Raw genomic sequence first — 95,229 nt, forward strand, 5'->3', positions numbered from 1 at the left:
GGGTAACAGCTGAACGACCGGCCGTCGAGATCCTGCTTGTACATCTTGCGCAGGCCGCCGCTCACCACGCGCGCACCGATCACGTAGTTGCCGGGATCGTTCGGGTTGTTGGCGTAGTACTTCACGAGCGTGCCGAAGATGTCGGACGTCGACTCGTTCAGGCCGCCCGCGTCGCCCGAGTAGTTCAGGTTGGCCGTGGCCTCGGTCACGCCGTGACTCATTTCGTGGCCGGCGACATCGACCGACACGACCGGTTTCGGCAGGCTGGTGCCGGGTTGGCCGTCACCGTACACCATCACGTGCGAATCCAGCCACGCCGCATTCGCGCCGGTCGTGCCGCTGCCCGTGTTGAATACGACGTGCGCGTAGCTCTTCACGCCGCGGCCGTCATTGAAGATGCCGTTGCGGTTGTGCGTGGTCTTGTAGTAGTCCCAAGTCAGTGCGAGACCATAGTCGATGTCGGCGGCGACAGTCTGCCGGTCGGTGGTCGTATTGTTGCCCCACACGTTCGTGCTGCTCGTGAAGATCGGCAGGTCGGTCGCCTGCTCGACGTCGTCCGAGGTCAGCCCGCGGCCGTCGTAGACCGAGCCTGAGCCGCGGCTCGGATCGAGCATCCGGTACGCGTTCGTGCCCGTCTGGTCCGTGGTGAGCGTCAGGTTGCCGTAGTACAACGAACGGCCGGTGCCGGTCGCGGCGGCCGTCTTGATCAGGTCCTGTGCATCGAGCACGGTGCCGGTGCGCGCATCGACGTAGTACAGCACCGCGTCGCCGTGCACATCGGTCGCCTTGCCGTAAACGCGCACCGCGTAGGCCAGCGTCGGCGTGACGTCGCGTGCGAACACGACGAGTTCCGCATCACCGACGCGGCGCACGTCGGAGTCGAAACGCGCGGCTGCGATGCGCTTGACCCGGGCAGCGCCGATGTCGGGTGCGTTGCGTACCACGGCGCGGTTGCCGACCTTGCCGATCGTGCCGGCGAGATTGATCGGCGCGAGCTGCGTCACGCTCGCCTGCTTCAACTGCCCCTTGCTCGAATGGACGACCACGTCGCCGCCGATCACGGGCAGGCCCGCGTAGAAGCGGTCGAAACGCACGTGCTCGGTGCCGTCGGGGTCGACGATCACGTCGCGCACCTGGAACTGATCGCCGTCCGCCGGCGCGCTCGCCTGCGGCCCGGCGAACTTCAACGTGCGTGCTGCGCCGCCGGCTGCGAGACTGAAGGCGGACGGGTTCTGCTGGATCAGTTGCAGTGCCTTGTCGACCGCAGCCGACTGGTCACCGGCCTGGGCAAAAGCACTGAGACTCGCGACGGTAATCGCGGAGATGGACAGCAGACGAGACAGTTTCTTCATGTAATCCCCCGGGTTATAAGTGGGTGATGTTCGAGGAATGCATCAAGTACAAACTTTGATTTAAGACATGTCACGAACCGCAGAGGGATGCTAGAAGGTCATTTTTATAATTACAAGATATTTTCTGACAGTTTAATTTTTTCTGTCATCGCTGTTAATCGAGTCATGGTTTGGTGAGAAATTCGAAATGATCTTGTCGGCAGCGATGGCGGGATCGACAAGCCTGCATCGGTGGAATGTGCCGGAGAGGCCCGTGACGCCTGGGCGAGGCGGTGCGCGGCATGGGTCGCGCGGGACGAATGAAGTGAAGTCGGGGTGAGGCGCCCGATACTATTTGCTTTATTAAATATTTATTTTGATTGTTGCCATTCCCGATACTCCAATGAAACCTTTAATGGCTGTTCGATTCTCGCTTTCGATGGCGGCGCCGCTGAATTCGTAGCGAAAGCCTTCAGAGCGACGCACGAGGTCATGCATTCTACGAATCGTTCGCTCGAGCGGCGCGACGCAAGCTATCGCGTGGGGCCGCTGGACGATCCGTCGACGTCCGCCGCCTGGCCGGCCCTCACCTTGAACCGCACCACCAGCCACGTCAGTGCGCCCAGCACGAACACGGCGAGCGTCCACGTGCCGCCATGGTGCTGCAGCACCGCGGCGGTCGCCGCGATGCCCGCCAGACCTTGCTGCAGGAAACCGCACAAGGCCATCGCATGCGCGCCGTGTTCGTGCGCATCGCTGACGGCGGTCGCCATGCTGTTCGGAAACAGCACCGCCTGGCCGAAAATCGCGAGGCAATACAGCGCGATGAAGATCCACAGGCCGCTGAAATGAGCCAGCAGGCCACCCAGCGATGACGCCAGCATCGACGTGGTTGCGAGCGCAACCAGCGCGGCGCCGGCATGCATCAACCGCACGCCGCCGAGCCGCTTCACGAGGCGATTGACCAGCATCGCGCCGCTGAAATAGGCGACACCGAGCAACAGGCCGATACTGCCGAAGCTCGTCACGGCCAGCCTGAAATGCTCCTGGAACACGAACGGACTCACTTCCTGCAAGGTCACGGTCGTTGCGAACCCCAACCCGCCCGCGCAAGCCGGCCAAAGGAAACCCGGGCGACGCAGCAGGATCCAGTAAGTGCCGGCCATGCCCGACGTGGCCGCGGTGCGGCTTCCCGCCTTCAGCGGCAACGCATACGACAGGGCGATCGCCAGCGCGGCGATGACGGCCATCAGTACGAAACCGGTTTGCCAATGGCTGTATCGGCCGATGAGCCCGCCTGCGAACTGGCCGCCGCCCAGCGCGGTGATGAAGGCGATCGACAATACCGACAGCCGTCGCGCCAGTTCGTCGCCGCGCCAGTTGTCGCGGACGATGATTCTGGCGATGATCGCCGCGCCGCCGCCGCCGATGCCCTGGAGCGCGCGCAACACGAGCAGCGCCGGCGCGACCGTGCAGAGGGCGAGCAGCAGGCTGCTGGCAACGAACAGCAGCAGCGAGATCAGCAACGGGCCGCGCCTGCCCCAGCGTTCCGCGGCAGCGCCCCAGAACGGTACCGGCAATGCTGCGCCGATCACATACGCGGAAATGGAGAATTCGGCGCCGCCTTGCGTCATCGTCAATTCGCGCATGACGACGGGCAGCGACGGCAGGTACACCGTCGTCGCCATTTGCGCCATGAAGACGATCAGGCAGGCCAGCGCCATCAGCGGCGCAGTCGACGCGGCCGGTTCGCACGGTGCGCCGGTGGCAAGAACGGGTTTGTCGCTCATGCGCGGCCCCGATCCGATCGAGACACGCGCTCGGCCTTTACCCATCCGCGCACCCATCGCGGGATCCCGTCACATGCGCCGCCCGCATGCATGCTCTCCCGCCACCCGAGTTCGGTCGCCATCGTTTCTCTCTTTCGGTCTTGTCGACGTTCGTCGCGGCCCTATGCTGTCCGCCCCTCGCGCGAGATTGTATAAAAGGCGCGGCGCGCCTGCATGAGGTGCCACGACTGTCGTGACCGTTGCAAGGACGAGCATTGGGAAACAAACGGTGTGCCGGCGGCTTCGAACCGATCGAAGATGCAGCGCCGTTTCGGGGCGTGAGGCACAATGCACGACTTCAACATTCAACCGCGATCGAATCCATGCGCGTCGTCGTCGTTGGAACCAGCGGAGCGGGGAAATCCACTTTTTCCAGCGCACTGGCGGCAGCAGCCGGCTGCCCGTACATCGAGCTGGATCGGCTCTACTGGGGCCCCGGCTGGACAGCCGTGCCGCCGGAACAGTTCGAGAGCGCCGTGCTGGCCGCGACGGCCGGCGACCGATGGGTCGCCGACGGGAACTACAGCGCCGTGCGCGACGCGCTCTGGTCGAGAGCCACGCACGTGATCTGGCTGAACTTCGGGCGACGGACAGTGTTCTCCCGGGTGCTCTGGCGCACGTTGAGCCGAGGGCTCATGCGCACCGAGCTTTCGCACGGAAACCGTGAATCGCTGCGGATGGCATTCTCCCGGGAGTCGGTGCTGCTGTGGTCATACACCACGTTCGCCAGGAATCGTGTCAAGTTCGCCGGCCTGCGTGACGACCCGAAATTCGCGCATCTGCACTGGGTTGAAATCACCAGCCCGTCGCGCACCCGCTCGGTCATCGACACGCTGGCCCGCGCCAGCGGTTGAGCTTGCGCCAACGGCGCATCACTTCACGGCCGCATTGCCGCCGTCGGCGAACAGGGCCGAGCCGGTAACGAAACTGGCCATCGGGCTCGCCAGGAACAGCGCCGCGGATGCGATCTCGTCGGGGCGCGCGATACGCTTCATCGCGTGGAGCCCCGCCGCCCACTCCTTCTGGTCACGGTCTCCCCCCATCGCGGTATCCACACCGCCCGGCAACAGCGCATTCGCCCGAATCCCGCGTGCCGCATAGTCCGCGGTAATGCCCTTCACCAATCCCATCAAGCCGGCCTTGGACGCGCCATATGCGGCCATGCCGGGAAGCCCGACACTGGTTCCGACGAAGCTGGACGTGAAGACGATCGAACCGCCTCCGCGTTCGAGCATCACGGGAATCTGGCTGCTTGCACCCAGGAAGGCCGCCGTCAGGTTGGTAGACAGCGTCTGCTGCCAATCGTCGAGCGAAATCTCGGCGAGCGGTTTGAGCGGCCCGACCGTTCCGGCGTTGTTGATCGCGACGTCGAGACCGCCGAACTCGCGCAGCGCCGTTGCCACGAGCCTTCGATGCGTATCGGCGTGACCGACGTCGCCCGCGCATGCGCGCGCCTGCCCGCCCTGAAGACGGATCGCGTCGGCCACCTGATTCAGTGCGGCTTCGCTTCGCGCGCCCAATACGACTGATGCACCGTGCGCCGCGAACATCAGCGCGATCGCTCGGCCGATGCCGCTGGAGGCACCGGTGACGATGGCGACTTTCCCTTCGAGCAAGGTCATGGTTTTCACATCCCGTGAGTGAGGTTCATCACGGCAATGTAGGCGGCCGTGCGCTGACAGGCACTCCGTTTCTTGCTCTTGAAGTCCTGCGTAGCGGCAGGCGGGCGGTACGGATCGGCGATGTCGCGCTCTGCAACGATCTGCACTGGACGGAAATCACCCGGCCTTCGCACACCCGCGCGGTCATCGACAGGCTGACTCGCGCCGGCGACTGAGCGCGGCGCGACGCATCAAACGTCGATGGCCCGAGGGTGAAAAAAACCACCCCGGGCCACGGATTTCCCGCCAGTGCCGGGCATCACGACCGATGCCCGGCCCCACCGTTCAATCGATACTGCGCGGACGACGTCAGAACTGGTAACCCGCGCCCACCACCGCGCCGAAGTCCGAGCGCGCGTTGCCCGTCACCGACGCCTTGACGACCCAGCGGTTGCTTTCCGTCACGTACGAGTACCCGGCGGCGAAACCCTGCTGGCCGTGATAGTTCGACGTCGCCGCCGAAACCATCGAGCGGCCCGCGCCCGTCGGTTGCGGCAGGCCGGCCACGGCCATCGCCGATGCCACGCCGCCGTACATGTCCTTCTTCAGGTCGTTGAACGAGTTGTACACCTGGCCGATGCGCTGGTCGGTGTAGCCCTTCGCCTGATTCGACGCGGCCGACAGGTTGTCGTTCAACTGCTGCACGTTCACCGCGTCGGTGGGCGCCGTGCCGGCTGCGACGTTCGTGACCTGGCGCTCGCTGCCCTTCGCGCCGACCGAGAACGAATTGTCGCGATCGGCAACCGAGCCCTGGCCGACCGCCACCGCGTTCTTGCCGGTTGCGGTTGCCGTCGACCCGATCGAACCCGCATCGGCACGTGCGATCCACGACGTGTTCGCATCGGTCACCGCCGCACGGATCTGGTCGTTGGCCGCGACGTTCTTCAGCGCATTGTTGAACTGGCCCATGTTGACCGCGTCGTTGTTGTTGACGCCCGCCGCGACGCCGGTCAGCACGCGGTCGCCCGACGTGCCGGAGAAGTTCACGCTGGTGCCGCCGGTGTCCTTCCCGACCGAAATTGCGCCGTTCGGATCCTGCTGCTGCACGAGGCCGGCCTTGCCGTTCGCGATGTTGGTCACGTTCCCCTGCAGGTTCGTGATGTCGGTCGTGTTCTTCGCAACCTGCTGGTTGGTCGCGTTGAGCTGCGAACCGTTCACCGCGTCCGTGCTGGTTGCGCTGAGCGTGCCTGCCTGCACGTTGGTGATGCGCGTGCCGCCGGCGCCGCCGAGCGTGATCGAGCTCTTCGAGCTGTCGTCGTACTGCACCGCGAGCGCGCCGAGCTGGTTGAGACTCGACTGCACGCCCTTCAGCTGCTTCACGTTCACCGCGTCCGTATCGTCGGTACCCGCCGCGACGTTCTTCAGCACGACGGCCGCATTCGTGTCGCCGCCGATCAGCGATACCGAATTCAGCCGGTTGCCGTTCGGGTCGACGTCGTACTTGACGACGTTCTTCACGGCCTCGCCCGCCTGGTTGGACACCTGCGTGATCTGCTGTTCGAGCGACGACTTCACGCCCGACAACTGGCCGCCGTTCACCGCGTCCGTGCTGCCCGCGGCGATGTTGCCGTCGGCCACGTTCGTCAGCTTCGTCGGTGCGCCGCCGCGCGCCGCGTTGTAGGCGCCGGCCTTCGGGTCGAACTGGAGCGCGTCCTGTTGCAGCCCGGCGATCGCGGCCGTGTTGCCGGCGATGCTCGCTTCGGCGTTGCCGATGCGCGTTTCGTGATTCTCGAGCGTCGTCGTGTTGCTGCCGACGCGGCCGTCGAGGTTCGTGAGCGCATCGCCGACGTTGTTGAACGAACCGCCGCCGACTTTATAGGCCGGCGCGCTGATCGAGCCGTCCGGATTCGCCGTCGCACCGCCGCCCAGCGCGGCCGCCGTGCCGTCGGTCGAGCGGCGCAGTTGCGCGCCGTTCACCGCGTCCGTGCTGCCGGCCGCCACGTTGCCTTCCGCGACGTTGGTCAGGTGCACCGGGCTCCCGCCGTTACCCGCGCCGAGCGAAACCTGCTTCTTGCTCGCGTCGTCGTACTTCACCGCGAGCGCGTCGAGCTGGCTCGTGCCGTCCTGAATCGCCGCGTTCAACTGGTCGACGTTGACGGCATCCGTGCCGTTCTTGCCGGCCGCGACGTTGCCGATGCGTTGCGGGCCGTTGCCGCCATGGCTCGCATCGTAGGTGCCGAGAGTCGCGTTCCACTGGAGTGCGTCCTGCTGGAGCGCGGCGATGTTGCCCGTGTTCGTCGTCACCTGGTTGCCGAGCGTCGTGACGCTGTTGCCGACATTCGTGATCGACTGGTTCAGCGTGTCGGTCGCCTTGCCGAGCTGGCCGACGTTCACCGCGTCGCTCGCGGCAACACCGTCCGCGACGTTGTGCAGTGCGACCGGCGACTGCGCGCCCTTGCCGCCGAGCGTCACGCCGCTGTGCGCATCATCGTCGTACTGCACGGCGTTCTTCGTTGCGTCGCCGATCTGGTTCGTGATCGACGTGCTCAGGTTGCCCAGCGTCGTGCTGATGTTGTTCGTCACGCTCGTGCTGAGCGACGCCAGGCCACCGTTCAGTTGCCCGACGTTCACTGCATCGGTATTCGCGACACCGGCTGCGACGTTGTGCAGCGTCGTGCCGTTCGTGCCGGCGAACGTCACCGAGTCGAAGCCGCTCTGACCGTCGTACTTCACGTTGCGCGTGTCGGCCGCCTGCAGGTTGCTGATATTGGTGGTTGCCGTGCTCAGCGACGTGTTGATGCCGGTAACGCTGGTCTGCAGGTTCGTGATGTTCGACGCCGCCGTCGAAATGGACGTCTGCAGCGGTGCGATGCTGCCCTTCAACTGGCCGACGTTGACCGCATCGGTGTCGGCGACGCCAGCCGCGACGCCGTTGATCGTCGTGCCGTTGGCGCCGTCGAGTGCGATCGCCGCATGCGAATCGTCGGTGTATTTCACGACGTTCTTCGTAGCGGTCACGATGCTGGTGCTGAGGCTGTTGCCGACGCTGGTCAAGCGCTGGTCGACATTCGAGATCGTGGTCGACAGCGAATTGCCGACCGACGTCACGCGCGCATCGACCGTGGCGATGCTCGTGCTGAGCGTGCCGTTCACGTTCTTCAGCTGCTGGACGTTGACGGCGTCCGTATCGGCCGCGCCTGCCGCGACGTTCTTGAGCTGGCGCTCCTTGCCGATCGAGCCGAACGACACCGCGCCGCCAACCGGCGCGGCCGTGCCGCCGAATACCGGCGTGCCGCCATTGTTCGCACCGATGCTGCCCGACCCGATCGCCACCTGGTTGTTGTCGTTCGTCTGCGCGCCTGCGCCGATCGCCACGGATTGCGTGCCGCCGGCGCGCGTCTGGGTGGCTGCGTCATACGACGCGCCGGCCGACACGCCGTCGCTCGACGTCGGGTTGGCGCCGCCGATCGCAACCGAACGATCGCCGCTGGCGAGCGCCGAGTGACCCAGCGCGATGGAGCTCGTGCCGTGCGCATCGGCGACGTTGCCGAGCGCCATCGAGAAATCACCGACCGCGGCTGACTGGCGACCGATGGCGAGCGCCGTGTTGCCTTGCGCGACGGCTACCGTGCCAATGGCCGTGGCCGAGTTCGCCAGCGCCTGCGAACCGACGCCGATCGCGATCGCACCGCCGCTGCTGGTGCCGCCATTGCTGCTCGCATTCGACTGGTCGCCGATCGCGATCCCGCTGGTGCCTGCCTTGGCATTCGTGCCCATCTTGACGTTTGCCGTGCTCACTGCCACGTAACTCCCGCTCTTGGTCGCGACGCACAGCGGGTTCGTCCCGTCGATGCACTGGCCGTTCAGCGCGTTGTCCGGGTTGCCGCGGTCGACGAAATTGTCCGCATGCACGGCACCCGAGATCAGGACACCTGCACCCGTGAACATGGCGGCGGCAAGCGCCGAAATCTGCTTCCTCTTCATGGTCTTCTGCTCCGTTTTGTAGCGTTTGGTTTGAATACGGACTACTTACTTTTGTTGAAGACTTCACCTGCGATTGCGATTGCGACTTCAGTGCGGAACCCGATTCCCGTGCGTGGCCCGAGCGTGCCGAAGGCGACACGCATCGTTCGCCCGTGGCGACGGGACGTTCGAAAGCGCGGGCACGCCGTTCGCGCGACGGCCCGTTCCGTTAATTCATGTAGTGCATTAGGAATGCATATCGTTTTATATGGGCGAATTCACCCAGCGACTGAATCAGGAGATTCAATCCGACGTCATGGACACCCCGTATTTGATGCCGCGCCGACCGCGACCAACCCCGCTTCTTTTATTTCATCCACGGCAACCGGATTTGCGCTTGCGCGCAACGGACATGCGCCCGGAGTGACATCAACTGATGCCTCGGACCCGAATCGCACAACGTCCGTCACAACCTGCCGTGCCTTGTGTTGCTCGGTGCAACCCTTCACTCAAAGTTCGGACGAATTATGAGACACGATTTAAAATTATTGAAGGCGACATTCTTTATAGATTGTAAAATTCAATATATTCAACGAGTTGCGATAAAAACGTACATCTCGCAAACGATTTCGCACCAGCGAAATTAATTGAGATGTTTTACCGGGAGGATAAAACCTTTGCCGAAACGGATTGAAGAAAAATTCCTCACGAGGTTTTTCCAAAAAAACGCAGAACTGCGCGACTGCACGTGGCGGCACAAATGAAAATGGCGGAAATGGACAGGCATCGGCGTGCCGTACCGCAAACAAAAATCGCGATATACGATGAAGTATCCGAAAAACGGCATGAAGCAAATAGAGTCAATGCGTCTGGCGAGAATTGAAATATGCCCCTACAATTCGGCTCGCATCGATACCGGCGGGCGCGCACCTTTCAGCGCGCGACGACGACAACGCTCGGCGCCTTTGCCGGGTCAGTGATCAAAACCCGCCATGCCGGGCATTACGCCGACCGGTTGTCCGTCGTGTCGTCGGGCGAAATCCGACTATCGATACGCTTGTACGTCGCCGTGGAGCAGCTTCCGACGATTGATCCGAACCGGGCCGGCCACCCGCAGGAACGCAGCCAGCAGCCATTCCAGAACAGGTGCACGATGCATCCATCGACCTCCGCATTGGGCGGCGCCCATATCCTGATCGTCGACGATCAGCCCGACCAGCTTCGCTTGCTGATCGACATCCTGCGCGGCACGGGGTGCCGGATCAGCATTGCATCCGACGGGCTGCAGGCGTGCCAGCGTGCACAGGCGCTGATGCCCGACCTGATCCTGATGGATGTCCGCATGCCGCGCATGGACGGCTTCACCGCGTGCCGGCTGCTTGCCGCCGATCCGCTGACGTGCGCGATTCCGGTGATCTTCCTGACCGTGGCCGGCGCCTTGCACGAGCGCCTCGAGGGGTTCGACATCGGCTGCGTCGACTACGTGGTGAAGCCGTTCGAGCCCGCCGAAGTGCTCGCGCGGATTCGCGTACAGCTCGCGCGGGAGAAGCTCGAGCGGCCCGTCGACGCGGACAGCCCGTTCGTGGCCGGCAAGGACGACGACATCATCGTGCGCGCGGCCATCCGCCACCTGGCACGAACGCTGAACGATCCGCCGACGGTGGAGCAGCTCGCCCGCGCGGTCGGCACGCATGAAAAACGGCTGTCGCGCGCGTTTCGCGACAATCTCGGCCAGACGGTGTTCGAGTATCTGCGCCAAGAGCGGCTGCGGATCGCGCAGGACTTGCTGGATTCGACGTCGCTCAGCATTGCCAGCATCGCGAAGGAAATCGGTTTTTCCACACCGGCGAATTTCGCGACCGCATTCCGCGAGCGTTTCGGCCTCACGCCGACCGAGTGGCGGCGCCAGCGCCACGCCGGCGAACGCGCCGCGCGCCGGGAGCCGCAACGCGACGCGTAGGGCCGTTCCGCGCGTTCGCGATTACCAGTTGTATTTCGCGGTGGCCAGCACGGTCCGCTCGTTGCCGAACACGCAGACGGTATACGACGTGCAGCCGCTGACATAGCGCCGGTCGAACAGGTTCGCGACGTTCAGCGCGAACCGCCAGTGCGGCATCTCGTAGTGCAGCGCCAGGTCGTACAACGTCACGCTCGGCACGGTCAGCGAGTTGTCGGGCGCGCCGGCCGACGCGCTCTGGTAGCGCACGCCGCCGCCGATCCCGAGGCCGGACAGCGCGTCCGTACGCCAGGTCCAGTCGGCCCACATCGACGCCATCTGCCGCGGCAGCGGCACGGCCACCGGCCAGTTGTTCAACGACGCGTCGTTCGCCTGCACGTTCTTGACGTCCTGGTACACATACGACGCGACGACCGACAACTCGCGGGTGACCTTGCCGACCGCGCTCAGCTCGATCCCGCGCGAACGCACCTTGCCGGTCTGCACGGACGTCGTGCCGGTCGGGTCGAGACTCACCGGTGTCGGCGTCGCGACGTTGGTCTGGTCGATCTGGTAGACGGCCGCACTCAGCAGCAGGTTCCTGCCGGGCGGCTGCCAGCGCAGCCCGGCTTCCGTCTGCTTGCCGCGCGTCGGCTTGGGCATGCCGCCGCCATACATCCTGACGCCGATGACGGGATCGAACGACGTCGAATAGCTCACGTACGGCGACAGCCCGGCGTCGCCCTGATAGGTGAGCCCGACGCGCCCGGAAAACGCACTGACGTCCTGCTGCGCCTGCGTGCCGGCCGTCCGGTTGTCGAACCGCGCATTCACGAAATCCTCGCGGCCGCCGAGCGTCAGCGTCCAGCGCTTCCAGCGGATCTGGTCCTGCGCATACACGCCGAACACGTTCATCGCCGTGTACTGGTCGACGTGGCCGAGCGACGTCGGGCCGGAGAAAATCGCGTCCGTGACGGGCCGGTAGACGGGGTGATACAGGTTGAGCGACGGCGCCAGCGCGAGCCACACGCTGTTGGTCGTCGTCTGCCGGTCATATTGCGCGCCGAGCAGCAGCGTATGTTCGAGCGGCCCCGTGCCGAAGCGCGCCTGCGCGTGGTTGTCGATGTCGAACCGGCTGTAGTTGAGCTGGAACAGGCCCGCATAACGCATCATGGTGGTGGTGCTGCGGGGCACGAAGCCGATACCGAACACCGTCGCGTCGTCGAGCGACAGGTGCGACCAGCGCACGTCCTGGTGCAGCGACCAGATCGCATTCACGCGGTGCTCCAGCGCATAGCCGAGCGACCACTGCTTCTTCCGGTAGTCGTTGAACCCGGGGGTGCCCATGTAGATGTCCTGCGACAGCCGGCCGTTCGGGTTCGGCAGCACCGTGCCCGACGCGGGCAGGAAGTTCGACGAAATGTCGCTGCTGTCCTGCAGGAAGGTCGCCGAGAGCGTCAGCGACGTATCGGCGTTCGGCCGCCATCGGAACGACGGCGCCAGCGCGACGCGCCGGTCGCCGTTCGGGCCGGTGACCGCGTTGCCGTCGCGCGCCACGCCGACGAAGCGGTACGCATAGCGGCCGTCCGGATCGAGCGCATCGCCGACGTCGAGCATGAACTGCTTGCGCGCGTCGTTGCCGAGCTGCACGCCGGCTTCGCGGACGCGCTCGCCGTCGGCAAGCTTGGTGTGCGCATCGACGATCGCGCCGGGTTCGCCCGCGCCGTACAGCACCGACGTCGGCCCGCGCAGCACGGCGATCGAGTCGATCGTGTACGGGTCGACGCGCCAGTTCGCGATCACGGCCGTATTCGGCGCGGCCACGCCGTCGACGTACAGCGTCGGCGTGAAGCCGCGCAGCGCCGCATACCAGTCGGTGCGGCTGTCGGCGCCGAACGTGGCAAATCCCGGCACGTAGCGCAGCGCCTGGTTCAGGTCGGTCGCGCCGGTCATCTCGATCTGCTGCGCGGTCACGAGATTGATCGTCTGCGGGATCTCGGCCACCGGCGTGTCGGTCTTCGTGCCGGCCGTGGTGCGCAGCCCGACGAGCCCGCTCGACGCGCGGTTGCCCTTCCCCGTCACGTCGATTGCCGGCAGCACGGCCGCCGCCGCGCCGGCCGGCGGCGTGGTGGCCGCCCCCGTTGCCTGCGCGTGTGCGCCGCCTGCCGCCGCCATGACCCACGCGCTCCCGGCAGCGACCGCCCTCGCGCGTCGCGCCGCACCCGTCCCCGTTACCATCGTTCCATGCTCCGTCGTGCTGGTGGCCGATTCGGCCCGATCGCGGCGCGACGCACCGCCGGCGTCCGCCCTGTGTTGTCATGCTTGGGATGCTGGTTGCGCGTGAGTCGGCATGCGCCGGCCAATGGCGTCGTTCACGAGCGCAGCGATGATACCGGGCGAACGTGGCGCAGTCTCAAAAAAGATGCGCCGGCGTTCGGTGCGTGAAAAGCGGAGCCGGTTCGGCACCGGTCCGAGCGGCTTTCGCCAGGCAAGGCAAGGGGGATGAAAGACGGGGACGCCAGACTGCGGGCGCCATTGGAGCGGCCGCGGGTTGCACGGCCACACGTTCGCACCGCTTCCGCTCGTGTTTGCGGCGGAGCTCGTGCAGCGGCGCCACATCGATCTCTACCGGGAAAACGACGGCGCGATCGGCCGCCTCGCGAATCTCGTCGTCAATGCGGTGGAGAACCCCGCAAGCTCCACGGCCATCACGCCGGTCAGGCAGGAACTGTTCCCGTGGACGTTGCACAATGAACCGAGCTGGGTCAAGCCCTGCTACGCGCGCTTTCACGATAGCCGCCTGCCGGCGATCGTCGCGCCGCGCCGCCCGTTCGGTGAATGGCGGCTCGGTGTCGACGTGACGGCGGTCCGGGGAGCGCCGCTGCCGTAGACGATCCACGCGCGGGCTACAGCGTAGGTCGCCAGGCCCGCCCGCGCCGCATCCTGAGTGTCGCCGACGGCGATTCGCCGAACGCCCGCTTGTACTCGATCGCGAACCGCCCGAGGTGCGCGAAGCCCCATTTCATCGCGATGTCCGTCACAGACGCATGCCCCGGCGCCGCATCGTCCAGCAGTTCGTCGCGCACATGTTGCAGCCGCAACTGCCGCACGAAGCCCATCGGCGTGATCCCGTGGCAATGGCGGAAGCCCGCGAACAGCGTGCTCGGGCTGACGCCGGCGAGTTCGGCGAGCCGTTCGATCGTCAGCGGCTCGTCGAGATGCGCGCGGATGTAGTCCTCGACGCGCCGCACGTAAAACGGCGCAATCGCCACCGGCAGATGCCGCGTGCCGTTGCGCGCGCTGTTCGGGTGGCCGTGCAGCAGCAGGTTGAGCAGCGTCGATTCGAGCTGCTCGAACGCGAGCGGATGACGCAGCGGATGCGCATCCGTCGCGATCGCGCCGGCGAGGATCGGCAGCATCTGCGCGAGACACGTGCCCTGTGACGACGACAGGCTGAATTCCGGCTCGAATTCGACCGGCGCGCGCCGGTCGTCGCCGAAATGCCGCTGCGCGTGGCGCTCCATCACTTCGCGCTCGATGCGCAGGATGACTTGCGGACACGCGTCGCCCCAGCGCATCTTCAGCGACAGCGTCGGCGAGATCAGCGACGCGGTGCCCGGCGACGACACGAACCGCGCCGAGCCGCACTCGATCTCCGCATCGCCGCGCAGCGGGATCTGCAACAGGAAAAAGTGCTCGAGCGGCCCGGGCTCGATGCTGACGCCGCCGCCATAATCGAGCAGGTTCAACGACAGGTTGCCCCAGCGCGCGTGATGCATGCAGCTGTGCAGCGCGCGCGATTCGCCGGTCGGCGTGAGCCGGTGCGGCTTGAAGACGTCGGCGACGCGTGCGCGCACCTCGTCGACGTCGTTCGACTGCAGCAGCAGGTTGTCGTGATTGAAACAGGCCGTATCCGGCAGCCAGCCCGTTCCGGAAAATTGCGCCATCGATGATCTCCCGTCATGCTCGGTTGCACTCGCGTCGTGCATGCGTTCCCGGTATGGGGGCATTCGCCGCACGATCCGGATAGCGCCCGGAGTATCCGGACAGTCCGGCCGCCAAAGCACGCAAGTCCCGCGCAAACAACGCAAGAAGCGGACCGTTCGCGCATCGTAGAAAACTGTGCGGGCGTTCCGCATCCGCACATACCCGCAGTCAGCCGCGCGCCCGCCCACGCGCGGCGGCCGGTTTCCCAGGTTTCCGGAATTCGCGGATACCGGCCGAAGAAAGCGGATAGAAGTGCCCATTTCGTCCGCCAATACTGGGCCCGTCGCAGCAAAAAACTGGAATGGAGGGACACATGCAAGGACGTCACATCGAGATTCCGTCGCCGGACGGCGGCACGTTTCGCGCATACCTGAGCACGCCGGCCGCCGGCAAAGGGCCCGGCATCGTGCTGTGCCACGAGATCTTCGGCGCGAACGCGACGATGCGGGAAGCGGCCGATTACTACGCGGAGGAAGGCTATACGGTGCTCGTGCCCGACCTGTTCTGGCGCCAGACGCCGGGGATCGAACTCGGTTACACGGCCGCCGACATGGAGCGCGCGATGGCCCTTTATCAGGAATACGACGAGAACAAGGGCGTCGAGGACATCGGCGCCGCGCTCGCGGTGCTCACGCAGTTGCCGGAATGCACGGGCGAAGCCGGCGTGCTCGGTTACTGCCTCGGCGGCAAGCTCGCGTATCTCGCCGCATGCCGGCTGCCGGGCGTGGCCGCGGCGGTCAGCTACTACGGCGTGGGCATCGAGCAGGCGCTCGACGAGGCGTCGCACCTGCACGGCCGGCTCGTACTGCAGATCGCGGGGCAGGACCGCTTCTGCCCGCCCGACGCGCAGCAGCGCATTGCCGACGCGCTGGCCGGGCGCGACGGCGTCGACGTGTATGTGTATCCCGGTGTCGATCACGCGTTCGCGCGCGCTGGCGGCGATCATTTCGACAAGGCCGCCGCGATCATGGCCCATCAGCGCGCGATCGCCGCGTTCCGTGCCGCGCTCGGCCCGCACTACGATCTGTCCACATTGTGGGAAGCGCATCTGAAACACGAATTCGACACGCGCAACGTCGATGCCACGATGGCGACGATGGTTGCCGAACCGTACGTCAACCATGTTCCGACGCTGACGGGCGGCGTTGGCCATGACGAGCTCAAGCGCTTCTACACGCATCATTTCGTGCATGCGAATCCGCCGGACACGACGATCACGCCGATCTCGCGCACGGTCGGCGCGAGCCAGATCGTCGACGAGCTGCTGTTCTGCTTCACGCACACCACCGAGATCGACTGGATGCTGCCGGGCGTCGCGCCGACCGGCAAGCGCGTCGAGATTCCGCTCGTCGCGATCGTCAAGTTTCGCGGCGACAAGCTCTATCACGAGCACATCTACTGGGACCAGGCGAGCGTGCTCGTGCAGATCGGCCTGCTCGATCCGGCCGGCCTGCCGGTCGCGGGTGTCGAAACGGCCCGCAAGCTGCTCGACGAAACCGTGCCGTCGAACGGCCTGATGCGCCGTTGGCAGGACAGCAAACCATCGTCGGGTGCGCATTGACGCGGCCCTTCCCTCACCCCACGATTTCCGGAGAGACCCCATGACTGCCCTTGCTGGCAAAGTCGCGATCGTCACCGGCGGCGCCACGCTGATCGGCGCCGCGGTCGCGCAGGACCTGAGCCGCGCCGGTGCGTGCGTCGCGATCCTCGATCTCGATGCCGGGAACGGCGCGCGCGTGGCCGATTCGCTCGGCGAACGGGCGATGTTCGTCGCGCTCGACATCACCGACGATCGCGCGATCGAGCACGCGGTATCGGCCATCGTCCAGCGGTTCGGCGCGATCGACGTGCTCGTCAACCTCGCGTGCAGCTACGTCGACAACGGGATCCAGGCGACCCGCAACGACTGGCTCGCCGCGATGGACGTCAACGTCGTGTCGGCGGCGATGCTCGCCAAGGCGGTGCATCCGCACCTGGTCCGGCGCGGCGGCGGCGCGATCGTGAACTTCAGCTCGATCTCGGCCCAGTGCGCGCAAACCGGCCGCTGGCTGTACCCCACGTCGAAGGCGGCGATCCGCCAGCTCACGCGCAGCATGGCGATGGATCTCGCGCCCGACCGCATTCGCGTCAACTCGGTGTCGCCGGGCTGGACGTGGTCGCGCGTGATGGACGAGCTGACGCACGGCGATCGCGCGAAGACCGATCGCGTCGCCGCGCCGTTCCACCTGCTCGGCCGGGTCGGCGATCCGTCGGAGGTCGCGCAGGTCGTGACGTTCCTGTGCAGCGACGCGGCGAGCTTCGTGACGGGCGCCGACTACGCGGTGGATGGCGGCTATTCCGCGATGGGCCCCGAACAGGCGGCGCCGGCCATTCCGCGTCTCGCGGAGTGACCGTTCCTCACCGCCGCTTCCCGCAATCATTTCGATTCCGGCCGGCATCCGGCCAACCAAGGACATACCCATGAGACGCATCGCCATCGTCGGCGCCGGCCAGTCCGGCCTGCAACTCGCCTTCGCCCTGCTCGACCAGGGCTACCACGTCACGCTCGCGACCAACCGCGACGCCGAACAGATCCGCACCGGCAAGGTCATGTCGAGCCAGTGCATGTTCCACACGTCGTTGCAGATCGAGCGCGACCTCGGCCTGAACGCCTGGGAGGAAGCGTGTCCGTCCGTCGAAGGGATCGGCATCGCGGTGCCGCATCCGGACGGCAACGGCCGCAAGGTGATCGACTGGTCGTCGCGGCTGACCCGCTATGCGCAGTCGGTCGACCAGCGCGTGAAGATGGCCGACTGGCTCGACGGCGTGAAGCGCCGGGGCGCGGACGTGCGCATTGCCGACGTCGGCGTGCCCGAACTCGAGGAACTGGCGCGCAGCCACGACCTCGTGCTGCTTGCGGCCGGCAAGGGCGAGATCGTCAACCTGCTCGGCCGCGACGACGCACGCAGCGCGTTCGACCGCCCGCAACGCGCGCTGGCCCTCACCTACGTGAAAGCGATGACGCCGAGCCAGCCGTATTCGCGCGTGCGCTTCAACCTGCTGCCGGGCATCGGCGAGTACTTCGTGTTCCCCGCGCTGACCACGACGGGCCCGTGCGAAATCATGGTGTTCGAAGGCATTCCGGGCGGCCCGCTCGACTGCTGGGCCGACGTGAAGACGCCGGAGCAGCATCTGGACCGCAGCCTGTCGTTCCTGCAGCAGTACGTGCCGTGGGAATTCGAACGCTGCCGCGACGTCGAGCTCACCGATCCGAACGGCACGCTGGCCGGGCGCTTCGCGCCGACGGTGCGCAAGCCGTTCTTCCGGTTGCCGTCGGGCCGCACGGTGTTCGGAATGGCCGATGCGGTGGTCGTCAACGATCCGATCACCGGCCAGGGATCGAACAACGCCGCGAAATGCGCGAAAGCGTATTTCGATGCGATCGTCGCGCGCGACGCCGCACCGTTCGGCGAAGACTGGATGCAGCAGACGTTCGAAGGCTACTGGGCGTATGCGCAGCACGTCGTGCGCTGGACCAACTCGCTGCTCACGCCGCCACCGCCGCACATCCTCGAGCTGCTCGGCGCGGCCGGCCAGTTGCCGTCGCTCGCCGCGACGATCGTCGACGGCTTCGACGATCCGCGCCGCTTCTCGCCGTGGTGGTTCGAGCCGTCGGCCTGCGCGGCGATGATCCGCGAACACAGCGCACGCACGGAGTAACCGGGATGGAAACGACCGCTACCGATCGCCCGGCCCTCGACCCGCTGCAGTTGCGCGCCGCGTTCGGGCAATTTCCGACCGGCGTGACCGTGATCACCACGTGCGCGACCGACGGACGCAAGGTGGGCCTCACCGCCAATTCGTTCTCGTCGCTGTCGCTCGATCCCCCGCTCGTGCTGTGGAGCCTGCGCAAGGTCGCGCCGAGCCGCCCGGATTTCGTCGCGGCCACCCATTTCGCGATCAACATCCTCGCGCACGACCAGATCGACCTGTCGCGCCGCTTCGCGACGCCCAGCGCCGACAAGTTCGACGGCGTGCTTCACGTGGATTCGGAAACCGGCGGCGTGCCCTGCCTCGACGGTGCAAGCGCGCGCTTCGTGTGTCGCAACGTCGGCCATTACGAAGGCGGCGATCACCTGCTCTTCATCGGCCGGATCGAACAGTTCGACACGTTCGGAAAAGCGCCGCTCGTGTTCCATGCCGGCCAGTATCGCGCGATCGCCGATCATCCCGATCTTTTTCGTGTCGTTTGATTAGTTATACCAATAAATCAACAGGAGGTGGTGAACATGAAATTCGGCTCTCGCGTGCTCGTCGTCGCAGGCCTCACGATCGCCGGCATGGCCGCAGGTGCGCCGGCCGGCGCAGCCGACCTGCCGGCGATCAACCTCGGCATGACCAGCTTCCTCGACGGGATGCCGCCGGCCGGCTCCGGCTGGTACGGCACCCAGTACCTGCAGTACTACACGGCCGGCCGCGTCAACGACAATGCGGGCAACAAGGTCGGGCTGCCGAAGCAGGACATCGACCTGTTCGCGGGGCTGAGCCAGCTCGTCTATCAGTCGCCGCTGACGTACGCGGGCATGCATCCCGGCCTCGACGTGATCCTGCCGTGGATCGCGTCCGCGCGAACCGACGACGGGATCGGCAACGTCGCGCTGAATGCGCGCGCCGGCTTCGGCGACCTGCTGATCGGCCCGTTCATCCAGTTCGACCCGGTGATGGGCGCGCAAGGCCCGCGCTTCGCGCAGCGCGTGGAATTTCAGTTCATCGCGCCGACCGGCGCGTACGACCCGTCACGCGCGATCAATCCCGGCAGCCATGTCTGGTCGTTCGATCCGTACTGGGCAGCGACGCTGTGGCTCACGCCCAAATGGACCGTGTCGTGGCGGCTGCATTATCTGTGGAACGCGACCAACCACCAGCCGGCCACGTCGCTCGGGCCGGACGTGACGTCGACGCAGGCCGGCCAGGCGATCCACGCGAACTTCGCGACCGAGTACGAAGTGCGCCCCGGCCTGCGGCTCGGGCTCAACGGCTACTGGCTGCGCCAGACCACCGACATGAAGGAAAACGGGCAGGACGTGCCGGGCACGCGCGAGGCCGTGTTCGCGATCGGCCCGGGGGCGATGGTCAGCTTCTCGCAGCAGGATCATCTGATGTTCAACGCGTACTTCGAGACCTATGCGCGGAACCGGCCGCAAGGCACGCGGATGGTGCTGCGGTATGTGCATCACTTTCAGTGACGGGGACGGGGTGTCGTTGAGCGACACCCACGTTCGCGCATCGGCAACATCATCGAAAGCGGTCAATGACCCATGCCCTACCATGCGACAAACGGTGACGGTCCTTCCTCACGGCTGGTATCGACCGAATCGGATTGCGCTCACAACCCCGCTGCCGACTCCACTCGTCGCTTAAGTGCAGTATTCATGGCCTGAAACTGCGCTTGCGTGTCTCGCACGATACCTTCCGTCAACCGCCCGGCAAGCACCCCCGTGAAGCGCTCCGACTGCACGACAAGCGTATGGCTCCCCACCGACGACAGGTGAATACAATGCTCGCCGTCGAAGATCCCCCGGATCCATACGCTACCGCGCCAGCAAAGGCCACTTCCCGGCTGCACAACCAGGACCGTCGGCGTGAACGTCATTGCGTCGGGCCCCGTACCCATGACAATCCGCACCTTCGTTCCCTCCTTGAATTCGCCGTCGACGCGCGTAATGAACGGATTCCAGTCCGCGTATGCCGCGCCATCCGCGACAACGTTCCAGACGTCGGCGCGCGGGCAGTCGACAACGAGCTCGGCCTGCGCGCGCCCGGTTCCATGACAGGCAGCCAGCACCCCGGCAACGCCGAGCACGATGCAACCCATACTCCTGGATATGATCCTTCGGACAGTCATGGCGACCCCTGCGGCTATGTAGTTTCGTCACACTGCGACGTGAGGGTGCAATTGCCCACGTTCGAATGAATGCTGTCGACCGTGTCGGCTGACTCGCAAATAACCTCCGCATGATGACGGGTGTCGTTTAAACGATCGCCCCCTCCACCGCTCACGCGCCGTGAACGTCCTCGTCGATCCGCAGCAGCCGCCCCGCGTTCGCGATCACGATGAACGTGCCGACGTTGTGCAGGATCGCCGCCCACACCGCGCCGAGCATCCCGGTCGCGGCGAGCGCGATCACCGCGAGCGTCCACGCGAGACCGATCGCCGCATTGGTCGTCGCCGTGCGCCGGCATTGGCGGCCGAGGCGGATGCAGGTCGGAATCCGGCGCAGATCGTCGCCCAGCAGCACGACGTCGGCCGACGCGATCGCGATGTCGACGCCGCGCTCGCCCATTGCGATGCTCGTCGAGCCGGCCTTGATCGCCAGCACGTCGTTCAGCCCGTCGCCGACGACGAGCGGATGCAGGCCCGCGCCAATCTCGCGCATCACGTAATCGAGCTTGTCGTGCGGCAGTGCCTGCGCGACCACCGTCTCGATGCCCGTGTCGGCCGCGACCTTGCTGGCCACGCGCTCGAGGTCACCGGTCAACAGGGTCTGCCGCGCAAGGCCCAGCGTCCGCAGTTCGGCTAGCGCGTCGCCTGCATCGGGCCGCAAGGTATCCGCGAAACCGAACCACGCGAGCAGCCGCCCGTCGAGCACGAGGCCGACGATCGGCCCGTCGAATCCCTCGGGGGGTGACGGCAGATCTCCGACATGGTCGGCGAGCAGCGCGGGCCGGCCGAGTGCCGCCGTGCCGTCCGGCGTGTCGGCGACGACGCCGAGCCCGCGCAATTCCCGCGTGCGCTCGAACGGCGCAACGGCAGCGCTGGTCAGGCCGGACGCGGCGGCATCGCGAACGAGCGCGCGGCTCGCCGGATGCGCGCTGCTTGCGCCGAGACGCGCGGCCAGCGCACGCGCCTGCGCACCGTCGACGCCGGGCTGCAGCCACACCTGCCGGACCTGCAATTCCCCGCGGGTGAGCGTGCCCGTCTTGTCGATGACGAGCGAATCGACCTCGGCGATCTTGTCGAGAAATGCGGCATTACGAAACAGGATGCCGTGCCGCGCGCCGACCGCGATCCCGGCAATGGCCGTGGACGGCGCGGCGAGCACCAGCGCGCACGGGCACGCGGCAACGATGACCGCGAGCATCGCCGACGCATTCGCGGACGTGAACCAGACGATCGCCGCGATCAGCAGGACGAGCGCGAGATACGCGCCCATGTGCCGCTCGAGCACCTGCGTGACGGGCGGTTTCGCCTGTTCCGCATGCTGCATCAGCGCAATGATCTTGCCGAGCGTCGAATCCTTGCCGGTGTGCGTGACGTCGATGCGCAGCACGCCATCGAGATTCAATGCGCCGCCGTACACGGTGCTGCCCGCATCGACGTCGTGCGGCACGGATTCGCCGGTGATCGGCCCGTTGTCGACGCTCGACGTACCCGCCACCACCACGCCGTCGACCGGAATGCGCGCGCCGGCCACCACTTCGATGCGATCGCCCGCACGCAGCGCGTCATACGCGACTTCGACCACACTGCCGTCGGTGCCGATACGTCGCACGCGGCCTGCCGTCAGCCGGCCGAGCGCGCGGATCGCCTCCTGCGAGCCGAGCACGCTGCGCTCTTCCAGTGCATGGCCGAAGGTCATCACGATCGGCAGCAGCGCGGCCGTCGTCATGTCGCCGATCGCCCACGCGGCCAGCATCGCGAGCGCGATCAGGCGGTCGGTCACGCCGTGCAGGCTCGGCGCGCGCAGGCTGTGCCACGCACTCGCAAACACGGGCCCCGCGACGATCAGCGACGCGAGCGCGGCGAGCAGTTGCGCGAGCGTGTCGCCGCCGGCCGACAGCATGCGCCATGCGAACGACAGCACGAGCAGGCCGCCCGCGAGCAGCGCCAGCGCGATCTGCCGCGTGATCGTGCGGCGTTCGTCGGTGGACAGCGCGTAGGCCGTCGCTCCGGCGGGCGCGGCGTCCGATTGGGTGGCCGGTTCGGCGAGCGAATTCATCGGGCGTTTCCGGGCAGGATCAGGTTGGAGGTGTCGTGCGGATCGATCGTCGTCACGCGCCCGGCTTTCGACAGCACGCGCTGCACGCGATCGCGATACAGCCGCGCCAGCAGCCCCGGATCGCCGTTCTCGCGGAGCGTCGCGTCGAGCTGCCGGATTTCCAGCGTGTCGGTCTGCGCGGTCGCGACGCGCTCGGCCGCGTGGGCCTGCGCGTCCTGGACGATGCGATCGGCGTCCTGCTGCGCATCCTGGCGCCGCTGTTCGGCGGCGGTCCGGGCTTGCGCGATGGTCCGCTCGGCGACCTGCAGCGACGTCAGCACCGCGTTGAACGCATCGGCGGCCGCACCCGGAAACGCGGGCTGCACGTCGACGCGCGCGACTTCGACGCCGAGCCCCGCGTGCGCCGCGTCGAGGGCGCGCAGGTGCCGCGCGATCGCATCGGCGAGATCGCCGCGCAACCGTTCGCGACGCGCGGCCATCTGACGGTCGGCGGCCAGTTGCTCGGGGCGCGCGACCAGGATCGCGTCGAGATCGCGGGCCGCCGCAACCTCGACGGCCGACGCGGACACGATCCGTTCGAGCGCCGCGTCGAGACGGTCCCGCTGCAGCACGTACGCGTACGGATCGCTGACCCGGTAGTAGAGCACCGCGCTCAACGCGACCGCGCCGCCGTCGCCGGTCAGCACGTAGCCGGAACCGGCGAGCGCATCGGGCAGCCGCGCGACGCCCTGCGCGGGCAGCGCAAGCGCGCGCGGATCGCGGTCGAGCGAGCGGATCCGCTGCTCGAGCACGCGCGCGGCGCCCGGCACGAGCAGGACCGATTCGAACGGCTGCGGCCATGCGATCACGAGTCCGGCGTCCTGGGTGCGCACGAGTACGCCGAAACGCATCACGACCGCGCGGCTGTCCGCCGGAATCCGCCGGATGTTCGAGCCGGCCCACGCGCATGCGGCGAGCACCGCGAGCGCGGCGACGAACCAGAACGACAGGCGCACGGCCTGCGCGCCCGGCCCGAGCGGCGGTGCGGACGGCTCGCTCATCGCGCGGCCCTGTGCGCCTTCGGCGCCGGCGGTGCCTGCGCCGCCGTGTCGGCGGGGCCCTGCACGAGCACGCGGAACGGTGCGGCGTCGGTGCGCAGGATCAGGTTCGTATTGGTGCCGACCACCGCGTTCAGCGTGTCGAGCGAACGCAGCATCGTGTACAGGTGCGGGTTGCCCGCATAGCTCTTGCCGTAGATGTCGGCCGCGTCCTTGCGCGATTGCGCTTCGATGCCGGCCGCCTTCACGTTCGCATCGGCCAGCGCGATGCGCGCGTCGCGCTCGGCGTCCGAGCGGATCTGTGCGGCCTCGCGATTGCCGTCGGCGGTACGCTGCGCGGCCACGGTCTCGCGTTCGGCGCTCATCCGGTCGACCGTCGCGGCGAGCGTGACGGCCGGCAGCGTGAGCCGTTCGAGCCCCACCTGGGCGACGCGCACGCCGTACGCCGCATAGAGCTGCGCGTCGATCTGCCGGCGCAGTGCATCTTCGAATTCGCCGATCTTCACCTGGGCCGGATCGGTGTTCACGAGCGACGCGAGATCGTACCCGGCGGACGTCGTCTGCAGCGCGGAGCCGACGAGCGAGCGGATCTGCCGCGCGGCTTCGTCCGGCTCGTTGCCGACCGCGCGCATGAAGCGCCCGATGTCGCGCCCATCGGCCGGCACGCGCCATGCGACGTACGCCTCGACGATGATGCGCAGCCCGTCGCGGGTGCCGACGTCCTGCAGGCCGCTCGACGTGGTGTGCAGGCGCAGGTCGACGGGCGTCACCGCATCGATCGGCGCGGGCAGGCGCCACGCGAGCCCGGGTTCGAGCAACACCCGCACGGGCCGCCCGAAGCGCGTGACCACCGACGCCTCGCCGGCACGCACCTGCACGAAGCTCGCGACCGCGAGCGCGACGAGCACGCACAGCACCGCGACGGCCACGCGCAGGCGAAACGCGCCGGGCGGCTGCGGCGCACCGTGGTGCGCGTGATGAGGGTGGCCGTGGCCATGGCCGTGGTGCGCATGGTCATGCGCGTGCGAATGAAACAGACTCACGTTGTCGCCCCGGGTGCGGCGTCGTCCGCGTGCGGTGCGGCGGCACGGCTTGCCGCCGTGTTGCGCCGCCCGCACGGATGACGCCGCGACATGTCAATGGATGCCGGCCAGATCGCCGGCAGGAGTATTGCGAAGATCGACGGTCGCCCGCGTGCCGTCGGCAAGCCGGTCGTCGATGATCGTCATGCGCGCATTGCGCAGGCCGCGTTGCAGCCGGTCGAGGTAATACTCGAACGGAAACGCGGGGCCGCCGAGCCGGTACGCGACCAGGTCGGCGTCGAAATCGATCTGCTGCACACGCGCCGACGACACCGTGTCGCCGGCCTGCGCTTCGGCGTGCGCGACCCGTTCGAGCGCCTGCTGCTGCGCATTGCCGAGCAGGCCGGCCGCGAAGCCGCGTGCCTGCGCGACACTGCCCTGCGCGCGGATCTGCGCGGCCTGCACGTCGTGGAAGGCGGCCGCCGCACCGGTCGGCGGATGCACGCTCTCGATCACGACCGCGATCACGTCGACGCCGCTTTGCAACCGGTCGAGCTGCTGCTGGATCGCGTGCTTCAACTGATCGGCCATCGCGGCCTGATTGGTTTCGAGCAGCGATTCGAGCGTATGCGACGCGAGGTAATGCACGAGTTCGCGATTGGCGCTCGTACGGACCGTGCTTTCCGGGTCGATCGTGCGATAGAGCGCCGCGCGCGCGTCGGCATCGGTCAGGCCGAGCCGGTAGTCGACCCGCACGTCCGCGTTGACGATCTGGAAGTTCTGGCGGTCGCCGTTCGCGCCCGCGATCACCTGGGTGGTTTCCCATGGATGCGGCACATCCCACAAGCGGTCGAGGCGTTCGGGCGTCGGGCCGTCGGCCGGCACGGGCGTCGTATCGGCGCTGCCGTCGTTCGCACTGCCCGCGATCGCGACCTGGTGCACCGCGCCGTTGTCGACGATGCGCGCGCGCCCGAACGGCCAGGGCAAACCGACGTGCAGCCCCGGCTGCCAGACCGCGACCGGCGCGCCGAAGCGCTCATAGACCGCGCGCTGCTCCGGGTTCAGCACGACGACGGCGGTGAGCAGCCATGCGCACGCAACGGTGGCCGCAAGCGCGCCGGGCAGCAACCGTACGAAGCTGCGCCAGCCCCAGCTCTGCCGCAGGTCGATGCCGTAACGATGGCGCAGTTCCGCGCCGAGCGACGCGAACGGCGACGGGCGCCGGCTCAGCAGCCCGGCGATCGCGCTGGTCGGCACGACGGCACCGCGCGGCACCGCAAACCACGACAGCACGCCGCGCAAGGCCAGTTCGGCGGCGACGGCCGCATTGAGCAGCGCGGCCGCCTGCACGAGCCTGTCGGCCGTGCGGTGCCGGAACGCGAACCACGCGGCGGCCAGCACACCCGCGAGCGCGGTGACGAGCGCCACGCGCAGCACCCGCGTGAGTGACGCGGACACCGCCGAACGACTGGCGGCCGCCGCATGATGGCGTTCGGCGACGAGTGTCAGAAAGGCGAGGACGATGCATGCGGCGCCGGCCGCAAGCGTGGGTTCGGGCGCTGCCATCGCGCGAACCAGCAACGCGGGAGACGGCGGCTGCCACGCGAGCGCGGCAAGCGCGACGGAGAGCACCCCGCCTCCGGCAACGGCCCACGGCCGCCAGTCGATCGCGGCGGCGATCGCCGGCCACGGGTTGGCGTCGTGTTCCGGCTCGTGCTTGCGGCTGAATGCATCGCGCAGCCAGTCGCCGAGCAGCGTGGCGGCCGATATGTCGGGAGGATGGCGGCGTGCGCGGCCGGCGAGCAGCACGCCGATCGCGACGACGAGTACGTTGCACCAGGCGCTGGCAAGCGGCGCGCACCAGCGCAGGTCGGCGGGCAGGAAGTCGACCGCGCCCAGCGCGCCGAGCGTGGCGACCAGCAACGCGGCGGCGCCTGCGACCGGCGCGACTGCGTCGCGGCCGGCCGGGTTGCCGGGAATGTCGTCGTTGCCTTCCGCCTGTTGCCCCATCGGGGATTCCTTACGTACGCGTTACAGGATGCGCAGGAGTCCGTGCGGAATGCTGCGAGCGGCAATGTAGCGCGGCGGATGATGAAACTCAAGGCATCGATGCGATTGGCTCGGCGGATGAGACAGTCGTGTGGGTGGAACCTTTCCGACACATTACGCGCAACGTGCGCAGCCGATATCCGGCGCGGCGCATCGTCCGGGATTCAGATGAGATGCCGGCCCGCGGCCGACTCGATCGCCAGCATGCGGGCATGCGGAGGGGGCCGCTCGTCGGCCCCCTACTTCGCCGCCTGCGCCGCCGGCGTGAACGAGCACTTCGGATCGTTCTTGCCCCGCGCCGAACAGCACTCGAGCAGGTCGCTCACCGACTTCACGTTGGCCGCGTTCCATTCGTCGCGGCTGCGGTTGTTGTCGATCGGCATCCAGTGCGTCAGCGGATAACTGCTCGCCAGCTGGTTGCTGCCTTTCGGCGGCGGCAGCAACCCGGCGGCGAGCGGCACGTAGATCTTGCAACTGTTCTGGTCGCCGATCCGGTGGCAGCCGATGCAGGTGTTGCCGGGCGTGCTGATCGCGTGCGACGTCCATGACGCGAAGTCGGCACCGAGATTGACGTACTTGCCCCACGGATCGGTCGGCACGCGGTTCCACACCTGCCCGATCCACGGGCTGTACATGACCGGGCTCGCGTCGTGGCACGACACGCAGCGCTTCGTCGCGGTCGCAGCCGGCTTCCACCAGAACTCCGCGGCCGACGGCCGACCGGGCGGCGGTGTCTTCTCGTTCGGCGGCGGCACGCGCGACGCGTCCATGCCGCCCGTGCCACCCTTGTCCGCATGAAACCAGCAGGTCTTGCCGTTGCGCACGTGGTGCAGCACGATGTCGACTTCGTCGTAATACGGGCTGCGGTTCTCGCGGATCTGCTTGCGGCGGCAAAACGCCGAGATCTGCGTGTCGCCGTGAGACAGGTCGAGGATCTTCGAGTAAGGCGTGCATTGCCCGGAGGTCGGCGCGTCGTACGGCAATAGCGCCGGGCGATCGCAGGTCATGTGTGCCGTGTACCGCGCGGGCACGCTGCCGTTGACGGTAATCGGCACGTCCGTACCGCTGTTGCAGTCGAACGCGGGAATCTCGCCGATTTCGTCGGTGCACTGCTGCGCGTACTCGTGCAGGGAGGCATCGGCGCCTTCCGCGGCAAACGAGGCGGGCGCGGCCAGCAGCATCGCCAGCGCCGCGATGCAGGTCCTGATCGTCATGCCGCCTCCTTCGTGTAGCGCATCGCCACCTTGCGAATGGCCTCGATGTATTTGACGTAGCCGGTGCAACGGCACACGTTGCCGCCCACCCACGTCTCGATCATCGCGTCCAGTTCGGCGGCATGCACCGGCTGCGCGCGCAGATGATCGAGCATCGCGGTCGCGGCCATCAGGAATCCCGACGCGCAATATCCGCACTGGAATGCAAACGATTCGAGAAAACTCTGCTGCAGCGGCGACAGCGTGCCGCCCTGCGCGAGCCCCTCGATCGTGTACACGTGCATGCCGGCCATCGCGCTGACCGGCGTCGAGCACGACAGCGTCTTTTCCATCGGCGCATCGGGCGTGTTGCGCACGCCGACCGTGCACGCTCGGCACACGCCGATGCCGCAGCACAGCTTCGTGCCCGTCAGGTCCTGTCGTTCGTGCAGGAAGTCGATGAGGTTCATGTCGGCGTCGGCGGCGGCTGCCTCGACGGGCTGGCCATTCACGACCATGCGGACCGGATCGCTCATTGCAGTGCCTCCCGAATCTTGTCCGGCGTCACCGGCGTGACCCTGAACCGTTTCCCCGTCGCCATCGCCAGCGCATTGAGCAGCGCCGGCGCAATCGGGCACATCACCGCTTCCGCGATGCCGCGCGCGTTCGCGGGGTCGTTGCCGGGCGGCGGCAGCGCGATCAGTTCCTGTTCGGGAATGTCGGGCAGGCGCGTCACCTCGTAGCGGTCGAGGTTCCATCTGCCGCCGCCCGGCCCGTCGGGGCCGAGCGGACACGTCTCGGTCAGCACGTTGCCGATCCCCATCGCGACCGCGCCCTGCGACTGTCCTTCGACGAGCTCCGGCGACAGCTGCCGTCCGACGCTCACCGCCGACACCACGCGCTCGACCTTCACGCGCCCGTTCGCCGGATCGACGGACACGCCGACGAGCGACGCCGATGGCGCATAGGTCGTGCGCCCGTAAAGGCTCGTGTCGACCGGCGGCGCCTGCAGCGTGCGGTACAACGGCGTCAGGAAGTAGGGATCGAGGCCGACCGCCACATAGTCGTAGTCGATTTGCGCACTGCCCGACGCGAACGGATAGGTGCCCTTCCAGAAGTAGCCGGCATAGCTCGCATGCACGGCCGCCACCGTCTGCAGGCCCAGCTTCGTGATGGTGCCGAGCAGCGCCGGCCACGAAATCGGCGCGAGGCCGTTCGCGACGAGCGCACCATTGGCCCAGCGCACGTCCTCGGCCCGCACGGGCACGCCCCACCACGCACGGGCAGCCGGCAGCACGCTTTGCAGGAACAAGGCCTGTGCCGCCCCCTTCACCGCGTGATACTGGTGAAAGGCACCAAGACAGGCGCTCGACGAACCGTACGTGTAGCGCACCGTCTTCGGGTTGGCCGACGGGTTGCTCGAACGCGTGAGCCCGAGCGCATTGAACGGGCCGATCTCGCTCATGGCGATGGTCTGCGCGTTCTGCCCGAGAAATTCGGCCGGTGCGAGACCCAGCGTCGTGGCCGCGCCGTTACCCATGTCGGTGTACGGCGTGACCACGCGCAGCCGGCTGTCGGGCAGGATCTGCACCATCCCGAACATACCGTCTCCGGAGGTGCCGTATGCCTCGTTCGCCATCGCGAGTCCAACGCCGTAGCGGAGATGGCGCGCACTGCGTTCCGCGCGGGTGCGCTCGCGTTCGCGCCACAACGGGTGCTGTTCGAGCCGGTCGAGCAGCGCGTCGAGCTGCAGGTCGAACAGGATCGGCGCACCCGTGATCGCGCGCCCCTTGCCGAGCCCGGGCGTGCTGCCGAGAAAATTGGCGCGACGGATCGCGAACGGCGAGAGCCCGAGCCGGCGCGCGGCCTCGTCCATCAGCGTCTCGACCGCCATGAACGCCTGCGGGCCGCCGAAGCCGCGCTGCGATCCGCCGAACACTTCCCGCGTGTAAGTCGAGGCCGCCTGCGCGCGTGCACGCGGAATCTCGTAGCAGCTCATCGCGCTCAGCGCGGCGAGCTGCGCGACGTACGGCGACAGGTTCTTCTTGCCGCCGCCGTTCATCAGGAAATCGCACGTGATCGCTTCGAGCTTGCCGCGCCGGTTGAACCACAGCGATTCGGAGAACTGCGTTTCGCAGCGCTTCAACCCGACCTGGAACTGCTCGTAGCGCGACTGCTGCCAGCGTAGCGCGCCCTTCGCGAACGGCGCCGCGAGCGCGAGATAGAGCGGGAAATAGGACTTGTCGCGCCCGCCGAAGCCACCGCCCGGATAGCACGCGATGACGTGTGCCTCCTTGACCGAGACGTCGCTACCCTGGAACAGCCCGAGCGCGCCGGTCGCATCGTCGTTCGCCGACTGCGTGCCGAGCACGAGGCTCATTTTCGCGGCGGACGGGTCGTACCATGCGAGCCCGGCTTCGGGCTCCATGAACATCGGGTCCATCGCCGGGGTCTCGAATCCTTCGTTGCCGGTCGCGCGCACGCCGATCCACGCGCCTGCGGCCGCGTTGCGGGCAATCGTCGCGTCGATGTTGGCGACCGCCTCCTCGCGTTCCTTCAGGTATTCGGCGGTCGGCTTGCCGTTGCTGTCGGCCTGGTATTTGTCGACGTAGTTGAAGCCGCGTTCGTCGTCGCGCACGTAGATGGTCACGGGGGAAAACGGAACGGCCTGCGCGGCCGTCGGGCGCTTGACCGGCGCGCCGTAACGGATCACGCCGCGGTTGAAATCGAGCAGCTTCTTCGCGCGACGATAGACGTCGAAGTTCTCGAAGACCAGCAGCGCGGCCGGTTGTCCATAGCAATCCGCCGCGTGGCCGGTGCGCGCGAGCCAGTAGATGTCCTGGTTCGCGATCGGATCGGCCTCGGGTGCCAGCGGAATCCGTCGCGCACTCAGCAACGCGTTGTCGACGACGGCGATCGGCCGCAATTCGGCCGGCAGCACCCCGAGGTCGTAGCCTTCGTACACGGCGTCGACCCGATCGCACCGCAACGCATAGAGCCAGTTCTCCTGCTGCGGCCAGCCGATGAAGTCGCGCGACTTGAAGTCGCGTGCGTAGATCTTCTGGCCCGTGACCTTCGGGATGCCGTCGATCCGCCAGCGCGCCTTGCCGGGCACCGGCGCCCAGCCCGGCCCGGCCGCGTCGTCGTCCGCCTGCCCGGCCGCGCCGAGCGCCAGCGCCGGCAAATGGGTGATCGAGATCGCGACGAGCGCGCCGCTCCCGGCCAGCTTCAGAAACGTCCGGCGTGTCACAGGCACATCGATGGCCATGCTGGGTCCCTCGTTCGAATAGTCGTGCCGGCACCGCCGACGCGCGACACGCCACCGGCCGTGTGCGGGCCGCTTCGCGTGTGCTTCGTCGTGCGGGATGTCGGTGCGGAAACGGTCTTGCGGACGCGCTCGCGCGTCGGCGCTCAGGAATCGGGGGGAAGCGGACCAGGGAACGTGCGCGGCGGATTCGCGCGCGCGCCGCGGGCTCGCGGATGCCTGCTGGATGAAGCGTCAGGCCGCCTGCTTGCCATTGCTTGCTTGTTCATGTTTCCCCCGGCCTTGATCGTGCGTGACTGGCCTGTTTTCCGTATTGTCGGGCAGTCTCTTGATTTTCAAGTGCTCTTCTTCGGCATTTCCGGCACGTGTAACGTTTGCGTCGTAAGTGCCGTGATGCACGCATGATTTTGAATAATGTAGAAATTCGGGCCGGGTATTTCAAGGAGATTTTCAGCTGGCGCGCATGGCGCCGGCGTGCGGGCGATGCCCCATCGCGCAGCGCCGGTCGGGCCCTGCCCGACGGCGCGGCTCGAGTGACGACACGCATTGCGCGAATCGCTTTCTTGAGCGCTGTTTTCCCGCGGTGCGCAAAAAAAGAACGAGAAGCAATTGCAATGGATAACGAAGTAAACAATCCCGCGGATCGTTGCCGTCATTCAATATCAGGCAATGTATTGCCGTGCCGTTGCATTCAAGCGCACAACGCGATGCCGGCAAACTTCGCCGGCATTCAGGTTAGCAGTAGGGGGCCACCCGCGCGGGCGGTGGACTACGGCTTGATCCATGGCCGACCATGGGTCCAGGATGCCTTGACGCCGCTATGGTCAACCTGTCTCGCGGCGCCGCCTGGGGAGGGAGCCTCCATGAAGCCTGTTACCGTGCCGGCCGCCCGGGGGTGGCCGGCCGGCACGCAAAACCTCGATCGACGAAACCGGCGCGACGCCGGCGCGCCGCTCACTGCCCGATGCCCACGAACGTCGGCAGCAGCACGCGATAGACGTGGATCATCGCCGGCCCGAGCAGCACCACCATCAACGCGGGGAAAATGCAGAAGATCAGCGGGAACAGCAGCTTCAGCGCGATCTTCGCGGCCCGCTCTTCCGCGCGCATCCGCCGCCGCGTGCGCAGCATGTCGGACAGCACGCGCAGCGATTCGCTGATGCTCGTGCCGAAGCGATCGGCCTGGATCAGCATCGCGCAGAACGATTCGATGTCCTCCACACCGGTACGCAGCGCGAGATTGCGCAGCGCCGTTTCCTTCGTGAAGCCGGAGCGCATCTCGAGCAGCAGCAGGTCGAGTTCGCTCGCGACCACCTCGCTGCTGAACCGCAGCTCCTCGCTCACCTTCATCAGCGCCGCATCGAGCCCGAGCCCCGCTTCGACGCATACGGTCAGCAGGTCGAGCGCGTCCGGGAAATCCTCGAAGATCTTCTGCTGGCGCACCTTGACCCGCTGCGACAGCACGATGTTCGGAATGTAGTAGCCGATCCCGGCGAGCGCGACGAGGATCGCCGACAGGATCGCGCGTTCGTCGCCGAGCGACGTCGGGAGCAGCACCAGCAGCACCGCGCACGGCAGCCCGAGCGCGAGCGCCGTCTTCGCGGTGAAGTACAGCGCGGCCGCGCTCTGGTTGCGCCAGCCGGCATTCATGAGCCGGATGCGCAGCGGCGAATTCTCCCAGCCCTCCTTCGGCACCGACAGCTTCGAGATCGGCGTGGACAGCTCGACCAGCTTCGCGACCCAGCGCGACGCCAGGTCGTCGCCGTCTCCCGTGCCCGCCGCGCCCGTCGCGCCCGCCCCGGCCCCGCCCGCCTGCTGGAGCCGGCGCTGGATGCTACGCGGTGCGAACAGCAGCATCGCGACGAGCACGCCGCCGGCCACGAAGATGAACAAGCCGCCCAGCATCACGGCCTGGACCACGCTCAGATTTTGCATGACAGCCTCGCAATGGTTCGTTATACGGCTCGCGCGTCAGACGCGAATGCGGACGATACGGCGGATCCAGAACAGCCCGAACAACATCGACACCAACATCCCGCCGACCATCCTGATCCCCGCCGGATCCTCCCACAGCACGGACAGAAATTCGCGGTTCAGCAGCGCCATCACCGCGGCCGTGCCGAACGGCAGCAGCCCGAGAATCCATGCCGACAGGCGGCCTTCGGCCGACAGCACGCGCACCTTGTCGAACAGCTTGAAGCGCTCGCGGATCAGCGCGGAGATACAGTCGAGCAGCTCGGCCAGGTTGCCGCCCGTCTCACGCTGGATCAGCACCGCGATCACGAAGTAGCGCAGGTCCTGCACCGGCACGCGCGTCGCGAGGTTCATCAGCGCATCGTGCAGCGACACGCCGTAGTTCACTTCGTCGAACGTGATGCGGAACTCGCCGCCCATCGGATCGGGAAACTCGTCGCCGACCATCCCGAGCGTGCTCGTGAACGAATGACCGGAACGCAGCGCGCGCGAGATCATGTCGCAGATGTCCGGCAACTGCCGCTCGAGCTTGCGCATCCGCTTCCCGCGGCAGCGCATCACGTACATCATCGGCAGGCATCCGGCGAACACCGCGACCGGCAGCGCCGCGAGCTGCGGCAACGTCGCGACGCTCAGCGCAAACCAGGCGAACGCCGCGAACACCGCGCTGAGCACGATCAGCTTCGGCAGCGTCCAGTCGAGGCCCGACTGCTGGATCACGAGATCGAGCCGGTGCACGCGCGGCACGCGCAGCAGCAGCCGGTCGAACGGCTTCGATTCGTCGAGCATCCGCTTCTTCAGGATCGACAGCCGTTCCTGCTGGACGTTGCCGCCCGCCGACATCGAGCGGATGCGCGCCTCGATCCGGCGCGCGGCCGTACCGTGCCGCGCGTTCCACCATTGATAACCCCCTTCGATCGCGAGTACGACCGCGACGAAGGTGAGAATCACAAAACCATAAAAGATCGTGTTCATGAAGCCTCCCCGGTAGCGAACGGCGCCCTGTCGTCAGTTCGTCTCGTACCGCTGAGACGGGTCGTACAGCGAATCCGGCAGGTTGATGCCGAATGCCTGCAGCCGCTCGGCGAACTTCGGCCGCACGCCCGTCGCGCAGAAGTGGCCGCGTACCGTGCCGTCGCGGTCCACGCCCGTGCGCTTGAACGTGAAGATCTCCTGCATGTTGATGATGTCGCCTTCCATCCCGGTGAGTTCCTGGATGCTGACGATCTTGCGCCTGCCGTCGGTCAGCCGCGCGGCCTGCACGACCACCGAGATCGCCGACGCGATCTGCTGGCGCATCGTCTTCGGCGGCAGCGTCAGGCCGGAGACGCTGATCATGTTCTCGAGCCGCGTCAGCGCGTCGCGCGGGGTGTTCGCGTGGATCGTCGCGAGCGAGCCTTCGTGGCCGGTGTTCATCGCGTTGAGCATGTCGAGCGCTTCGGCGCCGCGCACTTCGCCGAGGATGATCCGGTCCGGGCGCATCCGCAGCGCGTTGCGCACCAGCGTGCGCTGCGTGATCTCGCCCTTGCCCTCGATGTTCGGCGGGCGGGTTTCGAGCCGCAGCACGTGCGGCTGCTGCAGTTGCAGCTCGGCGGCATCCTCGATCGTCACGATCCGCTCGTTGCGCGGAATGTAGCCGGACAGGATGTTGAGCAACGTCGTCTTGCCGCTGCCGGTGCCGCCCGACACCAGCACGTTCACCTTCGCGCGCGACAGCGCGTCGAGCAGCTCGGCCATCGGCGGCGTCAGGCTGTGGTAACGCACGAGGTCGTCCATCTTCAGCGGGTTGACCGCGAAACGCCGGATCGACATCAGCGGCCCGTCGATCGCGGACGGCGGGATGATCGCGTTCACGCGCGAGCCGTCGGGCAGCCGCGCATCGACCATCGGGCTCGATTCGTCGATGCGGCGCCCGACGCGCGACACGATCTTCTCGATCACCTTCATCAGGTGCGCGTCGTCGTAGAACGTCACGTCGGTCAGTTCGAGCTGGCCGAAGCGCTCGACATAGACCTGCCGGTACGTGTTCACGAGGATGTCGGAAATGGTCGGATCGCGCAGCAGCGCTTCGAGCGGGCCGAAGCCGAACATCTCGTCGTACACGTCGATCGCGAGCTGCCGCCGCTCGATGTCGTTCGCCGGCAGCCGCTCCTCGTCGAGGATGCGCGTGATCAGCAGGCCAATCTCCATGCGGACCGATTCCTGCGGCATCCGCGACAGGCGCTCGAGCTCGACGCGTTCGAGCACGGCCAGGTGGATTTCACGGCGCAGTTTCTGGTATGCGTCGCGCACCGACGAATGCGCCGGGCCGGCCGGTTCGCTGCCTGCCGCCAGCGGCTGGGCCCGCTGCAAGGACATCTGTTCGCGCAATGACATGATGGTTCCCCGAAAGATTTACATGGACTTGAGCTTCGGCGTGGCCTTGCGGCCGAACAGCCGGGACATCAGCGGTTCGCTGTGCGTCGCGTCGTGCCCCGCGCGCACCGCCCCTTCGACGAGTTGCTTCGCATACCCTTGCACCGCACGGACGACCCCCGTGCCGCGCGCGACCCGCGACACCGGATGGCCCTGGTTGATCGCTTCGAGCACGGTATCGGCGTCGTCGGGAATCGTGCAGGCCGCCTTCAGGCCGAGCACTTCCTCGAGCGCGGTGCGGGTCCGGTCGCTCGTGCGCGTCGCACGGTTCAGGACGAGCCGCATCTGGTCGGTCGAGTAGCCGAGCGACACGAGAATCTCCAGCAGCCGGCGGCCGGCGCGCACGTGCGGCATCGTGGGCTGAAGCACGAGCTGGATCTGGTCGCTGCGATCCAGCGCGACCATCGACAGCGGATTGATGCAGACGCCGACGTCGAAGATCACGAAGTCGTAGCGCGGCGCGGCGACGCCCAGGATCCATTCGAGCGCGTCCTCGCGCATCTCGGCGGCCTTGACCGGGTCGCCCGCGCCCGCGAGCACGTGGAAGTTCTCCGTCACGTGCGCGACGCTCGCGTCGAGGAACGCGCTGTCGAGCCGTTCGATCTGCGCGCACAGCTGCGGCAGCGTCGACGGCGGAGTCTCGTCGCTGACGAGGAACGCCGCGTCGGCGAACTGCTGGTTCAGGTCGATCAGCAGCACGCGCCGCTTGAAGCCTTCGGCGATCTCGAACGCGAGGTTGCTGGCCGCGAAGCTCGTGCCGGCCCCACCCTTGCACGACATGAACGACACGATCCGCGTATCGTCGGTGTCGCGCCGCGTGCTTTGCGCGGCCGCCCGTTCGAGCGCGTTGCCGAGCGCCTGCGGATCGAGCGGCCATTGCAGCACGTCGCGCGTGCCCGCACGCATCGCGTCGAGCAGCATGTGCGGCGACGTGTCCGCCGTCACGAGGATGCAGGTCAGGCCCGCGTGCGCGCGGCAGATGCGCTCGATCGCCGACAGCTCGGACGGTTCGAGCGACGTGCCGTCGACCAGCAGGATGTCGAACGCGTCGAGCCCGTCGGTGCGATGTTCGATCTGCGACGGCCGGCCGGTCGCACGCGTCGCGCGATAGCGTCCGCAGTCGGCGACGAGGCGCGCGATCTGCGAGAGTCGCGCGGTGTCGTCGGAAGCTACGAGGATGTTGATCATGTCGTGTGCCTCGCCTGTTCGTTCAGTTGCAGTTGGCGCCGCCGGTCGCGGAAGTCAGGCTCTCGCGCGGCAGTGTCGTCGCGAACGGCGGCATTCTCACCGTGACGTTCACGAACGGGATCATCGTCTTGACCGTGACGTTCGTGACGCTGACGGTCACGAACGCACACGAATTCACGTCACAACTGGCGGGTGAGTAGTTCACCGACACGTTCGCGTTCGACAGCAGCGGCAACAGCGATCTCACCCGCTTCACGACGCCGGCCGCATTCACGTCGCAGACCACCGCCGTGCGCGCGCCCAGGCGCACGGCTTCGCTCGCGGTGCTCCAGTAGAACAGCACGCGGCCGAATTCGAAGATGCCGATCAGCAGCATGATCAGCACCGACGCGATCAGCGCGAACTCGACGATCGCGGCGCCGCGTTGGGCACGCCGGCGCGACGGGGGGGCATGGCGCGCGTTCATGACACTTGCCTCATCACGGTGACGATGTTGTTGAAGGTGATCGACGGCAGCCCCGGGAACGCGGGGATCGGCTGGTACTTGTAGCCCTTGATCTTCACTTCGACGACGTTGATCGCGCCCGTCGCCGTGCCGCCTGACGCGTTGTTGTTCGCATCGTAGGTCGGCAGGTTCGCGAACTGCGACGGGTCGGACTGGTCGCTGCAGCCGGTCGTGCGCTGCGCGTCGCAGATCGTCACCATCGACGTCGTGAGCCCCGGCACCAGCTCGGTGCCGGAAGCCCCGCACGTCGTGCTGCCGTAGACGACGAGGCACTGTGCCGCCGACACCGGATACGCGCTGTCGGTCGGCAACCAGACCGACAGGTAGCGCGCCGCGTCGCGCGTCGCCTTGGTCAGCGTCTCGAACTGGTAGATCGCGCGGCCGAACTCGGCCACGCCGGTGGCGAGCATGATCATCGGCATCAGCACGAGCGCGAACTCGACGGCGACGGCGCCACGGGTGCGCGAACGGCGAATCGGAGGCTTTTTCATGATCGTCTCCCGCTATTGAACGAGCATCGGAACCTGGGTCCCGGACGCGCTGCCGCTGCCGGGCAAGCCGTGCGTCGCGCACGGGTTGTTGCCGGAGACCGACGAGCCGAGGTATTCGAGGTGCGCGACGATCGCGCCGCTGCCTGCGCTGAACGGAAGCGGATCGAGCATCAGCACGCAATCCCACTGCGTGACGTGCACCTTGCCGCTGTTCCCCTTCAGCGTCGAACAGTCGCCCTCCGGGGCGAGCGCGACGCGGCGGTCGCCACCGAAGGTCTGGTAGTTGCTCGCCGTGGCCGTGCCGTTGGTCGAGATCCCGCTGCCCGAAGGCGGCGCGCCGTCGCCCTGGTAGGCCTTGAAGGTCGTGCGATCGGTAACGAACTGCGTGTAGGCATCGCCCTTGATACCGGCCGTTCCCGGGGGCCCGTAGTTCGGCCCGACGTAGGCGTAGCCGGTGAAATCAGGCTGGCCGCTCGACCCGTTCGCGCCATTCGTATAGATACCGAAGCGCGTATTCCAGGCGCGCAGCGACGCCGACTTCAGGCCCGTGGTGCTGAGGTCCGGCGGGCTCGTGATGTTGCAGGTGTTGCCCGACAGCTCGCTCGCGAGGGTGGGTTCGTTCGTCGAGCCGTCGAGCGCCGCCCAGCCGAAGTTGCCGGGCCCGTAGGTCGACGACGACCCGGACGGCGACGAGATCCAGTCGCCGACCTTGTACGCCGGCGAGCCCGTCGTGCGGCAAACGAACACCGGAATCGCACAGGTCGTCTGCCCGCCGCCGACGGTTGCGATCGCGCTGGCCGACACTTCCGCCGCGTTCGCGAGCTTCGTGCCCGGCAGCACGTTCAGCACCTCGATGAACCAGTGCGCGATGTTGCTCAGCGTCGCGGTGCACTGCACGTACTTGATGTTCGCCGGCGTCGTCACCGCGTTCTTCGCCAGGAACGGATTGGTCAGCGAATCGCTGAACGTGACGTTCGCGTTCGTCGACATCTGCACCGACTTGTTCTGGAAAAACACGAAGTTCAGGTGGCCGGCGGCGATGCCGTCCGCCTCGGCCACCGACAGGCTGATGGCCGAAGTCAGGTCACGCGCAGCCGACAGCGCGCAGGCATCGGCGCTGTTCTGCAGTTCGCTGCGCGTGACGTACAGCTTGCCGAGATCCAGCGCGAGACCGACGAACCCGATCATCACCGCCAGTGCGAGACCGACGATGATCGCGACGGCACCGCGCTGGCGATGCAGGCTGCGACGCATGACTTTCGGATGGCGAGCTGCGCTGTTCATGGCGTTCTCCCTGAGCGTGCCGTCGTTACTGGGTGGCCTTGCCGATGCCGATCACGAACGCATTGGCGGGCGGCACGGTTTGCTTGAACGACTTGTCGTAGTTGTCGAGCGCGGCCGCGGCGGCGGCGCCGTCGACCCCCGGCGCCGACACCGAGGCCGCGTGCTCGGCGGCATGCGGGTCGATGATCTGGGCCTGGGTCACGGCGCGGACCGAATCGCCGAAGCGGGTGTCCCACACCGGGGTCGACGACATGCAGCCGGCAAGCGCGAACGCGAGCGGTGCGGCGAGCGCCACGCGGCGCACGATGACGAGGTAGGCGGATTTCATGAGCGTCCCCTTGGATGGCTTCAACGATCGGTGGATTCGGGTGCCGCGCTCACGCGCACGACCTGCTGCGCATGGGCCGCCGCCGGTGTCCGGCGCTTCGGCTGCGCCGCCGGCTGGGCCGGCGTGTCGGGGCCGGCCGCCGCGAGGCGCGCGGCGGCGGCTTCGATACGCGCAATGCGGGCCGCGCTGGCGGTATCGTGCTGCGATACGGCGGCCGCCGCGGGTGCAGGCGTCTTCTGCGGCTCGGCCGGCGCCGGCGGCTGCGCGTCCACGCCCTGCGGCGCGCGCGGTGCGGGCAGCGCGGCAGCCGGGCCGGCGGGCGCGTCCGATTGCGGTGCCGGTGCCGGTGCGGGGGCCGGTGCCTGGGCCGGGGTCTGTGGTGCGGCTGCCGCGCCGTTCGCCGGTTGCGCACCATGCTTGCGGAGGCCACCGCGGCCTTCCATGTTGCCCGTCGCATACACGTCGATTTCGTTCGGCTTCGTGAAGCTGTCGGTCGGCAGCGGCACGTCGGCGGTCTGCAGCGGCTTCACCAGGTGCGGCGTGATCACGAAGATCAGTTCGGTGCGGTCCTGCTGGAACGATGTACTGCGGAGCAGCGCGCCGAGCACCGGAATTTCGCCGACACCCGGGAGCGCCTTCAGCGCACCGGTCCCGTTGTCCTTGATCAGCCCGCCGATCGCGAACGTTTCGCCGTCGCCCATCTGCACCGTCGTCGATGCGCGCCGCGTCGTGATCAGCGGCAGGATCGACGTGCCGCCGATGTTGGACGCGCTCAGCGTGACGCCCGTCTGCGACAGCTCCGACACTTCCGGCGCGACCTTCAGGCTGATCCGGCCATTACCCAGCACGGTCGGCGTGAACTTCAGCGCGACGCCGAATTCCTCTTCCTGCAGCGTGATCGACGAGACGCCGTTGCTGCCGCTCTGCGGGATCGGGATGAAGATCTTGCCGCCCGCGAGGAACGTCGCTTCCTGGCCGCTGATCGTCACGAGATTCGGCTCCGCGAGGATCTTGACGAGGTTGTCGGTGTTCTGCGCGTCGGCCGCGAGGTTGAACGGCTTGTTGTTCGCCTTGCTGAAAGCGATCCCGGTCGCGACGCCCGCGAGCAGGTTGCTGACCAGCGCACCGCTCCACGAACCGAACCCGCCCTGGATGTTGAGCGCGCTGCCCATCTGGTTGATCAGCGTCTTCGACACCTCGGCCACCTTCACCTCGAGCATCACCTGCTGCGGCGACGTGACGTTCAGCATGTTGAGCACGCCGCCGCCCGCCTTGCCGCCGCCGGCCGGATCGCCCGCGCTGTCGCCGTACGCACGGGCGATCTGCACGGCCTGCTGCGCGGCCATCGAGCTCGACACGGTGCCGGCCAGCACGATCGTGCCGGCGGCGGTCGACACATGGATGTCGCGCTCGCCCGGCATCAGCTGCGTCAGCGACGCCTGCAGGCCGCCGGCATCCGCGCCGACCGCGACGTCGATCACGCGGCAAGCGCCGCTCTTGCCCTGCACGATCATGTTGGTCGTGCCGACCGCGAGCCCGAGGATGTACAGCGTCTGCGGCGACACCATCGTCGCCTGCGCGACGGCCGGATTGCCGATCGTCCGGTTGCGGACCGGCTCCGGCATCGGCACCAGCAGCGACTTGCCGAGCGGCACGCTGACGCTGGTCGATTCGCGCACCGCGCCGACGCAGTTCGGCCCGCGCAGCGGCCCCGCCGCTGCGGCGGGCGCGGCGGCCGCCACCGGCGCCATGCTGATCGTCATCTGCATCGGCCCCTTGCCGACCGCGGCCGGCGCGCTGGCGCCGCCCTTGGTCAGCACGGCCGACTCGACGCCTTCCTGCGCGAGTGCGCCATAAACGGTCAGCCATCCCGAACAGAGGATCGCGGCCATCATCGTGCCCCGTGCGACGCGTGTCTGCCGCGGGCCGGTACCTGTGCATTGCGGTTTGATCTTCATTTCGTCTGATCCCCCGAGAGACCGGCGCCGTGCCGGTTATCGACTTCCAGGGCCGCCGCGCGTTGCCGGCGGCCGTTTATGTGACTTCAATGAACTGGTTCAGAAACACTCGACGCTGCCCTTCACGCCCGTCAGCACGCCGACGCAGTCGCGCCGCACTTCCGGCGCCGCGTGCGATGCGACGTGCACGCGTACCGTCTTCACACGGACCGGTGCCGGCGCTGCTTCGGGTGCGGGCTCCTTGCCGAGCAGCGTCAGCTTGGTCGCCCCGTCGGTGTTCAGCGTCTTCTGGTCGACCTGGTTGCGCAGCACGAGCGACAGCGTGCCGACGCTGCGTGCGAGGTCGAGCCGTTCGGCCTGGTCGGGCGTGACTTCCAGCGTCACCGCGTTGACCACCTTCGGCGCCGTGTCGTCGCGGCTCACTTGCTGCGCGACGGCGAGCACGAGGATGTGCTCGAGCACGATCTTCGAGATGCTCTGCCCGTCGGTCTTGCCCTGTTGTTCCTGCGTGTTGACGATCACGTCGACGTAGTTGCCCGGCAGCGCGAAGCCCGCGACGCCGACCACGTCGTTCACGCGCACCGTGATCGCGCGGCTGCCGTCGGCGATGACCGCGGACAGCCCGCCCTTCGTGCCGACCGGCGCGAGCTTCGACTCGATCACCGGCTCGCCGCGTGCGAGGCTGGTGCGCACGACGCGCCCTTCGAGCGCCTTCGTGTCGGTGAACGCGCCGGTGGGCACGCTGCCCGCCGGCCAGCTGACCAGGTGGATCTGGTTCGGCCCGAGCGGCTCGCCCAGGTTCAGATCGGTGTTGGCCACCGCGACTGACGTGACCGAGCTCGTGGATGTCTGCACCAGCCAGTGGGACGCGAACACGACCGCGGCAAGACCCGCGACCATCGCGACGACCAGCATCATGACCGCTCGACTGTTTTTCATGGCAATGCTCCTCGACGAATCGTGAAAGAAACGGCTCAACCGGTAATGAACGTACGGCCACCGCGCTCGACGGGCGGCGGATGGCTGCCGTCACGTTCGGGTGCCGCGCCGAAATAGCTCGCCCACGCGTCGTACAGTGCGTCGTGCGTCACCTCGGGCGGATCGCCGCGATAACGCGCGCCGGCGGCCACGAGACGCAGCAGGTCCGCCGGGAAACAGGCAAGAAACGCCTTGCCGGTCGGCAGGTGCAGCCGATGCAGCAGGAAGTCGAATGCATCGCTCGCCGATACGAGTCCGAGCGATTCGCAGGCCGCGTTGTACACCTGGCGGTAGTCGTCGATCGACATCGCGCCGACGTGAAGCTTCGAGCCGAGGCGGCGCAGGAACGCGTCGTCGCAGAACTGCTCCGGCGCCAGGTTGCTCGAAAACACCGGCCAGACATCGAACGGCATCACGAAGCGATTGCCGGATTCGAGCGTCAGGAAATCGACGCCGCGATCGAGCGGGCGCAGCCAGCGGTTGAGCAGGTCGCGCGGCTCGACACGCTGGCGGCCGAGATCGTCGACGACGTACATGCCCATGTTCGCTTTCATGTGCGGGGGCGCCTGGTAGAAACCGGCCGCCTCGTCGCGGCGCAGGTCGAGCTCGTCGAGCGTCAGTTCACCGCCCGACATCACGACCGGCCGTTTGCACAGGCGCCAGCGGCGATCGACCGACTGGCCGCCGGCGTGCACTTGCGCGTCGACATGGACGAGCGGGTCGTACATCTGGATCACTTCGCCCGCCGCGCAAATCGCGTGCGGCACCGGCACACGGCCGTGCATCAGCGAGCCGAGCCGCTCGGCGAGGAAGGTCTTGCCGCTGCCGGCCGGGCCGTAGATCAGCAGCGGACGGCCCGCGTTCAGCGCGGCAGCCGCTGCATCGAGCACCGACGTATCGATCACGATCCCTTCGAACGCCGCCCACACATCGTTCTGGCTGATATGCAGCTTGCGTACCGAATGCGCGTTCAGGCACGCGATATAGGCGTCGAGCGTCACCGGCGCGGGCCCGCTGTAGCCGCTGCGCGCGCGCTCCTCCAGCGCGAGCACCCGGCCCGCGTCGGTCAGGCGGAACGTGACGTCGAGATCCGTCGCGCCGCGATGGGTGAGCTCGACGAGACGCTCGCGCACCAGGAACGCGAAGACGTCGTCGAGCACCGCGAGCGGCAGGCAGTGTCGCTCGACCAGGTCGCCGTACGACGGGCGGCCGAGCATCAGCGTCGACTTCAGCACGAGGCCGGCAACGAACGTCATGCTCAACCCGGTTTCCTCGAGCGAGCGCGGCGCCGTCGGCAACTGCGCGCCCGGCTTCGTATGCGCTTCCCGCGACGGCAACGGATCGGGCAGCCGTGCCACCTGTGCGTCGCGTCTCGGTTCGGTGTGGTTCGTGTTCATGATCGTTGCGTCCTCGTGGCGGATGCGTCGCGCTATGCGCACGACACGAACAGCATGCCCAGCGTGCCGGCCGCGATCGCCACGCCGTACGGCAGCGTGCCGACCGAAGCGATTTCGACGGGGCCGCCGGCGGCCTCGGCGCTCGCGCCTGGCGAGCGTCGCGCAATCAGCGCGCGCACGTTCGCCCACATCTGGCGCATCCGCCCGCGCAGCAGCGCGTAGGCGATGGCGCCGATCCCGCCGGCCAGGAAGGTGGCCAGCACGATGTAAAACGTCATTTCCGCGCCGACCCAGGCGCCGATCGCGAGCATCAGCTTCACGTCGCCGGCCGCCATGCCGCGCAACAGGTAGAACGGCAGCAGCAGTCCGAAGCCGGTCGCGGCGCCGGCGAGCCATCCGAGCGCGCCTGCCACGACACCGTGCAACAGGCACTGGGCAACCAGCGCGCCGGTCAGGCCGAGCAGCACGAGGCGGTTCGGAATCCGGCGGGCCGCGATGTCCGTGCTGGCCGCGGCGACCGCGAGCAGCGTCACGCACAACGGAACCGGGTAAGGCGGCGCAACGGGGAGCATGGCGAACCTCGCAGTCGAATCGGTGGAACCTGTGGAATCGGTGGGTCAGGAAACCATGGCCAGCGCGGTGGCCACGGCGGCCGTGACGGCCGTTGCGATCACCTCGTACGTACCGGCAAGCGAGCCTTTGAACGTGACGACGCTGCCCAGCACCGCGACGGAAAACATCGCCGCGAGAAACGCATACTCGATCGACGTCACACCCTGCTCGTCGCCGATCCGGCGGCATACGGCACGTACCCTGGCTTGCATGATGGTTTCCGGTTCCCGGTTGGTTGATCGGATGACCGAGGACGGCTCGCGCGCTGCACCGGCCGAGCCGCCCACGGCACGATCCATCAGAGGCCTGCCACCGCCGAATCCAGGTCGGCCGCGATCGTGCTGAACACGGTCTTGAGGTCCTTCCCGATGGTCGACAGCGCGAGGATGATGCCGACTGCGATCAGTGCGGCGATCAGGCCGTATTCGATGGCGGTGACACCGTCTTCGTCACGAACGAAACGGCTGGCGTGTTGAATGAACTTGGACATGATGATCTCCTTGCGTGGTGAATTTCATGGCCCTCGCGTGCCGGCTGGTCGGATGACCGTGCATCGATACGTCGAGGAATGTCGTTAATGCCGTGTGGTGCAGACAAACGAGTGGAATGATTCGCTTGCCGTACCATCCATCAGAAGCCCGCTACTATCGAGTCCAGATCCGAAGCAACCGTACTGAACACGCTCTTCAGATCCGTACCGATCGTCGTCAACGCAACGACGATGCCGATCGCGATCAGTGCGGCGATCAGGCCATATTCGATGGCCGTCACACCGCCCTCGTCCTCGATGGACCACGCGATCTTTTCGATGATTCTTGACATGGACATTCTCCTTTCGGACTACTATGAAATTCCCTTCGTCGGTCAGGACGTCGGGGTGGGCACCACCGGCACTACTCGAAAAATCGGAACGGGACGCTCAGCTGCGCGAGCGGGGATATACACCCCTGTCCGTGCGAACGGGAATCAGTGACGCAGAGAGCGAGAGAGGCGCGTACGGCGCGACCGGCCGGATGAACCGGGCAATCAGGTCGACCTGAACGGCACGGCTGCCGTTCGACGCATGGAATCCAGTTGAACGGGAAACGAATTCCCGGCAATACTGCAGTGTGTCTTTAACGCGGTTTGCGAACCGTGATGTGCTGTGGTCTTTCATTTTTGTTCCCCATATACGGCCATGCCGATTTTTTATTGCCCTGACGATACCGGGTCTCATGGGTCACTCGACGAATCCTTCGGGGGTTGATCGACCTGGAGCTGCATGTTCCCCGATGCGCTCCGGCCCTCGTTCCCGCAGGTGATTTCGACGCGGGTTCCGTCTGTCTTTCGCCGGAACCGCCCGGTCGTCACCTCGTCGACTGCCGTGCCAACGCTTACGCAAAGAGCAGGCCATGCCGGACGAAATCCCGGCGTATCAAGGGTTCCGGCGATGCAGACGTTCCCCGGCATGTGGCCCGATGGGCGAAATGTTTCAAAATTGATATATCCGCCCGCGCCGGCGTTGCAAGCCTGAACGCCGGCCGCCGCGCCGTGCAAAAGGATCCAATATTTTTTCTCGGGACTTTCCCGAACGCCCGAAGCCGCCCGCGCCTGCCCCGATTGACGCGGTGCGGAACCGGTCAAAATGACGGAATGTTTCAAGGCGGAAACACGGAAACCCGCGGCACGGATTTCTCATACCTGAAAATGCGGTTTTCACGAGCGTATTCGACCAGACTGAATCCCGGCTTTCAGCTGGCGGTTTGCAATGCGCGATTTTTTCTTCAACAATGAACTCACCGGATAACGCGATTTCAGAGCGATGCAATCCGGGGGCACGACACAAAACATGAAACGGCTGCGACTGACTCGAGCAGCCTCCACTACATACGGGGAATCATGTACACAGCCAACCGTGAAATGCGCGGGCGTGCGATACGACGCGCTCAATGGCTGACAGCCGACCGGATCATTCCGTACAGCTGCATCATGCTGATGTTCTTCGCCGCGTTGCTGGCAACCTGGGGCGTCGTGACGAACGGCTTCACGTCAAACGCCATCGCGCTGCCCGGCGTCGATTTCTCGGTGTTCTGGACCGCATCGCACCTGGTGTTGCAAGGCCATGCCGCATCGGTCTACGACGCCTCTTCATTCCTGCAGGCCGAGTTCGCGCACTTCGGTGCGTTTCTTCAGCACCGGCCGCTTCCCTGGCTCTATCCGCCGACGATGTTGCTGCTCATCGCTCCGGTTGCCCTTGTGCCTTTCCTGCCCGCATATTTCCTCTTTTTCGCGGGCAGTCTTTTATGCTATGCGCTCGCCGTCTCGCGGTTGTCGGGATTGCGCGCGCATCTTCCCGTGCCACGCGCCGCGGCGCTCGTCGTGGTCGCGTATTCCGCCGTGTGCATGGCCGCGCTGTTCGGCCAGAACAGCATCCTGACCGCGGGCATCGCCGCGCTCGCGCTGCATCTGCTCGGCAAGCGCCCGGTCGTCGCCGGCGTGCTGATCGGCTTGCTCGCGATCAAGCCGCAACTGGCCGTGGTGTTCCCGGTCGTGCTGATCGCGGCACGTGCGTGGCGCACGTTCGCGGCGGCCGCGATCACCGCCGCGCTGTTCGCGGCCGCCGGCATCGCGCTGGCCGGCCCCGGCGCGCTGCACGGACTCGGTCAGACACTGTCGACGGTGCGCGACCAGCATTTCATGCTTCCGTCGTACTGGCTCGCGTCGCCGACGCCGTTCGCCGCACTGCGGCTCGCGGGCATGCCGGTGGCCACCGCGCTGGCCGCGCAAGCGGCGGTCGCGCTGCTCGCGATCGCCGCGGCCGTCGACGTATGGCGCCGCACGGGCGACATGCGCCTGCGCGGCGCGGTACTGGCCGTCGCGACGCTGCTGACGACACCCTATCTGTGGAACTACGAACTGACGTGGCTCGGGATCGCGATCTTCTGCCTGATCGCGCACGGCCTCGACGAAGGCTGGCTGCCGGGCGACCAGGGCATCATCGTGCTGGCATGGCTGCTGCCGATCTTCGAGATGTTCAACCGGCTGATGAAGCTGCCGCAGATCGGGCCGCTCGTGCTGCTGGCCGTGCTGTTCGTCGTCGTGCGCCGCTCGACGCTCGAGCTCCGGAGCGCACGATGAGATCGTCACCTTCCGCGCGTCATGCCCACCCGGGCGCCGACGTGCATCCGGAACTCCCGATCGCGGGACCGCGCCGCTACCCGCACTGGCTCAATCGCGAGCGCGTGCGTCTCTATGCGGGTGCCGCGCTGGTGACCGAACTGCTGTTCATCTGCATCTACGTCACCCGCGTGTTCCTGTCGCACGACGGCGCGCTGCAACCGCTGTCGCAGGATTTCTCGCCGATCTGGAGCGCGGCGTGGCTCGCCGCGCACGGGCACGCGGCCGATGCCTGGCATTTTCCCGCGCTGTTCGCGGTCCAGAAGCTCGCGATCCCGGCGATGAATCTCGCGGACGGCACGCTGCCGTGGCTCTATCCGCCCTCGATGCTGCTGCTCGTGCTGCCGCTCGGCTGGCTGCCGTACACGCTGGCGCTCGTGCTGTGGCTCGGGCTCACGTATGTGCTGTTCGCGGCGACGATCCACGCGACCGTGCAGCGCGACGCGGCGTGGCTGTGCGCGCTCGCGTTCCCCGGCGCGTTCCTCACGGTGATCGTCGGGCAGACCAGCCTCTTCACCGCGCTGCTCGCCGGTGCCGGCCTGCTTGCGCTGAACCGCCGCCCCGTGTACGCCGGGATCTGCTTCGGCTTGCTGACGATGAAGCCGCAGCTCGCGATGCTGTTCCCGCTCGCGCTGCTGTGCGCGGGTCAATGGCGCGCACTGGCCGCGTGGGCCGTGACGATCGCGTGCAGCGTCGCGCTCTCGACCCTCGCGTTCGGGTTCGGCCCGTGGCTCACGTTCGCGCACGTGATCGACAACGTCTACGCGGTCGTCGGCTCCGGCCAGGCCAAGCTCGTGCGCATGCCGTCGGTGTTCGCGCTCGCCATGATGGCAGGCTGGCCCGCAATCGTCGCGAACGGCCTGCAGCTGCTGTCGGTCGCGACCGCGGCCATCGCCGTCGTCTATGCATGGCGCGGCGCCTGCTCGTACGCGCTGCGCGCCGCGACCCTCGCCTGTGCGTGCCTGCTCGTCAGCCCCTATCTGTACGACTACGACCTGACCTGGTACGGCATCGTGATCGCGTGGTACGCGCGCTATGCATGGACGCACGGCTGGCGGCGCTTCGATCGCGAATGGCTGATGCTGCTGTGGCTGATGCCGCTCGCGGGCCTCGCTGTCGTGCCGCATCTGTCGTTCCAGTTCATGCCGCTCGTCACGCTGGCGTCGCTCGGGCTGCTCGTCAGCCGGATCGCCCGGGAACGACACGACGTGCCGTCGATGCCGGACACGCGCGACAACTCGACCGAAACCGCGTTCACGCATCAGGCCAGAACGCACCACCGCCCGGCGTACGGAATGCGCCGCACCAGCCGACTGACCCTCGGCGCGCATCGGTGAAACGACATCACAAGGGGAATCATCATGCGGGAACCACACCATGTACCGCTCATCTCGCTGGTCGTGCCGTTCTATAACGAAGGCGAGGCCGTCGAGCACTTCTTCGACGTCGTAATTCCGCTGATGACGTCCATCGACGCGATCCGTTTCGAGATCGTCTGCGTGAACGACGGCAGCCGCGACGACACGCTCGAGCGGCTGATCCGGATCAGTACCGCCGAGCGGCGCGTGCGCGTGATCGATCTCACCCGCAACTTCGGCAAGGAAGCGGCGCTCACGGCCGGCCTCGACGAAGCGCTCGGCGACGCGGTGATCCCGCTCGATGCCGACCTGCAGGATCCGCCGAGCCTGATTCCCGCGATGATCGAGCACTGGCGCGACGGCGCGGAAGTCGTCGCGGCGAAGCGCAGCAACCGCGCGTGCGACTCGTTCGCGAAACGCACGGCGGCCGCGATCTACTATCGCGTGCACAACCTGCTGTCGGACGTGAAACTGCCGGAGAACGTCGGCGATTTCCGGCTGATGGACCGCAAGGTCGTGAACGCGCTGCGCAGCCTGCCCGAGCGGCATCGCTTCATGAAGGGGCTGTTCGCGTGGGTCGGCTACCGCACCGTGATCGTCGAATACCAGCGCGACGCGCGCAGCGCCGGGCACTCGAAATTCTCCGGCTGGAAGCTGTGGAATTTCGCGCTCGAAGGCATCACCAGCTTCAGCACCGTGCCGCTGCGCAGCTGGACCTACATCGGTGTGGGCATCGCCGCGCTCGCGTTCCTGTACGGCGCGTTCATCATCCTGCGCACACTGGTGTTCGGCAATCCGGTGCTCGGCTACGCGTCGCTGATCTCGGTCACGCTGTTCATCGGCGGGATCGAGCTCATCGGGATCGGTGTCGTCGGCGAATACATCGGACGGATCTACGACGAGTCGAAGCAACGGCCCGTCTACCTGGTCCGCCGCCGCTACCAGGCGCACGGCAAGGTGATCGAACTGCCGGTCGCGCGCGACGCGCGCCGCCAGATGGCCCGCCGGCGCGTGCAGCCGACTCGCGCGCGGATCGGCGAACGCTGACGCGCGCCGACGGCCATGATCGGTCTGCTCCAGGCCGAACGCACGCGGCTCGTGCGCTTCGGCGTGTCCGGGCTCGGCTCGACCGCGATCCACACGCTGGTCGCAGCGGCACTGTTCGCGCAGTTCGATGCGACGCTGGTGACGGCGAACGCGATCGCATTCCTCTGCGCGACGGCGTTCTCGTACGTCGCGAATACGCTGTGGAGCTTCTCGTCGACGGTCGGCACGCGCAACGCGGTGCGCTTTCTCGCGGTCACGCTGGCCGGCTTCGTCGAAACGATGCTGCTCGCGCGTGCGACCGAAGCGCTGGACGGCTCCCGCGGGATGAGCATCGTCGCGATCGCGCTGCTGGTTCCGCCGACCACGTTCGCGCTGCACCGGCTGTGGACCTACCGGTAAGCGATCCTTCCCCGCCCCACGGCAGCCGGACATTGCCGGACATAATCGGCGATTCAATTAACAGGTTCAATGTCGTTATATTTATGTAACGCATCGAGCCGATTGAATCCGATTTTCAAATTACCGTCTGAAATAATATTAAATACCCTGTTTACTTTTACAGCTTCCAGAATTAACCGAACGGGATAATCTGCATTCGCCATCCCGCCCGCACGTGCCTTGATCGGCGCGAAGCCTTGCAGGGCAAGGCGATGGCGGCCGCACGAAGAAATTCGCGCAACAATAAGTCCCATTCATTCAAACGGGAGCTTCTATGTCACGCGTCACCGATGTGCTCGTCTCTTTCGATACCGAAACCATTCTCAAAAAATATCCGAATCCCAGCAAGAACCCGGCCGCACCGACGCTGATCGACTGGCGCTATGTCTATATGGTGACCAACCAGGACAACGTGATCTCCGGGCAGGCGGGCGGCGAACTCGACCTGAAGGCGCAGGTCGGCGACCTGATCCGTTGGCGTGAAACGAGCCTGTCGCTGGGCTTCGAGAACCAGGTCGTGTTCTACAAGTTCGTCGGCAACGTCGGCAACGAACTGATCTCGACGCCCACGCCGCGCGTCGCGGAAGCGTCCATTCCGGTGCCGAACACCAGCAAGCCCGAGGTGCCGACCTGCCAGAAGGTCGCGAACTACTACTGGTCGTCGGAATGCCTGAAAGTCGGCCGCGTGACGTACCACTTCCAGTTCCAGATCATCGATCGCAACTGCCAGAGCCAGGGCTGCTTCTCCTGGGATCCGTTCATCTCGATCCATAACTGATCGCGGCAGGCGGGCGGCCGCGCGGCGGCTGCCCGCGTCATCCACTTGTTGCGGAGGAAGCGCTCATGTCTGGTCTTCGTTGCGATGTGCTGGTGATCGTCGATGCCGTCACGTTGCTGTCGGCCTACCCGGAGGCAAGCCGGGACCCGGCCGCCCCGACCGTGATCGACGGCCGGCACCTCTATGTGGTGAGCCCCGGCGACGCCGCGCAGCTCGGTCACAACGACAGCCGCCTCTTTACCGGACTGTCGCCGGGCGACCAGCTGCGCCTGCGCGAAACCGCGCTGGCCCTGCGCGCCGAGGTGAGCGTGCTGTTCATCCGGTTCGCGTTGAAGGATGCGGGCATCGTCGCGCCGATCGAACCCGAAGTGCGCGATGCGGCCACGCCCGTGCCGAATGCCGACGACCTGCTGCATCCGCCGTGCCATCCGATGAAGGATCACTACTGGCGCAGCGACGTGCTGGCCGCGGGCGCCACCACGTGTACGGCCGATTTCGGCGTATACGACCGCGACGGCAACGTATCCGGCTATTTCCGCTGGGAAACGTCGATCGAGATCGCGGGGAGCCGGCCGGACACGAAGCAGCCCGGTTTCAAGCCGTCGTCGGATCGCAACGGCCGCTTCACGCTGCCGCCGAATACGGCGTTCAAGGCGATCTTCTATGCGAATGCCGCCGACCGGCAGGACCTGAAACTCTTCGTCGACGATGCGCCGGAACCGGCCGCATCGTTCGTCGGCAACAGCGAGGACGGCGTCAGGATGTTCACGCTGAACTCGAAGGGCGGCAAGATCCGGATCGAGGCGTCGGCCAACGGCAGGCAATCCGCGACCGATGCGCGCCTCGCGCCGCTGTCCGCGGGCGACTCCGTCTGGCTCGGCTGGCTCGGCGCGGAGGACGGCGCCGATGCCGACTACAACGACGGGATCGTGATCCTGCAGTGGCCGATTACGTGAGCGTCGCGGCAATCGGCGCGCGGGCGGCTCAGGTGCGCGGTAGCCCCGGCGGGTTGGTCTGCGACCGGTCGATCGCTTCGGCGTCGAGGCTCCAGCGGCCGAGCACCTTCCGGTAGCTGCCGTTCGCGATCAGCGCATTGATCGCGACCGTCAGCGGATCGGCGAGGCCGCTGCCCTTGCGTGTCGTGATCGCGATGTCCGCGGTGCGCGGCCAGCCGCCGCTCACGGTGCCGATCAGCTTCGCATCGCCGCGCAGCGACGCCTGGTACGCGAGCATCGAATTCACGCTGAAGATCGTATCGACGCGCCCCGACTGCAGCGCGACCCAGCGCTCGGCCGCATCCGCGTAATACTGGATCTCGACCGGCGCGAGGCCGCGCGCGACGTTCTGCCGGTTCCACTCGAGCAGGATCTTTTCCTGGTTCGTGCCCGAATCGGTCACGACGCGCAGCCCGGCAACATCTTTCGGCTCGCGGATCGCCGCAATCCGGCTGCCGTTCTTCACGTAGAAGCCGAGCTGATCCTTCCGGTAGGTCGAGAAGTCGAATTTCTCCTTGCGCTGTTCGGTCACCGTCACGTTCGAGATCACCGCGTCGACCTTGCCGGACTGCAGCGCGAGCGGCCAGTCGGCCCAGGAAAGCGGCACGATCTTCAGCTTGCGGCCGATGCTGTCCGCGACGAGCTTCGCGAGATCGGGATCGAAGCCGACCACCGTCCGCGCATCGGTCGCATAGGTGCTGAGCGGCGGCAGGTTCGGCGCGATGCCGATCGTCAGTGTATTCGCTTCCGCAAACCGGAAGCCGGCCGGCAACGCCAGTTCGACCGCCGGGTTCACGGCGCCGCGCGCTGCCGGCCGGGCTGCTCGGGGCTCAGGTCGAACGTCGCGGCCTGCGCGGCCACGCTGCTGCCGATCAGGACGGCGGCCAGCACGCGAACGACGCGCACGACGGGGAATGCTGTTCTTCTCATGTCTTCCGGATTCCTTTGTTTTTTTTGACGATGCGGGCGCGGAACGCGGGCGGGGCGAACGATTTTCAGCGCCCGTCGCCGCCTGGCGTTCCCGGCCCGCTCAGGCGGGCGTCGCCTCGAGTTCGGCCGCGGCCGCGCGTTGCGTGACCGGTTGCGCAATCGGCGACGGGCGCGTTGCTTGCGACTCGCCCGCATACAGCGCCTTCGGATCGAACACGCGCGCCTGCAGCGGCGTGAACGCGCGGAAGTTCCACAGGCTGCGTGCGACGAACACGCGCTGAACCCAGCGCAATGCCCGGTCGTTCTCGTCGTATTGCGGATCGAAACGGTCGCGCGAATGCAGCGTGAAATGATTGTTGATCAGCACCAGCTTGCCCGGTTGAATCTGCACGCCGAACGACACCTCGCGCACCGCGCGATACAGGTTGGCCAGCGCCTCCTGCGCGCGCGTGTTGACCGCCAGCACCATGTCCGGATAGAACGCGACCGTCACGCGCGGCGCATCGAGCGGCCCCGACAGCACCGCGCTCAGGTCGGTGTTGTCGCGCGGCGTCGGCGCCGCCCCGCGCCACCGGTATGGCACGCGGATGATGTAGTGCTCGCCGTAGAGCTGCGCGATATCCTCCGGCGACAGCAGCTGCAGCGCGCGACGCGCATCGGCGAGCCGCGTGTACGGGCCGCCGCCGGCTTCGCTGCGCACGCCGAGCAGCAGCAACGCGAACGGCGACGTATCGCCCTCCGGCATGTGCGCCTGCGCGGCGTTCTCGATATGGAAATCGAGCTCGACCTCGGAGCCCAGGCCCGTATAGTCGCGCGCGGTCGCCTTGTGCGGCGTGAGGTTGTTCACGAGCTCGCGGCCTTCGTGCGCAATCGAATACGGCTCGCCGGCCAGCGTGCTCAACGCGACCAGGACGTTCTCGCTCAACACGCCGGCCTTGAACGAGCGGCCGGTTTCCTCGAACCTCGGGCTGCCCTTCACGTCGTCGTCGATCGGCAGGTTGTCGATCTCGATCGAGCCGTGCGCATCGGCTGTCGGCGCCTTCGCGCGATCGAACGCGTCGACGACCCGGTCGGGAAACGCGTTGTAGGCGAGCTTGCGCACCGCGCTGATGTAGCCCGCGCCGCCAGCCGGATCATAGGCCAGTGCGCCGAGCGTCGTCCGGATATGACTGGATTCCGCTGCCGTCAAAACGATGCGTTCATCTGCGAGATAGGTCATAGGTCTCTCGTATAAAGATCGGGGGTCGATAAGCGGTAGGGCACTACCGCCGCGCGTTGCCGTCCTCGGGGCTCAGCGCTCGACAAGACTAGGAGACCGTCATTGCATTTCGAAATGATATTAATTCGATTGCAAACAAAAAATTTCGATATAAGTTCAGCAATGCTGCGAGTGGCCGTCCACGTCGTTCGCACCGTCGCTTAACACGAATAGTTGTTAAATAATCGCGGCATATTATTTGTATTCGCTAACGGGTCGATGCTAGTTTTCTGTCGGATTCGACGATGCGCCGGCCGTCGATCGGCAGCCGGCGCCCTTCCTCCGCCCCACGGAAACCCGTTAGATGAACCGATTCCATCCGCTGCATCGTTCGCCCGGAAACGGCGCGCCGCCGGCTGCGTGCCGCCCCACCCGCCACGCGACGCGGAGGACACGATGAGCGATCGCGCGCCGGCACTCGAGCGCTCGCTGCCAGCCGGCGCAGCGCCGTACCGCACGTCGCTGCGCGCGATCTTCCCGACCGTCGCGGCCGCGAGCCTCGGCTTCGCGATCGTCCAGCTCGACGTGACCGTGGTCAACGTCGCGATTCCGAGCCTCGGCCATTCATTCGGATCGAGCGTCCACGGGCTGCAATGGATCGTCGATGCGTACACGCTGTCGTTCGCCGCGCTGCTGCTGACGTCCGGCACGCTGGCCGACCGCTTCGGCAGCCGCCGGCTGTTCGCATACGGTCTCGCGCTGTTCCTGCTGGCATCGCTCGGCTGCGCGCTCGCGCCGTCGCTGGCCGCGCTGATTGCCGCGCGCGTCGCGCAGGGCGTAGGCGCCGCGATGATCCTGCCTACGTCGCTCGCGCTCATCACCCATGCTTGCGCGAACGATGCCGCCGCCCGTGTGCGGGCCGTCGCGTGGTGGAGCGCAACGGGCGGCGCGATCAGCGCGGCCGGGCCGACGCTCGGCGGCCTGCTGATCGATTCGCTCGGCTGGCGCGCGATCTTTTTCATCAATCTGCCGATCTGTGCAGGCGGCCTGTGGCTCACGCTGCGCCATGTGCGGGATTCAGCCGCCGCGCGCACGCGGCTGTTCGATCCGGCCGGCCAGATCGTCGCGGTGCTCGTGCTCGCGTTGCTGACGGGCGGGATCATCCGGGCCGGCGCGCAGGGGATCGGCGATCCGTATGCGGCCGGTGCGCTGGCCGCGTCGGTCGTGCTCGGCGCGCTGTTCGTCGCGATCGAGCGGCGCGTGGCCGCGCCGATGCTGCAGCTCGCATTCTTCCGGATCGCGCGCGTGCCGGGCGTGCTCGCGATCGGCGCAGTCACGAATGCCGCGTTCTACGGGCTGATCTTTTCGCTGAGCCTCTATTTCCAGAACGCGCGCGGCTTCACCGCGACCGAGTCGGGGCTCGCGCTCGCGCCGCTCACGATCATCATGCTCGCCAACATCGCGAGCGCGCGTCTCGCCGTCCGCCATGGATTCCGCGCGACCGTCATCGTCGGCCTCGCCGTGTCGTTCGCGGGCTACGTGTGGCTGTGGCAGACGCTCGGCGCGCACACGCCGTATGCGCTGCTGGCGCCGGGGCTCGCGGCGATGGCGATCGGCGGCGGCATCGCGATTCCCGCGCTGACGTCGACGATGCTCGGCAGCGTCGAGGCCGGCCGCTCGGCCACCGCGTCGGCGATCCTCAATACCGCGCGCCAGGTGGGCGCGGCCGTCGGCGTCGCGGCGCTCGGCGCGCTGGTCGCGGGCCAGGGCGCGGCGATCGTGGCCGGCGCGGCGCGCGGGTTCGCGGTCGCGGCCGTGCTCGTCGCCCTCTGCATCGTGCTGGCCGCGCGCTGGCCCGGCGACGCGCCCGACAGCGGCTCGCGGGCCTGAGCCCATCCCCCCTTCAACCGACCCCACAGCCCTGCGAGGAATCCATGCCGCATCGTTTCATCGATACCGTCCTGATCGTCGACGGCGCGTCGACAGCCGCCTATCTGGCGCCCGCGTTCCGCGCCTACGGCATCCGTTGCGCGCACGTGATCAGCGATCCCGACCTGCCGGAGATCTACCGGAACCAGTTCGTCCCGTCCGACTATATCCGCCAGGTCCAGCACCACGGCGACGTCGACGCGACGCTCGCGCAATTGAGCGACCTGCGGATCGGCGCGGTGCTGCACGGCCTCGACGCGGCGCTGGAGCTGGCCGACACGCTCGCCGAACGGCTCGACGTGCCGACGCGCAATCCGCTCGCGACGTCGGCCGCGCGGCGCGACAAGTACGCGATGAACGAGCGCATTCGACAGGCCGGCCTGCGTGCGCCGGCGCACTTCCACAGCACGTCGGTCGACGCCGCACTCGAATGGGCGCGCGCGTACGGCAAGCTGCCGCTCGTGGTGAAACCGGCGCGCAGCGCGGGCGTGACCGGCGTGAAGATCTGCCGCACGCTCGACCAGGTCGAGGCCGCCGCGCGCGACGTGCTGGCCACCCGTTCGCTGTACAACCAGCCGAACGACGACATCGTGATCCAGAGCTATTCGGAGGGGCAGGAATACATCGTCGATTCGGTGTCGTTCGAAGGCCGCCACCGGGTGGTCAGCCTGTGGGAAGTGCACCGCGACCGCACGCACGCGCCGCGGCTCGACAAGATGCTGGTGCTGAATCACGCCGATCCGCGCTACGCGCCGCTGCTCGACTACGCCGCCGCCGTGCTCGATGCGCTGGACGTGCGCTTCGGGCCGACCCATCTCGAACTGTTCGATACGGCCGACGGCCCGACGATCGTCGAGCTGAACGCGCGGCTGCACGGCAGCCTCGATCCGCGGCTGACGAGCGCGGTCAGCGGCGAGAATCACGTGTCGGCTGCCGTCGAAGCGGTGCTGCACCCGGAGCGACTGTTCGGCGAAGTCGCCGCGCCGACGGATTTTCGCGGTTACTGCGGGCACGTGCTGCTGCTGTCGTCGCGCAACGGCATACTGCGGCAGGACTTCACGTGGCAGGCGATCCAGGCGCTGCCGTCGTTCGTCGGGCTCAAGCAATGGGCCAGGGTGGGCGACACGCTGCGCGTGACGACCGACCTGCAGACGGCGCTCGGCACCGTCGGCCTTTACAGCCCGACGTTCGAGCGCCTGCTGGAGGATTGCCGGCGGATTCGCGAGATCGAGGCTGAATTCTTCGCGGATGAACGGGCGGTCGTGCCGGCGTAGTGCGACCGGCGCAGCGCTCGCGGTGCGGCGCGCCGAGGTGCGCTCCGCTAGCGCCCGAGCAGCGCCCCCGCCTGCCGCCCCAGCACCGCACGCAAGGTATCGAGCTCGGGCAGCTCAGGCGATTCTTCGGACGTGACGAGATAGGTCGTCACGCTGTCGAGATCGTCGAACGCATGCGCCCGCAGCTCCTTGCGCGCCACGTGCTCGGTCGTGATCCGCTTCGGCACGATCGCGACGCCCATCCCGGCCGCCACGCAGCCGAGGATCGCGCCGAACGTGCCGAACGACGCCACCGACTCGATCGCGACGCCGCGCGCCTTCAGCCAGTGCTCCGCGACCGCGCGGTACGGGCAGCCGTCGTGAAACGCGAGCAGCCGCACCGGGTTGTCGGCCAGCACCTGCCGCCGCGTGGCCGTGGCGACGCTCACCAGCACCATCTCTTCGGCGAACGCCGGCTCGTAGCGCAACCCGGGGCGCACGACCGCGCGCGCCGTAAGCGCTGCGTCGATCCGGCCGCGCAGCAGCGCGTCGGCCAGATCCGGTTCGCTGCCGATCTGCACCGCGAGGCCGAGCGCCGGGTCGCGCGCCTTCAACGCGGCGGCGAGCGCCGGCAACCGCGTGGCCGCCGTGCTTTCCATCGAGCCGAGCCGGAAGTTGCGCGCGACCGGTGCTTCGCGCACCACCTGCGTCGCTTCGTCGACGAGGCGCAGGATGCGGTCGCAATACGGGATCAGCCGGCGCCCGGCGTCGTTCAGCACCAGCCGCTTGCCGTGCCGGTCGAACAGCGGCGCGTCGAGCGACGCTTCGAGCTGGCGCAACCGCGCGGTGACGTTCGACTGCGTGCAGCCGAGCCGTTCGGCCGCGCGCAGCGCGCTGCCTTCCTGAACGACGGCCCGGAAGGTTTCGAGCAGAGGGATGTTCATATCACTTTCTCTTGTTACAGATTGTGTTTATATCATTTTACTTCGCCAAAAATCCGGATTAGCCTAGCGAATACCCGGTGCCCGACGGCCCGCTCCCGAGGAATCCGCATGCCCTTCTCTGCCTGCCCAGGTCGTACGCCCGTCCGCCGTCGCTCCGAGGCGCGCCCGTGCGCACGCTGATCGCCGCGCTGGTGCGGCGCGGCCCGACCGTGCTCGCGTGCGGCGTCGGCCTCGGGCTGCTGGTGCCGCCGCTCGCGGATCTCGCGCGGCCGCTGATGCCCGTCACCGTGTTCCTGTTCGTGCTCGGCACGCTGCTGCGCGTCGAGCCCAGCGCGGTGCGCGCGGTCGCGCGGCGGCCGGCCGTGTCGCTGCTGCTGCCTGCCGCGACGATGATCGCGTGCCCGGTCGCGCTCGGCATCGCCGCCCGGCTCGCCGGCATGCCGTACGACTGGGTCGTCGCGCTGGTGATCGCGTACTGCGCGCCGCCGTCGAGCGGCACGTCGACGATCGCGCGGATGCTGTCGCTCGACGCCAGCGTCGCACTCGTCGCGACCCTGGCGTCGATGGTGTTCGTGCCGCTCACCGCGCCGCTGCTGACGGCCTGGTTCAGCCACGATGCGGCCGTGTCGATTTCGCCCTTGACGCTCGCGTGGCGGCTCGCGCTGCTGATCGGCAGCGCCGAGGGCGTCGCGCTGCTCGTGCGGCGCTTCGCCGGTAACCGGCTCGACCGCTATGCGACGCCGATCGATGCGACCGTCGTCGCCGCGCTGCTGGTGTTCGCGCTCGGCACGATGGCCGGCATGCAGCAATCGATCATCGACGCGCCGCACCGCGCGTTGACCGCGATCGCACTCGCGTTCGCCATCAACGCCGGCTTCCAGGTCATCGCGTACGGGCTCACGCCTGGCGACGTGCGCACGCGGCTCAATGTCGCGCTGATCGTCGCCAATCGCAACGTCGGCCTGATGTGGGCCGCGCTCGGGCTCGCCGCGACACCCACCATGGCGCTCGTGTTCACCTGCGCGCAGTTGCCGATCTACACGCTGCCGCGCGTCGTCCAGCATCTGCGGCCGCGCCTCGAAGCACAGCGCCTGCGCCGCCGTGCACGCTAGCCGGCACGCGATGCCGTTCCATCTTTCCGCCTTCGATCAAGGATCCAGCATGAAGCGACTCATCGTGATCGGCGCCCGCGCCACCGGCAGCAGCCTCGCGCTCGTGCGTGGCGCGCTTGCGCGGCAAGCGGCCGTGACCGTGATCACCGCCCCCGGGCACCGTCTCGACGGCGTTTTTCCGGCGGGCGTCGAGACGATCAACCTCGAACCCGATGCCGGCCAGCTCGCCGGCTGGCTGCGCACGCGCTATCCGGACGAGATCGACACGCTGCGCGTGACGACCGCGCACGACACCTATGCGCGCACCGCCGCATGGGTCGCCGACGCGCTCGGCCTGCCCGGCCCCGATGCGCGCCACGTCGCGCACGCGGTGTCGAAGTCGAACCAGAAGGCGCTGCTCGCCGCGCACGGCATCCCGTCCGCGCAATTCGTCACGGGCACGCTGGCCGCGCCGGCGGCGCTCGCGGCAGCGGCCGACCCGCTGCGCTTCCCGGTCGTCGTCAAGCCGTCGGAAGGCTCGGCGAGCGACGGCGTGCGGCGCTGCGAGAGCATCGCCGAGGTGCGTGCGCAGCTCGACGCCCTCGCCGCCGGACAAGCCGACGCGCAAGCGCTCGCGACCGAGCGCGTCGTGATCGAGGAATTCCTGAGCGGCAGCGAGTACTGCGTCGAGTATTTCGACGGCCGGTACGTCGGCGCGCTGCGCAAGCTGAAACGGCATGGGGCAGGCTTTCTCGAGCGCGGCTATACGTCCGAACTCGACCTCGATACCAGCACGCTGCGCGCACTGATCGACGTCGGGACGCGCGCCACGGCGGCCGCCGGGCTGACCTGGGGGCCCGTGCACCTGGACTGCATCGTGCACGACGGCGTGCCGCACGTGATCGAACTGAATCCGCGCATCGCGGGCAGCTTCATCTGCGACATCGTGCGCGATGGCTACGGCTTCAACATGGCCGAAGCGTTGCTCGACAAGCTCGACGGACGCCCGGTGGAGATTCCCGAACTGTTCGAACCGCAAGCGTATGCGCGCGCGGAATTCCTGCTCGACAGCGATCCCCGCGCGTGGCGTTTCGCGCAGGCGGGTGAGATCCACGACGGCACGGTCACGATCAGTTACGGACCGCAGGTGCTGCCCGACCGCGAGCGGCGTGCGTTTCTTTATGTACGGGTTGCGCTGCCGGTCGCGCACGGTGCGGATGGTGCGCCCGCGCATTCCGGTTCGTCGGCCCACGGGAATCCCGTCGGGCAGCCCACCGTTTCCGGCTAGCCGTGAAACGACCGACTGGATGCCTTCCCGGGCTCGACCGCGAGCCGTCGCGCCGCGCGGCTTCGGTCAGGCGCGGTCACAAACGGCGCCCCAGCAACTGCCCCGGCCACCCTTCCACGTCGAAGGGTGAAATTCGCTCATAGCCGCACGACTCGTAGAAACGCACCAGCGCGCCGGTCCCGCCGCCATAGCAGTCCACCCGCAAGCGCGTCACCCCGGCCGCGCGGGCGCGCTCGTCCGCGAACGCCATCAGGCGCCGGCCGACACCCCGCGCCCGCGCATCGCGCGACGCAACCAGCACGCGCACATAGATTTCCGGCTCGGTCGCGGGCGGCACGTAGGGCATCGACTCGCCGAGGATCAATGCGCCCAGGACGCGGCCGTCCTGATCTTCTGCCACCCACGCGTCCGGCAGCGCGCAAGCGTCGGTCACGAGTGCGATCCGCCGGGGTTGCGTCGACCAGGGCTCGCGGCCCCATTGCCCGTCGTTGCCGATGGAGACGAACCACGCAATCACGCCGTCGAAGATCGCCAGCACGGCCGGCGCATCGAGTGCGCTGGCACGACGAATTCTCACCTTGTCCACGCCGGTCAACGTCACGTTCAACACTCCTTCGCCTGTGTCATCGACCGGCGCGCAATGGGATATCAAGCCGGGCGGCCCGAGGACACGCGATGGAAGCCCGGTGATCAAGCCTGCTACGGTACTGAAATTCCACCCGGTTGATCAAGATGTGACAGCCCGCGATTCGACATGACGGGTTGTCTTCGTGAAAAACCCGGGAATCGGCGCAAGGCTGGGTGTCGATCGACCTTCTCATGCACGAGCCTGGCCGCCCCGCTGCCGGCAGATCGGCACGGCAAAAGCGGCTCGGGGCATAGCAAGGAAGCCGAAAGATCATGCTACAGCGCATTACCCACGGCGCTCCGCTGCTCCGGCAAGCCGACGCGCCGCCTGCTCCCCGCCGGCTCGCAGCGGATCGATTCCCGCGCGAATGTCGCGGTTCACGGCAAAAATATACAATCGACGCGATGCATCGCAGGCATGACGCGCCAGCCGCCCACTCTCGCTCGCCACCATGAACGCACCCGCTGATTCCTCCCCCTCCGCCGCGTCGGTACTCGGCGTCTATCGTCAACTGGCGGACCCGTCCGCCGGGCAATGGATCGTCAGCCGCTCGGAACGCGCGCACATGTACCGCATCCAGCATCACCGGCCAGACGGCAGCACGTCGGTCGATACGGTCGTCGATGCGGACAACCTCGATGCGAAACTGCACAAGTGGATCCAGGAAGGCTTCGTCCGGCGTGAAGCCGGCGATCGCGCGGCGCCCGCTGATCGCGGCGCGTTCATGCAGGCGCTGCGAAGCGCGCACGCGTCGCGACCTGCCGCATCCGGCGATGCGACGCACGTCGCGCAGGTGGGCGGCGTGCCGATGCCGCGCGGCCCGGGCGGGCCGCTCGTGCCGCCGGTGAACCCGGCCTACCTGCTCACCGCGCGCGTGACGAACGTGCTGGAAGACATCGTCGAGAACCGGCGCATCCTGCTGATCGGCCACACCGGCACGGGCAAGACGAGCCTCATCGAGCAGGCCGCCGCGCTGGCCGGCCATGGCGTGCTGCGCTCGAACATGAACGGGCAGACGACGGTCGGCGACTTCGTCGGGTTCTGGACCGTCAAGGGCGGCGAGACGATCTGGGTCGACGGCGTGCTGCCGACCGCGATGCGTGAAGGGCTGTGGCTCATCGTCGACGAGATCGACTTTGCGGAACCCGCGATCCTCGCGGTGCTGACCGCCGTGCTCGAACCGGCCGGCCGCTTGTTGCTGAAGGAGAAAGGCAACGAGATCGTCGTCCCGCATCCGTCGTTCCGGCTGTTCGCGACCGCCAATGCGGTGGGTGCGATGGGGCAGTTCCGCCATCTGTACCAGGGCGCCAACGTGATGAACGAGGCGTTTCTCGACCGCTGGCGCGTTTACCGCCTCGACTACCTGCCGCCGCCCGACGAGGCGCGCGTGCTGCAGCGCACGTTCGGCGCGGCCATGACCGCGGAGATGGCCGACACGCTCGCGGCAATCGCGGCCGACTGCCGCGCCGCGTTCGTCCGCGAGGATCTGGCCAGCGCATTCTCGACGCGGCGCCTGATCGACTGGGCCGAGCTGATGCTGCGCACCGGCGATCCCGAAGCGGCCGCCGGCCCGACGATCTATGCGAAGGTCGGCGCAGAAGACGCCGACCTGATCCGCAGCATCATCCGCCACTACATCGACGTCGAGGCCTGACGCGATGGACCGGAACGACGACGCGCGGTCGCTCCACCTGACCCGGCTGGCCCGCACGCTCGCGCAACGGCACGGCATCGAGGTACGGTTCGCGCGCCACGGGCCCGTCGCGCAACCCGACCTGCTGGTGCTGCCCGACACGCTGCTCGCCGGCGACGTCGACGACGATGCGATCACCGGCCTCGTCGACCTCTACGCGGCGCGCATCCGCTTCGGTGCGATCGATGACCTTGCCGCACTGGCGTCGCCCGTGGTGCGGGCCATTGCGCAGGCGATCGACGACCGGCGCGCGGCCGGCTGCCTCGCCGCGATCTATCCCGGCGCGACGACGCTCCTGCAGCGGATGCGCGCGGCGACGGCCGCCGACACGCACCGCCGGTGGCCTCGCATGGCATGGCGCGACAGGCTGGTGTGGCGCATCGAACGTGCGCTGTGGAGCGAGCCGCCGCCTTCCATCGAGCGCGTGCCGTCGCTCGACGCGACGATGGCTGCATCGAGCGACCTCGTCGACGCAGCGCGTGCAGCAACGTCGACCGCCGACAGCATCCGCGCCGCGCACCGGATCGTCGAACGCGTGCGCGCGCTAGCGTCGGCCGGTGCGAACAACATGATGTTCACGGCCGATCCGGGCAGCACGATCGACAGCGACAGCATCGCCGCCGAATTCGAATCGGACGGACAGGGCACGCCGGACGATTCCCGGGCGCCCGTCTCCGCCGAATCGGGCGCCGGTGCGATCGCCGACACGGCATCGTCGGCCGAAGCGCCGACACCGGGCGATGCAGCTCCCCGCACGATCCGCCTGTCCGCGGACAACCGGCCGCTGCTGTCGGTCCCGCTGACCACCGCGTTCGATACGGTGACGGACTTCACCGGCAACGGCGAACCGGCGCGCTGGCATCGCCTGCGAAGCGCGGCCCGCGCGCAGACCGAGCCGCTCAAGCTACGACTCGAACGTGCATTGAAAGTCGACGAGCAGACGCGCTGGAAACGCGAACAGGAGCGCGGCGAGCTCGACCGGATGTCGCTCGCCCGCCTCGTCACGTCGCCCGGCTATCGCACGCCATTCCGCGTCCCGCGCGCCGCCCCCGGGCGCGACGCGGCCGTCAGCCTGCTGATCGATTGCAGCGGGTCGATGGCCGGCAGGAAGATCGAACTCGCCAGGCTGTGCGCGGCGGCGCTGTGCGATGCGCTGACGCAGCTCGGCTTCGCGTGCGAAGTGCTCGGCTACAGCTCCGTCGAGGATGCCGCGATGCGCGCGAATTACCAGCGCTGGATCGACGCCGGCCACGACACGTTCGGCTATAACCGGTTCGTCGAACGGCTCGACCTGCGCGTCTACAAGCGCTTCGATTCCGACAACCCGAGCGGTCTCGCCTGCATCGAATGCGGCCACGAGAATCCCGACGGCGAGGCGTTGAGCTGGGCCGCCGAGCGGCTGCTGGCGAAACGGGCACGGCGGCGAATCCTGATGGTGCTGTCGGACGGCTATCCGGCCACCGGCGACGGCAACCCGGCGATCCTGCGCACCGACCTGCGCGCCCGCGTCGATGCGCTGCGCGAGCGGCGCGTCGAACTGATCGGTGTCGGGATCCTCGACGATGCGGTCGAAACGTTCTATCCGGTCAGCAGCGTGGTCGAGCATCTGCATGAATTGCCGGGCGCGGCGTTCAGCGTTTTGAGCGATACACTGCTGGATCGGCGCTAGCGTCGCGCGCGACAGGGTCGAAGCGCACTTCGATTCGCCGGCGCGTCACATCGGACGGCTAACATCGCCGGTGGCCGATTCGAATCGCCACGGTGACGCAGGATCCGGCGTTGCGTTGCATTCGGCCGGTCGCCCGGTTTCGATGTGCGCGCGGCCCGCAGCACGATCCTTGCTCCGCGCCTCTTTCGATTGTCTACTCGACGGCGGAGTCGGCCGCATCTTCCTGCCACGGTCGGCCGCCGGCACGAAACTGCACATGCCCAGGAAAAAAACCAGCCTCTGGTTGCGGCACCTCGAACTGCTCTCCGTCGCCACCGGCACGCGCGCGGCGAAGCGCAAGAGCAAGCCGCGACCGGCCGCCAAGCGGGCGGTCAAGCCGGTCGCCCGGCCGGCCGTCACCGTGCGCACCGCCAGGCGCACGGACACCGTGCCTGCCGCCCGCGCACCGGCGGACAAGGCGCCCGGCACGTGGCTCCGCTCGTTTCATTCCGCGGGCCCGAGCGCCGGCCGTTACGTGAACCACGTTGCCTACGCGCTGTATCTCCCCGCCGCGCCGGCGACGACAGCCGGCATGCCGGCCGTCGTCATGCTGCACGGTTGCAAGCAGAGCGCCGAATCGTTTGCCGCGGGCACGCGCATGTGCCGTCTCGCCGAGCGGTCAGGGTTCGCCGTGCTGTTTCCCGAACAGGCCAAGACGGCGCATGCGCACCGCTGCTGGCACTGGCATGGCGATGCGACGGAGTCGGAAGCCGCGGCCGTCACGTCGCTGGTCGACGCAATCGTGCGACAGCACGGCTTCGACCGCGACCGGATCTACCTCGCCGGCATGTCCGCCGGGGCGGGGCTCGCCGCGGCACTGGCGATCCGGTATCCCGACCGCTTCGCGGCAGTCGGCCTGCACTCCGGCCCGGCCATCGCCCCGCCGTCGTCGACGTTGGCGGCGATGAACCTGATGCGTCGAGGCCTGCGCGACGACCCGATACGCGCGGTCGAGGCCTGCGCCGACGTCATGTCCTATCCCGGCATGCCGGCCCTCGTGGTGCACGGCGCACTCGATACGGTCGTGACCGACCGGAACGCGACGCAGCTCGGCATCGCGTTCGCGCGGCTCAACCGGCTCGTCGACGAACACGGCGCAATGCGGGTCGGCGAGCAACGCACCTATGCGCGCGACGATGCCGACTACGTCGACTATCTCAAGGCCGGGCGTCTCGTCGTCAGGGTCTGCATCGTCCGCCGGCTGCCGCATGCATGGAGCGGCGGCGACCCGCGCGAGCCGTTTCACTCCGCCACGGGGCCGGACGCCACCGCGATGTTCTGGCATTTCTTTCGTCGCCAACACCGCCAGCGGCTGCGCTGACCGGCAACAACCGCGCTGGCCCGTGGTGCGCGACGCCGTCGCGCGATCACGCCCGTTGCTCAAGCTCCGCCGTGTTCGCGCGATCGCCGGCCCGCCGGATCGGTATCCGGACGCAGAACGTCGTGCCCCGCCCGGGTTCGCTCGTCACGTCGATGGCGCCGCGATGGCGCTTGACGATGCCGTGCGAAACCGACAGGCCCAGCCCCGTGCCTTGCCCGACCGGCTTCGTCGTGAAGAACGGATCGAAGATTCGCCGGACGACGTCGGGCGTCATGCCCGTGCCCGTGTCGCTGATCGCGATCGACACCTGCTCGCCATCGCTCGACGTGCGGATCGTGATCACGCCGCGCTCGGGAATCGCCTGCGCCGCGTTCACCAGCAGGTTCATGAAGACCTGGTTCAACTGCGACGGCAGGCATTCGACCTGCGGCACGTCGCCGTAATCGCGCACGATGTCGGCCTTGTACTTGAGTTCGTTGTGGACGACGTTGAGCGTGCTTTCCAGGCCCGCCCGGAGATCGACCACGCTCCACTCGTCGCTGGCCGGGCGCGAGAAATCGCGCAGGTCCTGCACGATGCGCCGCACGCGCAGCGCGCCGTCGATCGATTCGTCGATCAGCGTCTCGATCTCGCCGCGCACGTAGTCGAGATCCGCCGCGCGGCCCGTCGCCGCCAGCGCGTCGCGCGCGGCCGGGTCGAGCTGCGGCAGCGCGGCTTCATGCGCGGCGATCACGTCGAGCAGACTGCGCACCCACGTCTTCAACGTGTTGAGGTTCGCACTGACGAAGCCGATCGGATTGTTGACCTCGTGCGCGACACCGGCCGCGAGCTGGCCGATCGACGCGAGCTTTTCCGACTGCAGCAGCTGCACGTGGGTTTCCTCGAGCACATGCAGCAGGCGCCGCTGCTCCTCCTTCTCCTGTTCGAGCCGCGCCTGCGCGGCCTTGCGTTCGTCGATCTCGGTCGCCATGTTCTCGCGCGTGCGCTGCAGCATCTCCGTCGTCTGCTCGTAGCGGTGCAGCGCGCGTTCCAGTTCGGCGGTGCGCAAGCGTACGAGCCGCTCGAGCGTATCGGCCATCCCGCGCAGGAAGGTTGTGCGCGCATCGAAGCGGCTCAGCAACAGCGTGACGACCAGGGTGGCCGTCGTGAACAGCGTGACCGTCGTCGCGAGCCACGGCATGTCGACCCCGTTCGCGGCCCCGCACCGCGCGTCCGGTGCGAAATGCGCGGCCGCCATCGCCGTGTAGTGCATGCCGGTGATGGCGATGCCCATCACGAAGGCCGCACCGACCCGCTGGGCGGTAGCATGGCGCGCCTGCTGCACGCGCAACGCCTGCGCGATCCAGAGCGCGGCCGTCGACGCGATCACCGCGATGCCGATCGACGCGGCGAACAGCGCGGCATCGTAGCGGATGCCGGGTTCCATGCGCATCGCGGCCATCCCCGTGTAATGCATGCCGGCGATCCCGGCGCCCATCAGTGCGCCGCCCACGAGCAGCCGCCGCCAGCCCAGCCGTGCGCGCGTGACGACAGTCAGCGCGAAGTACGACACGAGCACGGCAATCGCCAGCGACGCGCCCGTATCCGGCCATGCGTAGCCGAGTGGAATCGGCAGCGAAAAGGCGAGCATGCCGACGAAATGCATCGACCAGATGCCGGTGCCCATGGCCACCGCGCCGCCGCCCAGCCACGCACGCTTGAGCTTCGGATTGTCGAGCAGCGAAATGAAGGCGGCCAGGTCGAGTGTCGTATAGGAGGCCAGCGTCGCGATCGCGAGCGACAGCAGGACGAGCGGGAGATTGTAGGTGCCGTACATGATCGAGCGCCCGGATCGAGGTGAGTACGTTGCCGCGGCGCGCAGTCGCGCACCGCGGCCATCAGGCCGCGCGGCCGGGCTCAGGCCGGCGCCGCGCCCGCATTCGGCGCGCCCTGCGCCGGCTTCGCCGCGGCCTGGCCGGCCAGCACGAGGATGTCGAACGACGTCCCTTCGCGCGTCTCGAAGCGGCGCACGAGCTCGATCTGGTGCGCCGACATCACGCTGCCCTTGGTCATCAGCAGCACGCCGCGATGCGTGCGCAGATCGTCGGCGAGCTGCATCCCTTCGCGCAGTTGCGCCGACTTGACCTCCGCGACGGACGCCGCGATGCCGAGGCTCGCCGGGTCCCGCATCAGTTCGGTCAGGCCGTCGACGATCCGCGGCTCGTAACGCACGCCGGCCTGCGAGCGCAACGCGTCGAGCGCCTGCTCGACCGAATGCGGCGCCCCGATGTCGCCATTGCGCAGCCCTTCGAAATCGCGCGCGATCGCCAGGATTCGCGAGCCGAGCGGGATCGCGTCGCCCGCCAGGCCGTCCGGCGTGCCGCGTCCGTTGAAGCGCTCGTACTGGTGCAGCACGATCGACGCGACCTTGTGCAGTTGCGCGACCGGTGTCAGCACCATCTGCGCGCGCAGCGGATGCTGCAGGTACAGGCCGTGCTCTTCCGCCGTCATCTTCGTGAGCGGCTTGCGCAGCAATTCGTCCGGCAGCGACAGCTTGCCGATGCCGTGCAGCAGCCCCGCGAAATAGACGTCCTGCGCATGCAGCTCGCTCATCCCGGAACTCAGCGCCAGCCGCCGCGCAATTTCGCCGACCCGCATCGCGTGACCGCTGGCCGACCCGCAGCGTATCTCGATCATGCTCGCGCAGACCTGGACCATCGCGGTAAAGCTGCTTTTCAGGTCGCGTTGCGCGGCTTCGAGGAACATCACGGTCTGGCCGAGTTCTTCCGTGCGTGCGCGAACCTGCGTTTCGAGTTCCGTGTTGAACCGGCGCAGCGCTTCGTTCTGCGCTTCCGTCAGCGCGGCCAGCCGGGCCGCTTCACGCCGCAGGCGCCGTTGCTCCAGCGCCTGTTCGAGGGTCAGCAGCAGGTCGTGATCGTCCCATGGCTTGTTCAGGTAGCGATAGACGCCGCCGTCGTTGACGGCCTGCACGACCGACGCGATTTCCGCATAGCCGGTCAGCAGGATGCGCATCGTGTCCGGGTACAGCGACCGTGCGCGGGCGAGGAACTCCGCGCCGCTCATGCCCGGCATCCGCATGTCGGACACGATCAGGTCGACTTCGGTCGACGCCAGGACCTCGAGGGCCGCCTCGCCGCTTTCCGCGGTCAGGATCTCGTAGCCGGCGGGCCGGAACACGCGCCTGAGCGCCGACAGCACGCTCGGCTCGTCGTCGACCAGCAGGATCGACGGCACGCCACCCGCATCGTCGGAGGTCGCTGCCGCTCCGGTCGTTTCAGGCGATACCGCATTCGGTCCGTTTGTTGCAGATGTCGTCATGATGGCCTCGGATCATGTATTTATAGTCTCTCTGCATCATCGGCATGCGCCGCGCATTCCGTATCCGGGAAAACGCTGATGCGCTCGCCCGGATCGCACCGCGGATGCGATCTACACCGTCGTCGAACCCGGTGCGCGCACGTAGTAGATGTCCCACTCCGCTTCGTCTACCTGCACGAAGCCGTGCCGGGCATAGAAGCGGTTCGAATCGCTGCCGCGCAGCGCGCCGACGCGAACGGGCACGCGCTGCGAGTCGGCGTCGGCAAGGATCCTGCGCAGCACGGCCGCGCCGATCCCCCTTCCCTGATGCTCGGGCACGATGTACAGATGGTCGAGCAACCAGTGATCTTCCTGCGGCCGGACCACGAAGAAGCCCGCGTTCACGCCGTCGGCGTCGATCAAGCGGCACAGCGCAGGATCGAACGACGTGAGAAACCGGTCGCGCGCACGCTGGGGATCGAAGCGCCCGATGCGCTCGAGGCTGTCGCGCATCGCAGCGATGCGGATGGCGACCAGCGTCTCGGCGTCGGATCGGGTGGCGACGGGAAAGGTCAGGTTCATGGGCAGGTTGCGCTTGTATGGAGAAGGCGCCTGGCATCACGCGCCGGCGTCGAAGTTTTCTCGCGCCGCGCGCCGGCCGTCGGCGCGAACCGCGTGCGTCAGGGCGTCTCGATGCCGTCCGCCCGCGTCGCCAGGAATCGCAGGTACTTGCCGTCCTCGTCCTCGAACAGCTCCGGGCCGCCGCTCGCGTAGGCGCGCATCAGCTCGTCGGCCGCGCGGTCGAGATTGCCGAGTTCGAATTGGCACTGACCGAGCCGCAGGTGCAGGAACGGGTTGCCGATCGCGTTGGGGAAATGCATCGACTGGGCGAGCGTATCGCGTCCGGCCGCGTAGTTCTCTTGATGGAAATTCGCGTCGCCGATGGCGGCCATCAACCAGGTGCCGGCTTCCCAGTTGGTCTTGGGTTCGGGAAGCAGGTCGAATCCCGCCCAGAATTTCTCGAGCGCGCCTTCGTAGTCGCCGTCTTCCATCAATGCATCGCCTGCGTCGCTCAGCGCGCCGATCCGTTCGTACAGCGCGTTGTCCAGTTCTGCCATGTCGAGTCCCTGTTCCGGAGTTGAAGTCGGCCCGGTGCGGCCGGTGATTGCGAAGCAATCGCGGTGATTGTGTGCGGATTTGCCGTCCTGATCGCTCGTCCGGCCGGCGTTCGTCCAGCATACTCGACCTGTATGACGCGCGCGTCTCGACTTTCGGCGACGGCGCATTGCCCGCGAGTCCGACGAGGCGGTAATCCGGATGCTGCGCCGGCAGATACCTGAGCCCGCTTTCGCGTCCGACGTGACGCTTGGCATTGATGGTTCCTCATACGACACGGCGATCTCATGCGCGTCGCCACGGCCCCCGAATACGGATGTGGTTGTGACGCGCCGGCCGCCGTGGCACGATGCCGGGTTCGTTTGCACAGTGAATGGGAGCCGGAAGCGATGTTGTCTTGCCGATTGAGGTGGTACGCGCACGCGACGTCCAGCCTGCTGCGCAGGCACTGGCAGGCACTGCTCCTGCTGGCCATGCTGTTGCTGCCGGCGATGCCGGTGTTTTCGCAAACGCGCATCCTCGGCGCCCCGGTACTCGCCGCGCTGGCGCCGTCGCACGGCATCGAATGGCGGTTCGCGTGGGTGCACCTGCTCGAAGCCGTGGGCATCCTGTGGGTACTGGCGCAGCGTACCGCCATCACCGGGGGGCCGTTCGGCGCCTTCCTTGCGTCGTTGCCCGTCCCTGATGGCCGCCGCCGTCTCGTTGACGCGATCGTCGTGATCATCGCGAGCACACCGCTGCTGCTGCCCGTACTGGCTGCAGCAGTCGCACTCGCCTTTCTGCCGCAGAAGGCGATCAACTACCTGTTCGTTCTCGACCTGTTCCTGATTACGCTCGGCTGGCAACTGACCGCGCTGTCGCGTAATACACGCAACGCAATCGCGTTGATGGTTGCCAACGTCTTCCTCGTCGGCGGCTTTCATGCCGACGGCGCGTTACGTCCCGTGTTGCTGACCGTGCCGTTGTTGCTCGCGGCATTCACGATTGCGCATATCGCCCCTGCGTCGGCCGCTCGCTCGCGAGTAGCGGGGGCGTTTTCGCGACGCGTCGTGGATTCCATCCGTACCCGTGTGAGGAACGGACTTTCACCGGTGGCCACGCTGCAAATCGGCATCCTGCGTGACCGAGCCGCAAGCACCGTCGGACATTGCCTGATGATGGGTGCGGTCGTCGCGTCGACATGCTTCCTGCTCGCACTCTGGGGTTTCGACAAGCGCGCCGTTCCGCTGACGCTGATGGCGCAGGCCGCCATTTCACTGATCGCGGCGACGACCTATCGCGATCTGCGGGCAGCTCACCAGCATGCGGCTCACTTCATGCGATCGTTGCCGATGTCTGCTTTTGCGAAGCGCCGCGCCGACTGGCTAACCGTTGCCGCACTGGCGCTGCCGTTCGCCGCCGTCGCTCCGCTGTTGCTGGCGATGCATGGCGTGCTGTCATCGCAGATGGCGATGGCGCTCGTGTGCTCGGGCGCACCGCTCCTCGCATTACACTATCTGCCTCAACGCTATGCGTCCCGACAATCCGTGTTGCTGGGCCTGCTGCTGACCGTCGTCTGGGTCATGCTCACCTGGCCAATCTTCATTTGATCACCCGATCCATGCTCCGCTTCGACAATCTCGGCAAGCGCTACGACAAGCGCGTCATCTTTCAAGGGCTCAATCATGCATCCGGCGCCGGATGCGTCGCGCTGTGCGACGAAAACGGCAGCGGCAAATCGACGTTGCTCGCCATTCTCGCCGGCACGATCGACGCGGACGAAGGTGAAGTGTGGCTCGGCGGCCATTCGCTGCGCACCGCGCCGCTCGACGCAAAATCCGCGCTGGCATACGTGCCCGACGATTGCCTGGCCTATCCGTTTCAGACCGGGCGCGAGTTTCTCGATCTCGTGGCGGCTGCCAAGAAGACCGTCGTCGATACCCGCACGCTCGAGCTGGCGGATCGGTTCGGGCTTGCGCCCCACATGGAGAAGCGTTTCGAGCAGATGTCGCTCGGCACGCGCAAGAAACTGTTCCTGACGGCTACGATGCTCGGCGCGCCCACCGTCGTGATCGCCGACGAACCGGGCAACGGGCTCGATGCTGCGTCGCGTGCGGTGCTGATCGATCTGTTCAAGACGTTGGCCAAAGACCGCGCCGTCTTTTTCTCGAGTCACGATCCGGCGCTGGCGCGCGCGTGCGACGCAAGGGTCACCACGTTTGCGGAGCTTGGATTCGCTGGATAGGCGATAGCGTCGCCGGCGCAGTGCCGGGGAAGGATCGGGTGTGGCGGCTGGACTGAGGGGAACTACGCACCGGCAATCGATCGCTGTCTTTTGCCGGAAGAACGTGCGAAGCGGCCCCTCCCGCCCCGCACTTCCTTGACCTTCACGATACGCGCAGCCGGCGCGCCGGGCCCCGATCAACCGACTGTCCGACACCCCAGCCGATCCATCGTTCGCCCCGCGCACGCGCCCGGCCATGCGCCCCGTCAGGCCTTCAACGCCCCGAAAACCTCGTCCAGCATCTTCTTCGCGTCGCCGAACAGCATCCGGTTGTTGTCCTTGTAGAACAGCGGATTGTCGACCCCCGCATAGCCGGACGCCATGCTGCGCTTCATCACGATCGAGGTCTTCGCCTTCCACACCTCGAGCACCGGCATGCCGGCGATCGGGCTCGCCGGATCTTCCTGCGCCGCCGGGTTCACGATGTCGTTCGCGCCGATCACCATCGACACGTCGGCTTCGGGGAAGTCGCCGTTGATCTCGTCCATCTCCATCACGATGTCGTAAGGCACCTTCGCCTCGGCGAGCAGCACGTTCATGTGCCCCGGCATGCGCCCGGCCACCGGATGGATCGCGAAACGCACGTCCACGCCCTTCTCGCGCAGCACCTTCGTGAGTTCATGCACGGTGTGCTGGGCTTGCGCCACGGCCATCCCGTACCCCGGCACGATGATCACGCTCTTCGCATCGCGCAGCAGCTCGGCCGTCTCCAGCGCGCTCACCGCCACCACTTCGCCGGCCGGCTGCGCAGTGCCGCCCGCAGCCGCGGGCGCACCGCTGCCGGTGCCGAAGCCGCCGGCAATCACGCTGATGAAGTTGCGGTTCATCGCGCGGCACATGATGTACGACAGGATCGCACCGGACGAACCCACCAGCGCGCCGATCACGATCAGCAGGTCGTTGCCGAGCATGAAGCCGGTGGCCGCCGCCGCCCAGCCCGAGTAGCTGTTGAGCATCGACACCACGACGGGCATGTCCGCGCCGCCGATCGCCATCACCATGTGGACGCCGAACAGCAGCGACACCACCGTCATCACGATGAGCGGCGTCAGGCCGTCCTGGACCGTCTCCGCATGCAGGAACGCGCGACCGAACACGATCACCACCACCAGCGCGGCCAGATTGAGCCAGTGCCGGGCCGGCAGCAGCAGCGGCTTGCCGCCGATCTTGCCGGAAAGCTTGCCGAATGCGATCACCGAGCCCGCGAAGGTCACCGCACCGATCAGGATGCCGACATAAATTTCCACTTCGTGGATCGCGTGCTCGGCACCCGTGAACTGCACCGACGTATCGATATAGCTCGCGAAGCCCACCAGGCACGCCGCCAGGCCGACCAGGCTGTGCATCAGCGCAACCAGCTCGGGCATCTGCGTCATCTGCACCTTCTTCGCGGCGTAGAGGCCGACCGCGCCCCCGACGACCAGCGCAGCCACGATGTACGGAATGCCCTCGGCCGACACGCGCGGGCCGAGCACCGTGGCGAGCACGGCGATCAGCATGCCGATCATGCCGAGCAGGTTGCCGCGCCGTGCGGTCTCGGGATTGGCCAGCCCGCCGAGGCTGAGAATGAAGAGGATGGCCGCGCCGATATAGGAGACGGTAGTCAGATTGGAAGTCATTGTTGTCGTCTCCTTACTTGCGGAACATCGCCAGCATGCGACGCGTCACCGCGAAGCCGCCGAACATGTTGACGGCCGTGAGCGTCAGCGCGCCCACCGCCAGGCCCAGGATCAGCCCTGACGGACGGCCCTCCGCCGCCGCGTCGCCCAACGGCGGCGCGACCTGCACGAGCGCGCCGATCGCGATGATCGACGAGATCGCGTTGGTGACGCTCATCAGCGGCGTATGCAGCGACGGCGTGACGTTCCAGATCACCATGTAGCCGACGAAGCAGGCCAGCACGAACACCGTGAAGTGCGCCAGGAACGTGGCCGGCGCGAACTGGCCGACCAGCAGGAACGCCAGTGCGCCCACGGCGAACGTGATGGTGAGCGACTTCGCCGACATCGGCGCGCCGCTGCCATGGCCGTGGCCCTTGGATGCCGCGGCCGCGACCGGCGGTGTTGCGGGCTTCGGTGCGGCGGCCGGCTGCTGGATCGGCGGCGGCGGCCACGTGACGTTGCCGTCCTTGATGACCGTGAGGCCACGGATCGCGTCGTCGCTGAAGTCGACGTTGATCGTGCCGTCCTTGCCCTTGCACAGCTCCTCGACCACACGCAGCAGGTTGGTCGCATACAGCGTCGACGACTGGCGCGCCAGGCGCGACGCGAGATCCGTGTAGCCGACGATGGTCACGCCATGACGCACCACGGCTTCGCCCGGCACCGTCAGTTCGCAGTTGCCGCCTTGCTCGCCGGCCATGTCGACGATCACGCTGCCCGGCTTCATCGACTGCACCATCTCGGCCGTGATCAGCTTCGGCGCCGGCTTGCCGGGAATCAGCGCGGTGGTGATGATGATGTCCGCCTCCTTGGCCTGCTGCGCGTACATCGCGCGCTGCGCCTGCTGGAAGCCTTCGCTCATCACCTTCGCGTAGCCGCCGCCGCCCGAGCCTTCTTCCTCGTAGTCGACCTTGACGAATTCGCCGCCCAGCGACTTGACCTGATCGGCCACTTCCGCGCGCGTGTCGTTGGCGCGCACGATCGCGCCGAGGCCCGCGGCCGTGCCGATCGCCGCGAGGCCGGCCACGCCTGCGCCCGCGATGAACACCTTGGCCGGCGGCACCTTGCCCGCGGCCGTGATCTGCCCGTTGAAGTAACGGCCGAACGCATGGGCCGCCTCGATGACGGCGCGGTAGCCGCTCACGCCGGCCATCGACGTGAGGGCATCCATCTTCTGCGCGCGCGACAGCGTGCGCGGCAGCGAATCGATCGCCAGCACCGTGGCCCGCTTCGCGGCCAGCTGCTGCATCAGTTCAGGGTTCTGGGCCGGCCAGACGAAGCCGATCAGCATGCCGCCTTCGCGCATCAGCGCGACTTCCTCGCTGCTCGGCGGGCGCACCTTGAGGACGATATCGCTGCGGCCCCATAGATCGGCGGCCGTCGGCACGACTTCGGCGCCGGCCGTGCGGTAGTCGTCATCGCTGAAGTTCGCGCCGGTGCCGGCACCGCTTTGCACGGCCACCGAGAATCCGAGCTTGATCAGCTTTTCGACCACGTCGGGAACGGTCGCTACGCGCCGCTCCTCGTGGGCCGTCTCCAGAGGGACCCCAATCAGTAATGTCATATCCTGAATTGTCAGTAGTGGCCGTCGCGAGGAATTACGGCCTGCGTTTCAAGTCACCCAACTCAATCCGTGTCGGACTTTGCTCCGCGCGCAGCTTGGCACTCCCGCGCGGATTTCACAAACGATCGGTCCTCTAATCGGTTGTCTTGTCAGAGCAAACCCGTTCATGCTCTTGCCTGATTATGCTGACGAATATCCGGCGTATGTTCCGATCGGATAAAACCCGTCAAGCATATCCCGTGCCAGAGTCTTTCCAAAATTTATATTTTGAATCGGCGCGCATTCAATCCATGAATCCCCTGTCTGGACACAATGGGGCCGGCACCCACCGGCTCCCGGCCCGCACCGCGCCGCTGGGCTCGGCAGCACGTGAATCCGTTTGAAACCTGACTGAATGGCGATTCGCACAAAAGCATGGGAATCGGTTTCATCGAGAATCCGCCCGCTCGTCCGCAGAATACGATCTGTCGCGCACAAACGACATAGTCCATATGGCCGACGATCTGCGGTGCATGCGAGTTTAAGGGAGAACGCAGCCTGTCCGGATCCAATCCGGCGACGATCATTCACGCTGCGCGTCGACGTGGGCACGAATGCGGCGCGCGCCTTCCTCCGGCGTGCAGGTCGAGGTATCGATGCGCAGCGCATACGGCCGCGAGTAAGCGGGATGCCCGAACTGCGATCGCGCCATGCCTTCGCCTCGATCCACTCTCGCGCGTTCGCGCTGTTCGAGGATATCCAGCGGACACGTAACGCCGATGACAAAGGTCTGACGGGGCGACAGCGCAGCAATGCATGCGTCGAGCGCGCAGAGATCCCGAAGCACGAGGTCCAGCACGATCTCGAAATGGCTGGCCGCAATCCGCGCGAGCGTCGACTGCAGGTTGAGCTGGTGAAGTCTCAGCGCCTGATTCAGTTCTTCTTCCGATCGCATGTCACGCCGGCGCGACATTTCGACGAACGCGTCGAGCGACACGTGAAACATGGGCACGTCCGAGCGCTGCTGGAGCGCCCTCGCCAGACTGCTCTTCCCTGCACTGGTCGGGCCGTGCAATACGACAGCAACGGGTTTCATGGCGATGGTCCGCGGGAGAGATTGCCGGTTGTCCGGTTGTCCGGGTGCAGCGCTAGATCAGCTCGGCGACGCGCACGATGACGAGTGCGGCCGGAACGAGCACCGCCTGCGCACACACCGTGCCGAGCACGCGTGCGCCGGCGAGTGTCGTGATGGCCCGCCGAAAGCTGTTCTCCGAGATCCGCCCTTCGATGACGTCGTCGGTCATGACGGAAACCTGCGGGTCGATGACGACCGCCAGCACGACGGTCGCGAAACCGTTGATGACGGACGACAGGTTCGCGCATGTCACTCTCAGCTCGGGCTTCAGGTAGCCCGCGTACAGCGACGCGAATACGCCGACCGTCCAGATCGCCATCGCGGCGACGTTCAACGCAATGACGCGCCACGACACGCCGGTGTTCGCGGTCAGTTGCGTGACGTTCTGGCTCGAAGGCAGTCGCGCGCCGACGCGCAGATAGTTGATCCCGGCGCGACTGCACGCATGCAGCAGCAGGCGGGGAATCGAGCGGTTCACCTGGAAGTGTTCGACGGCGCGACTGAAATAGCGCTGGAATGTCGGGATCAGGAACGACCCGACGATGGTCGCCACGGTAGCGGACAGCAGGAACCACCGGAAGTCGGCCAGCAACCCGCTCCCCATCCGGTGCGCGATGTCCATTTCAACGCGTTTCGCGATGAACGGCCCCTGAAAGGAATTGGCCGTTCGGGACACCAGCGCGATGATCCCGAACAATGAAAACGACAACGCGATGCGACGCGTTCGCACACCGGCGATCCGCACGGCATACGCCAGTGTCGCGATCATATGGATGACGAAGGTAAGCCCGCAGATGATCCAAAGCTGACTGTCCATGCTGGTGCCGCGTGCGTGACGGGATCACGAGTGTACCCGAGCGCGGCGCGGCGCATCGGCCTGGCGAAGCTGCCTTCGCAAGCGTCACGGTTGGGCGACGAGCGTCAGGCGCTACCGTGCGGTGCCAATCCCCGTGCTTCATCCAGCATCCATGTCGCGAAGGCCTGCAACGGCCCGTTGGCCAACTCGATCGGTTCGGGCAGCACGAGGCAGAAGTTTTTCGTCACCGTCTTTCCCGCCGGCCACGGTGCGACCAGCCGGCCCTGCTCGAGCTCCGCATCGATGTACAGGCGCGGCACCAGCGCGACACCGAGGCCGGCCAGCGCCGCTTCGATCAGCATCGAATGAAGGTCGTAGCGCGCGCCCACCGCCGAGTTGGTCAGCACGATGCCGCACGCCTGCGCATAAGCCTGCCATGCGTCCGGGTTCTGTCGCCGGTGAAGACGCGGCAATGCATCCAGCGACGGGTTCTTCCCGGCGCCGGCGAGCAGCGCCGGACTGCAGACGGGCACCAGCACTTCCTCCAGCAGCGGATGCAGCTGCATCCCCGCCCAGGCCGGATGCTCGAAATGAATCGCTGCGTCGAAACCGCTCCCGGCCAGCAGGAACGGCTCCATCCGCTCGGCGATATGCACGGTGATGTTCGGATGCCGGTCCTGAAAGTGTTTCAGCCGGGGAATCAACCAGCGGGTGGCGAAGGTCGGGATCGCGGCGATATCGAGGCTCGCGCCTTCGATCGGCTGCCCCATCAGGTACAGGCTGTCCCGTTCGAGCCGATCCAGAATCTCGCGGACCTGCACCGCATAGCGCGCACCGTTCGGCGCCAGCCGCACCCGGTTGCCGATCCGCTCGAACAGGGTGACACCCAGGAACGCCTCCAGCCGGCCGATCTGACGGCTCACGGCGCCCTCGGTGCGTGCCAGCTCCTCGGCGGCTCGGGCAAAGCTGCCGTGACGGGCCGCGGCTTCGAACGCCTGGAGCGCGGAATTGCTTGGGATCTTGCGGGGCATGGAAGTCTCGTGGGTCGGGGTGTGTTCGCCATCAGCTTGAGCAAATGTCACTGAAGGCTGACTTTATTTCGTTTTATGGCGTGGAATGGCGAGCTTAGCATTACGTTAGCGCACTGAACATCACATGTTCGCGGATGAATGCGCACCCTGCCCAAAGGACAAACCGATGATCTACACCGTGGAATGCAGCTTCGCCGACCTCGACAGCGAAGCCGAATGGAACGACTTCTACAGCCTTGAAAAGCTGCCCGCCCTGATCTCGGTCACGGGGTTTCACACGTCGCAGCGGTTCAAGGCGATCACCAGCGGTTGCCCGGTCTATCTGGCGATCCACACGATCGACGGCCTCGATGTCCTGACCGGCGACGAATATCGCCGGAAAGGCGGCGGCAATTTCGCGAAATGGCAACGACACATCACCGACTGGCATCGGAATCTCTACAGCGATATCGGCTTCGCGCCGGCGGTAAAGGACGGTGAACATCTCGCACTGAGCGCCGATGGCCCGGATTCGCTGCTTCGATTGGGCCTCGAACCGCTGGCAATGCAGGCCGTTGCGCTGGAGAAGTTTCCGGCGCGCCGTTGGCTCGCCGTCGTGCCACGGAATAGCGCGCGGCTTGTCGAGGCGCTCCCCGAAGGTATTCACCTTTACGCACCGATGACGGAGCAGTTGACGAGCACACACGCCCTTTCGATTGCGCAGGAGTAGACCGCGATGCCGAACGTCACTATTTCGGTCGATGCAAAGCGGATGCCGGCTGATGAAAGCCTTGCCGAGCTGTCGTGCGACTGCGTCGAGCTCTGCACGCAGGTGCTTGAGGCTGAACTCAAGAACGTCCACGTCATTTTCCTGGCGGTTCGGCACGGGCATGGACATCCCGTCTTCGCCGACATCCGGTATCGCGTCGGCACGCGTCGCACGCCGGAGGTCATGAACCGGTTCATGGAAGCGCTGGATCAGGTGATCGTTCGCCGCACCGGCCTCACGGCGCGCATTCGGTGCTTCGGTTACACCGCGTCGAACATTCACGCCCGCAATTAATCCGATTCGGAGCAACACGATGTCCACCCTTACCTTTCCCGTTCAGCAAATCGGCGACTTCACGATTACCGCGATCAGCGATGGATACCTCACTGCGAGCCTCGACTTCCTGTCGAATATCGATTCGGATGACGCATCAAAAATGCAGCGTGATGCGGGGCAGAACGATCCGGCGGCCGTTCATATCAATTGCTACGTCGTACGCGGAGCGGGCCACACCGTGCTCATCGACGGCGGGGCTGGCGGGTTCAAGCAATGGGGCGGCCAACTCCGGACCAACCTGGCGCTTGCCGGTATCGAACCCGCTGCGATCGACACCATCCTGCTTACCCACGCGCATCCCGATCACGTCGGCGGGCTGGTGAATGATGCAGGACAGGCCGCGTTTCCACATGCCGAGCTGGTCGTCCATCAGCAAGAGGTCAAGTTCTGGCAGGACGACGGAAATCTCGGTCGCGCCAGCGAGCGGGCCCGCGGCAACTTTGCGAAGGCGCGTCAGGTGTTCGATGCGTATGACGACCGACTTCGCCTGTTCGAAGACGGACACGTGCTCCCCGGTATCCGCGCACTGCCGCTGCCGGGACACACCGATGGACACACCGGATATGTCCTTGAATCCCGCGATCAAGGCCTGCTTGTGTGGGGGGACGTGGTGCATTTCCCGCATATCCAGATTCAGCGGCCGGACGTATCGATTGCGTTCGATCACGATGCGTCGCTGGCAGCATCGACACGGTCACGCCTTCTCGATCAGGTCAGCGCGGACGGCCTGCTGATCGCGGGGATGCACCTGGGGGAACTCGGGTTCGCACGTATCAAGCGGACGAGCAGCGGGTATGGGTTGCTTTACGAGAACGAAGGCTGAAGCCACACGTGTACAGATGTGCGACGCCGCCACCTCACGCCGACATGCATGAGTCATCCGTTTGATCCAGGTGGCGTTTTTTGAGGGTTATACGACCTTTGCGCCATCCGCTTCGCGTTCCATACTGCACGTGGAAGATCGAGCAGGGAAACGCACAAACGCCATCGCGTCTTGCGCTTTCTGCCCGATCAATCACGACGTGGAAAGGAGCAGAAGATGAGGCTTAAAAACAAGTCGGCGTTAATCACCGGCGGTACCAGTGGCATCGGTCTTGCCACCGCGAAGCGGTTCATCGCGGAAGGCGCCCGCGTCGCAGTGACGGGGCGCGACGAGGCGGCGTTCGAGCGCGTGAAGGACGAACTCGGTGGTCATGCGCTCGTTCTCAGGGGCGACGTCCGTTCGATCGAGGACATGCGGTCGATTGCCGCCGAGATCGACGAGAAGTTCGGCGGCCTGGATATCGTGTTCGCGAACGCCGGCTGGGCGTTCCCGTCCGCACTCAACGATATCGACGATGCACTCTACGACGAGATCATGGACATCAACGTCAAAGGCGTGGTGTTCACGCTTCAGGCGGTGCTCCCGCACTTGCGAGAAGGCGCGTCCGTCATTCTCAACACCTCGTTCGTCGCGCAGACCGGCAAGCACGGCATCTCGTTGACGGCAGCCGCGAAGGCCGCCGTGCGATCGCTGGCCCGCAGTTGGTCCTACGAGTTTCTCGACCGGAAGATCCGCTTCAATGCGATCGCACCCGGCGCGATCGATACGCCGCTGCTGACCAAGTGGGGCATGCCGGACGAATGGGTTCGCGACCGCAAGGCCGAGTTCGCCGGCGCCATTCCGGTGGGCCGCATGGGCAGCGCCGAGGACATCGCCAACGCCGCGCTCTATCTCGCCAGCGACGAATCCTCGTATGTCGTCGGCACCGAGCTGGTCGTCGACGGCGGCGCGTCGCAGCTTTGAGCCTGCGGCACCCGATTCCAGAGCCCTGCGTGTGATCGCGGCTCATCCACCTTACTGACCTCACGTCCGCCACGCTTTGAGTCGCGGCGGCTATTTCACTCGGCCCAGCCCGGTAGCGCTCGCAGCGGGGCCGACGTGCAAGGAGAAATGATCTTGACCGACAGTAGCGAAAACAATACTTCCGGACCTCCACTCACCCGAGCCGGTCGATCGCGCCGCGATGCGCTCAAGTTCGGCAGCATCGCCACGCTCGGCGCCGTCCTCGGTGGCGGCGCCCTGCTTGGACACACCGCGCCTGCGCTCGCACAGTCCGGCAGCGACGGAGCACTTGCCCCGAATGATCCGCTCGATATCCTGATCGTCAATTACGACGGCGGGACGCTGCTCGACTTCGCCGGCCCCAGCGAGGTCTTCCATCGGCTACCGAATACGAACGTTCGCTACGCGAGCCTCAATGGCGGCAACGTAACGCTCGAATTCGGCGTCGTGTACGGCAAGACCGAGCGACTGGCCGATATCGACAAGACGGACGTGCTGCTCGTCCCTGGCGGGTCCGATCTGTCGGCGCCGATGCGCCCCGCATATCAAGCGCAGATCCGGCGCCTGGCAGAAAGCGCCAGGCACGTGACGTCGGTGTGCAACGGATCGCTCGTGCTCGCCGCAACGGGCATTCTCAATGGAAAGCGAAGCGCCTGCCATTGGGCCTTCGTCAACAAGCTGGCCGAATATGGCGCCATTCCCGTGCCCGAGCGCTTCGTCGAAGACGACAACGGCCGGTTCATGAGCGGCGGCGGCGTAACGGCGGGCATCGACTTCGCCCTTCGCGTGGCCGCGAAGCTGCGCGGTCAACAGGCCGCCGAGCTCACGCAGCTCGTGATCGAATATGATCCCGCGCCGCCGTTCCACTCCGGTCATCCGCGAGAGGCGCGGCCGGAACTCATCGCGATGGTCGACAAGAAACTGCCCGGTGCATACAGGGGGCTCGCACGCGTGCCAGGCGTTCGTTGAAGCGCTTGCAGGCAATGTGAGCCAGCCCATCTGCAGACTGCGATGAACACTGCGACCGACATTGCCTGCTTCATCATTTTTTTGTAGTCCTCTCAATTTAAACCATGCACGGAAATCACTCGATGCAACAGACTCGTATTTTCACTGCTGCTCTTACAGCCTGCGTCACCTTTTTCGCGTTCGCCGCACCGGCGGCTGCCGGTGGTTCGCAACGCCCGCCCGAAGCGACCATCAAGGCCGAGAATGCGCGATGGGCGGATGCCTTTGCGCGGGGGGATTACGAGGCGATCGGTCGACTCTACACCCGCGACGGTACGCTCCTGCCGCCCGGAGGCGACAGGATCAAGGGAAGCAGCGCGATCGTCGGGTACTTCACCAAGGGGTATGCCGGATCAAAACCCGCCACCGTATCGTTCAGCAATTACGAGTTCTACGGTAACGACCAGGTCGTGACAGAGGTGTCGGATGCGGAGATCCACGACCACGATGGCAAGCTCAAATACCGCGGCAAGCAGACTCTCGTCTTTCTGAAAGAGGGCGGCGTGTGGAAGTTGCATCGTGACATGTGGAACGATTATGGCCCGCTGACCACAGGCGACCATTGAGCGTCTGGCGAAACGCATGGCGATCTACCGAAAGCGCCGCTGGTCCGTTGGAAGGACTTCGGCCGGGCAGCGCGCGGATCGGCCGGCGGTCGATGGTCGATCAGCGCGCGCCGTTCGATCGGCTCTCGCGTCGAATCGCTTGCGGCGGGTGCCCATGCAGTTTGATGAAGGCCCGGCGCATCCGCTCCGGGTCGGTGAACCCAACGGCCAGCGCAATCTGTTCGATCGGTTCGCTGCCCCCCTGCAGGCGCAGCCGCGCCGCTTCGACACGCAAGCGCTCGACCGCCTTCGCAGGCGTTTCGCCGGTTTCCCGGCGAAACGCGCGCCCGAACTGCCGCAAACTCAAGCTTGCGGCCTCGGCGAGCCGCTCGACAGGCAACGCTTCCGCCAGATGTTCCCGCGCAAAATTCAGCGCGATGCGGATGCGATCCGATTCCGGCTCCATCTGCGACATCGCCGAGAATTGGGACTGACCGCCCGGCCGACGATACGGAACCACCAAAAGCCGGGAGACAGCGCGCGCAACCTCCGCACCCATGTCTCGTTCAATCATGCCGAGCGCCAGGTCGATTCCGGACGCGATGCCCGCCGACGTCCAGATGCGGCCCTCCTCGATATAGATACTGTCGCCTTCGACCCTGGCGCGCGGGAAGCGCGACTGCAATCGAGCCGCGTATCGCCAGTGCGTCGTCGCTCTCAAGCCGTCCAGCAAACCGGTTTCCCCAAGCAGAAACGCCCCCGTACACACGCTTGCCACCCGCGCGGCCCGCGCGCCCAGTTTCCTGGCGGCGGCGATGTTCTCCGGCGTCTGCATCGGATCGATGTCACCGCCCACGAAGATGACGGTGTCGAACGTGCGCCGTCCGATCGGCTTCGTGTCGACCGACAGGCCCGTATTGCCCGGAACCGGTCCACCGGGCTGCGAGATGACGTGGAGATCGTAGGACGCGTGGCCTGCCGCCGTGGCGACCTGGTTGAAGGCCGACAGCGGCCCGCCCAGATCGAGCGCATCGTAGCCACGGCAAACGAAGAATCCGATTCGATGCATGACGAAGTCGTTAATTGAAAATCCTGTAAAGTCGCATTTTACAAGGAACCCTCAAATGGCGCCATTCAGCCTGAAATGAGGGAAAAACGTCGTTTACGTCGTGATCGATTGTCCGTATGGCCGCTGAGATCCGAAGCGGGCAACGTGACTTTTTTCAGCAGCATGCGCTACGCTGCGAGTGACGCCAACCCGTTCCATCAGCCACTCTCCCTCTGAGCTGCCTCAACCATGCACGGTACGGAATTGAAGGTGACCTCGCTGCCGCATCCGTTTCTCGACGCAGCACTGGCTTTGCTCTATTCGGCATTCGAGCAAGACCCTACGCTTGGCTGGTGCCTGTTCGCCGGAAGTCCGGGATTCGACGAGCGGCGTGCACACTATCTCGAGTGCTACCTGAAGTATCACTACGACGCTCGCATGCCGGCTTTGGGCGCCTGGCGCAATGACGACCTGGTGGCGGCCAGCTACTTCGCGCCGGCCTCCTGCCGCGAATCGCCCCGCATGCTTGCAGCGCTGGGGCGCGACATCGCGATCGGTTGCGGCGCGTCATCGTTGAGCCGAATCGATTTGCTTCGCGCGACTGCGCCCGCGAATTCTCCGGACACAGATTGCAGCCGGATCGAATTCATTGGTGTATCCCCGGGCCGGCAAGGCGAAGGAATCGGATCGGCGCTTCTGCGTGCGACGTTGTCACATCTTCAGGACATCGATCCGTCGGCGAAAATATCGTTGGAAACGGGAGAGCCGCGCAATATCCCGTTCTATGAACGTCACGGGTTTTCGGTCAGGGCGTGCATGGAATATGCCGGACTGACGCAATACAGATTGGAGACCATCTAACCGCCGACATTGACCAGGCCGGGCTGGCAATCAAGCCCGCCCTACTCGGCATTCACCTTCCGCCACTGCATCGGCGACATCTCGTACCGTCCTCGAAACGCTCGACTGAACGCCGCTTCCGACGTGTACCCAACCCGACCGGCAATATCCGAAACCGGCGCGCGGCTGTACCGCAACAACTCCGCCGCCCGATCGAGGCGCCAGGTCGTGAGATAGCTCAACGGCGCCTGCCCCACGACACGCTGGAACCGGTCGGCAAAAGCCGACCGCGACAGATTCGACAACTCGGCAAGATCACTCACGCTCCACGCTCGCCCAGGATCGGCATGAATGGCCGACATCGCCGGGTTGATCCGGCTGTCGATCGCACCGGACAACCACCCGTGCCCTGCCGAGCCCTCGGTCGCCCAGGTGCGCAGCAACTGGACGAAGATGACGTCCAGCAATCGCGAGATCATCGCGGCGGCGCCCGCACGCGGGCTCAATGCCTCGTCGAGGATGAAATGGCAGCTCAGCTCCAGCCATTCGAACGGCCGCTCCCGCAACCCTTTCAGCACCAGCACCGGTGGCAGCACGGACAGCAACCGTTGCGACAGCACGCCGTCGAATCCGAAGTCGCCGCACAGCCAGGTGGTGTCGCCGCTCCCGATCGTCAGGCGCTCGCGATCGTAGTACTGTGGCGCGAGATCCGTGACGAGACTCGCGGAGCGGCCCGGCCGGTCGGAGATGACATGGCCGTGACCATGCATCAGCATGACCAGGTCTCCCTGCGACGCGTGATACCGCTCGTCGAGCCCCTCCACTTCGATTGCCACGCTGCCGCTACGGATGATGTGCAGACGATACTTGCCGGCAGGAAAGCGCAATCCGAACGGCGCCGATGCCGCGCACGTGAAGACCGTATTGCCGCGGATGCGGATCAGCTCCAGCACGTCGGAAAAGGCATCCCGCTTGAAGGCGAACGGATCTGCGTCATCGTCCAGCGCCGTCGGCGTTTGAGCAAAGAATTCCGGCTTTTTGGCCATGTCGCGTACTCGGATGGTCTCTATGATGGACACATCATTCACGCTGAACGACGCCGGTGTCAAAGACTATTCTCGAGGTGCTTGGCATACGGCAATCGCGTAGTACCCCTTGTTTCGTTGCTGGCAAGCACGGGGCAGACGGCTCCGGAAATACCGAGGTCACATGGGCGTGATGTTCGTCATCCAGCGATCACAGGAGCAGGGATATGAATCCGGAAACGCGTACCGACACGGTTGTACTTATTCACGGTCTGTGGATGACGCCGTTGTCGTGGGAACATTGGGTCACTCGATACGAGCAGCGCGGCATGCGCGTCATCACGCCAGGGTATCCGGGCGTCCAGCCGGGCGCGGCCGGCGTCGAGGCCCTCCGTCGCGATCCGTCGCCGCTGGTGAATCTGGGCGTGCGCGAAATCTTCGATCACCTGGCCCGAACGATCGCCGCGCTCGACACCAAACCGATCATCATGGGGCACTCGTTTGGCGGCGCGTTCGCCCAGCTTCTTCTCGACGCGGGCTACGGCTCGGCCGGTGTCTCGATCGACGGCGCCGCGGTGAAGGGTGTATGGGCACTGCCGTTCAGCCAGATCAAGGCGGCGTTCCCGGTCCTTCGCAATCCGGCCAACCTGCATCGTGCGGTGCCCATCACCGAGAAAGAGTTTCACTATGCGTTCACGAACAACCTGAGCCTCGAGGAATCGAAGAAGGTCTATGACCGCTACGCGGTGCCCGTGTCGGGGCGGATCCTGTTTCAAGGCGCGTTCGCGAACGTCAACCCGAATGCCCCGACGCGCTACAACTTCGCGAACGACGATCGCGCACCGCTTCTCTTTATCGCCGGCGGCAACGACAACATCCTGCCGCCGGCCGTACAGCGCGAGAATTTCGAAAGGAATGCGAAGGGTTCGCGTGCGATCTCGGCGTACAAGCTGTTCGACGGCCGCAGCCACTACACCTGTGGCGAGCAAGGCTGGGAGGAGGTTGCAGACTTCGCACTCGACTGGGCGCTCGCGCCTGCGCCGGGAGATCTCGGCAAGCGCTGAGCTGTCGGTCAATGGCCCTTCCCGAACGGTGTCATTCAACGTCAACAGTCCGTTGAATGACATGTCGGCCTGACGCATTCTCCCGTTCGCCATTCGAGGCAGGCACCCCGTCGCGTTCCGTCTTCAATGCGCGAGTGCCATGTCGGCAGAAATGGTGTTGGATTGCCCCGCCCTGGCACCCTCGACCACGGGTGCAGGTCAGGCAATCCGTCCTGGCACGCGTCACGCGCGCAGGCTTACGCGGCCTTGGCCAGCTCCGCATCGATGGCGGCGACCAACTTCGGGTCGTCCGCGGTCGTATCGGGCGAGAAACGCGCAACTACTTCGCCGGTGCGGCTCACGAGAAACTTCTCGAAGTTCCACAGCACCTCGGGCGCCGGGTTCGGTTGAATGCCGTAGCCTTCGAGGCGCGCACGGAACGGGCCGTCGCCGGCGGCCTGCGGCTGCGCCTGGGTGAGCGAGCGATAGAGCGGATGCTGGTCGTCGCCGATCACGGAGATTTTCGAGAACAACGGAAACTTCACGCCGAAGGTGCCGGTGCAGAACGACTGGATCTCCGCGTCGGTGCCCGGCTCCTGGCCCTTGAAGTTGTTGGCGGGGAACGCCAGCACTTCGAGACCTTCCGCGCGCTTGCCTTCGTAGAGCGCCTCGAGCCCTTCGTATTGCGGCGTCAGCCCGCATTTGGACGCCACGTTCACCACCAGCAGCACTTTGCCTTCGTAGGCGCGCAGGGTTGTTTGCGCGCCGTCGATCGCGTTGACGGGAATATCGTAAATCGTGCTCATGTCTGCATCCTTCAATTGATCAAATTGATTGGCGAACCGCCGGAATCGCGGTGGATCGCGTTCATTGAAAACCCTGGACGTCGGACAGCAAAGGCGCGTTGTCGACGCTCGTGATCTGCGCGTAGCAGAGCCCTATCCTACTGCGAACGGTCAACTCCTTGCTTGCGGGCGCGAGCCGCAGTGTCAAACAGGCGGCCTCGAAAGACACCAGACACTGTTCGTGCATGGCCAATATCCCTCGGAGAGCCGCTGGGCCCTTGTTGGCTACGAGTTGCGGCCTAAACGCCCAAAGGCAGCACTCGGCGGCTCACTCAGGTTGCTGAAACCGGGCCGCCACAAACGGGACAAACGATGCGTTTGGCATAGCTGATGAGCGTGAGTCCGCAGCACGTTCCCTCTTGGCTCGGCCCGTGCCCGTCGTCGACAAACTCCCCGGGATATTGAGGCCGCGCGAGCACAAGAAGCGTCCAGGGTGATGATGCAGCGGGCGTCTCATGGAATCGGTGAACCTCCGCGAGCACGAGTTTGGCCGACTGCCATTCCGGACGCGCCACTTTGGCCTCGCGCGCCTCCAACGCCAAAGCGATCACGTCGACCAGTTGCCGCTCCGGCAGCGAGGCCAGTGCATCCACAAGTTCTCGATTTTGTAAAAGACTCATCGAATTTACGATCCTGTCCGATCAATGTGCTGCCGGATTCGTCCTTACGAAGAGGGCGATTCAACGCAATCACTTCGACGAATCAAAACCCTTACCGCACGCAACAGATGTTGGTTTATCGTCGGAATCAGTGTTGCCGGAATCTCGTAAGGGCCCGCGGTGCGGAAATCGGCTGCGTGCATGATGTGAACCAATCCGACGTTGAACTGAACGAACGCTTCAATGGTCGGGGCGTTCCGCATGGCGGCCTTCATTGCATCTTCATCGAACCCGTGCGACGAATGGAGTGTGAACGTCGGCGCGTCGACGGGAGGAAGCGCCCGAAAGCCAGCGTGAACGAGCCAGTCGAATTGCGCTCGGTCCACCTTGACGATACTGGAGGCGCCGTAACGACTGCTACCGCTGCGCGCGAGATGGTCGATCCACCAGTCGTTTTGCCATCGCTCGTAACCGAGCAACGCACCTTCCAGCCGCTCCATGTTCTCGCAGCCATCGCCGTGCAGGTTGAGGTTCTGACGAATAAACTCCAGAGCCGGGATACGCCACTCCTCGCCTTTGAGCGTATAAAGGACTTGCCCGATTTGAGGCGCTGGACGACCGGGGCGGGCCGGCGCATCAAAGAGGATTTCGTGAGCGTGCAAGACACCTCGGGCCACATACTCGTCGAAGCGAGCCTTCAGTACGACCGACGGCCGCCATGCGCTGTTGAATTCGATGAACCCGAACGGTTTGCGCCCTTGCACCATCAAAGCCAGCTCGTAACCGGTATGGATAAGGTAAGGAATGCGAATCCCTGTATCGGCGTACTTCGAGATGACGCCGTCTCGCGAGCCGTGGTCAAACGCGATCGCGAAAGCTTCGCATACGGCGGCAACCTGTGTCGGCGAAAGAAGGTAGTAGTCGTCGAGGTCCGCATCCTCGGGTGCGTCCGGGTCGACCAGCCGCCGCAGCGCATCCAGGTCGTCGGTTTCGAATCGAACCTCAAGGCATGGGTACAGAAAGTCCGGATCGATCGCCGACAGAATGAACGAGGTGCTCGGATAGCTCATGGCAGTTTCCGGTACGTCAGTTTGAAGACATCGACATACGCCAGGTCGCCTTCGATCGCTAATGTTTCCAAGTTGATCGCAGAAACGCCTGACTAGACCACGCATAAACCATCTGGTCGTCTGACGTCAGTACCCAACGAAAATCAGCCCGCGATCTGGCGCTGCATGAGAAAGAACCTCATGTCATCACGACCCTGCATTGAAATCGGTTTCGGATCGCGATTAAAGCCGAGCATTTCATAAAATAGGCAGGCTGATTCGCGTGCCGTACACCAGAGCAATAATCCATGCTGTTCGCGGGCATAACGAATGGACAGATTGACCAGAAGGCGTCCGAATCCCATCCCACGCACCGATGGATGGACGGCCATGCCGCGAAGGCGCCAGGCCTCAGCGTTCAAAACATCGGCATGCCCTTCCTGACATACCGACGCCACGGCCACAATACCGTCATTATCATGAACGGCAAAGTGCATTGACGTCGGGGCGAGATCTCCGGGTAGGGCACTCCCTTCCTCATCTCCGGCCATCAGGATTGCGGCCCTGAGTGGATAGGTTTCTTCCGCACGAACGGCGCAGATGGTAAAGCGCACATCTTGTGAAGTCATCTAATTTGTCAGCTCGCTTCATGACGAAGATTTTCTTCCGGATCGCTTTCGGCATACCCACTCGCAAAATTATCAGTTGCCGTGCGCTACCAGTAAGGGTAATTTCCTATCCGTTATCTCTTTTTCAATCATACGCTAACTGCGATCACAGATGACGTTGAAAGTCTCGACAGATGCAGAGCTTGCCTACGACGAGATCCGATCGAGGATCTTTGACGGCCGGCTTGCGCCTGGGCAGAAAGTATCCCATCGAGGCCTGTCGGAGGAACTCGGCTTCGGCCAAATGCCCGTGCGCAGCGCATTGCATTTGCTCGAGTCCGAAGGGCTGGTCGTCGTGATCGAAAAAAGCGGGACGTATGTCGCATCGCCGACGACGAGCGATCTGCGCGAAATTTTTGAAATGCGGCTGGCCCTCGAGAGTACGGCTGCATTTCTTGCAGCCAGGTCGGGCGTAACGGCAGACCTCCGCGACGCGGCAGAGAAAATGCAGGACCTGATTGAGCGGGACGTCGCGGACATCATGCTCGAGCAACGTATCGGCTGGGTGTTTCATCAAGCGTTATTTGCTGCAGCAAGGAACGTGCGAATCTCATCGGCGTATGGTCTATTGCGAGCCCAAACCTTGGCGCTGAACGAACTCCCGCGTAGCGACGCCGAAACCGTTCGGCGCGGCACGATCGAGCACCTGCACATCTTTCACGCAATCGAAGCGAACGACGGCGAGCTTGCGCGTCAGCATATGTGGAATCACATCGTTGACGGTACGCCCGCACGGATAAAACTACTAAAGGCGCGGCATGAACACGAAAAATAAGGGCCTTTCCCTTCCGATGCAAATGCTTGGCGGGCTTGTACTGGGCGTCGCTTGCGGCGTATTTGCTCCCGGCTTTGCCGGGAAGCTGGGCTTTCTCAGTGCGATGTTCGGCCACGCGATCAAGATGGTCGTCATGCCGTTGATTTTCCTGTCGGTCACGGTCGGTGTCTTTCGTGCGGGCCGACTGCGCGAACGGCTCGGAAAGGTCGCACTCTCCAGTATCGTCTTCTTCGTTTTAATGACCGGCCTGGCTGCGTCGCTCGGCCTGCTGCTCAACTTTGCATTTCGGCCGGGTCTCGGGGCGAGCCTCACTCACTCCGGATCAATGCCGGCAGCACTCGCATCCAGCATCGACTGGACGAAATTTCTCGTTGATCTGATCCCCGCGAACATCGTCGCTGCACTCGCTGCGGGGAATTCTCTCCCGGTACTCGTTTTCGGCGTCATTTTCGGTGCGGCATTGGCGGCTGCCCCGGAGCGGGCCGAGCCCGCGATTGCCGTTTTCGAGGCGCTGCTGTCCGGCCTGTTCAAGATGACCCAGTGGGTGATCGCATGGTCGCCGCTCGCGATCTTCGCCGCGATCGCGCAGCTGTTGTCGGCCAAGGGCTTTGCCGGCGTGCACTCGCTCGTCGAGCTTCTGGGCGTGGCCTATCTCGGCATGGCGATTCTGGCGGTGGTACTCACCCTCGTCATTCGCGTCGCCGGTCAGTCGCCTCTCGCCGTTCTCAGGAAGGTGAAGGAACCGCTGATCCTTGGTTTCACGACGCGGTCGTCCGAAATCACGTACCCGTTGCACCTGAAGAAGCTGGTTGAATTCGGCGTTCCCCACGGCGTGGCATCCACGATTTTGCCGCTCGCCTATATTTTCAATCGCGACGGCGCGGTCCTCTACACGGCCCTCGCGGTCGGCTATCTGGCCGACGCATATCATCTCGCCTGGTCGTGGCCGCTGGTGATTACGATTTTGCTTCTGACGATCATCACCATCGACGGTGCAGCCAATGTGCCCTCCGGAGCGATCGTCGCCATCACCATCGTGCTGACGTCGATCGGGTTGCCGGCCGATGCGGTGCTGCTGCTGTTGGGCGTCGACGCCTTCTTCGACATGGGGAGAACCGCCCTCAACGTCTACGGGAGCACGGCGGCGGCAGCTGTTGCGGTGAGACTTTCCGGTTCGGAGGACAGTCTCGCCGCCGAAACCGCGACGCGTCAGGCGAGCGTGTGAGTGCCTCGGAAGCGACCGGCGCAGCGCGCTTCACTGTTGCGCCCGCCGATTGCAACGCGCCGGGGCACATCCACTCCAGTATCCAGGTACGGCGAAGAGAACCGGATTGGATGAACGTTCGGTTTCATTGATCTTCAGTTAGCAGAACGACGGATCTTTTGCAGGAGAAACGGTATGGTTGGTTCAGAGTCCGCAGATTATTTCATGCTGCGCCTAGGCACGCCGCATCCGACATGGGCGTTGACCGATGACAGCAACATGATCGGCATTGGCAATCGTGACGGCGTGGTGAGTGCCCTGTTCGAGCTGGATCGCGACCAAATCGCACGGATCAGAGGATTGGGCCAATCGGTGGAGAGAATCAGGTGTGTGTGCGACCGCGCTGGCCGGGAGCTGCACTTTTATCTCCATGGCAGGCAGGTGTCGCGCGGGGTATGGGCCGGGGTCGCGTCGGCCGATCCCGACTATCTGCCGACCGCCGCGATGATCGCAACATGGACGGTACCGAAGAAGCCCTGCGATGCCTTCCAGTTTCCGAGCGTGAACACGCGTCTGGTCGCATCGGTTAGCCCAGCCTAAACTGCGATCACAGATTGTTGCGCAAGGTCGAGCCGGATAAGCCCCGCCTTTCGGGGCCGATCGTTCGACATGTTCGCCCGGGTGCACGCGCACGCCGCTCAGTGTCTTTGGTTCTGGCACACTCAACCTCGGATCGCCAGGACCTTTTTGCTGGCCAGTTCACCGGCCAGCGCTTTTCATTCGTGGGTAGGTAGTCATCGAGCGACGCCCTTTCATCGCGAGGCTCGATCACGAGACTACGCGGAAGCCCGCAAAAAACATCCCGCCAGCACCGCAGCAGTGCCTGCTCCGCACGTGACGAGACGCAACGCGTGACGCTCGCCAAGCTCCACGCCCGCCCGTTTCAAGACCGAGAATTCCGCTCCCCTCAACCGCCCTGCGGCGTTCACCGCATCACCGCCCAAGCCCCCTGCTCGCCCCGAGCACTCCCGGTTCGAACAAAATCCGAAACATTCAGCGAAACCGTATCGGCCTTTGCCTTTGAGCGCGTCTTCCGCGCGACTGCCAGAATCGGCGTCAAATGCTCGTAAAAGCATTCGAGCTGCCGCGCGTCAGACGCCAGTCGCTCAAGTTCGCACGCCTTCTCGAGAATCAATCGAGCAATATGAAAACGCTGAAGGCCCTGGCCGACCCGAACCTGAAACACGACGCCATCGCTGCTATGCGGCACCCCCGCCCACACAAGCGAACTTCGATCCATAAAGCCTCCGGAAAATCCCAATCGTCACATCAATATGCCAGCCATCTCCGACGTTGCATATTTGTATTTCAAAATTGTGGCGTTTCACACATTGGCATTTTCGTAAAACTCGAATATTGCGCCGCAGCAAAAGTGTCCGTAGACTGGGTTCGCGCGTCCGATGTAGTTGCCCCGCAGTCGGCCCACGACGGGAGAGCACGCGATGACGACTTCTTCACCAGCACTGAACCAGACACCCCCTGCGCTCCACGTGTTCCAGCAAGATGGCGGCTGGCACTGGGGCATCACGGTTCCTCGCTCCGCGGGATCCGGCTTCAAACTGATCGCATTCAGTACCGACATCTTTTCCACGGCAGACACTGCCCAACGCGATGGCGATCGGGCATTGGCCTCCATCGTCGCCACTGACGTGCATTGAATCTGGCGGATCGAGCAATTGCGCCTTCCTTGAATTTTCACAGCCAACTGCAATACTCCTAGCACCCTTCGTTGCGAGACCGCTTACCGCGCACGATGACGGACTTCGCCACTCGCCTGAGCTACCCGATCGTCAGTGACGATCCCGACCAGCCGGTCGCTGCCTGCGGCCTCGGTTGCGGTACGTTGCAATCAACTTCCCGGCGAATGTCATACGAGAAAGATGCGGCACGGAGGCTACTGCCCCGGCGCAATCGCGCATCGTGCTCGAAAGCAATCGAGAGACGACCATTGCCGCGGTCAATCGACAGACGTTGCCGAAAGGCGGCCGGCGGCCCCCGCTCGACCAGTCAGACTTCTCAACCGAGGCCTGCTTGCGGGCCGGCATGCCGATAGCAGACAGGAGGCGTTACGTGAACATCCGGATTTTGATGCCCTGCACCCTGATTCTTGTTGCCCTCAACGTTCATGCGGCAGATATCACCGGCGCAGGCAGCACTTTCGCAGCACCGATTTATGCAAAGTGGGCAGATGCGTACAAGAAGGCGGGCGGCGGCAAGGTCAACTATCAAGGCATCGGCTCGTCGGGCGGCCTGAAGCAGATCAACGCGAAGACGGTCGACTTTGCCGGTTCGGACGCTCCGCTGAAGGATGACGAGCTCGCGAAGGCCGGCCTGTTCCAGTTCCCGACGGTGGTCGGGGGCGTGGTGCCGGTCGTCAACGTGCCGGGCGTGAAGGCCGGCGAACTGACGCTGTCGGGCCCGGTGCTGGGCGACATCTACCTCGGCAAGATCAAGAAGTGGAACGACCCGGCGATCGCCGCGCTGAACCCGAAGGTCAAGCTGCCGGACACGGACATCGCCGTGGTTCGCCGTGCTGACGGCTCGGGCACGAGCTTCATCTGGACGAACTACCTGTCGAAGGTCAACGGCGAATGGAAGTCGAAGATCGGCGAAGGGACGACGGTCAACTGGCCGACGGGCACGGGCGGCAAGGGCAATGACGGCGTGGCAGCGTTCGTGCAGCGCCTGCCGG

87 protein-coding genes and 1 pseudogene (1 of these 88 running past the window's edge) are annotated in these 95,229 nt (G+C 66.2%); 36 read left to right on the forward strand and 52 right to left on the reverse strand.

The genetic code is table 11. From position 1 onward, the window contains the following. From FFS49_RS07365 to FFS49_RS07370, 3 genes are all read right to left on the reverse strand, one after another. Positions 1–1,352: the 5' portion of a M4 family metallopeptidase gene (locus tag FFS49_RS07365; RefSeq protein ID WP_105817090.1), read on the reverse strand. The gene continues 346 nt to the left of window position 1, outside the view; 1,352 of the gene's 1,698 nt are visible here — the first part of the coding sequence; it begins with the start codon at positions 1,350–1,352; the stop codon falls past the left edge of the window. 342 nt (positions 1,353–1,694) lie between these two features. After that, positions 1,695–1,829, reverse strand: a complete 135-nt coding sequence (locus FFS49_RS42910; protein ID WP_258181724.1) for a hypothetical protein — start codon at positions 1,827–1,829, stop codon at positions 1,695–1,697. A 35-nt stretch (positions 1,830–1,864) separates the two neighbouring features. Then, positions 1,865–3,121 (reverse strand): MFS transporter, encoded by a 1,257-nt coding sequence (locus FFS49_RS07370; RefSeq protein ID WP_224755654.1) that lies wholly within the window; start codon positions 3,119–3,121, stop codon positions 1,865–1,867. Between the two features lie 362 nt (positions 3,122–3,483). Between FFS49_RS07370 and FFS49_RS07375 the strand changes: the two genes are divergently transcribed. Beyond that, positions 3,484–4,014 carry a toxin gene (locus FFS49_RS07375; protein WP_105817091.1) on the forward strand — a complete coding sequence of 177 codons (531 nt, stop codon included), beginning with the start codon at positions 3,484–3,486 and terminating at the stop codon, positions 4,012–4,014. A gap of 18 nt (positions 4,015–4,032) precedes the next feature. On the opposite strand, the gene FFS49_RS07380 is transcribed toward FFS49_RS07375, so the two are convergent. Together FFS49_RS07380 and FFS49_RS07390 are read right to left on the reverse strand one after the other, a co-directional pair. Then, positions 4,033–4,782 (reverse strand): SDR family oxidoreductase, encoded by a 750-nt coding sequence (locus FFS49_RS07380; protein ID WP_105817092.1) that lies wholly within the window; start codon positions 4,780–4,782, stop codon positions 4,033–4,035. A 348-nt stretch (positions 4,783–5,130) separates the two neighbouring features. Further along, a complete protein-coding gene (locus FFS49_RS07390) occupies positions 5,131–8,745 on the reverse strand; it encodes a YadA-like family protein (protein WP_105817093.1) in 3,615 nt (1,204 codons plus the stop codon). 1,132 nt (positions 8,746–9,877) lie between these two features. Between FFS49_RS07390 and FFS49_RS07395 the strand changes: the two genes are divergently transcribed. After that, positions 9,878–10,684 carry a response regulator gene (locus FFS49_RS07395; RefSeq protein ID WP_105817159.1) on the forward strand — a complete coding sequence of 269 codons (807 nt, stop codon included), beginning with the start codon at positions 9,878–9,880 and terminating at the stop codon, positions 10,682–10,684. 21 nt (positions 10,685–10,705) lie between these two features. Here the strand turns inward: FFS49_RS07395 and FFS49_RS07400 are convergent, their stop codons facing one another. Then, positions 10,706–12,898 carry a TonB-dependent siderophore receptor gene (locus FFS49_RS07400; protein WP_105817094.1) on the reverse strand — a complete coding sequence of 731 codons (2,193 nt, stop codon included), beginning with the start codon at positions 12,896–12,898 and terminating at the stop codon, positions 10,706–10,708. A gap of 313 nt (positions 12,899–13,211) precedes the next feature. On the opposite strand from FFS49_RS07400, the gene FFS49_RS07405 reads away from it, so the two are divergent. Further along, a complete protein-coding gene (locus FFS49_RS07405; protein ID WP_224755655.1) occupies positions 13,212–13,550 on the forward strand; it encodes an alginate lyase family protein in 339 nt (112 codons plus the stop codon). A gap of 16 nt (positions 13,551–13,566) precedes the next feature. On the opposite strand, the gene FFS49_RS07410 is transcribed toward FFS49_RS07405, so the two are convergent. Beyond that, positions 13,567–14,607, reverse strand: a complete 1,041-nt coding sequence (locus FFS49_RS07410; protein WP_105817095.1) for an AraC family transcriptional regulator — start codon at positions 14,605–14,607, stop codon at positions 13,567–13,569. Between the two features lie 353 nt (positions 14,608–14,960). Here FFS49_RS07410 and FFS49_RS07415 point away from each other — a divergent pair, with 353 nt between their 5' ends. The 5 genes from FFS49_RS07415 (at position 14,961) to FFS49_RS07435 (ending at position 19,872) form a co-directional block, all read left to right on the forward strand. Continuing rightward, on the forward strand, positions 14,961–16,208 hold the full coding sequence (locus FFS49_RS07415; protein WP_105817096.1) for a dienelactone hydrolase family protein: 1,248 nt from the start codon (positions 14,961–14,963) through the stop codon (positions 16,206–16,208). Positions 16,209–16,248: 40 nt separating this feature from the next. Beyond that, positions 16,249–17,037, forward strand: a complete 789-nt coding sequence (locus tag FFS49_RS07420) for an SDR family oxidoreductase (protein ID WP_105817097.1) — start codon at positions 16,249–16,251, stop codon at positions 17,035–17,037. Between the two features lie 70 nt (positions 17,038–17,107). After that, a complete protein-coding gene (locus tag FFS49_RS07425) occupies positions 17,108–18,346 on the forward strand; it encodes a styrene monooxygenase/indole monooxygenase family protein (protein ID WP_105817098.1) in 1,239 nt (412 codons plus the stop codon). Between the two features lie 5 nt (positions 18,347–18,351). Then, the gene (locus FFS49_RS07430) at positions 18,352–18,879 is read left to right on the forward strand and encodes a flavin reductase family protein (protein ID WP_105817099.1); all 528 of its coding nucleotides are present in this window, start codon (positions 18,352–18,354) and stop codon (positions 18,877–18,879) included. A 36-nt stretch (positions 18,880–18,915) separates the two neighbouring features. After that, entirely contained in the window at positions 18,916–19,872 is a 957-nt protein-coding gene (locus tag FFS49_RS07435; protein WP_105817100.1) for a transporter, read from the forward strand. A gap of 140 nt (positions 19,873–20,012) precedes the next feature. Here FFS49_RS07435 and FFS49_RS07440 read toward each other — a convergent pair whose 3' ends face one another. The 24 genes from FFS49_RS07440 to FFS49_RS07555 form a co-directional block, all read right to left on the reverse strand. Beyond that, positions 20,013–20,501, reverse strand: coding sequence for an SRPBCC domain-containing protein (locus FFS49_RS07440; protein WP_171026733.1), 489 nt, complete (start codon positions 20,499–20,501; stop codon positions 20,013–20,015). A 181-nt stretch (positions 20,502–20,682) separates the two neighbouring features. Beyond that, positions 20,683–22,626, reverse strand: coding sequence for a heavy metal translocating P-type ATPase (locus FFS49_RS07445; protein WP_105817102.1), 1,944 nt, complete (start codon positions 22,624–22,626; stop codon positions 20,683–20,685). After that, positions 22,623–23,666, reverse strand: coding sequence for an SPFH domain-containing protein (locus tag FFS49_RS07450; protein ID WP_105817103.1), 1,044 nt, complete (start codon positions 23,664–23,666; stop codon positions 22,623–22,625). Before FFS49_RS07450 ends, FFS49_RS07445 begins: the two co-directional genes overlap by 4 nt. Next, positions 23,663–24,706 (reverse strand): protease modulator HflC, encoded by a 1,044-nt coding sequence (locus tag FFS49_RS07455; protein ID WP_105817160.1) that lies wholly within the window; start codon positions 24,704–24,706, stop codon positions 23,663–23,665. The genes FFS49_RS07450 and FFS49_RS07455 overlap by 4 nt, the downstream gene beginning before the upstream one ends. 93 nt (positions 24,707–24,799) lie before the next feature. Further along, positions 24,800–26,695, reverse strand: a complete 1,896-nt coding sequence (locus FFS49_RS07460) for a protease modulator HflK (RefSeq protein WP_105817104.1) — start codon at positions 26,693–26,695, stop codon at positions 24,800–24,802. 278 nt (positions 26,696–26,973) lie between these two features. After that, entirely contained in the window at positions 26,974–27,948 is a 975-nt protein-coding gene (locus FFS49_RS07465; protein ID WP_089464041.1) for a hypothetical protein, read from the reverse strand. Continuing rightward, positions 27,945–28,463, reverse strand: a complete 519-nt coding sequence (locus FFS49_RS07470) for a (2Fe-2S)-binding protein (protein ID WP_046546963.1) — start codon at positions 28,461–28,463, stop codon at positions 27,945–27,947. The genes FFS49_RS07465 and FFS49_RS07470 overlap by 4 nt, the downstream gene beginning before the upstream one ends. Further along, a complete protein-coding gene (locus tag FFS49_RS07475) occupies positions 28,460–31,195 on the reverse strand; it encodes a molybdopterin cofactor-binding domain-containing protein (RefSeq protein WP_105817105.1) in 2,736 nt (911 codons plus the stop codon). The genes FFS49_RS07470 and FFS49_RS07475 overlap by 4 nt, the downstream gene beginning before the upstream one ends. 332 nt (positions 31,196–31,527) lie before the next feature. Beyond that, positions 31,528–31,848: a hypothetical protein gene (locus FFS49_RS07480; protein ID WP_137909727.1), complete on the reverse strand. Its 321-nt coding sequence runs from the start codon at positions 31,846–31,848 to the stop codon at positions 31,528–31,530. A 298-nt stretch (positions 31,849–32,146) separates the two neighbouring features. Continuing rightward, on the reverse strand, positions 32,147–33,127 hold the full coding sequence (locus tag FFS49_RS07485; RefSeq protein WP_105817106.1) for a type II secretion system F family protein: 981 nt from the start codon (positions 33,125–33,127) through the stop codon (positions 32,147–32,149). 36 nt (positions 33,128–33,163) lie between these two features. After that, on the reverse strand, positions 33,164–34,141 hold the full coding sequence (locus tag FFS49_RS07490; RefSeq protein ID WP_071335936.1) for a type II secretion system F family protein: 978 nt from the start codon (positions 34,139–34,141) through the stop codon (positions 33,164–33,166). Positions 34,142–34,174: 33 nt separating this feature from the next. Then, positions 34,175–35,542 (reverse strand): CpaF family protein, encoded by a 1,368-nt coding sequence (locus FFS49_RS07495; RefSeq protein WP_046546967.1) that lies wholly within the window; start codon positions 35,540–35,542, stop codon positions 34,175–34,177. A gap of 18 nt (positions 35,543–35,560) precedes the next feature. Further along, a complete protein-coding gene (locus FFS49_RS07500; protein WP_137909728.1) occupies positions 35,561–36,769 on the reverse strand; it encodes an AAA family ATPase in 1,209 nt (402 codons plus the stop codon). 22 nt (positions 36,770–36,791) lie between these two features. Then, complete coding sequence (locus tag FFS49_RS07505; protein WP_071335933.1) at positions 36,792–37,235, reverse strand: TadE family protein; 444 nt, start codon at positions 37,233–37,235, stop codon at positions 36,792–36,794. Next, positions 37,232–37,765: a TadE/TadG family type IV pilus assembly protein gene (locus FFS49_RS07510; RefSeq protein ID WP_105817108.1), complete on the reverse strand. Its 534-nt coding sequence runs from the start codon at positions 37,763–37,765 to the stop codon at positions 37,232–37,234. Before FFS49_RS07510 ends, FFS49_RS07505 begins: the two co-directional genes overlap by 4 nt. Before the next feature lie 12 nt (positions 37,766–37,777). Beyond that, complete coding sequence (locus tag FFS49_RS07515; RefSeq protein WP_105817109.1) at positions 37,778–39,049, reverse strand: TadE/TadG family type IV pilus assembly protein; 1,272 nt, start codon at positions 39,047–39,049, stop codon at positions 37,778–37,780. Positions 39,050–39,074: 25 nt separating this feature from the next. Then, positions 39,075–39,377: a hypothetical protein gene (locus tag FFS49_RS07520; protein ID WP_046546972.1), complete on the reverse strand. Its 303-nt coding sequence runs from the start codon at positions 39,375–39,377 to the stop codon at positions 39,075–39,077. A 20-nt stretch (positions 39,378–39,397) separates the two neighbouring features. After that, on the reverse strand, positions 39,398–41,335 hold the full coding sequence (locus tag FFS49_RS07525) for a pilus assembly protein N-terminal domain-containing protein (RefSeq protein ID WP_105817110.1): 1,938 nt from the start codon (positions 41,333–41,335) through the stop codon (positions 39,398–39,400). Between the two features lie 99 nt (positions 41,336–41,434). Then, entirely contained in the window at positions 41,435–42,274 is an 840-nt protein-coding gene (gene cpaB, locus FFS49_RS07530) for a Flp pilus assembly protein CpaB (protein WP_071335929.1), read from the reverse strand. 35 nt (positions 42,275–42,309) lie between these two features. Further along, the gene (locus FFS49_RS07535) at positions 42,310–43,710 is read right to left on the reverse strand and encodes an ATPase (protein WP_071336313.1); all 1,401 of its coding nucleotides are present in this window, start codon (positions 43,708–43,710) and stop codon (positions 42,310–42,312) included. A gap of 32 nt (positions 43,711–43,742) precedes the next feature. Continuing rightward, positions 43,743–44,282, reverse strand: coding sequence for a prepilin peptidase (locus FFS49_RS07540; RefSeq protein WP_071335928.1), 540 nt, complete (start codon positions 44,280–44,282; stop codon positions 43,743–43,745). 45 nt (positions 44,283–44,327) lie between these two features. Continuing rightward, complete coding sequence (locus FFS49_RS07545; protein ID WP_071335927.1) at positions 44,328–44,534, reverse strand: Flp family type IVb pilin; 207 nt, start codon at positions 44,532–44,534, stop codon at positions 44,328–44,330. An 86-nt stretch (positions 44,535–44,620) separates the two neighbouring features. Next, the gene (locus tag FFS49_RS07550) at positions 44,621–44,812 is read right to left on the reverse strand and encodes a Flp family type IVb pilin (RefSeq protein WP_071335926.1); all 192 of its coding nucleotides are present in this window, start codon (positions 44,810–44,812) and stop codon (positions 44,621–44,623) included. Positions 44,813–44,952: 140 nt separating this feature from the next. After that, on the reverse strand, positions 44,953–45,144 hold the full coding sequence (locus tag FFS49_RS07555; RefSeq protein WP_105817111.1) for a Flp family type IVb pilin: 192 nt from the start codon (positions 45,142–45,144) through the stop codon (positions 44,953–44,955). Between the two features lie 1,056 nt (positions 45,145–46,200). Here FFS49_RS07555 and FFS49_RS07560 point away from each other — a divergent pair. Genes FFS49_RS07560 through FFS49_RS07575 form a run of 4 tightly spaced genes read left to right on the forward strand, consistent with a single transcriptional unit; the run spans position 46,201 to position 50,282 of the window. Next, positions 46,201–47,439: a glycosyltransferase family 87 protein gene (locus FFS49_RS07560; RefSeq protein ID WP_105817112.1), complete on the forward strand. Its 1,239-nt coding sequence runs from the start codon at positions 46,201–46,203 to the stop codon at positions 47,437–47,439. Beyond that, complete coding sequence (locus FFS49_RS07565) at positions 47,436–48,815, forward strand: glycosyltransferase family 87 protein (protein ID WP_105817113.1); 1,380 nt, start codon at positions 47,436–47,438, stop codon at positions 48,813–48,815. The genes FFS49_RS07560 and FFS49_RS07565 overlap by 4 nt, the downstream gene beginning before the upstream one ends. A 24-nt stretch (positions 48,816–48,839) precedes the next feature. Further along, positions 48,840–49,883: a glycosyltransferase family 2 protein gene (locus FFS49_RS07570; protein WP_105817114.1), complete on the forward strand. Its 1,044-nt coding sequence runs from the start codon at positions 48,840–48,842 to the stop codon at positions 49,881–49,883. 15 nt (positions 49,884–49,898) lie between these two features. After that, positions 49,899–50,282: a GtrA family protein gene (locus tag FFS49_RS07575; protein WP_105817115.1), complete on the forward strand. Its 384-nt coding sequence runs from the start codon at positions 49,899–49,901 to the stop codon at positions 50,280–50,282. Between the two features lie 53 nt (positions 50,283–50,335). Here FFS49_RS07575 and FFS49_RS07580 read toward each other — a convergent pair whose 3' ends face one another. After that, positions 50,336–50,575: a hypothetical protein gene (locus tag FFS49_RS07580; RefSeq protein ID WP_135370809.1), complete on the reverse strand. Its 240-nt coding sequence runs from the start codon at positions 50,573–50,575 to the stop codon at positions 50,336–50,338. A 20-nt stretch (positions 50,576–50,595) separates the two neighbouring features. On the opposite strand from FFS49_RS07580, the gene FFS49_RS07585 reads away from it, so the two are divergent. Continuing rightward, positions 50,596–51,099, forward strand: a complete 504-nt coding sequence (locus FFS49_RS07585; RefSeq protein WP_011349899.1) for an inclusion body family protein — start codon at positions 50,596–50,598, stop codon at positions 51,097–51,099. A 65-nt stretch (positions 51,100–51,164) separates the two neighbouring features. Next, positions 51,165–52,055: an AidA/PixA family protein gene (locus FFS49_RS42525; protein ID WP_076841482.1), complete on the forward strand. Its 891-nt coding sequence runs from the start codon at positions 51,165–51,167 to the stop codon at positions 52,053–52,055. A 28-nt stretch (positions 52,056–52,083) separates the two neighbouring features. Here FFS49_RS42525 and FFS49_RS07595 read toward each other — a convergent pair. Both FFS49_RS07595 and FFS49_RS07600 read right to left on the reverse strand, forming a co-directional pair. Further along, positions 52,084–53,024: pseudogene (locus FFS49_RS07595) on the reverse strand (ABC transporter substrate-binding protein). Positions 53,025–53,124: 100 nt separating this feature from the next. Continuing rightward, the gene (locus FFS49_RS07600; protein ID WP_071335919.1) at positions 53,125–54,243 is read right to left on the reverse strand and encodes a TauD/TfdA family dioxygenase; all 1,119 of its coding nucleotides are present in this window, start codon (positions 54,241–54,243) and stop codon (positions 53,125–53,127) included. 435 nt (positions 54,244–54,678) lie between these two features. Between FFS49_RS07600 and FFS49_RS07610 the strand changes: the two genes are divergently transcribed. Both FFS49_RS07610 and FFS49_RS07615 read left to right on the forward strand, forming a co-directional pair. Continuing rightward, the gene (locus tag FFS49_RS07610) at positions 54,679–56,112 is read left to right on the forward strand and encodes an MFS transporter (RefSeq protein ID WP_105817116.1); all 1,434 of its coding nucleotides are present in this window, start codon (positions 54,679–54,681) and stop codon (positions 56,110–56,112) included. A 44-nt stretch (positions 56,113–56,156) separates the two neighbouring features. After that, complete coding sequence (locus tag FFS49_RS07615) at positions 56,157–57,425, forward strand: ATP-grasp domain-containing protein (protein WP_105817117.1); 1,269 nt, start codon at positions 56,157–56,159, stop codon at positions 57,423–57,425. Between the two features lie 47 nt (positions 57,426–57,472). On the opposite strand, the gene FFS49_RS07620 is transcribed toward FFS49_RS07615, so the two are convergent. Beyond that, positions 57,473–58,348 carry a LysR family transcriptional regulator gene (locus tag FFS49_RS07620; RefSeq protein WP_105817118.1) on the reverse strand — a complete coding sequence of 292 codons (876 nt, stop codon included), beginning with the start codon at positions 58,346–58,348 and terminating at the stop codon, positions 57,473–57,475. A gap of 167 nt (positions 58,349–58,515) precedes the next feature. On the opposite strand from FFS49_RS07620, the gene FFS49_RS07625 reads away from it, so the two are divergent. Together FFS49_RS07625 and FFS49_RS07630 are read left to right on the forward strand one after the other, a co-directional pair. Beyond that, entirely contained in the window at positions 58,516–59,460 is a 945-nt protein-coding gene (locus FFS49_RS07625; protein WP_105817119.1) for a hypothetical protein, read from the forward strand. 49 nt (positions 59,461–59,509) lie between these two features. Further along, positions 59,510–60,727 carry an ATP-grasp domain-containing protein gene (locus FFS49_RS07630; protein ID WP_105817120.1) on the forward strand — a complete coding sequence of 406 codons (1,218 nt, stop codon included), beginning with the start codon at positions 59,510–59,512 and terminating at the stop codon, positions 60,725–60,727. 76 nt (positions 60,728–60,803) lie between these two features. Here FFS49_RS07630 and FFS49_RS07635 read toward each other — a convergent pair whose 3' ends face one another. Next, a complete protein-coding gene (locus tag FFS49_RS07635) occupies positions 60,804–61,328 on the reverse strand; it encodes a GNAT family N-acetyltransferase (RefSeq protein WP_105817161.1) in 525 nt (174 codons plus the stop codon). Between the two features lie 478 nt (positions 61,329–61,806). On the opposite strand from FFS49_RS07635, the gene FFS49_RS07640 reads away from it, so the two are divergent. The 3 genes from FFS49_RS07640 to FFS49_RS07650 all read left to right on the forward strand — a co-directional run bounded on the left by FFS49_RS07640 (position 61,807) and on the right by FFS49_RS07650 (position 66,077). Further along, positions 61,807–63,009: an AAA family ATPase gene (locus tag FFS49_RS07640; protein ID WP_105817121.1), complete on the forward strand. Its 1,203-nt coding sequence runs from the start codon at positions 61,807–61,809 to the stop codon at positions 63,007–63,009. A 4-nt stretch (positions 63,010–63,013) separates the two neighbouring features. Next, a complete protein-coding gene (locus FFS49_RS07645) occupies positions 63,014–64,717 on the forward strand; it encodes a cobalamin biosynthesis protein CobT (protein WP_105817122.1) in 1,704 nt (567 codons plus the stop codon). A gap of 256 nt (positions 64,718–64,973) precedes the next feature. Further along, entirely contained in the window at positions 64,974–66,077 is a 1,104-nt protein-coding gene (locus tag FFS49_RS07650; RefSeq protein WP_105817123.1) for an alpha/beta fold hydrolase, read from the forward strand. Positions 66,078–66,123: 46 nt separating this feature from the next. Here FFS49_RS07650 and FFS49_RS07655 read toward each other — a convergent pair whose 3' ends face one another. From FFS49_RS07655 to FFS49_RS07670, 4 genes are all read right to left on the reverse strand, one after another. Next, complete coding sequence (locus FFS49_RS07655) at positions 66,124–67,893, reverse strand: histidine kinase (RefSeq protein WP_105817124.1); 1,770 nt, start codon at positions 67,891–67,893, stop codon at positions 66,124–66,126. A gap of 80 nt (positions 67,894–67,973) precedes the next feature. Beyond that, positions 67,974–69,395: an HD domain-containing phosphohydrolase gene (locus FFS49_RS07660; RefSeq protein WP_071335912.1), complete on the reverse strand. Its 1,422-nt coding sequence runs from the start codon at positions 69,393–69,395 to the stop codon at positions 67,974–67,976. Between the two features lie 111 nt (positions 69,396–69,506). After that, positions 69,507–69,956 carry a GNAT family N-acetyltransferase gene (locus FFS49_RS07665; protein WP_071335911.1) on the reverse strand — a complete coding sequence of 150 codons (450 nt, stop codon included), beginning with the start codon at positions 69,954–69,956 and terminating at the stop codon, positions 69,507–69,509. A 98-nt stretch (positions 69,957–70,054) separates the two neighbouring features. Next, positions 70,055–70,492 carry a hypothetical protein gene (locus tag FFS49_RS07670; protein WP_039355450.1) on the reverse strand — a complete coding sequence of 146 codons (438 nt, stop codon included), beginning with the start codon at positions 70,490–70,492 and terminating at the stop codon, positions 70,055–70,057. Positions 70,493–70,777: 285 nt separating this feature from the next. Between FFS49_RS07670 and FFS49_RS07675 the strand changes: the two genes are divergently transcribed. Then, entirely contained in the window at positions 70,778–72,079 is a 1,302-nt protein-coding gene (locus tag FFS49_RS07675) for a DUF6136 family protein (RefSeq protein WP_137909729.1), read from the forward strand. A gap of 11 nt (positions 72,080–72,090) precedes the next feature. After that, a complete protein-coding gene (locus tag FFS49_RS07680; RefSeq protein ID WP_039355445.1) occupies positions 72,091–72,714 on the forward strand; it encodes an ABC transporter ATP-binding protein in 624 nt (207 codons plus the stop codon). A gap of 245 nt (positions 72,715–72,959) precedes the next feature. Here the strand turns inward: FFS49_RS07680 and pntB are convergent, their stop codons facing one another. From pntB to FFS49_RS07705, 5 genes are all read right to left on the reverse strand, one after another. Continuing rightward, positions 72,960–74,372, reverse strand: coding sequence for a Re/Si-specific NAD(P)(+) transhydrogenase subunit beta (gene pntB, locus FFS49_RS07685; RefSeq protein ID WP_105817126.1), 1,413 nt, complete (start codon positions 74,370–74,372; stop codon positions 72,960–72,962). A 13-nt stretch (positions 74,373–74,385) separates the two neighbouring features. Next, a complete protein-coding gene (locus FFS49_RS07690) occupies positions 74,386–75,978 on the reverse strand; it encodes a Re/Si-specific NAD(P)(+) transhydrogenase subunit alpha (protein WP_105817127.1) in 1,593 nt (530 codons plus the stop codon). A gap of 562 nt (positions 75,979–76,540) precedes the next feature. Further along, on the reverse strand, positions 76,541–77,053 hold the full coding sequence (locus tag FFS49_RS07695) for an AAA family ATPase (protein WP_082139466.1): 513 nt from the start codon (positions 77,051–77,053) through the stop codon (positions 76,541–76,543). Between the two features lie 52 nt (positions 77,054–77,105). After that, on the reverse strand, positions 77,106–77,909 hold the full coding sequence (locus FFS49_RS07700) for a lipid II flippase Amj family protein (RefSeq protein WP_039355440.1): 804 nt from the start codon (positions 77,907–77,909) through the stop codon (positions 77,106–77,108). Between the two features lie 104 nt (positions 77,910–78,013). Beyond that, positions 78,014–78,919 carry a LysR substrate-binding domain-containing protein gene (locus FFS49_RS07705; protein WP_105817128.1) on the reverse strand — a complete coding sequence of 302 codons (906 nt, stop codon included), beginning with the start codon at positions 78,917–78,919 and terminating at the stop codon, positions 78,014–78,016. 166 nt (positions 78,920–79,085) lie between these two features. Between FFS49_RS07705 and FFS49_RS07710 the strand changes: the two genes are divergently transcribed. The 6 genes from FFS49_RS07710 (at position 79,086) to FFS49_RS07735 (ending at position 83,402) form a co-directional block, all read left to right on the forward strand. After that, positions 79,086–79,628 carry a sugar ABC transporter gene (locus tag FFS49_RS07710; RefSeq protein ID WP_105817129.1) on the forward strand — a complete coding sequence of 181 codons (543 nt, stop codon included), beginning with the start codon at positions 79,086–79,088 and terminating at the stop codon, positions 79,626–79,628. A 6-nt stretch (positions 79,629–79,634) separates the two neighbouring features. Then, a complete protein-coding gene (locus tag FFS49_RS07715; RefSeq protein WP_105817130.1) occupies positions 79,635–79,961 on the forward strand; it encodes a hypothetical protein in 327 nt (108 codons plus the stop codon). Positions 79,962–79,980: 19 nt separating this feature from the next. Further along, a complete protein-coding gene (locus FFS49_RS07720) occupies positions 79,981–80,826 on the forward strand; it encodes an MBL fold metallo-hydrolase (protein WP_105817131.1) in 846 nt (281 codons plus the stop codon). Positions 80,827–81,042: 216 nt separating this feature from the next. Continuing rightward, positions 81,043–81,789, forward strand: a complete 747-nt coding sequence (locus tag FFS49_RS07725; protein ID WP_105817132.1) for a glucose 1-dehydrogenase — start codon at positions 81,043–81,045, stop codon at positions 81,787–81,789. Between the two features lie 153 nt (positions 81,790–81,942). Continuing rightward, a complete protein-coding gene (locus tag FFS49_RS07730) occupies positions 81,943–82,797 on the forward strand; it encodes a DJ-1/PfpI family protein (RefSeq protein WP_105817162.1) in 855 nt (284 codons plus the stop codon). Between the two features lie 122 nt (positions 82,798–82,919). Continuing rightward, the gene (locus FFS49_RS07735; RefSeq protein ID WP_105817133.1) at positions 82,920–83,402 is read left to right on the forward strand and encodes a DUF4440 domain-containing protein; all 483 of its coding nucleotides are present in this window, start codon (positions 82,920–82,922) and stop codon (positions 83,400–83,402) included. 100 nt (positions 83,403–83,502) lie between these two features. Here FFS49_RS07735 and FFS49_RS07740 read toward each other — a convergent pair whose 3' ends face one another. Further along, entirely contained in the window at positions 83,503–84,450 is a 948-nt protein-coding gene (locus FFS49_RS07740) for a GlxA family transcriptional regulator (protein ID WP_105817134.1), read from the reverse strand. A gap of 249 nt (positions 84,451–84,699) precedes the next feature. Between FFS49_RS07740 and FFS49_RS07745 the strand changes: the two genes are divergently transcribed. Continuing rightward, entirely contained in the window at positions 84,700–85,290 is a 591-nt protein-coding gene (locus tag FFS49_RS07745; RefSeq protein WP_171026734.1) for a GNAT family N-acetyltransferase, read from the forward strand. Positions 85,291–85,331: 41 nt separating this feature from the next. Here the strand turns inward: FFS49_RS07745 and FFS49_RS07750 are convergent, their stop codons facing one another. Next, positions 85,332–86,315: an AraC family transcriptional regulator gene (locus tag FFS49_RS07750; RefSeq protein WP_071335903.1), complete on the reverse strand. Its 984-nt coding sequence runs from the start codon at positions 86,313–86,315 to the stop codon at positions 85,332–85,334. A gap of 206 nt (positions 86,316–86,521) precedes the next feature. On the opposite strand from FFS49_RS07750, the gene FFS49_RS07755 reads away from it, so the two are divergent. Beyond that, positions 86,522–87,358 carry an alpha/beta hydrolase gene (locus FFS49_RS07755; RefSeq protein ID WP_105817136.1) on the forward strand — a complete coding sequence of 279 codons (837 nt, stop codon included), beginning with the start codon at positions 86,522–86,524 and terminating at the stop codon, positions 87,356–87,358. Between the two features lie 236 nt (positions 87,359–87,594). On the opposite strand, the gene FFS49_RS07760 is transcribed toward FFS49_RS07755, so the two are convergent. From FFS49_RS07760 to FFS49_RS07775, 4 genes are all read right to left on the reverse strand, one after another. Continuing rightward, positions 87,595–88,143, reverse strand: a complete 549-nt coding sequence (locus tag FFS49_RS07760) for a glutathione peroxidase (protein WP_039355423.1) — start codon at positions 88,141–88,143, stop codon at positions 87,595–87,597. A gap of 311 nt (positions 88,144–88,454) precedes the next feature. Then, the gene (locus FFS49_RS07765; RefSeq protein ID WP_137909730.1) at positions 88,455–88,802 is read right to left on the reverse strand and encodes a hypothetical protein; all 348 of its coding nucleotides are present in this window, start codon (positions 88,800–88,802) and stop codon (positions 88,455–88,457) included. A 44-nt stretch (positions 88,803–88,846) separates the two neighbouring features. Further along, entirely contained in the window at positions 88,847–89,851 is a 1,005-nt protein-coding gene (locus FFS49_RS42530; RefSeq protein ID WP_224756016.1) for a hypothetical protein, read from the reverse strand. Between the two features lie 143 nt (positions 89,852–89,994). After that, positions 89,995–90,459: a GNAT family N-acetyltransferase gene (locus FFS49_RS07775; RefSeq protein ID WP_105817137.1), complete on the reverse strand. Its 465-nt coding sequence runs from the start codon at positions 90,457–90,459 to the stop codon at positions 89,995–89,997. A gap of 151 nt (positions 90,460–90,610) precedes the next feature. Here FFS49_RS07775 and FFS49_RS07780 point away from each other — a divergent pair, with 151 nt between their 5' ends. The 3 genes from FFS49_RS07780 (at position 90,611) to FFS49_RS07790 (ending at position 93,077) form a co-directional block, all read left to right on the forward strand. Beyond that, positions 90,611–91,273 carry a GntR family transcriptional regulator gene (locus FFS49_RS07780; protein WP_046197118.1) on the forward strand — a complete coding sequence of 221 codons (663 nt, stop codon included), beginning with the start codon at positions 90,611–90,613 and terminating at the stop codon, positions 91,271–91,273. Next, entirely contained in the window at positions 91,257–92,498 is a 1,242-nt protein-coding gene (locus FFS49_RS07785; protein WP_171026735.1) for a dicarboxylate/amino acid:cation symporter, read from the forward strand. The genes FFS49_RS07780 and FFS49_RS07785 overlap by 17 nt, the downstream gene beginning before the upstream one ends. Before the next feature lie 174 nt (positions 92,499–92,672). Further along, the gene (locus tag FFS49_RS07790) at positions 92,673–93,077 is read left to right on the forward strand and encodes a hypothetical protein (protein WP_039360432.1); all 405 of its coding nucleotides are present in this window, start codon (positions 92,673–92,675) and stop codon (positions 93,075–93,077) included. A gap of 385 nt (positions 93,078–93,462) precedes the next feature. Here FFS49_RS07790 and FFS49_RS07795 read toward each other — a convergent pair whose 3' ends face one another. Further along, positions 93,463–93,777 carry a hypothetical protein gene (locus FFS49_RS07795; RefSeq protein WP_046197119.1) on the reverse strand — a complete coding sequence of 105 codons (315 nt, stop codon included), beginning with the start codon at positions 93,775–93,777 and terminating at the stop codon, positions 93,463–93,465. Positions 93,778–93,979: 202 nt separating this feature from the next. On the opposite strand from FFS49_RS07795, the gene FFS49_RS07800 reads away from it, so the two are divergent. Together FFS49_RS07800 and pstS are read left to right on the forward strand one after the other, a co-directional pair. Further along, positions 93,980–94,195, forward strand: coding sequence for a hypothetical protein (locus FFS49_RS07800; protein WP_105817140.1), 216 nt, complete (start codon positions 93,980–93,982; stop codon positions 94,193–94,195). A gap of 430 nt (positions 94,196–94,625) precedes the next feature. After that, positions 94,626–95,229 (forward strand): phosphate ABC transporter substrate-binding protein PstS (gene pstS / locus FFS49_RS07805; RefSeq protein WP_137951001.1); only part of this gene is annotated, 604 nt, incomplete at its 3' end.

It is taken from the genome of Burkholderia sp. 4NA327C6 (assembly GCF_005502655.1).
Classification (GTDB): domain Bacteria; phylum Pseudomonadota; class Gammaproteobacteria; order Burkholderiales; family Burkholderiaceae; genus Burkholderia; species Burkholderia contaminans.

What these genes read in the sequence shown, in the direction of transcription:
- FFS49_RS42910 (WP_258181724.1), bottom strand. Translation starts at nt 1,829, where the DNA reads ATGCATGACCTCGTGCGTCGCTCTGAAGGCTTTCGCTACGAATTCAGC.
- FFS49_RS07370 (WP_224755654.1), bottom strand. Translation starts at nt 3,121, where the DNA reads ATGAGCGACAAACCCGTTCTTGCCACCGGCGCACCGTGCGAACCGGCC.
- FFS49_RS07375 (WP_105817091.1), top strand. Translation starts at nt 3,484, where the DNA reads ATGCGCGTCGTCGTCGTTGGAACCAGCGGAGCGGGGAAATCCACTTTT.
- FFS49_RS07380 (WP_105817092.1), bottom strand. Translation starts at nt 4,782, where the DNA reads ATGACCTTGCTCGAAGGGAAAGTCGCCATCGTCACCGGTGCCTCCAGC.
- FFS49_RS07390 (WP_105817093.1), bottom strand. Translation starts at nt 8,745, where the DNA reads ATGAAGAGGAAGCAGATTTCGGCGCTTGCCGCCGCCATGTTCACGGGT.
- FFS49_RS07395 (WP_105817159.1), top strand. Translation starts at nt 9,878, where the DNA reads ATGCATCCATCGACCTCCGCATTGGGCGGCGCCCATATCCTGATCGTC.
- FFS49_RS07400 (WP_105817094.1), bottom strand. Translation starts at nt 12,898, where the DNA reads ATGGTAACGGGGACGGGTGCGGCGCGACGCGCGAGGGCGGTCGCTGCC.
- FFS49_RS07410 (WP_105817095.1), bottom strand. Translation starts at nt 14,607, where the DNA reads ATGGCGCAATTTTCCGGAACGGGCTGGCTGCCGGATACGGCCTGTTTC.
- FFS49_RS07415 (WP_105817096.1), top strand. Translation starts at nt 14,961, where the DNA reads ATGCAAGGACGTCACATCGAGATTCCGTCGCCGGACGGCGGCACGTTT.
- FFS49_RS07420 (WP_105817097.1), top strand. Translation starts at nt 16,249, where the DNA reads ATGACTGCCCTTGCTGGCAAAGTCGCGATCGTCACCGGCGGCGCCACG.
- FFS49_RS07425 (WP_105817098.1), top strand. Translation starts at nt 17,108, where the DNA reads ATGAGACGCATCGCCATCGTCGGCGCCGGCCAGTCCGGCCTGCAACTC.
- FFS49_RS07430 (WP_105817099.1), top strand. Translation starts at nt 18,352, where the DNA reads ATGGAAACGACCGCTACCGATCGCCCGGCCCTCGACCCGCTGCAGTTG.
- FFS49_RS07435 (WP_105817100.1), top strand. Translation starts at nt 18,916, where the DNA reads ATGAAATTCGGCTCTCGCGTGCTCGTCGTCGCAGGCCTCACGATCGCC.
- FFS49_RS07440 (WP_171026733.1), bottom strand. Translation starts at nt 20,501, where the DNA reads ATGGGTTGCATCGTGCTCGGCGTTGCCGGGGTGCTGGCTGCCTGTCAT.
- FFS49_RS07445 (WP_105817102.1), bottom strand. Translation starts at nt 22,626, where the DNA reads ATGAATTCGCTCGCCGAACCGGCCACCCAATCGGACGCCGCGCCCGCC.
- FFS49_RS07450 (WP_105817103.1), bottom strand. Translation starts at nt 23,666, where the DNA reads ATGAGCGAGCCGTCCGCACCGCCGCTCGGGCCGGGCGCGCAGGCCGTG.
- FFS49_RS07460 (WP_105817104.1), bottom strand. Translation starts at nt 26,695, where the DNA reads ATGGGGCAACAGGCGGAAGGCAACGACGACATTCCCGGCAACCCGGCC.
- FFS49_RS07465 (WP_089464041.1), bottom strand. Translation starts at nt 27,948, where the DNA reads ATGACGATCAGGACCTGCATCGCGGCGCTGGCGATGCTGCTGGCCGCG.
- FFS49_RS07470 (WP_046546963.1), bottom strand. Translation starts at nt 28,463, where the DNA reads ATGAGCGATCCGGTCCGCATGGTCGTGAATGGCCAGCCCGTCGAGGCA.
- FFS49_RS07475 (WP_105817105.1), bottom strand. Translation starts at nt 31,195, where the DNA reads ATGGCCATCGATGTGCCTGTGACACGCCGGACGTTTCTGAAGCTGGCC.
- FFS49_RS07480 (WP_137909727.1), bottom strand. Translation starts at nt 31,848, where the DNA reads ATGACGGCAACGATCCGCGGGATTGTTTACTTCGTTATCCATTGCAAT.
- FFS49_RS07485 (WP_105817106.1), bottom strand. Translation starts at nt 33,127, where the DNA reads ATGCAAAATCTGAGCGTGGTCCAGGCCGTGATGCTGGGCGGCTTGTTC.
- FFS49_RS07490 (WP_071335936.1), bottom strand. Translation starts at nt 34,141, where the DNA reads ATGAACACGATCTTTTATGGTTTTGTGATTCTCACCTTCGTCGCGGTC.
- FFS49_RS07495 (WP_046546967.1), bottom strand. Translation starts at nt 35,542, where the DNA reads ATGTCATTGCGCGAACAGATGTCCTTGCAGCGGGCCCAGCCGCTGGCG.
- FFS49_RS07500 (WP_137909728.1), bottom strand. Translation starts at nt 36,769, where the DNA reads ATGATCAACATCCTCGTAGCTTCCGACGACACCGCGCGACTCTCGCAG.
- FFS49_RS07505 (WP_071335933.1), bottom strand. Translation starts at nt 37,235, where the DNA reads ATGAACGCGCGCCATGCCCCCCCGTCGCGCCGGCGTGCCCAACGCGGC.
- FFS49_RS07510 (WP_105817108.1), bottom strand. Translation starts at nt 37,765, where the DNA reads ATGAAAAAGCCTCCGATTCGCCGTTCGCGCACCCGTGGCGCCGTCGCC.
- FFS49_RS07515 (WP_105817109.1), bottom strand. Translation starts at nt 39,049, where the DNA reads ATGAACAGCGCAGCTCGCCATCCGAAAGTCATGCGTCGCAGCCTGCAT.
- FFS49_RS07520 (WP_046546972.1), bottom strand. Translation starts at nt 39,377, where the DNA reads ATGAAATCCGCCTACCTCGTCATCGTGCGCCGCGTGGCGCTCGCCGCA.
- FFS49_RS07525 (WP_105817110.1), bottom strand. Translation starts at nt 41,335, where the DNA reads ATGAAGATCAAACCGCAATGCACAGGTACCGGCCCGCGGCAGACACGC.
- cpaB (WP_071335929.1), bottom strand. Translation starts at nt 42,274, where the DNA reads ATGAAAAACAGTCGAGCGGTCATGATGCTGGTCGTCGCGATGGTCGCG.
- FFS49_RS07535 (WP_071336313.1), bottom strand. Translation starts at nt 43,710, where the DNA reads ATGAACACGAACCACACCGAACCGAGACGCGACGCACAGGTGGCACGG.
- FFS49_RS07540 (WP_071335928.1), bottom strand. Translation starts at nt 44,282, where the DNA reads ATGCTCCCCGTTGCGCCGCCTTACCCGGTTCCGTTGTGCGTGACGCTG.
- FFS49_RS07545 (WP_071335927.1), bottom strand. Translation starts at nt 44,534, where the DNA reads ATGCAAGCCAGGGTACGTGCCGTATGCCGCCGGATCGGCGACGAGCAG.
- FFS49_RS07550 (WP_071335926.1), bottom strand. Translation starts at nt 44,812, where the DNA reads ATGTCCAAGTTCATTCAACACGCCAGCCGTTTCGTTCGTGACGAAGAC.
- FFS49_RS07555 (WP_105817111.1), bottom strand. Translation starts at nt 45,144, where the DNA reads ATGTCAAGAATCATCGAAAAGATCGCGTGGTCCATCGAGGACGAGGGC.
- FFS49_RS07560 (WP_105817112.1), top strand. Translation starts at nt 46,201, where the DNA reads ATGTACACAGCCAACCGTGAAATGCGCGGGCGTGCGATACGACGCGCT.
- FFS49_RS07565 (WP_105817113.1), top strand. Translation starts at nt 47,436, where the DNA reads ATGAGATCGTCACCTTCCGCGCGTCATGCCCACCCGGGCGCCGACGTG.
- FFS49_RS07570 (WP_105817114.1), top strand. Translation starts at nt 48,840, where the DNA reads ATGCGGGAACCACACCATGTACCGCTCATCTCGCTGGTCGTGCCGTTC.
- FFS49_RS07575 (WP_105817115.1), top strand. Translation starts at nt 49,899, where the DNA reads ATGATCGGTCTGCTCCAGGCCGAACGCACGCGGCTCGTGCGCTTCGGC.
- FFS49_RS07580 (WP_135370809.1), bottom strand. Translation starts at nt 50,575, where the DNA reads ATGGGACTTATTGTTGCGCGAATTTCTTCGTGCGGCCGCCATCGCCTT.
- FFS49_RS07585 (WP_011349899.1), top strand. Translation starts at nt 50,596, where the DNA reads ATGTCACGCGTCACCGATGTGCTCGTCTCTTTCGATACCGAAACCATT.
- FFS49_RS42525 (WP_076841482.1), top strand. Translation starts at nt 51,165, where the DNA reads ATGTCTGGTCTTCGTTGCGATGTGCTGGTGATCGTCGATGCCGTCACG.
- FFS49_RS07600 (WP_071335919.1), bottom strand. Translation starts at nt 54,243, where the DNA reads ATGACCTATCTCGCAGATGAACGCATCGTTTTGACGGCAGCGGAATCC.
- FFS49_RS07610 (WP_105817116.1), top strand. Translation starts at nt 54,679, where the DNA reads ATGAGCGATCGCGCGCCGGCACTCGAGCGCTCGCTGCCAGCCGGCGCA.
- FFS49_RS07615 (WP_105817117.1), top strand. Translation starts at nt 56,157, where the DNA reads ATGCCGCATCGTTTCATCGATACCGTCCTGATCGTCGACGGCGCGTCG.
- FFS49_RS07620 (WP_105817118.1), bottom strand. Translation starts at nt 58,348, where the DNA reads ATGAACATCCCTCTGCTCGAAACCTTCCGGGCCGTCGTTCAGGAAGGC.
- FFS49_RS07630 (WP_105817120.1), top strand. Translation starts at nt 59,510, where the DNA reads ATGAAGCGACTCATCGTGATCGGCGCCCGCGCCACCGGCAGCAGCCTC.
- FFS49_RS07640 (WP_105817121.1), top strand. Translation starts at nt 61,807, where the DNA reads ATGAACGCACCCGCTGATTCCTCCCCCTCCGCCGCGTCGGTACTCGGC.
- FFS49_RS07645 (WP_105817122.1), top strand. Translation starts at nt 63,014, where the DNA reads ATGGACCGGAACGACGACGCGCGGTCGCTCCACCTGACCCGGCTGGCC.
- FFS49_RS07650 (WP_105817123.1), top strand. Translation starts at nt 64,974, where the DNA reads ATGCCCAGGAAAAAAACCAGCCTCTGGTTGCGGCACCTCGAACTGCTC.
- FFS49_RS07655 (WP_105817124.1), bottom strand. Translation starts at nt 67,893, where the DNA reads ATGTACGGCACCTACAATCTCCCGCTCGTCCTGCTGTCGCTCGCGATC.
- FFS49_RS07660 (WP_071335912.1), bottom strand. Translation starts at nt 69,395, where the DNA reads ATGACGACATCTGCAACAAACGGACCGAATGCGGTATCGCCTGAAACG.
- FFS49_RS07665 (WP_071335911.1), bottom strand. Translation starts at nt 69,956, where the DNA reads ATGAACCTGACCTTTCCCGTCGCCACCCGATCCGACGCCGAGACGCTG.
- FFS49_RS07670 (WP_039355450.1), bottom strand. Translation starts at nt 70,492, where the DNA reads ATGGCAGAACTGGACAACGCGCTGTACGAACGGATCGGCGCGCTGAGC.
- FFS49_RS07675 (WP_137909729.1), top strand. Translation starts at nt 70,778, where the DNA reads ATGCGCGTCGCCACGGCCCCCGAATACGGATGTGGTTGTGACGCGCCG.
- FFS49_RS07680 (WP_039355445.1), top strand. Translation starts at nt 72,091, where the DNA reads ATGCTCCGCTTCGACAATCTCGGCAAGCGCTACGACAAGCGCGTCATC.
- pntB (WP_105817126.1), bottom strand. Translation starts at nt 74,372, where the DNA reads ATGACTTCCAATCTGACTACCGTCTCCTATATCGGCGCGGCCATCCTC.
- FFS49_RS07690 (WP_105817127.1), bottom strand. Translation starts at nt 75,978, where the DNA reads ATGACATTACTGATTGGGGTCCCTCTGGAGACGGCCCACGAGGAGCGG.
- FFS49_RS07695 (WP_082139466.1), bottom strand. Translation starts at nt 77,053, where the DNA reads ATGAAACCCGTTGCTGTCGTATTGCACGGCCCGACCAGTGCAGGGAAG.
- FFS49_RS07700 (WP_039355440.1), bottom strand. Translation starts at nt 77,909, where the DNA reads ATGGACAGTCAGCTTTGGATCATCTGCGGGCTTACCTTCGTCATCCAT.
- FFS49_RS07705 (WP_105817128.1), bottom strand. Translation starts at nt 78,919, where the DNA reads ATGCCCCGCAAGATCCCAAGCAATTCCGCGCTCCAGGCGTTCGAAGCC.
- FFS49_RS07710 (WP_105817129.1), top strand. Translation starts at nt 79,086, where the DNA reads ATGATCTACACCGTGGAATGCAGCTTCGCCGACCTCGACAGCGAAGCC.
- FFS49_RS07715 (WP_105817130.1), top strand. Translation starts at nt 79,635, where the DNA reads ATGCCGAACGTCACTATTTCGGTCGATGCAAAGCGGATGCCGGCTGAT.
- FFS49_RS07720 (WP_105817131.1), top strand. Translation starts at nt 79,981, where the DNA reads ATGTCCACCCTTACCTTTCCCGTTCAGCAAATCGGCGACTTCACGATT.
- FFS49_RS07725 (WP_105817132.1), top strand. Translation starts at nt 81,043, where the DNA reads ATGAGGCTTAAAAACAAGTCGGCGTTAATCACCGGCGGTACCAGTGGC.
- FFS49_RS07735 (WP_105817133.1), top strand. Translation starts at nt 82,920, where the DNA reads ATGCAACAGACTCGTATTTTCACTGCTGCTCTTACAGCCTGCGTCACC.
- FFS49_RS07740 (WP_105817134.1), bottom strand. Translation starts at nt 84,450, where the DNA reads ATGCATCGAATCGGATTCTTCGTTTGCCGTGGCTACGATGCGCTCGAT.
- FFS49_RS07750 (WP_071335903.1), bottom strand. Translation starts at nt 86,315, where the DNA reads ATGGCCAAAAAGCCGGAATTCTTTGCTCAAACGCCGACGGCGCTGGAC.
- FFS49_RS07755 (WP_105817136.1), top strand. Translation starts at nt 86,522, where the DNA reads ATGAATCCGGAAACGCGTACCGACACGGTTGTACTTATTCACGGTCTG.
- FFS49_RS07760 (WP_039355423.1), bottom strand. Translation starts at nt 88,143, where the DNA reads ATGAGCACGATTTACGATATTCCCGTCAACGCGATCGACGGCGCGCAA.
- FFS49_RS07765 (WP_137909730.1), bottom strand. Translation starts at nt 88,802, where the DNA reads ATGAGTCTTTTACAAAATCGAGAACTTGTGGATGCACTGGCCTCGCTG.
- FFS49_RS42530 (WP_224756016.1), bottom strand. Translation starts at nt 89,851, where the DNA reads ATGAGCTATCCGAGCACCTCGTTCATTCTGTCGGCGATCGATCCGGAC.
- FFS49_RS07775 (WP_105817137.1), bottom strand. Translation starts at nt 90,459, where the DNA reads ATGACTTCACAAGATGTGCGCTTTACCATCTGCGCCGTTCGTGCGGAA.
- FFS49_RS07780 (WP_046197118.1), top strand. Translation starts at nt 90,611, where the DNA reads ATGACGTTGAAAGTCTCGACAGATGCAGAGCTTGCCTACGACGAGATC.
- FFS49_RS07785 (WP_171026735.1), top strand. Translation starts at nt 91,257, where the DNA reads ATGAACACGAAAAATAAGGGCCTTTCCCTTCCGATGCAAATGCTTGGC.
- FFS49_RS07790 (WP_039360432.1), top strand. Translation starts at nt 92,673, where the DNA reads ATGGTTGGTTCAGAGTCCGCAGATTATTTCATGCTGCGCCTAGGCACG.
- FFS49_RS07795 (WP_046197119.1), bottom strand. Translation starts at nt 93,777, where the DNA reads ATGGATCGAAGTTCGCTTGTGTGGGCGGGGGTGCCGCATAGCAGCGAT.
- FFS49_RS07800 (WP_105817140.1), top strand. Translation starts at nt 93,980, where the DNA reads ATGACGACTTCTTCACCAGCACTGAACCAGACACCCCCTGCGCTCCAC.